This window comes from Streptomyces sp. NPDC002853, assembly GCF_053591915.1.
This window is the reverse complement of the sequence record NZ_JBSFUS010000016.1, coordinates 114,831-198,980: the sequence shown is the minus strand read 5'-3', so window position 1 is coordinate 198,980 and position 84,150 is coordinate 114,831. Positions and strand designations below refer to the sequence as shown.

Below are 84,150 nucleotides of genomic sequence, written 5' to 3'. Positions count from 1 at the left end.
GCGTTCCTCGCCACCGGCGGCGGCGACCTGGCGGCCCAGGAGGCGTGGGCGCGGTTCGCGTCGGAGCACGAACACGACACCCCACCAGTGCGTGACATCAACGGCAGCTTCAGAGCTGCAGCTTGAAGCCCACATGCGACGCCGTGAACCCGAGGCGCTCATAGAAGCGGCGGGCATCGGTGCGTGTGGCATCGGAGGTCAGCTGCACCAACTGGCAGCCCTGTCGCCGGGATTCATCGACGGCCCACTCGATGAAGCGGGTGCCGAGGCCACTGCCGCGCTCGTCCGCATGGACGCGTACGCCCTCGATGATCGACCGCAGGGCTCCCTTCCGGGACAGGCCCGGAACGATCGTGAGCTGCAGTGTGCCGACGACGCGTCCCTCGCGTACGGCGACGACTTGGTGCTGGTTCGGGTCCGTGGCGAGGCGTTCGAACGCGGCGAGGTACGGGGTGAGGTCGTCCGGCGACTCGCGTGTGCTGCCCAGGGGATCGTCGGCGAGCATCTCCACGATGGCGGGGATGTCGTCGGCGACCGCCGGGCGTATCTCAAGATCTCCCATGAGGCGCAGCCTATGCAGCCACCCAATTTTTCGGGAGGCCACCGTTCCTGTCGGGAGGTCACCGTTCCTGTCGGGAAGCACCCGTTCCTGAAGGGACGCACCGCTCCCAGTGGGAAGCACCGCGCCGCCGGCTGCCCTACGCCGGGACCCGCACCGCTTCCACGGCCCTGACCAGTGGCGCCAGCTCCGGGTTGAGTGCTGCCTCGTCGAGCGCCTCGCGCAGCGCGGTGTCATTGGTGGGGCGGGCCGCGGCGAGCAGGGAGGCGCCCGCTTCGCTGACGTCGGTGTAGATGCCGCGGCGGTCGGTGGGGCAGAGGTAGCGGGACAGCAGCCCGCGGTCCTCGAGCCGGGTGACCAGCCGCGTGGTGGCGCTCTGGCTGAGCACGACGGCGTCGGCGACCTGCTTCATCTGCAGATGACCGCCCTCCCCGTCGTGCTGGCGGCTGAGGACGTCCAGCAGGGAGTACTCGCGCACGCTCAGGTCGTGCTTGGCCTGCAGGGCGCGCTCGATGTGGGTCTCGATCTTCCCGTGGAGCAGGGAGAGCGCGCACCAGCCCTGCGCAAGGGCGGTCAGTGCGGGGTCCGTCGCTGTCATGGCTCTTGTTCCTCCGTCCCGGAGCTGCTGAGGCCAGGATAGTCCACCGGTGCAATATCCAGCGGTTGCAAGTAACCCGCGTGTGCAACTATTGTGGACGCAAGCTAAGCGCACCTGCAACCGTCTTGGAAGGTAGAACCATGCCTCTCGCGCTACTGGCCCTCGCGATCGGGGCCTTCGGAATCGGGACCACAGAGTTCGTGATCATGGGACTGCTCCCTGAGGTCGCGGGTGACTTCGGCGTCTCCATCCCCACGGCCGGTCTCCTCGTGACCGGCTACGCACTCGGAGTCGTGCTCGGCGCTCCCCTGATGACCGTCCTCGGCACCCGCATCTCGCGCAAGCGCATGCTGATGCTGCTCATGGGCCTGTTCATCGCGGGCAACCTGCTCTCCGCCGTGGCCCCGGCCTTCGGCGTCATGCTGGCGGGACGAGTGGTCGCCTCGCTCGCACACGGAGCCTTCTTCGGCATCGGCTCCGTCGTCGCGGCAGAACTGGTCGCACCGCAGAAGAAGGCCGGAGCCATCGCCATGATGTTCACGGGCCTGACGGTGGCCAACGTGGTCGGTGTGCCGCTCGGCACGCTCGTCGGACAGACCCTCGGCTGGCGCACCACCTTCGCCGTTGTCGCGGGGCTCGGCGTCATCGGCCTGGCAGGCATCGCCAAGCTCGTACCGGACCTGCCCAAGCCCGAGGGCGTACGGCTGCGCCACGAGCTTGCCGCCTTCCGCAATGTCCAGGTGCTGCTCGCCATGGCGATGACGATCCTCGGCTTCGGCGGAGTCTTCGCGGCCGTCACCTACCTCGCACCGATGATGACGGACGTCGCCGGCTACGCGGACTCCTCCGTGACCTGGCTTCTCGTCCTCTTCGGCCTCGGCATGGTCGCGGGCAACCTGATCGGCGGAAAGTTCGCGGACCGCGCCCTGATGCCGCTGCTCTACATCTCCCTCAGCTCGCTGGCCGTCGTGCTCGCCCTCTTCACCCTCACCGCGCACAACAAGATCGCGGCAGCCGTGACCATCACGCTCATCGGCGCCCTGGGCTTCGCCACCGTGCCGCCGCTGCAGAAGCGGGTGCTCGACCAGGCCTCCGGTGCTCCCACGCTCGCCTCGGCCATGAACATCGGCGCCTTCAACCTCGGCAACGCGCTCTCGGCCTGGCTCGGCGGCCTCGTGATCTCCGCCGGTCTTGGCTACACCGCCCCCAACTGGGTGGGCGCGGTACTGGCGGGCTCCGCACTCCTCCTGGCCGTCGTCTCGGCCACGCTCGAGCGCCGCTCGGCCGCTCCCAGCCTGGTCGTCGCGGGCGCCGCCCCCGTCGAACAGGCAACCCCCGTCCACCACTGACCCCCTTCCCCCCCTCAGAAGCACCACCGCACAAGGAGAAACCCCATGAGCACCACCACCCCCGCCGTCGCCCCGCTCACCACACAGGACGCCGAGGCACTCGTTTCCGCGGCCCGCCTCGCGGCAGAGGCCGCCGGTGTCACGGTCAGCGTCACCGTTCTCGACGCGGGCGGCCACCTGCTCGCGTTCCGGCGCGACGACAGGGCCGTCCTGATCTCCGGCGAGACGAGCACCCGTAAGGCGTACACGGCGCTGCAGCTCAACGCCCCGACCGCCGAACTCGTCGACCTGGTCAAGCCGGACGGCCCCTTCCACACCCTCCCCACCGCTCTCGACCGGCCGCTGCTCTTCATCGCCGGGGGCGTCCCGGTACACCGTGACGGCCGGCTGATCGGCTCCATCGGTGTCGGCGGCGGAGCGCCCGAGCAGGACCACGGGTTCGCCACCACGGCCGTGGAGGCTCTCGCGTAGTAAGACAGCGGGAGTACACAGAGGCCCGCCTCCGGACGCCGGATACTCCAGGCGCCCGGAGGCGGGCCTTCGCCGTGCTCTCCGGTCAGCCGGCAGCGACCGTCAGCGGCGCGAAGCGACGGGACCAGTCACCGGGCAGCTCGGGGATGCCGTACGTCATCACGGCGTTGAAGGCGATCGGCTCCAGGCCGCGTTCCTTCACCCAGTCGAGCAGCTCTTCATGGCGTACGTCGATGTCGGTGCGCAGGGGCCGGTCCGAGCCCTCGGCGAGTGAGGCGATCAGGGCCTTCGCGGTCTCCGTGTCCGGAGCGATCAGGGGGCCGATGACATGGGTCTCCATGTTCGGCCAGGCACCCGCGTAACCCGTGATCGTGCCGTCCGTCTCCGCGACCCGCAGTTGGTCGACGAAGGCGCGAAGCCGGGTGAGTACGTGCGTGCGGTCGAGGCCGAAGACCTCGGTGTCGAGCCGGATGATCGCGGGCAGGTCCTCCGCGGTCGCCGGACGGGTGGCGACATCCGGAAGCGAGCCGCCGGGAGTGAACCGGCCGCGGACCATCTCGGCACGACCGGTGGTCTTGAAGCCGAGCTGCTCATAAAGGGGTTGGCCGTTCGGCGTCGCGTGGAGGGCGAGTGGGGTGGTCCCCGCGCCCTCGACGACGTACCGCATCAGGTGGCGGCCGAGGCCCTTGCGGGCGTGGCGTTCGGCGACGAGGACCATGCCGATCGCTCCGAGGCCGGGGCGCTCCTGGGGTCCGTACTCGGTGACCACACAGGCGGCGGCGAGGCCGTCACCGGAGGGGTCGTCGATGCCGTAGCCCGTACCGGCCGAGAGCAGGAGCCCCCATTTGTGGTCCTCGCGTGGCCAGCCTCGATCCTGCGACAGGTCGGCGCAGGCGGTGAGATCGCGGAGGGTCAGTCGGCGGATGGGCAGAGCGGAGAGGGAAGGTGTCGACACTCGGCTCAGGCTGTCTGACGCATGACCTTGGCGTCCACCGGTTTGTGGGCAGAAGCACGTTGAATTTGGCCGCGTCGCTTCTGGCCGCGGCGGGTCAGACCCCAGGGCTTGAGCACCGAGATGACCGTCATGAAGAGATAGGCGCTCAAGGAGACGATGGGTCCGGCGATCAGCCCGGTCGGATCCGTCACCGGCTCGCCCGAGGAAACGACGGCGACCGTGTCGTTGAGGCCCGGACGCAGTGCGAATGCCGACGCGGCGGTGGTGGCCAAGGTCAGCCAGAACTTCGTGTAGACCCAGCGGTGCCTGGCAAGCCCCCAGGGAGTGCCCAGGGAAAGCAGTAGACCGCTCAGCAGCGTGAGCAGGGCGAGCGGCAGCACCAGCCAGTCCGCGAAGAGCTTCATGGAGCGGGCGGCGGCCTCGGTGACCGAGGCGGAATCCGTGGTGATGGCCGCGGAAGCAAGCGCGAGCAGGCCTAGCGTGAGCCCGAGCCAGCCTGCAGCGGAGATGACATGGACGACGAGGGTGGCCCGGCGAGCGGGGCGGCTTAGTTTCACGTGAAACACGGTGCCGCGAGCGGCGGCCGAGGGCGTCTGACAGCGGGAGTAACCGCGGGTACTAGCCTCGGCGTACATGGCACGCCTTCACCTCTTCGACTTGGACGGAACGCTGCTGCACGGCACGGCGGCTCCCGTGGAGATCTCACGCCAGCTCGGCCTCGACGCGGAGATCGCGGAGCTGGAGCGGGACTTCGTGGCGCAGAGGATCGACTCGCCCCAGTACGCGGACCGGGTGCACGCCCTGTGGGCGGATCTCACGGATGCGCAGGTCACCGCCGCCTTCGAGGGGGCGCCGTGGCTGTCGGGGATCCGGGAGACCTGGGCCGAGATCCGGGCGGGCGGCGACTACTGCGCGGTGATCTCGCTTTCGCCGTCGTTCTTCGTGGAGCGGCTGCTCGGCTGGGGTGCGCATGCCGCGCACGGGTCGCGTTTTCCCTCCGTGCCTTTCACCGAGCCGGTGAATCCGACGGGCATTCTCAATGCCGCGGCCAAGGTGAAGATCGCGAACCGCCTGTGTGAAGAGTTCGGGGTGGGGCAGTCCGATTGCATCGCTTATGGCGACTCGCTCTCGGACGTGGAGCTGTTCGGAGCGGTGCCTGTTTCGGTCGCTGTCAATGCGGATCATCGGCTCGTCGGGCTCGCCACCCACTCTTATGTCGGGCGTGATCTGCGTAAGGCGTACGAATTGGTGCGTGGCGCCAGGTAATTGGGGCAATTGGAAGGCGTAGATCCCTGAATTCCCGGTGAAGGGCGGCGGGACTTGTGCGCCGGACGGCTGCCGGTATGGTCGAGTCCGGTTCGGGCCGGGTGCATCTCAGCGCACCCCAGGGGGGCGCGGGCGGAGGTCAACGAAGCCTAACGGGACGAAGAGATCGAAGACCTGAACTTTCCGTTACGCGACCGGCGTCACGGTGGGGGATGGGACGCTGCGGTGAGGTAGCTGCGGGCAATGTCACATTTATTGCCTACTTGTCCGTAGGGTCCGGTAATCCGAGGTTCAATGTGGCCACATTGGCTGCCGAGGCGGAGCGGGGAAAGCAAGCGGCTTCCTTCAGGGAAGTGCACGGACCGACTGAGAGATGTTCGAGGCGAGGCACAGCATGGACGCTCCGACCACCACGTCGGCGGGCAACGGGACTGCCGGTGACAGCGGCGGTGGAGGCGGCTGGTTCACCCCACGGAAGGCGCCGAAGCCGCCGGAGGGCGGCGAGCAGCCGACAGGGCCCGAGGGCGGTGAGCCCGAGGCGACCGAGGGACGCCGGGTGTCCGCCATACGTCCGGTGGGCAGGCCCGGGGCGCCCGGCCCGCAAGCCCGGCCCGCGCCTGAGCCGGAGCGCGTGGCCGCACCCGAGCACGCCGAGGTACCCGAGCACGCCGACGCACCTGACCACGCGGTCGTACGCGAGCACGCAGCCGAGGAGCGAATACCGGCAGCCCGGGATGCCGCAGCCCGGGATGCCGCAGCACAGGACCCCGCAGCACAGGCGCCCGCACCGACCGCGACGCACGGCACCCTTCAGGCCCCGGAACCTCACCCCCAGCTGCGCTCCGAGCGCATACCCGAGCCCCGGAAGCCCTCCTCCCCCTCGGGGTCCCCCGACGCGATCCGCGTCCAGCGCACGATGGCCGAGATAGCGCCCGTGTCCGACAAGGTGACCTCGTACTTCTACGCGCTGCTCTTCACCCGGCATCCCGACCTGCGCCCCTTGTTCCCCGCCGCGATGGACACCCAGCGCGACCGGCTGCTCAAGGCGCTGCTGACAGCGGCCGAACACATCGACCACCACGACGTACTCGCCGCGTACCTGAAGAACCTCGGGCGCGGACACCGCAAGTACGGCACGCGGCCCGAGCACTACCCGGCCGTCGGTGAATGCCTGATCGGCTCGCTCAGCCGGTACGCGAGCGCGGTCTGGGACGAGGAGACCGAGGCCGCCTGGGTCCGCACGTATACGACGATCTCCCAGATCATGATCGACGCGGCTGCCGCGGACGAACTGCGCGCGCCCGCCTGGTGGTTGGCTGAGGTGGTCTCACACGACCTCAGGACGCCTGACATCGCTGTCGTCACCGTCCGGCCCGATCAGCCCTACCCCTTCCTCGCAGGCCAGTACACAAGCCTGGAGACGCCCTGGTGGCCGCGGATCTGGCGGCACTACTCGTTCGCGTCGGCGCCGCGCTCCGACGGGCTGCTCTCGTTCCATGTGAAGGCCGTTCCCGCGGGGTGGGTCTCCAACGCCCTGGTGCATCACGCACGTCCCGGCGATGTACTGCGGCTCGGCGCGCCCGCCGGTTCGATGACCGTCGACCACACGACCGACAGCGGCTTGCTCTGTCTGGGCGGAGGTACCGGCATCGCTCCCATCAAGGCGCTCGTCGAGGATGTCGCCGAGCATGGCGAACGGCGGCCGGTGGAGGTCTTCTACGGCGCCCGCAGCGACCACGACCTGTACGACATCGACACGATGCTGCGACTCCAGCAGACCCACCCCTGGCTCTCGGTCCGCCCGGTCGTGGACGGTCACGCCCACTTCCCGGATGCCGTGCGTGAGTACGGCCCCTGGAACGAGTACGACGCCTACCTCTCGGGCCCGCCCGGCATGATCCGCAGTGGAGTGGACGCGCTGCGGGACATCGGCATCCCGGCCGGCCGCATCCGCCACGACTCTGTCGAGGAACTGGTCGCCGCGGGCGATTAGCCCAGATCAGGGGCGTGCATCGCGCGTACTCCCTCGATGTTGCCGTCAAGGTAGTGCCGCAGGGACAGCGGTACGAGATGCACCGAGGCGATCCCGACCCGGGTGAAGGGCACGTGGACGATCTCGTACTCGCCGCACGGCTCCTCCATTTCCGGGCCGTGCCGCAGCGAGGCGTCCATGGACTCCAGGCGGCAGACGAAGAAGTGCTGGACTTTGACGCCGGTCGCGCCGCCGTCCTCGCCGATGTGCTCGACGGTGTCCACGAAGCAGGGCACCACGTCGGAGATCTTGGCGCCGAGCTCTTCGTGCACCTCACGATGGAGCGCGTCGACGACGGTCGCGTCCTCGGGCTCCACGCCGCCACCAGGGGTGAGCCAGTAGGGATCGACGCCGGGTTTGGTCCGCTTGATCAGAATCAGGTCGTCGCCGTCGAGCAGGACGGCACGGGCGGTGCGCTTGACCACGGGTCGGACGGTCATGGGAGGAATGTGGCCCGGACTGTTCCACGTGAAACATCGTGAACCAGCCGGAGTCCTGCTCAAGCCCAGTCGACGGCAGCACGCAGCAGCCACTCGTGCGCCCGCGCGATGTGTGTCATGGCCAGCGTGCCGGTGCGTACGACGAGGAAATAGGTGCGCAGGGGTGGCACGGCCGGGTCCAGCAGTGCCACGACCTCGCCACTCTCCAAGGAGGGCGCACAGAGATAGCGCGGCAGCACGGCGAGCCCCGCCCCGGTGGAGACGCAGGCGAGCACCGCCCTCAGGTCCGGCACAATGACGGCGCCCGATGCGGCCGGACGGGTGTCGAAGACAGCGGCCCAGTAGCGGGCGACCAACGGCAGCGACTCGTGCACCTCCACGACGGGCAGGTTCTCCAGCACCGCTGCTCCCTTGCGGCGCAGCTTGCCGGGGCCGATACGCGACGCCAGGCGAGGGCTCGCGACCAGGACGTGCTCCTCGTCGCACAGCGGGGTCGCGGTGAGCAGGGTGCCGCGCGGCCGGACCGTCGTGATCGCCAGGTCGTGGTGCCCGGCGGAGAGCCCTTCCAGGACCTCCTCCGCATTCCCGAACGAGGCCCGCAGCGCGAAGCCCTGTCCGTCCTGCCCGGTCAGCGCGGCGAGAGCGGGTAACGCGCGAGCCGCGGTGAACTCCAAGGGTCCCGCGAGGTGGAGCGTACGTACCGAGGAGTCCTCTTCGAGCCCTGTCTCGGCGATCTCCACCAGGGCGTCGAGATGCGGCGCGGCCTTGTGGGCGAGCTCGTCCCCGATGGTCGTGGGGGACACGCCACGCGCCTGGCGCAGGAACAAGGGGCGGCCCAACTGCCGCTCAAGGGTCCGTATCTGCGAGGTGACAGCGGGCTGGGACAGGCCGAGCAAGGCGGCGGCACGCGTGAAGGAGCCGGCCCGGTGCACGGTCACGAACGTGCGCAGCAGGGCCAGATCCACGGCGGCGCCCTCCCCTCCCGGCCCTCGGGCCGCGGCCAACTATAAATATGTCGATAGGTTTCTGTCGCTACTGTGATTGGACACTGACACACAGTCAACTAGCCTTGTTCGCGCGGTTCTTCGCGCGCAGAACCGGAACGGTCCGAGCCACGAGGGGGGAGGCTCGGACCGTTCGTTGTGCGTAGCCCGGTACTAGCCGCGAGCACTCCGCGGGCACGCAGGGCGCTCAGCCCGCTGACTCGTCCAGCGCACGCAGCACGTCCGCGACCAGGTCAACGGCGTCCTCGGAACCGGCGGAGAGGCGGATGAAGCCCTCCGCGACGGCGTCCCCGCCCCAGCGGCCACGCCGCTCCGCGGTAGAACGCACCCCGCCGAAGCTCGTCGCGTCGTCGACCAGACGCAGCGCGTCCAGGAAACGGTCGGCACGCTCGCGCGAGGGCAGCGTGAAGGAGACCACGCACCCGAAGCGCCGCATCTGCTGCGAGGCGATCTTGTACGAGGGATCGTCGGGCAGCCCCGGATAGCGGAGCCCGGTCACCTCGTCGCGGGCGCGCAGCGCCTCGGCCAGAGCCAGGGCGTTGGCGTTCTGGCGATCGGCGCGGAGCTGGAGCGTGGCGAGCGAACGATGCGCCAGCCAGGCCTCCATGGGCCCCGGGATGGCCCCGACGATCTTGCGCCAGCGCCGCACCGAGGCGGTCAGCTCCGCATCACGGCAGGCGACGTATCCAAGGAGGATGTCGCCGTGGCCGGTGAGCATCTTGGTGCCGCTGGCCACGGAGAAGTCCGCGCCGAGTTCGAGGGGACGCTGGCCGAGCGGGGTGGCCAGAGTGTTGTCGACCGCCACCAGGGCGCCACTCGCGTGTGCAGCGTCGGCGAGGCGCCGTACGTCGCACACGTCGAGGCCCGGGTTCGACGGCGTCTCGATCCACAGCAGCTTGGCGCCGTCCAGGACGTCGAGCTGGGCGTCACCGCCGGTCGGGGCCGTGCGCACCTCGATGCCGTACGCGGTCAGCTGCTCCCTGACCAGGGGCAGCGCCTGATAGCCGTCATCCGGCAGGACCACCGCGTCGCCGGCGCGCAGCTGCGAGAAGAGCACCGCCGAGATGGCGGCCATCCCGGAGGCGAAGACCAAGGTCTCGACGTCCGGGCCCGCGACCCCGCCGCCGCCCTGGTCCGGCGCTTCGAGCTCGCCGATGGCCTGTTCGAGAAGCGTCCAGGTCGGGTTGTCGTCCCGGCCGTAGGTGTACGGCCCGGTGGGCTCGCCCGGCAGGTGGAAGTGCGCGGCGAACACCGGCCCGGGGAGAGTCGGCTCGTGCTTCACGGGCTCGGGGAGCCCGGCCCGCACCGCTCTCGTGCCGTCGCCCGTCCCAGTGCCCGTTCCCGCGCCGTCACCTGCGGCTATCGCTGCGGAGTCCGTCATGCCGCCCGCCCTTCCCTTGCTTCGCGTACGGCGTCGAGCAGACCGTCGCTCGCCGCCTCCACCATTCTCAGGCACGCGTCGAACCCGTCGATGTCCCCGTAGTACGGGTCGGGGACGTCCAGCTCGCCGAGCCCGGCGGCGACGGGGTCGTACGAGCGCAGCAGCCGCACCTTGTCCGCGTCGGCCGGTGTGGGCGCGAGGCGGCGCAGGGCCCGGTGGTGTCCGGCGTCCAGGGCGATCACGAGGTCGAGCCGGGGGAACCAGGAGACCTGGAAGCGGCGCGCCACGTGATCGCTCTCATAGCCGGCGGCCTCCAGGACGGAGACGGTGCGCGGGTCGGCACCATCCCCCTCGTGCCAGCCGTCGGTGCCCGCGCTGTCCACCACGACGAGGCCACCGAGCCCTGCCTCGTCGACCCGGGCACGGAAGACGGACTCGGCCATGGGGGACCGGCAGATGTTGCCGGTGCACACGAAGCACACGGAGAAGGCCATGGGGCGGTCTCAGTCCTTGTCGTCGGGCAGGACGACGTTCATCGCCCAGGACACGATCGAGATGATCAGGCCGCCCAGGACGGCGGTCCAGAACCCCTCGACGTGGAAGCTCACGTCGAGCTTGTCGGCGAGCCACGAGGTGAGCATCAGCATCAGGGCGTTGACCACGAGGGTGATCAGGCCGAGCGTCAGGATGAACAGGGGGAAGGTGAGCACCTTCACGACCGGCTTGACCAGGAAGTTCACCAGGCCGAAGAGCAGTGCGACGACGATCAGCGTGAGCGTCTTCTTGCCCGTGCTGTCGCCGGTCAGCGTGATCTTGTCGAGGAGCCACACGGCGACGGCCAGGGCCGCCGCGTTGGCGATCGTCTTGACTACGAAATTCTTCATGTGTGTGATCGTTGCAGACGGACGGCCAGAACGGCCGGTTCGCGGGCTGGGGCAAGGGGTGTACGAGGACGATGAAGGCATTCCGGCTGGATGAACTGGAGACGGAGCGCGCCGCGAACGACGGCGCGTATCTACAGTTTCTGCGCGAGCGGAACATGTCGGTCGGGCTGTACGCGCTCGACGCCGGAGAGTCCGATCCGCAGCAGCCTCACCAGCAGGACGAGGTGTACATGATCGTCAGTGGCCGGGCGTCGATCACGGTCGGCATGGAGACCACCCAGGTCGCGCGCGGCAGCGTGGTCTACGTGCCCGCCGGGGTGGCCCACAAGTTCCATCACATCAGCGAGGACCTGCGGGTGCTCGTCGTCTTCTCGCCGCCGGAGGGCTGATCGTCCCCCGCCGGCAGCCCTGTGGAGGGCTGGTCCTGTACGCCGCAGGGCTGACTTCTCGGGGCTGCGACCTCGGGGTTCCCTAGGGGGCGGATCAGGGGAGGACAAGGGATGCGAGGCCCCCGTCGGGCCCTCCGCCGCCCTAGCATCGAATGCAAGAAGCAGGACGTATGCGGAGAGAGGTAAGGACGATGGCTGCGCAGGAGATCTTCTCGGGATTGCCGTGGTGGGTGAAGTGGATCGCGGTGCCTGTCATCGCCCTGGTCGTGTTCGGCGGCGTGATAGCGAGCGTCGTGGGTTTCGTGGTCGGCCTGCTCTTCAAGGCGCTGCTTTTCGTCGCCCTGGTGGGTGGACTCATCTACGTCGTACGGAAGTTCATATCCGGCTCGACCTCTTCGCGCAGCGATTGGTGACTTCCCGCAACAGTTCGCTCGGGTGGGGGAAGTTTCCTGGTGCGGCGCCTTGGTCCGGCGGCCAGCGGTTAGAGTCCGAAAACCGACGCGGGGTGAGCCCCGCGTGCGGGCGCACTGCGCTCCCTCCCGTGTAGCCCCGGGCACGGGCGGAACCCCCACCCGTTTTCGGGAGTGAACCTTGGCCACGGTTGACGCCACACCCGCCGGCATCCCGTCCGACGACCCCTCGTACGCGGCGTCGTCGACCGGCCCGGCCTCAACTGCGGCCGCGCCGACCCTCATTGGCTCGGTGCAGCGGGCGATGCGCCTCCTGGAGGCCGCGTCCGCGCACCAGGAGGGGGCGCCCGCCAAACAGTTGGCACGGGAGGCCGGGCTAGCGCTTCCCACGGCGTATCACCTGCTGCGGACGCTGACGCACGAGGGCTATCTGAGCCGGGAGAAGGGCGTGTTCGTGCTCGGCGAGGCGGCCGAGCGGCTGAGTGCGAGCGGGGCACAGCAGAATCGTCGCGGCATGATCGGTGAGGCCCTGGAGCACTGGCGTGACGCCATCGGCGTGCCGGTCTACTTCGCCGTCTACCGCGAGGGCGAGATCGAGGTCGTGGCCGTCGCGGACACGCCGGGGAATCCCGCGGTGGAGGAATGGGCCGACTTCCGCGAGACCGGACACGCCCATGCGATCGGGCAATGTCTGCTCGCCCAACTCGACGACGAGCAGCGCCGGGACCACCTCTCGCGCTATCCGGTGCAGTCGATCACTCGATACTCCGTCCGTGACGACCGCACATTCATCCGCCGCCTGGACGCGATGGACCGGATGCGGCCCGTGGTGGAGCACCAGGAGTACGCGCTGGGGACGGTATGCGCCGCGATTCCGATCACAGCGGGTAACACGGCCGCGACGATGGCGATTTCAGTTCCGGCCTATCAGGCGGACCGTCTACTGCCTGCGGCCGAGCGTTTGCAGGGCGAGATCGGAAGGCTGCTAAGGACACTTGCTTTCTCTATCAGCATCTGAAAACTCACTCCTTGTGATCTGATGTGTACGTTAAGCAAGATGCCATGAGTGTCAGGGAGTTGGTTCCTGGCCAGTCGAGCTTTAGCGACGGGGTAGGCGGGCGATGCGCGAGTCGGTCCAGGCAGAGGTCATGATGAGCTTCCTAGTTTCCGAGGAGTTGTCGTTTCGCATCCCGGTGGAGCTGGGTTACGAGACCAGCGATCCTTACGCCGTCCGGTTGACCTTCCATCTCCCCGGGGACGCACCCGTCACCTGGGCCTTCGGTCGCGAGCTGCTGGTCGACGGGGTGGGCGGGGCGTGCGGAGACGGGGACGTGCACATCGCCCCCACCGATCCCGAGCTGCTCGACGAGGTGCTCATCCGGCTCCAGGTCGGCGCGGACCAGGCGCTGTTCCGGGTGGGGATTCCGCCGCTGCTCGCCTTCCTCGACCGGACGGACAAGCTGGTTCCGCTGGGGCAGGAGCGGGCGCTCGCCGACTTCGAGACACATCTGGACGAGGCGCTGGACCGGATCCTCGCCGAGGAGCAGAGCGCGGGCTGACCTCCGAGCTCAAGAGGCGCAGCCGTACGGCAGATTGGTGCATTTCATGGCATCAGCTGATACGGCCCGGAGCCTCGTCGCTCAGGTCTCGCCGCTCAAGCCCCGCTGCTCTAGCCTCGCCGCTCAGGCACCGCTGCTCAGCCCTCGTGGCTCAGGCCTTGCGGCGGCGGCCCTTTCCGCCGCGGCCCTGTTTGGGGGCGGGTGTGGCGCGGGTCGCGCCGTTTCCGTGCGCGTCGGCAGCGCCGGGGTGGACGGCTCCCGGGTGGCCCGTGGCTCCCGGGTGGTTCGCGCCTCCCGTCCGGCCTGTGAGGGCCGTACGGTCGGCCGAGACCACCAGGGCCGCGAGCGCCGTCGTCACCGGCACCGAGGCGACCAGGCCGATCGAGCCGACCAGGGTGCGCACGATCTCCTCGGCGACCAGTTCGCTGTTGGCCACCGTGCCCACGCTGCTCTGCGCGATGGAGAAGAGCAGCAGCAGGGGCAGCGCGGCGCCCGCGTAGGCCAGGACCAGGGTGTTGACGACCGAGGCGATGTGGTCGCGGCCGATGCGGATGGCGGCGCCGTACAGACCGCGCCAGCCCATCGTGGGATTGGCCTGATGCAGTTCCCAGACCGCGGACGTCTGCGTCACCGTCACGTCGTCGAGTACACCGAGGGAGCCGATGATGACGCCGGCGAGCAGCAGGCCGCTCATGTCGATGGACGGGTACAGGCCGTGGATCAGGCCGGTGTTGTCGTCCGTGTTGCCGGTCAGCGACGCCCAGCCGATGAAGAGCGAACCGAGCAGCCCGATCAGGAGCAGGGAGATCAGCGTGCCGAGCACCGCGACCGACGTACGCGCCGTCAGGCCGTGGCACAGATAGAGCGCGATCAGCATGATGGCGCTGGCCCCGATCACCGCCACGACCAGCGGGTTCGAGCCCTGCAGGATCGCGGGCAGGATGAAGAACGTGAGGACCAGGAAGCTCAACGCCAGCGCGACCAGGGCCATGACGCCGCGCAGCCGTCCCACCACCACGACGGCGAGCGCGAAGATCCCGGCGAGCAGCGCCATGGGGAACTTCCGGTTCACGTCGGTGACCGAGTACTGCAGCGCCTCGGGGGCCGTGGGCTCGTAGGCGACCACCACCTGCTGGCCCTGGCGCAACTGCCGCGGTGAGTCCGGCTGGACGATCTCGATGAAGGTGCGGCCCTTGTCCTTGCCGCTCGTCACCTCGATCGTCGCCTTCTTGCAGATGCCCTTCGCGCGGGACTCCGCGGACTGGCCCTCGGCGGTGGAGGTGTCGCCGTTGGGCGGGGTCTGCGAGGCGTTCACGTCCTTGCAGGGCAGCTCCTGCACCTTCGCCACGTCGGCCGACTGCGTCTGCCGGTCGAAGCCGACTCCGGTGCGCTCATGGCCCGGCGCGCCACCGGGCCACAGCACCACGAGGCCCACGAGCACCGCCGTGGCGAAAGGAATCAGCACGGCGGCGATGACCTTGCGCAGATGCTTCGACACCGGCGCGGCCGGACCATGGCTGTGGGAGTGCCCGTGCGGGTCCGGAGGACGGTTCGGGACGGGCGGCTGGGACGGCGGCTGTGTGGTGGTCACTGCCCGATCATCGCAAGAACGGAGAGGGCCCTCTGTTCAGCGCGCCCGACATGACGCTAGCGTGGAGCCACCTTTGCAATCGCGGGAGCTCGGAGCACCGGGCTGAGAGGGCGCTGACCTCCGTACGAATCGGCACAACACGTGCACGAACAGTACGGAATCCGCTGCGTCGACCGCCGAACCTGTTACCGGGTAATGCCGGCGTAGGGAGTAGGTCTCATGACCACATCGGACGCACGCACGCCTGCCTCGACGCAGAACCAGGGCGACGAGGCCGGGAAGTCCATCGGCTGGCACAAGGCGTATGTCGAGGGCTCGCGCCCCGACCTGCGGGTGCCGGTCCGCCAGGTGCACCTCACCAACGGCAAGGCCGTGACCCTGTACGACACTTCGGGTCCGTACACCGACGAGTCCATCGACACCGACGTCCGCAGGGGCCTCGCCCCGCTGCGCGAGAACTGGATCATCGCCCGCGGCGACACCGAGGAGTACGTGGGCCGCCCGCCCCGTCCCGAGGACGACGGCATCAAGCACACCTCGCCGCGCGGCGGTCTGAAGAACCTCGACGCGGTCTTCCCCGGCCGCCCGCGCCAGCCGCGCCGCGGCCGCGGGGGCCAGGCGGTGACGCAGCTCGCGTACGCCCGCCGTGGCGAGATCACGCCCGAGATGGAGTTCATCGGGATCCGCGAGAACCTCGACCCGGAGGTCGTGCGCGCGGAGGTCGCCGCGGGCCGCGCGGTCATCCCCGCGAACGTCAACCACCCGGAGATCGAGCCGATGATCATCGGCAAGAAGTTCCTGGTGAAGGTCAACGCCAACATCGGCAACTCCGCGGTGACCTCCTCCATCGAGGAGGAGGTGGACAAGATGACCTGGGCGACCAAGTGGGGCGCCGACACGGTCATGGACCTGTCCACCGGGCGCAACATCCACACCACCCGCGAGTGGGTCCTGCGCAACTCCCCCGTGCCCATCGGCACCGTGCCGCTCTACCAGGCCCTGGAGAAGGTCGACGGCCAGGCCGAGGCGCTGACCTGGGAGATCTACAAGGACACGGTCATCGAGCAGGCCGAACAGGGCGTGGACTACATGACGGTGCACGCGGGCGTGCGCCTTCCGTACGTCCCGCTGACCGCCAACCGCAAGACCGGCATCGTCTCGCGCGGCGGCTCGATCATGGCGGCCTGGTGTCTCGCGCACCACAAGGAGAGCTTCCTCTACGAGAACTTCGCGGAGCTCTGCGAGATCCTCGCGTCGTACGACGTGACGTACTCGCTCGGCGACGGCCTGCGCCCCGGTTCGATCGCGGACGCCAACGACGAGGCGCAGTTCGCCGAGTTGCGCACCCTCGGGGAACTCAACACGATCGCCAAGCGTCATAACGTACAGACCATGATCGAGGGCCCGGGACACGTCCCGATGCACAAGATCAAGGAGAACATCGACCTTCAGCAGGAGATCTGCGAGGAGGCGCCGTTCTACACGCTCGGCCCGCTGACCACCGACATCGCGCCCGCGTACGACCACATCACCTCCGGCATCGGCGCCGCGATGATCGGCTGGTGGGGTACGGCGATGCTCTGCTACGTCACGCCCAAGGAGCACCTGGGCCTGCCCAACCGGGACGACGTGAAGACCGGCGTCATCACGTACAAGATCGCGGCCCACGCGGCGGACCTCGCCAAGGGGCACCCGGGCGCGCAGGACTGGGACGACGCGCTCTCGGACGCCCGCTTCGAGTTCCGCTGGGAGGACCAGTTCAACCTGGCCCTCGACCCGGTCACGGCGCGGGAGTTCCACGACGAGACGCTGCCGGCGGAGCCCGCGAAGACGGCGCATTTCTGCTCGATGTGCGGGCCGAAGTTCTGCAGCATGAAGATCTCGCACGACATCCGGCGTGAGCACGGCGGCACGCAGGACGAGATCGAGGCGGGCATGGACCAGAAGTCCAAGGAGTTCGCGGCGGCCGGAAACCGCGTGTATCTCCCGATCGCCGACTGACCGGCGTCATGGCGTGACGCTTCGGACGGACGGTCACCACCGTCCGCCCGAAGCCGCGTCGCGTCCTACTCCGGCTTGTGGTCGGGGCCGCCGAAGTCCGGGCTCGAGAAGTCCGGACTTGAGAAGCTCGGGCGCGGTCCCGCCGCCGGGCCGCCCTCCGGGCTGCTGAACCCCGGCCTGTTGTAGCCGAGTTGCGGCATGCGGCTGCCCGGGTCCGACGACGGCGTACGCGTCGCGTGTGCCGCCCCCGGGTCCGCGAGCGCCTCCCGCAGGAACGGCAGGACGCCGCGCTCCATCAGTGCCTCGCCCCAGGCTTCCCTGGCGCGAACCACCTCCTCGTTCCGTTCTCCGTGCGCACCGGCCTGGAGCGACGTGGCGCCGTTTCGCAGGGCGGTCAGGAGCAGACCGATCGCGGCGATCAGGATGCCCCCTGCGGTGAGCGCGCCGAACAGCCACCCCGCGGTGAGCAGGGTTTCCGCGAAGGCGGGCTCGGGGTTGAGCATCTTCAGGATGTAGCCGACGAGCAGGAAGATCGCGGCGGCCGCCCCGGCGAGGACCGGTGCGAGCACCGCGACGACGGCGATGGCCCCCGCCCCCGAAGCCTGGGTGGTGACCTCCCCCATCGTCGTGGCGAGACCGAGGCCTCCGGAGCCGGCTTCCGCCGGACCCTCGGAGCTCCGCTCCCTGATGGATGGTGCGGCAGATCCGCTTTCGCGCAGTTCCTCGCGGACCTTCACATAGTGGGTGTACTCGGTCGTGGCGGCGGCAGTGATCAGCGCAGTGGCGTTCAGGGCCATGGTGCGCAGCTGCTCGGGATTGAGCCGCTCGCCCACTGCGGCGAGATCAGGACGATTCGGTGCCGTGCGCAGCGCCTCATCGAGGATCCGCTCGTACTCGGGGCGGTCCTCATTGAGCAGGTGTGGAGCGCTGTTCATGTGCATCCCCCGATGCTCCGTAGGGCTTGGGGCTCGCATGGGTGCGAGCCGTCGGGCAGAAACGGAGGGGAGCCTGCTACGGATAAGCCGATGGTAGAGCCGTGAAGGCACGCGGTGACAGGGGGTTTCCAGAAATAGACCCCCTGGCCAGCGTGATCCTGTACTGGTGCGCCTGCCCGGCGAACGCTCAGTTATCCAGGGGCAGTTGGCAGACCAGCAGTTTTCCGGCCATGGTCACGCCGCCGTCCATGGCGATGGCCAGGCCGCCTGCGTAGATGTGTGGTCCCTCGATGACGGGTCCGCCGCCGTCCGAGTCATCCTCCGAGCCGACATCGCCGAGCAGATACGGGATGGGGCTGTGGCCATGCACGATGCGGTGGCCGCCGTACATGTCGAGGAGTTCGCGTACGGCGGAGGGGCCCGACTCGTCGCGGAAGGCGAAGCGCTTGGTGAACTTCCTGAAGAGGTCCCAGCACTCGTCGGCGTCGTTGCGCGTGAGGGTCTCGCGGACCGTGTCGTTCACGGCCTCGATCGAGTCGCCGTAATCCAGATAGGCGGTTGTGTCGGAGTGCATCAGGAGATGGCCGTCCTCCGACTCGATCGCGTCGAGGCGCGCCATCCACTGCAGATGGTGGTCCTCGAGGCGTTCCATGTCGGTCTTCTGACCGCCGTTCAGGAGCCAGGCGGCCTGGAAGGTAGCCGTCCCGGCCCCCGAGTTGACCGGGGTGTCGCCGAACCGCTTCGCGCCGAGCAGGAGCAGCTCGTGGTTGCCCATGAGCGCCTTGCAGTAGCCGCCCGCGGCCGCCGCCTGCGCCGACAGGCGCATCACGAGGTCGATGACACCGATGCCGTCGGGGCCGCGGTCGGTGAAGTCGCCGAGGAACCACAGGCGTGCGTTGCCCGCGGCCCAGTCGCCTTCGGCGTCGATGAGGCCCTGCTCCTGGAGCGCGGCGAGCAGCTCGTCCAGATAGCCGTGCACATCGCCCACCACGAACAGCGGGCCGTGTTCGTCGGACGCCGGCGCCTGCGGAGGCTCGGGCATGGCCTGCACCTCCACTTGCACGGTGTCTGTGCGGTTGATGACGGGCAGGTCGCGCTGGGTGGGGGTGTAGCCCTCATCCAGCGACCCGGGGGCCTCCCCGGGGGCGCCCGGAACCGCCACGCCCGCCGGGTCCCCCTGGACCGGACCGGTCTCGTGGACGTACGCCGGAACGCGGAAGTCGCGCAACGTCGCCGTCCGCACATCGGGTCCCTGACCGGCCCCCTGAGTCATCGACCCCTCCACCACCATTGCGCCGCATCTGCACCGAGATCGGACTGCCTGGTCGCAGCGGCCCGCGGTGTCGTCCGCCCATCATAGGAATGCGGCTCGCGCTGTGTGGTGCACCAGGGGTGGTGAATCAGTGCTGAACCCCAGTTCACCGAGGTTTTCTCCCGAATTGGGTAGGGGTTTCCCCCCAGGCCACGGCCGGGATGCGCCAGGCAGTGTTGGTTGACGGCCGGACGAGGGCCGGTTGACGGGGTTCTCCCCGCCGGGCGGCCCGCTCAACCGGGTCCCGGTGAGCGGGGTGGGCTGACCGTCGTACGCGGTGGACGTCGCTCGGACGAGGTGCGCACGATCAGCTCCGTCGGTATCACCTGTTCGACGGGCCGGCCCGAATCCAGACCTTCGATGGCGTCGATGAGGAGCTGGACGACGGCCGTGCCGATGCGCCGGGGTTTGAGCGAGAGCGTGGTGATGGGTGGTTCGGTGGTGGCGTAGACGGTGGACTCGCTGCAGCACACCAACAGCAGGTCGTCCGGGACTCGCAGTCCGTACCGGCGGGCGGCCGCGAGGAGATCGGTGCCGTTCGGGTCGAAGAGGCCGTACACGGCGTCGGGGCGGTCGGGCCGGGCGAGCAGCCGGTCGGCCGCGACCGCGCCGGCACACGGGTCGTGGGCCGGGTAGGACTCGTAGACCGGGTCCTGTCCGACGCGCTCGCACCAGCGCAGATAGGCGGTGGTGGACAGATGGGTGTACGTGTCCGTGGTGGTCCCGGTGAGCAGCCCGATCCGGCGGGCTCCGGCCGCCGCGAGGTGGTCGAGGATCTCAAGGACCGCCGCTTCGTGGTCGTTGTCGACCCAGGCGGTGACCGGGAGGGACCCGGCAGGACGGCCGTCGGACACGACGGGTAGGCCCTGGCGCACCAGTTCGCTGACGACGGGGTCGTGGTCGGACGGATCGACGACGACGGTGCCGTCGAGCGCGACGTTCGACCACACGTCGACCGGGCTGCGCCGGGAGGTGGCGGGCAGGATGACAAGGGCGTAGCCGCGGGCCAGCGCGGCCGAGGTCGCGGCTCTGGCCATCTCCGCGAAGTACGCGAATTCGGTGAAGGTGAAAGGTTCATCCCCGTAGGTCGTCACGGTCAGGCCGATGAGGCCCGACTTGCCGGTACGGAGCGTTCGGGCCGCCGCGGAAGGGCGATAGCCCAGCCGTTCGGCGACCTCGCGGACATGGCGTCGGGTGGCGTCCGGGAGCCGGCCCTTGCCGTTGAGAGCATCGGAGACAGTCGTGATGGAGACACCGGCTGCTGCGGCGACGTCTCTGATGCCCGCTCGGCTCTGCCGGTTGCCCCGGCGGGCGGTCTCCGCTCGGCTCACCTGGTGGTTCCCTGCTGCTGTCATGGCGAGCCGATAGTAGGGCTCATGGGGGTGGGTAGTGCGGACGCATATTCACTCGTTGACAGGCACGTTTCTGCATGATCAAAGTGGGTCAACACCCTTGGATTCCATGGGAGTTGGCTTCACTTGGGGTGGACGGTCCCTTGTCCCCGCGCACAGGCCTGCCAAATGGGCGATGTCTCGAAGAGGTCTCAACTCACCTTCACGGGTGATGCGCGCCACGGAGTGAGCCACGGGCGCGCGCTGGGGAAGGGAGCGCTCCCCCCTCGTTGTGCGCCCGGAGGAGTGGATACCGCTGACCCATTCGCAGCAGAGCTGAATCCTCATAAGGTGAGGAGTATTGAAGTCAGGGTGTTCAGGTGTTCAAGAGGAGGACTGCGGTGAGCGAGACGAGCCCGAGGCTGCGTGCCGAGCTGGAGGGTATCCCCACCTACAAGCCGGGGAAGCCCGCCGCGGCCGATGGTCCGGTGGCCTACAAGCTGTCCTCGAACGAGAACCCCTACCCGCCCCTGCCGGGCGTCATGGAGAGCGCGCTGGCCGCCGCGGGCGCGTTCAACCGCTACCCCGACATGGCGTGCACGAGCCTGATGAGCGAGATCGCCGAGCGCTTCGGGGTGCCGGTGTCCCACGTGGCGACGGGCACCGGTTCCGTCGGTGTCGCGCAGCAGCTGATCCAGGCCACGTCCGGCCCGGGGGACGAGGTCATCTACGCCTGGCGGTCCTTCGAGGCGTACCCGATCATCACGCAGGTGAGCGGGGCCACGTCGGTCAAGGTGCCGCTGACACCGGGGGACGTCCACGACCTGGACGCGATGGCCGAAGCCATTACCGACCGGACGCGGTTGATCTTCGTCTGCAACCCGAACAACCCGACCGGCACCGTGGTCCGCAGGGCCGAGCTGGAACGATTCCTCGACCGGGTGCCCAGCGATGTCCTTGTCGTCCTCGACGAGGCCTACCGCGAGTTCATCCGCGACCCCGAGGTGCCGGACGGCGTCGAGATCTACCGCGAGCGTCCGAACGTCGCCGTGCTGCGTACGTTCTCCAAGGCGTACGGACTCGCGGGGCTGCGCGTCGGCTTCGCGATCGCCCATGAGCCGGTGGCGGCCGCCCTGCGCAAGACGGCGGTGCCCTTCGGGGTGAGCCAGCTCGCGCAGGACGCGGCGGTGGCCTCGCTGCGGGCCGAGGACGAGCTGATGGGCCGCGTCGGCTCGCTGGTCGCCGAGCGCGCGCGGGTGGTGGAGACGCTGCGGGGGCAGGGCTGGACGGTGCCCGAGACGCAGGCGAACTTCGTGTGGCTGCGGCTCGGGGAGCGTACGACCGACTTCGCGGCGGCGTGCGAGAAGGCCGGCGTGGTGGTGCGGCCGTTCGCGGGCGAGGGGATGCGGGCCACGATCGGGGAGACCGAGGCCAACGACATCTTCCTGCAGGCGGCGGAGGCGTTCCGCAAGGAGCTGTAGCCGCCGGCGATGTTGCGGCGTAAGGGCCCCAGGGTGTTCACCCCGGGGCCCTTACGCATGTCCGCCCTGGCGATTCGCGTGTTCCCGCCCGGTAAAGGGACCCCCCTTCACGTGCCGACAGCCAGTACGACATAATGCTTGTGAATGTGAACGCGTTCACAAGCGTGTCCCGGTTCCTCCGAAGATCAGAGGGATTAAAGGGGCAAACCGTCGAGTGATCACGGACGTAAGGAGAAGTCGACGTGGACCTGGCTCTGGCGCCGGAGACCCTGGCGCGATGGCAGTTCGGCATCACCACCGTCTACCACTTCCTGTTCGTCCCGCTGACGATCTCTCTGGCCGCCCTCACGGCGATCCTGGAGACGGCCTGGGTGCGCACGGGCAAGGAGCACTACCTCAGGGCGACCAAGTTCTGGGGAAAGCTGTTCCTGATCAACATCGCGATGGGCGTCGTCACCGGCATCGTCCAGGAGTTCCAGTTCGGCATGAACTGGTCCGACTACTCGCGCTTCGTCGGTGACGTCTTCGGGGCGCCGCTCGCCTTCGAGGCCCTCATCGCGTTCTTCTTCGAGTCGACCTTCATCGGCCTGTGGATCTTCGGCTGGGACAAGCTGCCGAAGAAGCTGCACTGCGCCACGATCTGGATCGTCTCCGTCGGAACCATCCTGTCGGCGTACTTCATCATCGCGGCCAACGCCTTTATGCAGCACCCGGTCGGCTACAAGATCGTGGAGCGGGACGGCACCAAGCGTGCGGAGCTCACCGACTTCGCGAAGGTGCTCTTCCAGGAGACGACGCTGGTCAACTTCTTCCACGTCATATCGGCGGCCGTCCTGGTCGGCGGAGCCTTCATGACCGGCATCGCGATCTTCCACCTCCGTAAGAAGCAGCACATCCGCACGATGCGGATGTCGATGCGGCTCGGCCTGGTCACCGCGTTCGTCGGCACCCTGCTCACCGTGGTCAGCGCCGACACCCTCGGCAAGGTCATGTACGAGCAGCAGCCGATGAAGATGTCGGCGGCCGAGGCGCTGTGGGAGACGGAGAAGCCGGCGCCCTTCTCGCTCTTCGCGTACGGCGATGTCTCCGAGGGCCACAACAAGGTCGCCATCGAGGTCCCCGGGGTCCTGTCCTTCCTGGCCAAGAACAACTTCAGCGCCGAGATCCCCGGCATCAACGACCTCAACAAGGAGGCGCAGGAGAAGTACGGGCCCGGCGATTACCGGCCCAACATCCCCACCGCCTACTGGTCCTACCGCTGGATGATCGGCTTCGGCGGGGTCTCGATGGCCCTGTGCACCGCCGGCCTCTGGCTCACGCGGAAGAAGTTCTGGCTCGCTCCGGAGCACCGCACGGGCGCGGACGACGTGCCCAAGCTGATGCTCACCAAGAACAGGGAGCTGACGCCCAAGCTCGGCAACTGGTGGTGGCGGCTCTCGCAGTGGACGCTGATCTTCCCCCTCATCGGCACGGCCTGGGGCTGGATCTTCACCGAGACCGGGCGGCAGCCCTGGGTGGTCTACGGAGTCCTGAAGACCCAGGACGCGGTCTCGCCGGGGGTCTCGCAGGGTGAGGTGATTACCTCGCTGGTCGTGTTCACCGCGATCTACGCGATCCTCGCCGTGATCGAGGTGAAGCTGCTGCTCAAGTACATCAAGGCGGGTCCGCCCGAGCTCACCGAGGCCGACCTCAACCCGCCCACCAAGATCGGCGGCCCCGGCCCGGGATCGGGTTCCGATGACGACGCCGACGCCGACCGGCCCATGGCCTTCTCGTACTGAGGGAGTTGATCGACATGGAACTTCACGACGTCTGGTTCGTGCTGATCGCAGTCCTGTGGATCGGCTATTTCTTCCTGGAGGGCTTCGACTTCGGGATCGGCATCCTCACCAAGCTCCTCGCCCGTGACCGGACCGAGAAGCGGGTCCTCATCAACACCATCGGGCCCGTCTGGGACGGCAACGAGGTGTGGCTGCTCACGGCGGGCGGCGCGACCTTCGCCGCCTTCCCCGAGTGGTACGCGACGCTCTTCTCGGGCTTCTACCTGCCGCTCCTGATCATCCTGCTCTGCCTGATCGTGCGGGGTGTCGCCTTCGAGTACCGGGCCAAGCGGCCCGAGGAGAAGTGGCAGCGCAACTGGGAGCAGGCCATCTTCTGGACCTCGCTGATCCCGGCGGTGATGTGGGGCGTGGCCTTCGCCAACATCACGCGCGGCGTGAAGATCGACGCCCACAAGGAGTACGTGGGCAACTTCTGGGACCTGCTGAACCCGTACGGCATCCTGGGCGGCCTGGTCACCCTGACGCTGTTCACCTTCCACGGCGCGGTCTTCGCCTCGCTCAAGACGGTGGGGGACATCCGGATGCGGGCGCGGAAGCTGGCGCTCGGGCTCGGCCTGGTGACCGCTGTCCTGGCGCTCGGTTTCCTGCTCTGGACGCAGGCGGACAACGGCGACGGCAAGAGCCTGGTCGCGATGGTCGTGGCCGTGGTCGCGCTGGTCGGTGCCATCGGGGCGATCAAGATGGGGCGCGAGGGCTGGTCGTTCGCGCTGTCGGGCATCACGATCGCGGCCGCCGTCGCGATGCTCTTCCTGACGCTCTTCCCGAATGTCATGCCGTCGTCGCTGAACGAGGAGTGGAGCCTCACGGTCACCAACGCCTCGTCGAGCCCCTACACCCTGAAGATCATGACCTGGTGCGCGGGCATCGCGACGCCGATCGTGCTGCTCTACCAGTCGTGGACCTACTGGGTGTTCCGCAAGCGGATCGGTACGCAGCACATCGCGGATGCCGCCCACTGAGTGCTTGTTCCTTGATCCCTGAGTTCTTCGGCAGTCTTCTTCCGGTCCCTCGGAGGGTGTGTTTCACGTGAAACCAATCGACCCGCGTCTGCTCCGGTACGCCCGCGCCACTCGGTTCTTCCTGGCCGCGGTGGTGGCCCTCGGCGTTGCCGGGGCGGGCCTGGTCGTCGCCCAGGCGATGCTCATCGCCGAAATCGTGGTCGGAGCCTTCCAGAAGGGACTCGCCCTCGATGACCTGCGGACGCCGATCATTCTTCTCGTGGTCGTCGCGGCGGGGCGGGCGTTCGTCGCCTGGCTGACCGAGCTCGCCGCTCACCGGGCGAGCGCCGCGGTGAAGTCGGAGCTGCGGGGGCGGCTCCTCGACCGGGCGGGGCAGTTGGGTCCCGGCTGGCTGAGCGGGCAGCGGACGGGTTCGCTCGTGTCGCTGGCCACGCGAGGCGTGGACGCACTCGACGACTACTTCTCGCGCTATCTGCCGCAGCTGGGGCTCGCGGTGGTGGTGCCGGTGGCGGTGCTTGCCCGGATCGTCACCGAGGACTGGGTGTCGGCGGCGATCATCGTCGTGACGCTGCCGTTGATCCCGATCTTCATGATCCTGATCGGCATGGCGACCCAGAACCGGATGGACCGTCAGTGGCGGCTCCTCTCCCGCCTGTCGGGGCACTTCCTGGACGTGGTGGCGGGACTGCCGACTCTGAAGGTGTTCGGGCGCGCGAAGGCGCAGGCCGAGTCGATCCGGCAGATCACGGGTGAGTACCGGCAGGCGACGATGCGTACGTTGCGCATCGCCTTCCTGTCGTCGTTCGCGCTCGAACTCCTCGCGACCCTCTCGGTGGCGCTGGTCGCCGTGACCACCGGGATGCGGCTCGTCCACGGCGACATGGATCTGTACGTGGGTCTGGTGATCCTGATCCTCGCGCCCGAGGCCTATCTGCCGCTGCGCCAGGTCGGGGCGCAGTACCACGCGGCGGCGGAGGGGCTCTCCGCCGCCGAGGAGATCTTCGAGGTCCTCGAGGCTCCCGTACGGGTCGCGGGGAAAGCGGCCGCGCCTTCGGGGACGTTGAGCGTGGAGGGCGTGACGGTCCGGTATCCGGGGCGGTCCTCGGACGCGGTCTCCGGGGTGTCGTTCGCGGTGGAGCCCGGTGAGACCGTGGCTCTGGTCGGGCCCAGCGGGGTGGGCAAGTCGACGCTGCTCGACGTGGTCCTCGGCTTCGTCGAGCCGGCCGAGGGGCGGGTGCGCGTCGGGGGCGTCGACCTGGCCGAGGTCGCACCGGAGCTGTGGCGGGAGCGGATCGCCTGGGTCCCGCAGCGGCCGCACCTGTACGCCGGGTCCATCGCGGAGAACGTACGCCTTGCGCGGCCGGATGCGGATGACGCCTCCGTGCGGGACGCGTTGGAGTCGGCGGGGGCCTGGGAGTTCGTGTCGGCGCTGCCGGGTGGCATGGAGACGCCGCTCGGCGAGGACGGCGCGGGGCTGTCGGCCGGGCAGCGGCAGCGGCTCGCCCTGGCGCGGGCGTTCCTGGCCGACCGTCCCGTGGTCCTGCTGGATGAGCCGACGGCCGCCCTGGACGGGGAGACCGAGGCCGGGGTCGTCGAGGCGGTGCGGCGGCTGGCCGTGGGGCGGACCGTGCTGCTCGTCGTGCACCGGCCGGCGTTGCTGGCGGTGGCGGACCGGGTCGTACGGCTCGGCGCCCCCCGGCAGTGCGGGCCGGACGGGGCGGCGCTTCCGGGGGCTGCGGTGGACGCTGGGGTGGGTGACGGGTCCTCGGGGCAGTCGGATGCGTCTTTGAGGCACCCGGAGGTGCAAGAGGCGCCGGTGGACGTGCAGGGGAGCCCCCGGCCTAAGGGCGACGTTCTCGCCCGGGTGCGGGATGCCGCGCAGGCACGCAAGGGCAAGCTCGCGCTCGCCCTGCTTCTGGGCGCTCTGGCGATCGGCAGCTCCGTGGGGCTGATGGCCACCTCCGGGTACCTGATCAGCAGGGCGTCGGAGCAGCCGCCGGTGATGTACCTGATGATCGCCGTGACGGCGACCCGCGCCTTCGGCCTGGGCCGTGCCGTCTTCCGCTACGCGGAGCGCCTCGTCTCGCACGACGCGGTCCTGCGGATGCTGGCCGACACCCGCGTGGCCGTCTACCGCCGCCTTGAGCGCCTCGCCCCGGCCGGGCTCAGGAAGACCCGCCGCGGCGACCTGCTCTCCCGCCTGGTCGCCGACGTGGACGCCTTGCAGGACTACTGGCTGCGCTGGCTGCTGCCCGCGTCGGCCGCCGCGGTGGTGGGTGCCGGAGCGGTCGGCTTCACCGCCTGGCTGCTGCCCGAGGCCGGTGCCGTCCTCGCCGCCGGTCTGCTCCTCGCCGGGGTGGGCGTACCGCTGCTCTCCGGAGCCGTCGCCCGCCGGGCGGAGCGCAAGCTCGCCCCCGCGCGCGGGGCGCTGGCCACCCGCGTGGCCGATCTGCTCACCGGCACCGCCGAGTTGACGGTCGCGGGCGCGCTGACCCGGCGCACGGCCAAGGCGAAGGAGGCTGACGCCGAGCTGACCCGGATCGCGTCACGTACCGCCACGGCCACCGCGCTCGGCGACGGGCTCGGCGCGCTCGCCACCGGGCTCACCGTGACCGCCGCCGCTGTCGTCGGCGTACAGGCGCTGCACGACGGCCGGCTCAGTGGCGTCGCGCTCGCCGTGGTCATCCTGACCCCGCTCGCCGCCTTCGAGGCCGTGCTGGGGCTGCCGCTCGCCGTGCAGTACCGCCAGCGCGTCAGGAGGAGCGCCGAGCGGGTCTACGAGGTCCTCGACGCCCCCGAGCCCGTACCCGAGCCCGCCGAGCCCGCACAGCGCCCGCAGACGCCCTTCCCGCTCCGTGTCGAGGGGCTGCACGCCCGGTACGAGGGGCAGGACCGTGACGCGCTCGCGGGCGTCGGCCTGACCCTGGAACGCGGGCGGCGCATCGCGGTGGTCGGCCCCTCGGGTTCCGGCAAGACGACGCTCGCGCAGGTGCTGTTGCGCTTCCTCGGGGCGAGCGAGGGGACGTACAGCCTGGGCGGCACGGATGCGGCCACGCTGGACGGCGACACCGTGCGTGAACTCGTCGGGCTGTGCGCGCAGGACGCGCACATCTTCGACAGCTCCGTACGCGAGAACCTGCTCATCGCGCGGAAGGGTGCCACCGACGAGGAGCTGCGCGGCGCCCTCGAGCGGGCCCGGCTGCGGGAGTGGACCGACTCGCTCCCGGAGGGGCTCGACACCCTGGTCGGGGAGCACGGGGCCCGTCTCTCCGGGGGCCAGCGCCAGCGCATCGCCCTGGCCCGCGCGCTGCTCGCCGACTTCCCCGTCCTCGTCCTCGACGAGCCGGCCGAACATCTCGACCTGCCGACCGCCGACGCCCTCACCGACGATCTCCTCGCCGCCACCGAGGGCCGTACGACGCTGCTCATCACGCACCGGCTCGCCGGGCTCGACGCGGTGGACGAGGTGATCGTCCTGGACGCGGGGCAGGTGGTGCAGCGCGGTGCGTACGCGGACCTCGTCCTCGTGGACGGGCCGCTGCGGCGCATGCTGGAACGGGAGCGGGCAGCCGACCTGCTGATGACGGCCGCCGGATAGGGAGCCGGAAGCGCGGAGTCTGTTCCGAGCCCTGCGGCTGGCTCGGGACAGGCCCCGAGCCGGTGCGGGACAGGCCCCGAGCCGGCACCGGACAGGCCCCGACTTTCCTCGCCAAATAGGACTAACTACTCTCAAAGGCATGTCAGCCCCCTCGGCCTCCGCCGCCTCTCCGCAACCCGACGGCTCATCGGAAGCCATAGAGGCCGCGAAGCAGGCGACCCGCAGCCTGCAGGGGCTCTCCCCCGAGCTCACCGCGCGCGTGCCGCAGCTCCTGGAGGCGATGCGCTCCGTCGGCGCCGGGCTCGAACTGCACACCACGCTCGACCGCATCTGCGAGACGGCGGCCGAGCTCGCGGACGCCCACTACGCGGCGATCGGTGTGGTCTCCGAAGACGGCAAGGGGCTCTCCGACTTCGTCTACGTCGGCATCGGCGAGGAGACGGCCGAGCGGATCGGGCGGCTGCCCGACGGGCACAAGGGGCTGCTCGGCGCCCTCATCCACCAGCCGGAGACCCTGCGCCTCGCGGACCTCTCCGCCGACCCGCGCTCGTGCGGCTTCCCGGCCCACCATCCACCCATGCGGACCTTCCTCGGCGTTCCCATCCGCGTCCAGGGCGAGATCTTCGGCAACCTCTACCTGACCGAGAAGCGAGGCGGCGCCGACTTCAACGAGTACGACGTGCACATGGTCCGCGTCCTCGCGACGGAGGCGGGCATCGCCATCGGCAACGCCCGCCTCTACGAAGCCGCCATGCAGCGCGAGCGCTGGATCGACGGCTCCGTGGCGGTCACCACGGCGCTGCTCTCGGGCAGCGACGCGGAGGAGGCACTCGCCGTCGTGGCCGAACAGGCCCGCCACCTCGCCGACTCGGCCGCCGGGATCGTGCTCCTGCCCGACGAGGAGGGTGGCATGGAGATCGTCGCCGTCTCCTCCGACGAACCCTCCGGGGTGCTCGGCGTGGTCGTCCCTCCGGAGAGCCGCATCATCACCGATCTGCTCGCCGGGGACTCCGTGTTCCTCGACGACGCGGCCACCGACCCACGCGTCATGACCGACCTGGCCCGCGGCTACGGACCCGTCATGATGCTGCCGCTGCAGAGCGACGGCCGCGTCATGGGGACGCTCGTCACGCCACGCGCGCGTGGCGCCCGGCCGTTCAGCGAGACCGAGCGGACCCTCGCCACCCAGTTCGCCTCACAGGCCGCGCTCGCGCTGATGATGGCCGAAGCGCAGCGCGACCGTGAGCGGCTCGCGGTGTACGAGGACCGCGACCGGATCGCACGGGACCTGCACGACCTCGTGATCCAGCGCCTGTTCGCCACCGGGATGATGCTGGAGAGCGCCCAGCGCAGGTCTGTTGTACCCGAGGTGCAGACGGGCGTGGGCAAGGCCGTCGACGAGCTGGACGTGACGATCCAGGAGATCCGGACGGCGATCTTCGCCTTGCAGCAGGGGCCGGCCGAGGCGCCTTCGGGGCTGCGTACGCGGGTCCTCCGCGAGATCAACATGGCCGCGGTACCGCTGGGCTTCAAGCCCTCGCACCACTTCGTCGGCCCCGTCGACACCGTGGTCGGCGAGCTCACCGGGAAGAACCTCATCGCGGCCCTGCGCGAGACGCTGTCCAACGCGTTCCGGCACGCGGGGGCCGATCGCATCGACGTCGTCGTCGACGCGACGGTGATCCTGCCCGACGGTCAGCGGGGCGTACGCCTGACGGTCTCGGACGATGGGGTCGGTATCGCGGAGGGCGGCCGGCGCAGCGGCCTGAAGAACCTAAAGAGGCGCGCGGAGTCGCTCGGCGGGGACAGTTGGTACGGGCCCGGCATCGGCGAGGACGGCGGGGGCACGGCCGTGGTGTGGCAGGCGCCTTACTAGGGGGTGGGAGGGGTCAGGGGTCCCTGTTCCGATGGTCTGCCCCAGGGGCTGGTGGCCAGGGACCAGCCCAGGGACCAGCCCAGGGGCGGTGGCCAGGGACCGGCTCAGGGACCGGCCCAGGGGCCGGTCCGGTCGTGGGTCTCTCTACAGGTCCTGCTGCTCGCTCAGGATCCGTTCGATGACGATCGCGACGCCGTCCTCGTTGTTGGCGACCGTGTGGCCGGACGCGGCGGCGAGCACGTCCGGGTGCGCGTTGCCCATCGCGAACGACGTACCCGCCCAGGTGAGCATCTCGATGTCGTTCGGCATGTCCCCGAAGGCGACGACCTCCGCGGGCGTGATGCCGCGCTCGGCGCAGCACAGCTCCAGCGTGCTGGCCTTGGACACTCCCGGGCCACTGATCTCGAGCAGGGCGCTCGGGCTCGACCGGGTGATCTCGACCTGGCCGCGCACGGCCTCACGGGCCACGGCCAGGAAGTCGTCGGGCGCGATCTCGGGGTGGAAGGCGAGCACCTTCAGGATGGGCTGGGTCGCGTTCTCGGAGTCCTCGGCGAGCAGCTTCTCCGCGGGGGCGACGCTCTCGCCGGGCTCCAGGTGCAGGGGAGGGTACGTCGGCTCGTGGTGGAGTCCGCCGGTCCGCTCGACCGCGAAGGACGTGCCGGGGGCCGCCGCGCGCAGCAGCCGGACGACGTCGAGCGCGTCCTCGCGCCGCAGCTCCCGCACCTTCACGAAGCGATGGCCGCCCGAACCGTCGTGCAGGTCGACCACGGCCGCGCCGTTGCCGCAGATGGCGAGGCCGTGGCCGTGCACGTGAGCGCTGACGACGTCCATCCAGCGCGCCGGGCGGCCGGTCACGAAGAAGACCTCGATCCCGGCCCGCTCGGCGGCGGCGAGTGCGGCGACGGTGCGGTCGGACACGGACTTGTCGTCACGAAGGAGGGTGCCGTCCAGGTCCGTGGCGATCAGCCGGGCCTTGGGCCGGTGGGGGGCGGTGGCGGCCGGGGTCTTGGGCCGTGGGGTAGCTGAGGTCACGCCATCGATTGTCCCGCACCTGCGTGCACGGGCGTGCGCTGGGGCGCACATCTGAGTGCCTTTATGCCTCTGCTGTGCTGCCTCCCAGCTGCACGAGCGCCTCCGTGGCGATCCGCTCGAAGATCTTCTCGTCGGCCGCGAAATCCGTTCCCGGGAGCGGCCAGTGGAGCACGATCTCGTTGAATCCCAGCTCAGCGTGGTTGCCGGCGAAGTCAACGAAGGCGTCGAAGGAGTCGAGGGGGCGGTCCGGGGTGAACCCGGTGAGCAGGATCTTGTCGAGCTCGGCGACATCCCGGCCGATCGCGTCGCAGGCGGCGGCGAGCTTGTCGGCCTGTCCGCGGATGGCTTGAAGTGATTGCTCGGGGGTGCCGTTCTCGAAGAGCTTCGGGTCGCCCGTGGTCACCCACGCCTGCCCGTGGCGCGCGGCGAGCTTCAGGCCGCGCGGTCCGGTGGCGGCGACCGCGAAGGGCAGCCGGGGGCGCTGGACGCAGCCGGGGATGTTGCGCACCTCGGATGCGGAGTAGTACTCGCCCTCGTACGAGACGACGTCCTCGGTGAGAAGGCGGTCGAGCAGCGGCAGGAACTCGCCGAAGTGATCGGCCCGTTCACGCGGGGTCCAGGGCTCCTCGCCCGCCTTGAGCAGCGCGGTGGCGTCGAAGCCGTTGCCGCCCGCGCCGATGCCGAGGGTGATCCGTCCGTCGGAGACGTCGTCCAGCGTGATCAGGTCCTTGGCGAGGGTCACGGGGTGCCGGAAGTTCGGCGAGGTGACCAGGGTGCCGAGGCGCAGCCGGGCGGTGGCGGCCGCGGCCGCGGTCAGGGTCGGCACCGCGCCGAACCAGGGCCCGTCGCGGAAAGTCCGCCAGGAGAGGTGGTCGTAGGTGTACGCGGTGTGGAACCCCAGTTCCTCCGCCCGCTGCCAGCGCTCCTTGCCCCCCTCGTGCCAACGGCGGACGGGCAGGATCACGGTGCTCAGACGCAAACTCATGTATCAGAGCGTATGCCCCTGGAAACCGCGTCCTTGCAGCTCGCCCGGCTGGGACGCTATCCGGTGGGACGGCATCCGGTGGGGTGGTTGTCGGGTCGGGTCGGCGACTGGTGGGGTCGGCGTCCGGGCGGGTCGGTGTCCGGGCGGGTCAGTGCGCGGCAGGGAAGCGGAGATAGCCGGGGGGCACGGCGGCGGTGAGCCAGACGCCGTTGGCGCTGACCTGGAAGACGTGCCCGTCGCGGTGCATCGCACCCGTGTCGACGGAGAGAACGACGGGCCGTCCGCGACGGGCGCCGACGCGGGTGGCGGTCTCCCGGTCGGGCGACAGGTGCACGGCGTGGCGGTTCATGGGCCGCAGGCCCTCGGCGCGGATCGCGGCGATGTTGTGGACCACCGTGCCGTGGAAGAGATAAGCGGGCGGAGTCGCCGGAGGCAGGTTCAGGTCGACGTCGACGGAGTGACCCTGGCTGGCGCGGATCCGGTCGCCCTCCACGGCGAAGCGCTGTTTGTCGTTCACGGCCACCACGTGCTCGAGCTCGGCTCGGGTGAAGCGGAAACCGTGGGCCGCTGCTGCCGCGACAAGGTCGTCGATCTCCGCCCAGCCGTTCTCGTCGAGCGTGAGACCGATCCTCTCCGGCTGATGGCGCAGGTGCTTGGAAAGGTATTTCGACACCTTCACGGTGCGCCGCTCGTCCGCCGCGTCGGCGGAGGGGGCTTCTCTATTCATCCGTTCAGCCTCGCGATTCATCTGTTCAGCCTCGCGCCGTACCGTTCTCCTCGCACTTGTTTTTCGTCCACCGACTTTTCATCCGCCACTTTTCGTCCACAGGTTTGATCCACAGCCAAGTCCAGTTATCCACAGGGGAATTGGCGAATCTGTGGACAACGCGTGGGCGTTTTACGCCTTTTGATCAACGGGCATCTGCTTGGCCGGATTTGTCGCAAGTGCGTCCAATGTCCTGGCCTGGACCTCGCGTTCAGCGGCCGCAGCCACGAAGGCCGCGGCGTTCTCCCGGCCAACCAGCGCCTCCACGGCCTGCATTGTTGCCGCGGGCAGCGCTATCGGGAGCGGCTCATTCGTACGTTGGGCCGGTTGCCTCGAGGCGAGGTGGTGCTGGAGGTGACGCGTGGCGAACAGGCGCATGGCACGAGCCAGTTCGGCGTCGACCGATTGCTGGGCCAGCGGCCTCAGACGCCGGACGAGAGCGGCCGCCTCCGCGGCATCCGCCTCGCTCGGCGGGTGCTGCCCGAGATAGCGCGCGAATACATGCTCGGTGGTGAACTCCAGGAAACGGGCGGCTATGTGCTCGACCTGCCCCCTCAACTCCCGCAAATGTCCCGAGATCGCGGACAACGGTACGCCGGCTGCATGCAACTCCACGGCCACCGCCAGCTCTTGGGGGCTCGGCACCAGGAATTCGTCGTCCCGTCCGGGCATGGGCTCAAGCACGCCGAGGGCGATGGCATCGGCCACCGCGGCCTCGTCCGGCTCTCCGCCGAACGCCGCGTCCAGCTCCGCCCGGGTCATCCGGTCGGCCTTCTCGTCCGTCCACGGACCGCCGACCTCGGCGGCGAGGCCCAGGACACCGCCGAGCCCCCGGCCCGCGTCCCAGGCCTCGAGCAGCTCCTTGATGGAGGCCAGGGTGTACCCCCTGTCGAGCAGGTCGGCGATCTGCCTCAACCGGGCCAGGTGCGTGTCGCCGTACACATTGGCCCGGCCGCGACGCTCGGGCCGGGGGAGCAGGCCGCGGTCCTGATAGGCGCGGATCGTGCGAACCGTGGCGCCGCTGTGGTGCGCCAGGTCCTCGATGCGGTACTCCGCCGGCCTGTGCCCGCCGCCATGATCCACGAGTCCCTGCCCGCGGCCGTGATCCACGAGTCCTCGCCCGGCGCCCTGATCCACGAGTCCCTGCCCGGCGCCCTGATCCACGAGTCCCTGCCCGGCGCCCTGATCCACGTGTCCCCGCCCGGCGTCCGTCTGCTCGTCCACGCTCCCCGCCTCCGTAAACCCTCGTGCTAGGCGATGGCCGCTCGGCCGACCGCAGCGGCCGCTGCCCGTGCCGCGGGTGACTCCGTCAGATACTCGACGGCCTTGCGCAGCGAGCCTTCCTGCGAGGGATGGTACGACCGCCGCAGGTAGCGGGGTATGGCCGTGCCGATCTCCCGCCAGGTGGGCAGCAGCCCCTTCCTGACGGCCTTGTTGTGCCCGGCCAGGGAGTAGCGGATGCGCCCCGCGAGCTGGGGGTCCCGGCGCATCAGATAGGCGGTGCCCCAGATCCACAGGTACAGCATCACGGGCGCCGTGACCGTCATGCCCGCGATACGGCGGGCATAGCGGGCCAGACCTTCGCCGCCGCAGTGCTGATACATGTCGAAGGCGACCGAGCGGTGCTCCACCTCCTCCGCGCCGTGCCAGCGCAGCAGGTCGAGCATGACCTCGTCGGCGCCCGCGCGGTCCAGGCCCTCGGCGTGCAGCACCCAGTTCCCCAGGACCGCCGTGAACTGCTCGATCGCCGCGACGACCGCGAGGCGGAACCGCAGCCACTCCTGCGTCGGTATCGGAGCGCCCAACGGCGGTGCCTCGCCGAGGAGTTTCTCGAAGAGGAAGTCGACGTACTTGGTGAACGCGGCGGTGTCGAGCCGCTGCGCCGCCAGATGGTCGAGCACATGCGCGTGCTGCACGCTGTGCGTGGCTTCCTGGCCCATGAACCCCTTGACGTCCTTCAGCAGCACCGGATCGGTGACCAGGGGCAGGCCTTCCTTGAAGACCTTCACGAACCACCGCTCCCCCGCGGGGAGAAGCAGATGCAGCACGTTGATCACGTGGGTGGCGGTGGGCTCGTCCGGTATCCAGTGCAGCGGGGTCCGCTCCCAGTCGAACGAGACCCGGCGCGGAACGATCGTGTAGTGCTCCTCGGTGTTCGTGCCGGTGCTCTTCGCCGTGCTCACAGCGGCGGCTCCAATCGGGCTATCGCGCGCAGGGCCTTGGGCGTGAAGCGGGACATGAGGTGGGCGCCACGGGCCTCCGGGGTCACGGGGACCACGGCCTGGTTCTTGACGACGGCCCGCAGGATCGCGTCCGCGACCTTCTCCGGCGGGTAGTTCCGCAGGCCGTACAGGCGCGATGTCTTCTTCTGGCGGCGCTTCTCCTCCTCCGCGTCGACACCGGCGAAGTGCGTGGTCGCCGTGATGTTCGTGTTCACGAAGCCCGGGCATATCGCGGAGACCCCGATGCCCTGGCCCGCCAGCTCCGCGCGCAGGCACTCGCTGAGCATCAGGACCGCGGCCTTGGAGGTGCTGTAGGCGGGCAGGGCCTTGGACGGCTGATAGGCCGCGGCGGACGCGGTGTTGACGATGTGGCCGCCCTGGCCGCGCTCGGCCATCTGCTTGCCGAAGAGCCGGCAGCCGTGGATCACGCCCCACAGATTGACGTCGAGGACCTTCTTCCAGTCCTCGGCGCTCGTGTCGAGGAACGAGCCGGAGAGCCCGATCCCTGCGTTGTTCACCAGGACGTCGACGATGCCGTACTCCCTGGCGACCTTCTCGGCGAGCTTCTCCATGGCCTGCTCGTCGGCGACGTCGACGGTCTCGCCCCAGGCCTCGGGGGCGCCGATCAGACGCGACATCTCCGCCGTACGGGTCGCGCTCTCCGCGTCCCGGTCGACCGCCACGACGCGTGCGCCCGCCTCGGCGAACGCGAAGGCGGTGGCTCGCCCGATGCCGCTGCCCGCCCCTGTGACCAGGACCAGCTGGCCGCCGAAGCGGTCGGCGTGCTTGCCCGTGGCCACACTGTCCTTCGCGGGCACGCCGTCCTCGTTCGACGTCACGAAGTCGGTGATCCAGGCGGCCAGTTGGTCGGGGCGCGTGCGGGGCACCCAGTGTTTGGCCGGGATGCTGCGGCGCACCAGCTCCGGGGCCCACAGCTCCAGCTCGTCGTAGAGCCGCTCCGACAGGAAGATGTCACCGGACGGCGTGATGAGCTGGACGGGGGCGTGCGCGTACGCATCGGCGCGGGGCCTGCGCATCCGGGCGCGGACGTTGTCGCGGTAGAGCCATGCTCCGTGCGCGGCGTCCGACGGCAGCGACGACGTCGGGTAGTCGCCGGCAGGCACCTTCTCCATGCGCTGGAGGATCTTCGGCCACTGCTTGCCGAGCGGCCCGCGCCAGGCGAGCTCGGGGAGCACCGGAGTGTGCAGCATGTACACGTACCAGGACTTGGCGCCTTGGCCGAGGAGCTGGCCGACCTTGCGCGGTGTGGGCCGGGTCATCCGCTTCTTGATCCAGTGCCCGAAGTGGTCGAGCGAGGGCCCCGACATCGAGGTGAAGGACGCGATGCGCCCCTCGGTGCGCTTGACTGTGACGAACTCCCAGGCCTGTACCGAACCCCAGTCGTGGCCGACCAGATGGACCGGCTTGTCCGGGCTCACCGCGTCGGCGACGGCCACGAAGTCGTCGGTCAGCTTCTCCAGCGTGAATCCGCCGCGCAGCGGCTGCGGAGCCGTCGACCTGCCGTGGCCCCGCACGTCGTACAGCACGACGTGGAAGCGGTCGGCGAGGCGCTCGGCCACCTCCGACCACACCTCCTTGGAGTCCGGATAGCCGTGCACGAGCAGCACCGTGGGCTGCGTCGGATCCCCGAGCTCGGCGACGCACAGCTCCACCCCGCCCGTGCGCACCCAGCGCTCGCGGGCGCCCTTGATCCCCTTGGTGATTCCTCCCGTGGTCATGCGGCGGCCCTCTCCTCAGCCCAGCGCCGCACATGCGGCAGATCGTCGTCCAGCCAGAACGCGCTCTGCTCGGGGTCCTTGGAGTCGGTGACGACCAGGATCTCCTCGAACTTCGCGCCCGTACCCCTGAATCCGAGGTGCGGTTCGACCGCCCAGAGCCCCTGCTGGGGCGGGTGGTCGGAGAATTTGTACGGCGACCAGAGCGGCGACCAGCCGTCCCGGTGACCGTGGATCGCATCGCTCGCAAGGCCCTTCAGGGACTGGGTGCCGAAGCCGAAGACGGTCGGCGACAGCCGGCGCTCCTTGACCCGGTCGACCTTGTGCGCGATGACGCCGAAGGGATACGCGCGATGACGGTTGGCATAGCCCTGGCGCACCATGAGCCGGTCCACGTCCTCATAGATCTCGCGCAGCGGGCGGCGCTCGCGCACCTCGCGCAGGAGCAGCTCGCGGTGCGCTTCCAGGTCGGCGAGCAGCTTGTCGTGCACGGGATTGAGTCCGAGGCAGCCCGAGTAGCCGATGTCCGCCGTATATCCCTTGTAGACCGGGGCCATGTCGAGGATGAAGGGCATCCCCGGCTCGAGGCGGCGGTTGGTGGGGAAGAACTGCAGCGGTATCCGGAAGTTCACGAACGCCGTGCGGTCCCCGAACCAGGCGAAGGGCAGGTGGAACCAGTCCCGCACACCCCGCTCACGCAGCCAGTCACGCTGCATCCGAGCCGCCTCGCGCTCGGTCACCCCCGGTCTGAGCTGTGCCGCGACCGCCTCCGCGCATTCATACGCGAGGGTCTGCACTTCCCTGAACCCCCGCAGCTCCGCGGAGAGTTCACCTGCCACTGCTGAGGTCATGCCACCGTCCGTCCGTGTCCGGTCCATCGCAGTACGCGTCCGTAACTTGACACTGATGAATGTGACAATGCTCGGCGGCTACGTCAATAGCTGTGCACCAGCCGGGTCCGACTCCAGGGTCGGCTGCGGGATGTCCCCCAGGGGTCGACCGCAGGCGGACCCTTACGGGCCCGTAATACCCGAGAGTGAGGCGAGGACAAGACCCTGGTCTGACGCCTGATGTGGCCTGCGCCACTACCTTCGAATCGTGACTGTGATCGCGACCGAAAGCCTGAGCAAGCGGTTCCCGAGGGTGACCGCGCTTGACCGGCTCTCCATGGATATCGGGCCCGGTGTGACCGGACTCGTCGGAGCCAATGGAGCCGGCAAGTCCACACTGATCAAGATCCTGCTGGGTCTGTCCCCCGCCACGGAGGGCACCGCGGCCGTGCTCGGCCTCGACGTCGCCACCAGCGGCGGCCAGATCCGTGAACGCGTCGGCTATATGCCCGAGCACGACTGCCTGCCGCCGGACGTGTCGGCCACCGAGTTCGTCGTCCATATGGCGCGCATGTCGGGACTGCCTCCCACGGCGGCCCGCGAGCGCACCGCGGACACGCTGCGGCACGTCGGTCTGTACGAGGAGCGCTACCGCCCCATCGGTGGCTACTCGACGGGCATGAAACAGCGCGTGAAGCTCGCGCAGGCCCTCGTCCACGACCCCGACCTGGTCTTCCTGGACGAACCGACCAACGGCCTCGACCCTGTGGGCCGCGACGAGATGCTCGACCTCATCCGCCGCGTCCACACGGACTTCGGCATCTCCGTCCTGGTCACCTCGCACCTGCTCGGCGAGCTGGAGCGCACCTGCGACCACGTCGTCGTCATCGACGGCGGCAAGCTCCTGCGGTCCAGCTCCACCACCGACTTCACCCAGACCACCACGACGCTGGCCGTCGAGGTGACGGACACCGACGAACACCCCGACGGCACCAAGGTGTTCCGCGACGCACTGCAGGGCCGGGGCGTCGCCACTGACGAGGGAAGCGGCCTGCCCGGTGCCGGGCACACCGTGCTGCTCGAAGCGACCGGCGAGGAGACGTACGACCTGATCCGCGACCTCGTCGCGGACCTCGGCCTCGGCCTGGTCCGGATGGAACAGCGCAGGCACCACATCGCCGAGGTCTTCCAGTCCGAACAAACCGAGCAACCCGAGCAGACGGATGCGCGGAAGGAGGCGGTCCGCCATGGCGGTTGAGCAGCCCCCGGCACACGCCGGTGAACAGACCCAGATCCACAACATCGGCTATCGCAAGTACGACGGCCCGCGCCTGGGCCGCGCCTACGCCCGCCGCTCGCTCTTCTCACAGAGCCTGCGCGGGGCGTACGGACTCGGCCGCTCGGCCAAGTCCAAGGTGCTCCCCATGATCCTCTTCGCGGTGATGTGCGTCCCCGCCGCGATCATGGTGGCGGTCGCCGTCACCACCAAGGCGAACGAACTCCCCGTCGAATACACCCGGTACGCGATCCTGCTGCAAGCCGTCATCAGTCTCTACCTCGCGGCCCAGGCCCCCCAGACGGTCTCCCGTGACCTGCGCTTCAAGACCGTCCCCCTCTACTTCTCCCGCCCCATCGAGCACAGCGACTACGTACGCGCCAAGTTCGCGGCGATGGCATCGGCCCTCTTCATCCTCACGGCCGCACCGCTGCTCGTCCTCTACGTGGGGGCGCTGCTCGCCAAGCTCGACTTCGCCGACCAGACCAAGGGCTTCGGCCAGGGGCTCGTCTCCGTGGCACTCCTCTCGCTCCTCTTCTCCGGCATCGCCCTCGTCGTCTCGGCCGTCACACCCCGCCGTGGCTTCGGGATCGCCGCCGTCATCGCCGTACTGACCATCAGCTACGGAGCGGTGTCCACGGTCCAGGCCATCGCCCACGAACAGGGCAGCACCGATGCCCTGTCCTGGCTCGGCCTCTTCTCGCCGATCACGCTCATCGACGGCGTACAGTCCGCCTTCCTCGGCGCGACCTCCGCCTTCCCCGGAGGGGAAGGCCCGTCGTCCGGCACGGGAGCGGTCTACGTGATCGTCGTCCTCGCCCTCATCGCGGGCTGCTACGGCGCACTGCTGCGCCGCTACCGAAAGGTCGGGCTGTGAGCACGATCAACATCGACCACACCAGCCGCTGGTTCGGCAACGTGGTGGCGGTCAACGACATCACGATGAACGTCGGCCCGGGCGTCACCGGCCTCCTCGGTCCGAACGGCGCGGGAAAGTCCACCCTCATCAACATGATGGGCGGATTCCTCGCCCCCTCCACCGGCAGCGTCACCCTCGACGCCAAGCCGATCTGGCGCAACGAACAGATCTACAAGGACATCGGCATCGTCCCCGAGCGCGAAGGGATGTACGACTTCCTCACCGGACGCGAATTCGTCGTCGCCAACGCCGAGTTGCACGGCCTCGACAAGCGAGCCGCGCACAAGGCCCTCGCCACGGTCGAGATGGAGTACGCGCAGGACCGCAAGATCTCGACGTACAGCAAGGGCATGCGCCAGCGCGTGAAGATGGCGTCCGCCCTCGTCCACGAACCATCCGTGCTCCTGCTCGACGAGCCGTTCAACGGCATGGACCCCCGCCAGCGCATGCAGCTGATGGACCTCCTTCGGCGCATGGGGGACGAGGGCCGCACGGTCCTGTTCTCCTCGCACATCCTCGAAGAGGTCGAGCAACTGGCCTCGCACATCGAGGTGATCGTGGCCGGCCGCCACGCGGCGAGCGGTGACTTCCGCAAGATCCGGCGCCTGATGACCGACCGCCCCCACCGCTACCTCGTGCGTTCCAGCGACGACCGCGCCCTGGCCGCCGCCCTGATCGCGGACCCGTCGACGGCGGGAATCGAAGTCGACCTCAAGGAAGGCGCCCTGCGCATCCAAGCCATCGACTTCGGGCGCTTCACCGCCCTGTTGCCACGCATCGCCCGCGATCACGACATCCGGCTCCTCACGGTCTCGCCCTCGGACGAGTCCCTCGAGTCGGTCTTCTCCTACCTCGTCGCGGCCTGAAGGGAGCCATCGTGTACGACCCCACTGTCGCCCGGCTCACCTACCGGGCCCTGCTCGGCCGCCGCCGGGCACTGATCCTCCTGGCCCTGCCCGTCCTGCTGGTCGTCATCGCCGCCGCGGTCCGCGGATTCAACGGCGCCGACGACCAGGTCGCCTCCGACCTCCTCGGCGGCTTCGCGCTCGCCACGATGGTGCCGATCATCGGCGTCATCGCGGGCACCGGAGCCATCGGCCCGGAGATCGACGACGGCTCGGTCGTCTATCTCCTCTCCAAGCCGGTCAAGCGGCCCACGATCATCATCACCAAGCTCACCATCGCCATCGCCGTCACCATGGCCTTCTCCGCGGTCCCGACGTTCATCGCGGGCATGATCCTGAACGGCAACGGCCAGCAGATCGCCGTGGCGTACACGATCGCCGCCTTGGTCGCCTCCATCGCGTACGCGGCACTCTTCCTGCTCCTGGGCACCATCACCCGGCACGCGGTCGTCTTCGGGCTGGTCTACGCCCTCGTGTGGGAGACCCTCTTCGGGTCGCTGGTCCCCGGCGCGCGCACGCTCAGCGTCCAGCAGTGGTCGCTCGCCGTCGCCCAGAAGACGGCGGGCGGCGACCTGGTCACCTCGGACGTCGGACTGCCGGTCGCCACGGTGCTCCTTGTCGGCGTCGCGGTCCTCGCCACCTGGTACGCCGGACAGAAACTGCGGTCGCTGACGCTGGCCGGGGAGGAGTGATTTATTCGGTGGCGGGCGCATCGGGGCGCGGGCACAGTAGAGGTGTCACCGCGCCACGACCCTGGCGCCCGCAGACCGGGAGAGGAGCCGACGTGTCGCTCACGAGTCCGTCGAGTTCCCGGCAGGGCAGCCCGCGGCAGGCTTCGGAGTAGTCACTCACTCCGTTGAGCCCCGCCCACGGGGGAACTGCCCGGGGCGGCCGCTTCGAGCGCGCACTTCGCTGCGCGGGCCGCCCACCCGACCACGCAGTGAGCCGGGCACCGCATGCGGTGCCCGGCTCACTGCGTGGTGCTCGGAACTACTGGCCGAGAAGCCTCTCCAGCACCGCCGCGATGCCGTCGTCCTCGTTCGACGTCGTCACCTCGTCGGCAACCGTCTTGAGCTCCTCATGGGCGTTGGCCATGGCCACGCCATGGGCCGCCCAGCCGAACATCGGTATGTCGTTGGGCATGTCCCCGAAAGCGATCGTGTCCGCTGCCTTCGCGCCGAGGCGGCGTGCCGCGAGGGACAGGCCCGTCGCCTTGGAGAGGCCGAGGGGAAGGAGTTCGACGATGCCTTCGCCGGCCATCGTCACGCCGACCAGGCCACCCGCCACCTGACGCGCCACCGAGGCCAGCTCGTCGTCGCTCAGGCCCGGGTGCTGGACGTACACCTTGTTCAGCGGAGCAGCCCACAGCTCGGCGACGTCCGTGAACGGGACGGCGGGCAGGGGGCCGTCCTGCACCGCGTACCCAGGACCGACGATCACTTCGCCGTCGAGGCCGTCACGGCTCGCGGCCAGCGCCAGCGGACCGATCTCCGCCTCTATCTTGGCGAGGGCGATACCGGCGAGCTGGCGGTCGAGCGTGACCGACGTGAGTAGCCGGTGCTCGCCCGCGTGGTAGACCTGCGCGCCCTGCCCGCACACCGCCAGGCCGTCATAGCCCAGGTCGTCGAGGATGTGCCGGGTCCAGGGCACGGCACGGCCGGTGACGATGATGTGCGCGGCGCCCGCCGCGGTGGCCGCGATGAGCGCGTCGCGCGTACGCGCCGAGACCGTGTCGTCGGAGCGCAGGAGCGTTCCGTCGAGGTCGGTCGCGACGAGCTTGTACGGGAAGGACGGCGTGGCGGGAGCAGGATGGCTCACTTGTTGATGGGCTCCAGGATCTCTCGTCCCCCCAGGTACGGCCGCAGTACCTCGGGCACCCACACGGAGCCGTCGGCCTGCTGGTGGTTCTCCAGAAGGGCGACGATCGTGCGCGGGACGGCGCAGAGCGTGCCGTTCAGCGTCGCGAGCGGCTGCGTCACCTTCTTGCCGTCGCTCTCGTCGCGCATCCGGATCGACAGGCGGCGGGCCTGGAATCCGTCGCAGTTCGACGCGGAGGTCAGCTCGCGGTACTTGCCCTGCGTCGGGATCCACGCCTCGCAGTCGAACTTGCGCGAGGCCGAGGCGCCCAGGTCACCCGTGGCCACGTCGATGACCTGGAAAGGCAGGCCAAGACCCGTCAGCCACTGCTTCTCCCACTCCAGGAGCCGCTGGTGCTCGTTCTCCGCGTCCGCCGGGTCGACGTACGAGAACATCTCGACCTTGTCGAACTGGTGCACGCGGAAGATGCCGCGGGTGTCCTTGCCGTACGTGCCGGCCTCACGGCGGAAGCAGGGCGAGAAGCCCGCGTACCGCAGGGGCAGCTTGTCGGCGTCGATGATCTCGTCCATGTGGTAACCGGCGAGCGCGACCTCGGAGGTGCCGACCAGGTAGTAGTCGTCCTTCTCCAGGTGGTAGACGTTCTCGGCGGCCTGGCCGAGGAAGCCCGTGCCCTCCATGGCGCGCGGGCGGACCAGGGCGGGCGTCAGCATCGGGATGAACCCGGCTTCCGTCGCCTGCGCGATCGCCGCGTTCACCAGGGCCAGTTCGAGCAGGGCGCCGACACCGGTCAGGTAGTAGAAGCGCGAGCCGGAGACCTTCGCGCCACGTTCGACGTCGATGGCGCCGAGCGCCTCGCCGAGCTCCAGGTGGTCCTTGGGCGTGAAGCCCTCGGCCGCGAAGTCACGCGGGGTGCCGATCGTGTCGAGGACGACGAAGTCCTCCTCGCCGCCGACCGGGACGTCCGGGTGGACCAGGTTGCCCAGCTGGCCCAGCAGGCGCTTGGTCTCCTCGTCGGCCTCGTCCTGGGCGGCATTGGCAGCCTTGACGGCGGCGGAGAGCTCGCCGGCCTTCTTCAGGAGTTCGGCCTTCTCGTCACCCGAGGCCTTGGGGATGAGCTTGCCGAGCGCCTTCTGCTCGGAACGGAGCTCGTCGAAGCGGAGCCCGGACGACCTGCGCCGCTCGTCGGCGGAGAGCAGGGCGTCGACAAGCGCGACGTCCTCTCCACGGGCGCGCTGGGAGGCGCGAACACGGTCGGGGTCTTCACGGAGCAGGCGAAGGTCAATCACCCCACCAGGCTACCGTCGAGCGGTTCGGGCTCTCGACTCCATATTCCACCGCGTAGCGTTATGACCGATTTGCCGGAATGTGAATTCCTGTCGCACACCGTTCCGCGAACCGCCCCGCGGGCGCCGGGCCCAGGGTCAATGAAAAGGGTGCCATTCCCCGAAAAGGGGCAGAGGGGACTCGCCCCCTTGACTCGATCTCCTTGTGCGGGACGGGACTTGGGGCCTCGTTGTCCACAGGAATTCCTCCCACGGAAAAGTTATCCACAGGCTGTGCGAAAGATCTGTGGATGCCGGAAGAGATCGTTCCGAAAGCCGCATGCCCGACGAAGGATTCCCGTCCCAAACCACCCTCACACCCACTTTCGAGTGGAAATGGTTCGCTCCAAAGAGTTGATCAATGGAAAAGGGTGGACGAGGGGTGACGTGCGCGACTGTGGACGGACTTGTGGGTTGTAGGCCGATTTGTCGACCATGTCACGCTTCGTTGTCGACTTGTCCCCAGGTCGAGAACGGCCCCTGTGGATAACTTTGTGGACAACGTAAATCAGCAGGTAAGACCGCCCACCCGACCCGACGGTCGGCTCAGAAGCGGCCGTCCTGGCACTGGGTCAGCCAGTCCGACGCCGCGAGGAACTCGCCGTCGGTGGTCCCCGGTCGCAGCGGCCGCAGATCGGCGGGCGACACCCCCGCACGCGGGTACGACCCGAGGAAGCGCACCTGCGGGCAGATCCGCTTGAGGCCCATCAGGGCCTCGCCCACGCGGCGGTCCGTGATGTGACCCTCGGCGTCCACGGAGAAGCAGTAGTTGCCGATGCGCTGGCCGGTGGGCCGGGATTCGATCCGCATCAGGTTGACGCCGCGTACGGCGAACTCCTGGAGCAGTTCGAGCAGGGCGCCGGGGTGGTCGTCGCCGAGCCAGATGACCACCGAGGTCTTGTCCGCGCCGGTCGGCGCCGCGGGGCGCGCCGGGCGGCCCACGAGGACGAAGCGGGTCTCGGCGGTCGCCGCGTCGTGGATCTCGCTGACCAGCGGTTCCAGACCGTACGTCGCCGCCGCGAACTCGCCCGCGAAGGCGGCGTCGAAGCGGCCCTCCTGGACCAGGCGCGCGCCGTCGGCGTTCGAGGCCGCCGACTCCCACAAGGCGTCCGGGAGGTTCGCGGCGAGCCAGTTGCGGACCTGGGGCTGGGCCACCGGGTGCCCGGTCACCGTCTTGATGTCCTTGAGCTGCGTGCCCGGCCGCACGAGCAGAGCGAAGGCGATCGGCAGGACGACCTCGCGGTAGATCATCAGGGGCGCGCCCTTGGCGAGCTCGTCGACGGTGGTCGTGACACCGCCCTCGACGGAGTTCTCGATCGGCACCAGCGCGGCAGCCGCGTCACCGCTCCGGACCGCGTCGAGCGCGGCCGGCACGGACACCATCGGGACGAGCTCCCTGGTGGCCGCTTCCGGGAGCGTACGGAGGGCGGCCTCGGTGAAGGTGCCCTCGGGGCCGAGATAGGTGTAGCGCATCGCCGACATACCGTCACCCTAATGGCCCGCCCATGGCACGGCTCACGCGTCTCACGAAGCGGCGCCCGCCCCGCACGGCGCCCGCACCCGCGTATGACACGGGCGCCCGCCCGCGTACGAAAGGCGCCCGCCCGCGTACGAAAGGCGCCCGCCCGCGTACGAAAGGCGCGCAGTCCTACCCCTCCAGCAGCCGCTGCCCCACGTACTCGCCCTTCTCCGCCCCGCCCGGTACCGCGAACAGCCCGCTCGCCTCGTGCCGGATGAACTCCGACAGCGCGTCCCCGCGGTCGAGCTTGCGCTGCACCGGCACGAAGCCGCGGAGCGGGTCGGCCTGCCAGCACACGAAGAGCAGGCCCGCGTCCGGCTCCCCGCCCTTGTCGAAGCCGTCGTGGTACGAGAACGGGCGCCGCAGCATCGCCGAGCCGCCGTTCTGGTCGGGCCGGGTGATGCGGGCATGGGCGTTCAGGGCGATGACGTACTTGCCGTCCGCACCCGCCTTCTCCAGCTTCGGCTCGGTGGTCTCCGTGCCGCCGGTCAGAGGCGAGCCGTCCGCCTTGTGGCGCCCGATGACCGCCTCCTGGTCCTTGACGCCGAGCTTCTCCCAGTCGTCGAGGAGCATCCGGATGCGGCGTACGACGACGTACGAGCCGCCGGCCATCCAGGAAGGGTCCCCCGTGGCGGGCACGTAGATCCGCCGGTCGAAGTCGTCCTCCGACGGCTTCGGGTTGTTCGTGCCGTCGATCTGGCCCATCAGGTTGCGGGTGGTCATCGGCTGCGCGGTCGCGCCGGGCGAGCGGTTGAAGCCGTTCATCTGCCAGCGCACCCGCGCCGCGTCGCCCGCCTCCTTCTGGAGTGCGCGCAGGGCGTGGAAGGCGACGAGCGGGTCGTTCGCGCCGATCTGCACCCACAGGTCGCCGTCGCTGCGCGCCTTGTCGAGGTGGTCGGAGGAGAAATCAGGCAGCGGGTCGAGCGCCGACGGGCGCTGCTTCTCCAGGCCGGTGCGCCCGAAGAAGCTGTGCCCGAAGCCGAAGGTGACGGTCAGCGACGACGGACCGGCGTCCCGGGCGACATCCGTGTCCTCGCCCGAGGGCGCCTTGCCCGCCATCAACCTCTCGGCCGTCGCCGACCAGCGGCGCAGCAGAGCAGCCGCTTCCTTGCGGCCCGCCCCCGCGGTCAGGTCGAAGGCGACCAGGTGGCCACGGGACTGGACGGGCGTGGTGATGCCGGGCTGATGTTTCCCGTGAAACATGACCGTGTCCGCGCCAAGGGATGCCAGCGACGCCGTTTCGCCGGGGGTTTCCGAGGGCGCTGCGGCATACCCGGCCGCACCGCCCGCCGCGCCGAGCGCGAGACCGGTGGCGCCGGCGGTGCCGAGCAGCCGCCGTCTCGAGATCCCGTTGTCCGCCATGGTGGTTCCGTTCAGCCGATCTGCGCGTTCTTATTCACGGTCACTTGGTCGATGTCGGAGGTGCGCACCGTCACCGCGACCTTCCAGTTGCCCGCCATCGGGATCTGGACCCCGCTGGAACTCCAGTGTCCGGTGGCGATGTGGTCCGGGACGACGGGCAGCGGTCCGACATCCTTCGACTTGAGGGTGAACGACACCTTCACCTCGGGGATGTCGAAGGCGCTGCCGTTCGGCCGCTTCACGAAGATGTGCATGTCGTTGCTGCCGGTGCGGCCGGGGTCCAGGTCGAGCTGCAAGGTGCCCTTGCCGTCCTCGGAGCCCGTGTCGAAGGGGATCTTGAGGGTGAGCGGACCGGTCCGCTGGGCGGCCGCGGCCGTCTTCGAAGCCGCCGCTTCCTCCTCCGTGCGCCCCGGTTCGGTCGAGGTGAGGACCGTGGTGACGGCGAGCAGGACGACGGCGACGCCCGCCTCGGCGAGCACGGAGCGCCGCAGTCCCGACCGGTTCGGGTCGGCGTCGCGGATCCGCTTCTCGCGGGCGGTGGTCATGGCGGCCTGCTGGCGGGCGAGTTGAGCGGAACGCTTGGAGTCCTTGGGGTCTTTGGCGTCCTTGGAGGCCTTGGAGGCCTTGGCGGTCTTGGAGTCCTTGGGGTCCTCGCCGGAGCCCCCGGCGGGCACCGCCACCGGCTTCTTCTCCACACGCTTGGCCGCCGTGCGCTTCCCGGCATGCTTCTCGGCGTGCTTCTCGACGACGGCCGCCGCGGCGGCCTCCGGTGCCATGTCACCCGCCTGGCCCGCGATCCGCGCCGTCCAGCGCCGGGAGATCCAGGCGATGCCGACCAGGACGACCACCAGGCCGACCTTGATGAGGAGCAGCTGTCCGTACCACGTACCGGTGAGCGCCGACCATGAGCCGACCTGCCGCCAGGACTGGTAGAGCCCGGTCGCCGCCAGGGCGACGACGCTGCAGAACGCCACGCGAGAGAAGCGCCGCACCGCCCCGGCCTCGACCGACGGCGCGAAGTAGAGGGCGACGACGAGCGCCGCGAGCCCGCCGAGCCAGGCGGCGACGGCGAGCAGGTGTACGACGTCCACGGGCATCGCGACACCGGCCTGGATGCCGGTCGAGGCGTGCTCGGCCATGGCCCAGGTCGCGCCGAGCCCGACGGCGACGACACCTCCGCCGATCGCGAGCCCGAAGGTGAGGTCCTTGCGCTCCTTGGGGTCGGTCCGCTTCTCGTACGCGCCGAAGAGCACCGCGATGAAGAGTGCGGCGGCGGCGAGCAGCAGCAGCCGTGAGACCAGCGCGGCGCCCGTCTTCGTCTGGAGCACGTCGCCGAGCTTGGCCATGTCGAAGGCGTCGGCGATCTTCCCGGACCCGGTGTAGGGCGCGCGGAGCAGCAGCATCACGAGGGTGGACGCGGTGAGCGTGACCCAGCCGGACACCACTAGGCGCTGCACGGGGCGTACGCCGGCGCCGCGCGGCCAGCAGCCGAGCACGAAGGCGGCCCCGCCGACGACGAGGATGAACCCGGCGTACGAGAGGTAGCGCGTGAAGTCGTAGAGCCCACCCACGAACCCGCCGCCCGCCTCCTGGTCCGGCAGCGCGACCTTCGTGTCGGAGGGCGCGCCGACGGAGAAGGTGTAGGCCCCGGAGATGGGGTGGCTGTCGGCGGAGACGACCTGGTAGGCCACGGTGAAGGTGCCGTCGGGCAACCCCTTGTGCAGCTTCACGCCGTACGTGTTCGAGCCGAGGTCACTGGTCTTGCCGGTGTCGACGCGCTTGCCGGCCGGATCGAGCACCCGTACGGAGCCGTCGGACATGGCGACCTTCTCCGAGAAGGTCAGCGACACACTGGTGGGCGCCTGGTCGACCACCGCCCCCTGCTTGGGGTCGCTGCCCGTCAGCGCGGCGTGGGCGGAGACGGGTGCCGCCGTGGCCAGCAGGGCGCCGAGGAAGACGGCGACGACGAGCAGGAGCCGTCCGACGCCGGGGGTTATCCCGAGGCGGGGTGCGGCCCCGGAGCGAGCTCCACGACGGGGAGCGATGGTCTGCATCAGCGATCAGTCCCTCAGTGCGACGTGTGCTTGCCGGGCTTGGGGTTGTACGTGGCGGCCTTCACCGGAACCTCAACGTCGATGGGGTCCGACTTCTCGAAGTGCAGCGTCACGGCGACCTTGTCGCCCTGCTTCGGCTTCTGCTCGAGCTCCTCGAACATGAGGTGGTTGCCGCCCCGCGTGAAGTCGAGCTCGCCGTTCGCGGGTACGTCGAACGACTTCTGCTCCTTCATCGCGTTGTCCTTGGTGCTGTGCAGCGTGACCTTCTTCGCGATCCCGCTGGTGACCGAGGTGAGCTTGTCGGCGCCGCCCTTGTTCGTGACGGTGAAGAAGCCGGAGGCCATGGTCTCCATGGCGGGCTCGGGCATGAAGGCACCGGTGACCTTGAGCTCCGGTTCGTCCGAAGCCTTGTCGCCGGAGGAGTCCGAGCAACCCGCGAGGGCGAGCCCCGCCGTCAGTGCCACGGCCCCGCCGGCGAGAATGCGGCGGTTCACGGGGTCGCTCCCTTGACGATCTTGGGGAGGTCCTTCGTGTAGTCGTCCACGGTGGTGTCCTCGCCGTACAGCACGTACCCGGCGTCGGTCTTCGGCGAGAACGCGATGACCTGCGTGCCGTGCATCGAGACGACCTTGCCCTTCTCCTTCTTGGAGGGCTCGATGCTGATGCCGAGGGTGCGGGCGCTGCCCTGGATGGTGTCGAAGTCACCGGTCAGACCGATGAAGTCGGTGTCCTGGGCCTTGAGCCACTTGCCGAGGGCAGCGGGGGTGTCGCGCTCGGGGTCGGTGGTGACGAAGACGACCTGGAGCTTGTCCTGTTCGGCCTTGGGCAGCGCCTTCTTGGCGACGGCGATGTTGCTCATCGTCAGCGGGCAGACGTCCGGGCAGTTGGTGTAGCCGAAGTAGACGAGCGTCGGCTTGCCCTTGGTCTCGGCGCGCAGGTCGTACTTCTTGCCGTGCGTGTCCGTGAGGACGAGGTCCGGCTTCTCGAAGGGCTTGTCGAGGATGGTCGCGGCCTTGTCGCCGTTGGACTCGACGGAGACGTCCGCGACGGGCTTCTTGCCGTCGTCCCCGCCACCGCAGGCGGACAGGGTGAGGGTGGCCGCGGCCAGCATGGCGGCGGCGAGGAGCTTCTTCTTGCGCATACGAAAATGTCCCAGATGTGAGGGGGGCCCGGGCGCACCGGGGGCAGGCGAAACGCCCCCGGTGCGGCCCGAAGGGTGGCTCAGCTGTTGACGCGCCGACGCCCGGCGAGCACGCCGAACGCCACGCCGGCGGCGCCGACGACGATGCCGACGATGCCGAGGACGCGGGCGGTGGAGTCGCTGCTGTCGGCCGATGCGGTCTCGTTCTCGTCGCCGGACTTCGCGTCTTCCTTGGCGTCGTCGTCGTGCGAGGCGGCGGCGCCGTGGCCGTCCTCGGACGCGGCGGTCAGCGCGAGGGCGGGCGCCGGGTGCTCCGGCTCCTCCTGGCCCTTCTGCTGCGGCTCGATCCAGCGGACGACTTCCTTGTTGTCGTACGTCTGGACGGCCTTGAAGACGAGTTCGTCGGCGTCCTCGGGGAGCGCGCCGATGGACAGCGGGAACTTCTGGAAGGAGCCCGGCTTGACGCCCTTGCCGTCGGCGGTCCAGGTGACCTTGGAGACGGCCTCGTCGATCTTCTCGCCGTGCATCTCGAGGGGCTTGTCGAGCTTGGACTTGGTGACCTTCGCGGTCCAGCCGGGGACGTCCTGCGTCATGACCGAGGCGAGCGGGTGGTCCTCGGGGAAGGACACCTCGAGCTTGGCGGTCGAGGCGTCGTCCATCTCGTTCGGCACCTTGAAGTTGACCGTGGCGTAGCCGCCCTTGGCGGCCTCGCCCTCGGCCGAGACGCTGACGTGGGCGAAGGCGGGGACGGAGAGCAGCAGGACGGCGGAGGCGGCGACGCCACCGACGACGGAGACGCGGGAGGCCTTCACGGTGGACAGCGCAGACAGAACAGACATGGCAGAAACACTCCACTTTCAGCGGTGATGAACAGCACCGCCGATCAGGTCGGCAGCGGTGATCAGGGGAGAGTGCGCGCGGCGGCGAACCGAGCGGGCACGCGCGCGTGGACGCCGCCGGGCGTGAGGCACCTCTCCGTAGTGCTGCGGTAGGAGTGCGTCGCGTCAGGCAGCGAGTGCGAGTGCGGCGGTGGCCGGCGGCCCTCGCCTGATCACCGTGTGCTGGAGCGCGGTGGTGTGCGGCTTCGACGGACCCTGGAAAGCGGTGCGGGGCGCGCGGAGACCGGCGCCGGGAGCCCAGGGCAGCCCGGCGCGGAGGGCGCGTACAAGACCGAGCGCCGCGCGCAGGGAACGGACGAGCGCCCCCTCGGCGACTCCATACGCCCCGTGTGCCGAGAGCCGCACGAGGCGGAGCAGCGCGATGTCGCCGCGGCGCAGCAGCCATCCGGCGGCGACGGCGGCGAGTACGTGTCCCAGGAGCATCGGAAGCGACGGGAGCAGCGACATGGAGCCCATCGCGGTGTCCGCCGTGGTGGCCGGAGCGCTGTGGTGCGGGGGGTGGCCCGTCGCCCCGGCGCCCGGTTCCATGCCGGCCGTCGTCAGGATCCGGTGGGCCTGGGCGGGGCTGAGGGTGGCTGCTCCGGCCCCGCACACCAGACGCGCGGCCCGCTCCACCATGGAGGGCTCGGCGGACGCCACCACCGTGCCGCCGTGCTGGCCCACTCCGAAGAGCGCATGCAGGCCCACCTGCCCGGCAGCGAGTACGGCGGCGATGCCCGGCAGTGAGCGCTCACGCCCGGCCAGGGGTGCCGCCACGGCGAAAACGGCGACGAATCCGACGCCCAGCGTCCACAGCGGGACGGCGGCGCAGGAAGCGAGCACGTGGCCCCCGGCGGACAGCACGACGCAGAGCACGGCGAACACCGCGGCTCTCAGCAGCCGGAGGTCGACTCCGGCGCGCGCTTCGCGCTGGTGGGGGGCAGTCATGGCCGGAACATCATCGCACTGGGCCCAACCGCCGCATACGGCAGGTCCGCAAGCTCCCATGGATGCCGATGAGTGGCGATCGATGCCCGTCGGCACCGAATGGGTGCCTTTGGGGGGCTCGAAAGAGGCTCGTGAGAGGCGTGTCTACACCGTCCCCGGCCATCCGCGCGTCGGCCGTATGGGCGGCATCACGTCAAGTGCGCGCTTATACACGGGCGCTTGCGGCAATACGTATCGGTATGTCGAGCCGCGGCCAGGAGGCTGGAGCATGAGCATGTGGTGGTCTCTCCATTTGCGGCGCGAAGCTGCGAGCGTCCCGCTGGCCCGCCGGTTGCTGATGGGCACGATGGAGACCGCGGGGGTGGATCCTGACGTCTCGTACGACCTGTCGGTGGCTCTCAGCGAGGCCTGTGCCAACGCGGTGGAGCACGGCGGTGACGCGGTGCCCCCAGAGGGGGCGGCCGGTGCCTATCGGGTGACGGCGTACCTGGACGGCGAGAAGTGCCACATCGAAGTGGCCGACTCGGGACCGGGATTCGTCCCCGTCGCACAGCCCGCATCCGACACCGCCGAACACGGGCGCGGCCTGTACCTCATCCAGGAGCTCGCCGACCACGTGCACTTCGGCAACAAGCCGGGGGGCAGGGGCGGCACGGTGATCAGCTTCGACAAGATCCTCAAGTGGCGCGAGGACACGCCGCTCGTCACGGCCTGAGGAACGGCCCGGTGGCCCTGAGGGCCACCCGACGGCTCAGCCGGGCGGCAGCGCCCTGCACAGGGCCTCCAGGGCCGCTCCGTAAGCGTGTTCCGGCGGAGTGGAGTAGCCGACGACCAGGCCGTCGGGCGCGGGCATCGTGGCCTCCGGGTGACGGAACTCGGCGAGACCCTCCAGGGCGAGGCCCTGCCATGAGGCCGCCTTCGCCGTGGACTGTTCGGTGCCGGGCGGCAGCCGCAGGACGGCGTGCAGGCCCGCCGCGACCCCGGTCGGGCTGATGTGCGGGGCGTGCGTGGCCAGGGCGGCGACGAGTTGGTCGCGGCGCCGGCGGTAGCGCTGACGCATCCGGCGGATGTGCCGGTCGTAATGACCCGACTCGATCAGATCGGCCAGCGTGAGCTGGTCGATCACACTCGCCCACGCCTCCCGTTCGCCCTTCGCCGCGAGCACTCCGTCGATGAGGTGTTCGGGCAGAACAAGCCACCCGAGGCGCACCCCCGGAGAGAGGCTCTTGCTGACCGAGCCCATGTAGACGACGCGTTCGGGATCCAGGCCCTGTACGGCACCCACCGGCTCCCGGTCGTAGCGGAACTCGCCGTCGTAGTCGTCCTCCAGGACGAGGCCGTCGCGGGTACGCGCCCAGTCGATCACCGCCGCGCGGCGGGTCGGATGCAGGGGGCCGCCGGTCGGGAACTGGTGTGCGGGTGTGAGCAGGACGCCCCGGATCCCCCGGATTCGCTGACCCTCGGTCAACTCCGCGACCCGGGCGCCCTTTTCGTCCAGGCCCAGCGGGACCGTGCGTACGCCCGCGGTGGCCAGGATCGACCGATGGAAGCCGAGGCCGTACGACTCCACGGCCAGCGGCCCCCGCAGCATCCCGCCTCCCCCGGCGCCGAACAGCAGCCGCAGGGCGTGCGCGAACCCCGAGCACACCACGATCCGTTCAGGGTCGGTACGCACCCCGCGGGCGCGCCCCAGATAACCGGCGAGCGCCCGGCGCAGCTCGACGCGCCCCTGCGGATCACCCGGCCCGAAGGCCTCGTTCGGCGCGGAGTTGAGGGCACGCCGGGCCGCGGCCAGCCAGGCGGTGCGCGGGAAGGAGGCCGCGTCGGGCTGGCCCTGGCGCAGGTCGTACGCCGGTGGGGCGGGCGTCGCGGGGCGGGTGGGCGCCCGCTTGGGGACGCGGGTGCGGGTGGGCGGCGCCGCCCGCTCGGCCACCTGGGTGCCGGAGCCCTGCCGAGCGGTCAGCCAGCCTTCGGCGACCAGCTCGGCGTAGGCGTCGGCGACGGTGTTGCGGGCGATGCCCAGATCGGCGGCGAGGGAGCGGTAAGGCGGAAGCCTCGTCCCCGGAGCGAGTCGCCCCTCGCGCACGGCGTCCCGCAGTGCGCGGATGAGGACGGCCCGGCGGCCACCCGCCCCCGAGAGCTCCAGGTGCAGGTCACTCCCGATGCGCTCCGCAAGATTGACCCATGATTCCGCCATGGGAATGCACCCTATCCAAGGTCTATCCCACCCGTAGATTCATGGTCATGACGAACACGCAGAACGCCACGCAGACCGCCACGCAGTCCGCCGCCGGGACCACCGCGCAGACCTCCACCACCGCTCCCCGCCTCAACTTCGCCAAGGCCGCCCCCAAGGCATTCAAGGCCGTGATCGGACTCGACGCCGCCGCCCGCGAGGGCCTCGACCCGGCCCTGGTCGAGCTGATCCAGATCCGCGCCTCGCTGCTCAACGGCTGTGCGTACTGCCTGCACATGCACACCTCCGACGCGCGCAAGGCGGGCGAGGACGAGGCACGGCTGCACATGGTGGGCGTCTGGCGCGAGGCCAGGAACTTCTTCACGGAGAAGGAGCAGGCGGCCCTCGACCTGACCGAGGCCGTCACACTCGTCCACCAGGGCGGCATCCCGGACGACGTCTACGCCCGCGCGGCAGCGCACTTCGACGAGACGGAGCTCGGCCACGTACTGGCCCTGATCTTCACCATCAACACCTGGAACCGCATCGCCCTGAGCACCGCCAAGGTGGCGGGCGAGGATGAGCGCTGAACCCTGCCGCGGAACGCGAAACCGGGCCCCTTCTTAAAGAAGAGGCCCGGTCTCAAAGGAAAGGCCCGGTCCTAAAGAAGAGGCCCGGTTCCCGGGACGGAGAAGGCTCTCAGCCCTTGAGCTCGGCCATCCACGCCTCGACGTCGTCCGCCCGCCGCGGCAGCGCGGCCGACAGGTTCTTGTTGCCGTCGGCCGTCACGAGGATGTCGTCCTCGATGCGCACGCCGATGCCGCGGTACTCCTCGGGCACCGTCAGGTCGTCCGCCTGGAAGTACAGGCCGGGCTCGACGGTCAGGCACATGCCGGGCTCAAGGACACCGTCGGCGTACGTCTCACGGCGCGCGGCAGCGCAGTCGTGCACGTCCATGCCGAGCATGTGACCGGTGCCGTGCAGGGTCCAGCGGCGCTGGAGACCCAGCTCGAGGACGCGCTCGACCGGGCCCTCGACGAGGCCCCACTCGACGAGCTTCTCGGCGAGCACACGCTGTGCGGCGTCGTGGAAGTCACGGAACTTGCCGCCCGGCTGCACCGCCGCGATACCGGCCTCCTGGGCCTCGTACACGGCGTCGTAGATCTTCCGCTGCAGCTCGTCGAAGCGGCCGTTGATCGGCAGCGTCCGCGTCACGTCGGCGGTGTAGTACGTGTGCGTCTCCACACCGGCGTCGAGCAGCAGCAGCTCCCCGGAGCGCACGGCGCCGTCGTTGCGCACCCAGTGCAGCGTCGTGGCGTGCGGGCCCGCGGCGCAGATCGAGCCGTAGCCGATGTCGTTGCCGTCGACGCGGGCGCGCAGGAAGAACGTGCCCTCGATGTAGCGCTCGCTGGTCGCCTCGGCCTTGTCCAGGACGCGCACGACGTCCTCGAAGCCACGCGCCGTCGAATCGCACGCCTTCTGCAGCTCGCCGACTTCAAACTCGTCCTTGACCAGACGGGCCTCGGAGAGGAAGACGCGCAGCTCCTCGTCGCGCTCGGCGGTGACCTTGTCGGTCAGCGCGGCCTCGATGCCCGCGTCGTGCCCACGTACGACGCGAACGGAGCCGGTCGCCTCGCGCAGCTGCCCGGGGAGCTCGCGCACGTCGGACGCCGGGATGCCGTACAGCGTCTCGGCCTCGGTGAGGGAGTGCCTGCGGCCGACCCACAGCTCGCCCTGGCCGTCCAGCCAGAACTCGCCGTTCTCGCGGTTGGAGCGCGGCAGCAGGTAGATGGTGGCCTCGTGGCCGCTCGTGCCGTCCGCGAAGTCCGTCGGCTCCAGGACGAGGACGCCGTCCTCCGTCTGGTTGCCGGTCAGGTACGCGTACTCGACGGAGGCGCGGAAGGCGTACTCCGTGTCGTTCGAGCGGGTCTTGAGATTGCCCGCGGGAATCACGAGGCGCTCGCCCGGGAAGCGCGCGGAGAGCGCGGCACGGCGGGCGGCGGTGTGCTCGGCCTGGGCGATCGGCTGCAGGTCGTGCAGCTCCGTGTCGGCCCATCCGGACTTCATGTTCTCGGCGAGCTCGTCGGAGACGCCCGGGTACAGGCCGTTCTTGCGCTGCTTGATCGGCTCTTCCTCGGACTCGATCTCCAGGTCTTCCGGGGTCTCCGGGTTCTCCCGAATGAGCTCCTCCGACACGATCTGCCTCCTATGTACGACACTGGGCCCCCTCCATCGTACGGGCGTACGGAAGGGGGCCCAGAGCCGGAAGGCCCATTACATGCCGTATTGCGGGGGTCACTCGAAACGGGCCGCAAGGAGAACCACGTCCTCGTCGCTCTCGGCCCTGTCGAGCCCGTCGGGCAGCACCGTCCGCAGGATGTGGTCGACGAGCGCGTCCGGGTCGTCGCGCACCTGCTTGGGCACGCTCGCCGCCGCCGCGTGCAGCCGCGCGAAGGCCCGGTCCATCGGGTCGCCGGTGCGGTGCAGGAGGCCGTCCGTGTAGAGCAGCACCGTTTCTCCCGGTGTCGTCTGGAACTCCACGCTCGGCGCCTCCCAGCAGGCGAGCATCCCCAGGGGCGCCGAGAGCGAGGTCTCCACGAACTCCGTGCGCCGCTCGCCGATCACCAGGGGCGGGCTGTGGCCCGCTCCCGCCAGGACGATCTTGCGCAGCGCCGGTTCGCAGTAGGCGAAGAGGGCCGTCGCGGACCGCGCGGGCTCGGTGAGCCGAAGCAGCAGCTCCAGATCGGACAGTACGGCGACGGGGTCCTCGCCCTCCATCACGGCGTACGCCCGCAAGGAGGCCCGCAGGCGCCCCATCGCGGCGACGGCGCTCGGCCCGGACCCGGTGACGGACCCGACCGCGAGACCGAGCGCGGCGTCGGGCAGCGGAAGCGCGTCGAACCAGTCGCCGCCGCCGAGCGCGGAGGTGCGGTGCCGGGCGGCGAGCCGCACCCCGGCGACCCGCGGCAGGCGCGAGGGCAGCAGTTCCTCGCGCAAGGTGGCCTCCGTGGTGCGGGCGCGGTCCAGTTCGATCAGCCGCGCCAGGTGTTCGGCGGCCTGGCGTGCGTAGAGCCCGACGAGGTGGCGTTGGCGCTCGCCCGGCTCGGCGGGCTCGTCGTACAGCCAGACGGCGGCGCCGATCCGGCCCGCCGTCTCGGTGGACAGGGGCAGCGCGTAGCTCGCGGCGTAGCCGAGCCGGGCGGCCACCTCGCGGTGGCGGGGGTCGAGGCCGCTGTCGGCGAGCAGATCGGCGTCGACGATCTCGGCCTCGGCGCCCGGTGGCGTGGGCGGCGCGTCCAGGAGCCGGCCGAAGGCGGTGGCGGCGCGGGGGACCGTCTCGATGTGGCCGAGGTCGGCGCGGCTCAGGCCGAGGCCGACGGTGGTGTCGGGGCCGAGTCCGTCGGCCGGCTCGAGGACGAGCAGGCCGCGGCGCGCGCCGACGAGGGCGGCTCCGGCGCGCAGCAATTCGTGCAGGGCTCCGTCAAGGGTGGCCGTGCGGGCCAGGCGTTCGGTGAGCTCCTGCAGGGTGGTCAGATCGGAGATCCAGCCCGCGAGCCGGTCCTGGATCATGAGCGTCGGTGCGCCTTGGGCCTGTGGGGCGGGCGCGACAGTGTGGTCTTGTGGCGGAACAGTTGAATCGATTCCGGCCACTTTCGGGAGGTGCGGAGCGTTCATGGCTGACGGCTTTCCGGCCGGTGCGTATTGCTCAATAGCATCGCAAACCCCCATGTCATTCTGCGCCGCTAGCAATGTTCTCCACATCTACACGCACTGGTTAGGGGATGTCCAGCATTGTCCAGCTGGGATTCCTGGTGTCCGTGGGAATTCTGTGACGTTTCGCGATCTTGAGAACTTGGCTCAAAAGTGCCTGAGGCGACGGCCTATTGCGATCGACTGGGATTGTTCAACAAGGGGTACTCCCAAGCCCTCAGGTACGGGAGGCGCGTCACAGCGGCCGTGATGGGTACGTACTCGGTGATGACCAGGGGCAGTTGAGATCCGCCCGGAACCTGGCGACGGACCCGGGCGTCTTAACTCACGACGACCGTGCCCCATCCTCCCGTGGGGGAGGCGGCGAAGAAGTACGCGGGACAGCAAACGCCAGGCACCGCCACCCCACGCCACGCTAACGCTCGGCCCTAACGGGTTCCCCATGCCGCAGGCTGGGGTGTGATGCGCCAGTTCTACGCACAGCGAAGTGATCCACACATGGTGTGATGTGGCCCGCCGTGTTCCTCGGCGTGTAAACGGAAAGGAACGAGCGCTCATGCGCGAGATCCTCGGAAGGCGAAGCAGGCTCCTGGCCAGGCTCACCGGCAGGAAGTCTGACCAGAGTCCCGGTCTGATCGGTGCGGCCCTGACCTTTGCCGCGGCATGGAAGTGGCCCGTGGTCCCCGGCGTCGGACTCGACCGGCGAGACGGCACCCGCTGCGCCTGCCCCGACCCCGACTGCACGGTGCCAGGAGCCCACCCCCTCGACCCCGGCCTGCTGGCCGCGACGACCGACGAGCGCATGGTGGGCTGGTGGTGGACCAACCGCCCGGACGCGCCCATCGTGCTCGCCACCGGCGCGGGCGCCCCGTGCGCCGTCAGCCTGCCCGCCATCGCGGGAGCGCGGGCGCTGGCCGCGCTCGACGAGACGGGCATCAGGATCGGCCCGGTCGTCGCGACCCCGGCCCGCCTCTTCATCCTCGTCGCGCCGTACTCCATGGAGCAGTTGGGCGACCTGCTGTACGCGAAGGACTACGTACCGGGCTCACTGCGTTTCCACGGAGAAGGCGGGTATCTCGCGCTGCCGCCCTCCGAGACGGGCCAGGGGCCGGTGCACTGGGAGCGGGCTCCGCTGCCCGGCTCGGCGGCGCCCTGGGTGCCCGATGTCGAGGCCGTGGTGGACGCGGTGGTCGACGCGCTCACTCGTACGGGTGTGAGCGCGCCCGAGTTGTAGGGGAAACGGGCGCGCGGGGAGCCGGGCGCCCGTCAAACGTCGTTAGTGTCAGGCCTCATGAACCCCCGCCTGATCGCGCTCATGGGCGTCGTGGCCATTACGGCTCTCCTGCCGCTCGCCGGCGCGTCAGCGGGGCCCGTGGGCGACGGTGACGCCGAAGCCAGGCCGACGGAGCGGCCGGCGGACGCGGCACCGGGGGCGGCGCCGGATTCCGACGCGAAACAGCCCTCCACGGAGAAGCCGACTTCGCGACGCTCCACTACGGAGGGCGCTGTTTCGTCCGCGGACGACTCCTCGCTCCTCACCGGGCTCGGCCTCGACAGCGCCGCACAGTGCGGCCCCGAAGTCACCTCCCCCAAGGGCATCGAAGCCCAGACATGCGTCCTCACCCAGGGGCGCGACACATGGGGGCGCACGTACTACCGCAACACGACCGGCGATGAGCTGAGCGCCGTACTGAGCGTTATGGCGCCGGACGGGCGCACCGTGCAGATGCATTGCGCGGTCGGCGCGGCGGACGAGCCGGGGGCGTGCGAGACACCCCGGGAGCGTACGACGGGGAATTCAGCGGCGTATTCGGCGGTGGTGGAGTTCGCCGACGGGAGTGGCGGGCCGTTGCTCCTGCGCTCCGGAAGCAACTCCGCGCGGCCGAAGGCCAGTTGAGTCAGCAGGTCGGGCCGGGCAGTGGGCCGGACATGAAAGCGCCCGGTTGCTGGCGACGGGGGATGCACCAGCAACCGGGCTACCTGAACGGTAACAAGAGATCTGCTCTGGGCAAATTCGATCTCGGATATCCGGACAGGGATTTACCTGCGACGACAGGGAGTTGTGACAGGAGTCACCCCTCCCCTTCCGACTGACTGGTGGGTCAGCTCAACGTCACCTGGCGGTTGGTGAGACCGCCGCGCGCCCGGCGCTCCTCCGGCGTGAGCGGGGCCTCGCTGTCCAGCGCCGTCGCGAGCCGCTCGGCGAACTCCGCCGCGGGCTTCTCGATGTCGTCGGCGCCCATTCCGGTCGGCAGGTCCCACACGGGGACCGTCAGACCGTGCGCCCGGAAGGACCCGACCAGACGGGTGCCCTCGCCGAGGCTCGACGTGCCGGCCGCGTGCAGCCGGGCGAGCGCGTCGAGAAGCTTCTCCTCGGGGTGCGGCATGACCCAGCGCAGGTGGTTCTTCTCCGGGGTCTCGCACCAGTACGCGCAGTCCACGCCGGAGAGCCGCACGGTCGGGATGGCGGCGGCGTTCGCCCGCTCCAGGGACGCGGACACCTCCGTGGAGGCGTTCTCCGAGTCCGGGACCCAGAACTCGAAGCCCGTGTGCACGATCGGCTCGAATGTGCCGTCGGGGTCGAGGAGATCCTGCAGGCGCGGCCCGTCGGCAGGGGCGCGGCGGGCCTGGACCGGCGAGCCGGGCTCGGCGGTCAGGGCGCGCTGCAGGGTGTCGGCGAGGTCGCGGCTGATGTCGCCGGACGGGGTGTCGTTCTGCAGGCCGAGCAGGACCGAGCCGTCGTCGCGGCGCAGCGCGGGCCAGGCCATCGGCAGGACGGTCGCCAGGGAGACGGAGGGCACGCCGTCCGGCAGCCCGTCCTTGAGGGGCAGTTCGACGGTCGCCGCCGGGACGAGCTCGCGCAGAGCCACCCAGTCGCCCTCGCCGGGCAGGCCTTCGAAGGGGCGGTGCACCAGCTCGGTCACCGCGTGCGCGGCGGCCCGGCCGTGACAGGCCTTGTAACGGCGGCCCGAACCGCAGGGGCAGGGTTCGCGGGCACCGACGACAGGGACCTGCCCGTCCGTCAGCTGCGGCTGCTTGCCCTTGGTCTGAGGGCGCTTCTTGGCCATCTTGGGTGTCTCCCGGATGCGGCTTTCCAGCGTGGCTCTTCGTACGTCTTGGGCGTACGGGCGCGAGCCTAGCCGCTCACCGTCAAGGCATCGGGTTTCAGCCTCGGTCGCACGGAGCCGTCATCGGGAGCCTTCAGTTGAAGCCGGCGCCCGAAGTCACCGCTCGCGGTCGTCGAAGGGCTCCGCGAACGCGAGGTCGGGAACCGCCGAGCGCGCGGGGGCCGCGACGCGCGTAGCGAAGTCCTCGTGGCAGTGCCCGGCTTGTACGACGACCCACACCGTGACCTCGCCGTGGATGTCGTCGCGCACGCCCCATGTCTCGGCGAGGGCCGTGATGATGTTGAGCCCGCGCCCGCCATGTGCGGTGACCGAGGGTGTGGCCGGAACGGGGCGGGTAGGACCACCGCCGTCCGTCACCTCGACCGTCAGCCTGCCCGTCGTGTCCACGCGCCAGGCGGCCCGGACATCACCGTCGCCCACCATTCCCTCGCCCAGCGGCCTGCCGTGCCGACAGGCGTTGCTGAGCAATTCCGAAAGGATCAGTACGGCATCGTCGACGACCGTTTCCGGCACCCCGTTTCCGCGCAGTTGATCGCGCATCCGGTGCCTTGCTTCTCCCACGCCCGCCGGGCCATGGGGTACGGCCATGCTCGACGACGCGGGCACCTCCCGTGCCACCACCAACGCCACCCCCGAGACCTCCTTCGCCCCACGCCACGGTGTGAATGCCCCAATGGACTGGACCGGAAACCGGCCAATCCTTGTGCGGTGACGCACTCGTAACGATCGAATACGGACCGAACGCGCCGGTGCACACCCCGTAACCGACGGGATCGGGGTTAGCGGCGGCCCAACTGGGACAGCACCTGTTTGGGGCGATTGGTGATGATGGCGTCGACGCCGAGTTCGGCGCAGAGCTCCACGTCCTCGGGTTCGTTCACGGTCCATACGTGCACCTGGTGGCCCGCACGTTTGAGCTTGGCGACGTAGGCCGGGTGATTGCGGACGATCCGCATGCCGGGACCGGCGATCCGGACGCCTTCGGGAAGGCGGCCGTCGCGGTGGCGCGGTGAGACGAACTGCATCAGGTAGACCGTCGGCAGGGTGGGGGACGCGGCCCGCACGCGCTGCAGGGAGCGCGCGGAGAAGCTCATGACGCGTACGGGAGAGGGGCCGTCGGCGGGTGGGGAATCCAAACCGAAGCGCTTCAGTAGAAGAAGCAGCCTTTCCTCGACCTGACCGGCCCACCGGGTGGGGTGCTTGGTCTCGATGGCCAGCTGGACATCGCGCCCCGACGCGTTGCTTTCGGCCACGAGCTCAAGGAGGCGCTCCAGGGTGAGGACAGAGGTGTCCTCCCAGTCGGGGAGTTCGTCGGCCTCACTGTGGTTGTTCTTCCAGGAGCCGAAGTCGAGGGTGGCGAGATCGGCGAGCTCCAGGGCCGACACGGCTCCCCGGCCGTTCGACGTCCGGTTCACGCGGCGGTCGTGGACGCAGACGAGGTGCCCGTCCGCAGTGAGGCGTACGTCGCATTCGAGAGCGTCGGCCCCGTCGTCGACCGCCTTCTTGTAGGCGGCCAGCGTGTGCTCGGGGGCGTCTTCGGAGGCTCCGCGGTGGGCGACGACCTGGATCTGTTGCTGTCGTGCGAGGGTCACCGCGTCATGGTGCCATCACGGGGTACTCGAAGGCTTGCCCAAGGTGTCGCACACAGAGCCGGATCCACAGGATCGGCTTATGGTGCCCTGACAGCCCATGGGAAAAGCTGACTGCAGACAGATGCACAGTTGGGCACAGCCAGGCCGTGACCGAGAACGACAGCGTGGACCGAGGAGAAGAGCTGTGAGCACCGAGAACGAGGGCAACGAGGTACCCCCGGCCCCGTCAGCGCCCCCCGCGCCGGTGGAGTCTCCCGCTGCTTCCGCCGACCCCGTGACGCACGCTTCCGGAGCACCCGACCCCGTGGCGCCGCCCGCAGCCCCCGGCCAGGAACCGTCGGCGCACCACGCTTCCGCGCACGCCGGTACCACCGCGGGCGCGCCCTCGCACGCCTCCGGTGCCGGAGCGTGGCCGCCTCCGCCGCCGCCCGCCGTTCCCTCGTACGCCCAAGGCGGAGGTTCCGGCTCCGGATGGGGCGCGTCGTACGCGGCGCAGCACCCGGAGGGGCCCAAGCCCGCGAACCGACGCGGTGGCCTGATCGCCGCGGTGCTCGTGGCCGCCCTCGTCGCAGGCGGTGTCGGTGGCGGCATCGGCTTCTGGGCGGCCGACCGGAACGACAGCAGCACGGGCTCGACCACGGTGTCCGCGTCGAACACGCCGGCCGACCTCAAGCGGGACCCCGGCACGGTCGCCGACATCGCGGGCAAGGCGCTGCCCAGCGTCGTCACCATCGAGGCCCAGGGCGGCAACGGCGAGGGCGGCACGGGCACCGGCTTCGTCTACGACAAGCAGGGCCACATCCTGACGAACAACCACGTCGTGGCCTCCGCGGCCGACGGCGGAAAGCTCGCGGCCACTTTCTCGGACGGCAAGAAGTACGACGCCGAGGTGGTCGGCCGCGCCGAGGGCTATGACGTGGCGGTCCTCAAGCTCAAGAGCCCGCCGTCGAACCTGAAGCCGCTCCCCCTCGGAAACTCCGACAAGGTGGCGGTCGGCGACTCGACGATCGCCATTGGCGCCCCCTTCGGCCTTTCGAACACGGTGACGACCGGCATCGTCAGCGCCAAGGACCGTCCGGTGACCTCCAGCGACGGCGGGAGCAGCAAGAGCTCGTACATGAGCGCCCTGCAGACCGACGCCTCCATCAACCCCGGCAACTCCGGCGGTCCGCTGCTCGACGCGGGCGGCGCGGTCATCGGCATCAACTCCGCGATCAAGCCCGCGGAGAGCGGCGGCGGCCTCGGCGGAGGCGGCCAGTCCGGCTCCATCGGCCTGGGCTTCGCGATCCCGGTCAACCAGGCCAAGTACGTCGCCCAGCAGCTGATCAAGAACGGCCAGGCCGTGTACCCCGTGATCGGCGCCTCGGTCTCCCTGCAGGAGAACACGGGCGGCGCCACGATTTCCCGCGAGGGCGCGAGCGGTACGCAGGCGGTCACCCCGAACGGCCCCGCGGACAAGGCGGGCCTCAAGCCCGGTGACGTCATCACGAAGCTGGACGGCTCGGTGATCGACAGCGGCCCGACCCTGATCGGCCAGATCTGGACCCACAAGCCGGGCGACACCGTCGAGATCACGTACAAGCGCGACGGCAAGGAGCACAAGGTCGACGTGATCCTGGGTGAGCGCAAGGGCGAGAGCTGACCCGCTACTCTTGTCCCCGCACCGCCCTGAACCGCGGTGCGGGGTGGGTTGCCCGAGCGGCCTAAGGGAACGGTCTTGAAAACCGTCGTGGCGAGAGTCACCGTGGGTTCAAATCCCACACCCACCGCACTCCTTTGAGAGCCCCTGACCAGCACAATCGGTCGGGGGCTTTCGCTTTTCCAGGTCGTGTGCGGGTGCTTGTGGGCGCGTAGGTCACCTTGGATGAACCTGGTACTCCACGTGGCCGCTGCGCGGCGAGCCTGGGAGAAGGCGCGGTGCGATTGATGTGTCGTTTCGCTGCAGAGGATCACTGGATCACCCCAAAAGGAGATAACCGTGTTGCAGCGCATCGCATCCGCCCTCGCCGTGGCCACCGTCGCCGGGTTCCTGGCCGCCGGCACCGCCGTCGCCTCCGACGGTCCGACCGGCACCTTCGACGAGGGCCGCTACGCAGGGCAGTCGTTCACCAACATGGGCGGCCCCTACGGCATCACCACCGCCGGCCAGGTGGACGGCGGGCACCGCGACGGGACCGCCCTCAACGGCGTCTTCGACGGGTTCAACGACTGACGGCTTCTCCGTCTGGTCGGGGGGTGCCTCTCACTGAGAGGCACCCCCTTCTTGTGACCCGGACGCCGCGGCTCCGTCCGGGGGTGGTGCCAGCAACACCCCGGAGAGGCCGGGTCACCGTATGTTCCGGGCCGCTCGGATTCGCGAACGTGGAGGACGTCAGCACGGCACGTCCCCGGTACGTCCCCACCGCGAAGATTCGAGGCCCGTCATGAGCACCAGCGCCCTGCCGTACCCAGCCGCTCCCGCCGCTCCTGCTGCCCCGACCGCTCCTTCCGCTGAGCGCGCCCCGAGGGCGCCGGGCTTCTGGCGGGCGCCGTTCGCCGCCTCGACGTACCGGGAGATCGGCTACACGGTGGCGTCGCTGCCCATCGCCATCGTGGGCTTCACCTTCGCCGTGACGATGTTCTCGCTCGGCGTGGGCCTGTTCGTCACCGTGCTCGGACTCCCGGTCCTCGCGGCCGCGCTGGCCGGGGCGCGTGGGCTCGGGGCGGCCGAACGGGGGCGGGCCCGGGGCCTGCTGGGACTCGATGTCACCGCGCCGGCTGCCGTGGAGACGCCGCGGGGCGCGGGTGCGTGGGCCGGGATGCGGGCGCGGCTCGCGGACGGTGCGGGCTGGCGGGCCCTGCTCTTCCAGGTCGTGATGTTCCCCTCGCGGGTGGTGTCCTTCGTCCTCAGCGTGACGTTCCTGGTCACCGGCTGGGTGGTCGCACTCCTTCCGGCGTACTCCTGGGTGTTCCCGCGGTACGTCGACTGGCCCGGCTACCGGGTGTTCGACTACACCTCCGGCGGTGAGCGTCACGCGTTCTACCTGGAGTCGCCGGTGCAGATCGCCGGGGCGTCCCTGGTCGGCCTTGTCATCGTCTTCCTCACCCCGAAGCTGGTCCGCGCCCTGACGAACATCGACCGTGCCGCGGTGCGTTCGATGCTCGGGCAGCCTCAGCGGTAGGTGTGCCGGGGACGCGGTAAGGGACGCCCGCCATTGCGGGCGTCCCTTACCGCGTCCCCTTTCCCGTCGTGCTCGGGCCGCTGTCACGCGTGACCCGTCAGCCGTTCGGCCGACGCGATCGTCGAGCGGGCCTCGCGCTCCGTGAGCCCCACCTGGAGCGCTGCGGCGATGAGCTCGTCGGCAAGGGATTCGCCGATGCCGTTCTCGTAGGCGCGGCAGGCGGCCCAGAACAGGCGGGTGTTGCGCTGGCCCTCGTGTGCGGCGAGGACGAACTGGACCAGGCCCTGCCCCCGTTGGGTCGGGGCAGGCATCTGCGGGAGTGTGGGGTGGTAGGCGCGGGTCGGGGGCGTGAGCAGGCGCAGCAGGGCGGGAGGGCAGGCCGCCGGGGGGAGATGGGCGGTGCCGGCCACGGTGCTGTAGACGCCGTGTTCGGTGCGCGAGCCGGGGCCGACGAGATATCCCCCGGCGCCCCTGATGTCGATGCCGGGAGCAAGGCGCCCCGCGGAGTTGGGGACGACGGCCTCGGGTGGGCCCGCGAGCCAGATGTGACGGCCGCCGCTGGGGGTCGCCACGACAACCGTGGCCGGGATCGTGAAGAGGTGGTGCAGCGCCAGTTCCCGCAGGGCCGCCGGAGCGTCCGTACCGGACTTGGTGTCCAGGTCGATGCCGATCAGATGGTGCGGGGGCAGTCCGCACGCGATGCCGTAGCCGGTGGCCCAAGGGGCGGCGGCGAAGAGTTCGCGGATGCGTGAGGGGTCGGTCGACGCGTCGTACACGCCGTGTCCGGGGCGGCCGCATTCGCCGTGACAGGGGGGCGTTTCGGGTTGCTCGTGGTGGGGGGAGCGGAGCGCCGGCAGCTTGGTGCGGGAGAGCGGGATGACGGCGAGGCCGCGCTCGGCGGCGGACAGCGCGTGGGCGAGTACGAGTGCTGTGGCATGGCGGTCGATGGTGGCCATGACCTCATTTTCGTACAAGCGTTCGAGGAAAGGAAGGGGGGCGGGCGCGGCGCGCGGACGAAACGCGGACGCGCCTGCCGATCTTCCGGCTGTGCCGGAACGCTTCAGCCCGTGCGGTGACTGGGTTTGAGGCGGCTTTTGGAGGCTGAACAGGGGCTTTGGCGGAGCGAAGCATGTTTATCGACTTGTACTCACGCTTGCGGGGGAATTGAGGCTTCCGGGGTGGTTCGCCGGGGATTCGGTGGGCAACTCTGGAGTCGCGACGTCGTGCAGAACCCCCAAGGCGGTCGGCCAACTGCCCTGGAACAAGACGCACTTCAGGTACCCCCCGGCGCATCGCCGGTGCGTACCCCCGTAACGGAGGAAACAGACATGGCAAGCATCCGTACCGCCCGCGTCATCGCTGCAGCCGCGGCCCTGCCCCTGGCTGCCGCACTCTTCACGGGTGTCGCGACGGCCGACAACGGCTCCTTCGCGAACGACGGATCGAATGCGGGCGTGGCGACTGTCAACGGCAGCGGCGTCGGCGGCAACAACAGCGGCAACTCGTCCACGTCGCAGCAGCAGGCCGTCGGCTCAGGCGCCTCGAACCAGAACAACACCGCCCAGGTGAACGGCTCGGCGTTCACGGCGATCGACCAGTCGAACGAGAACATCGCGGTCAACTTCACCCACCTCTGGTGAGGTGACGGCGCCCCGGGGTAGCTCCCCGGGGTCTGCTGGATGGGGTGTGTGGCGTTCTGCGCGGCGGTGCATCTGCATCGCCGCGCAGTCGTGTCCGGGGCCCGCGCCCCGCGCCTCCCGCGCGCCGAGGGTTCCGCGCCCCGAGCCTCCCGCGCACCGAGCTCCCGTGTCCCGAGCCTTCCGCGGCCCGAGGCCCCGTGCCCCGGGCCTCCCGTTTCCCGGGCCTCCGCGCACGGGGCCTCCCGTATCCGGGGTGATCTCTTGACACCGAGGCAGTTTCTGACGGACAGTCAGAAACCAATGTCGGTGCGACGCCCGTACGCGAAGGAGAGGCCGCCGCCGTGCACCTCGCCCCCACCGAACGCCAGCAGCGGTTGCGCGCCGAACTGCGCTCCTACTTCCGCGAACTGATGCCGGCAGGCCCCCCTGAAGGGGGCGACCTGGAGGGGCAGCGCCGGCTGCTGCGGCGCATCGGGGCTGACGGCATGCTCGGCCTCGGCTGGCCGGTCGAGTACGGCGGGCAGGGGCGCGGGCCCGACGAGCAGTTCGTCTTCTTCGACGAGGCCTACCGCGCGGGCGCGCCCGTCTCGATGGTCACCCTGAACACCGTCGGGCCGACCCTCATGAAATACGGCACCGAGGAGCAGAAGGCCGCCTTCCTGCCGCGCATCCTCAGCGGTGACCTCGTCTTCGCGATCGGGTACAGCGAGCCTTCGGCGGGCACGGACCTGGCCTCGCTGCGGACCCGGGCGGTGCGCGAGGCAGGGGGGCCCACCGCTACGCCTGGAGGGGCCGGGGGCCCCAGTGGGCCCCGGGGCACGTGGGTCATCGACGGGCAGAAGATCTTCACGTCGAACGCCCAGAACGCCGACTGGATCTGGCTGGCCTGCCGCACCGACCCCGAAGCCCCCAAGCACCAGGGCATCTCGATCATCCTGGTCCCGACCGACGCGCCCGGCTTCTCGTGGACGCCGATCGAGACGGTGGGCGGGCTGACGACGACGGCGACGTACTACGACGGAATCCGCGTGCCTGCCACGAATCTCGTCGGCGAGGAGAACGGCGGCTGGGGGCTCATCACCAACCAGCTCAACCACGAGCGGGTGGCGCTCGCGGCGATCGGCATGCAGGCCGAGGATTTCTACGCCGCGGCTCTCGACTTCGCCCGCACACCCGATCCGGTGACGGGTGAGCGTCGGATTGACGCTCCGTGGGTCCGATCCAGGCTGGCCGAGGCGCAGGCCCGATTGGCGGCAACGCGCCTGCTCAACTGGCGTTTGGTGGGGGATGTCGGGGCGGGTGCGCTGACGCCGGGAGACGCGAGCGGCGTGAAATTCGTGGGAACCGAATCGGCGGTGGAGGTGTACCGAATATGTCAGGAAGTCACGGGCGAGACGGGTCTGGTCCGGTCCGGTTCACCCGGCTCCCTGACGCTCGGGACGGCGGCTGAGGGGGAGTTGGAGCGGATGAACAGGGCGGCACAGATCAATACGTTCGGGGGCGGGGTGAGCGAGGTGCAGCGGGAGATCGTGGCGACGATGCGCCTCGGGATGCGGAGGGGGCGGCGATGACCGATCTTTCGTACGAGACGCTGAAGGTCTTCGAGGGGCGAGCGGCCGCCACGTCGGGCGAGGGCAAGGACCCGGTCAACGAACCGATGATCCGGCACTGGTGCGAGGCCATGGGCGACGCACACCCGGCCTACGCGGGGGCGGATCCGATCGCGCCGCCGACGATGCTCCAGGCCTGGACGATGGGTGGGCTCTCCGGGCACCAAGGGCGTTCGGCGGCGTACGACGAGTTGTTCGCCCTCCTGGACGGCGCGGGGTACACCTCGGTCGTCGCGACGGACTGTGAGCAGGAGTATCTGCGGCCGCTGCGGCCGGGGGACGAGATCACCTTTGACGCGGTCATCGAGTCGGTGTCGGAGCGCAAGACGACCAAGCTCGGCACGGGCCATTTCGTCACGACCCGGATGGACGTCCGAGCGGGCGGCGAACCGGCGGGAACACACCGCTTCCGCATTCTCAAGTACGCGCCCGCGAGGCAGAAACCTCCGGGCAAGCGACCCCGTCCGGTGATCAACCGGGACAACGCGGGGTTCTGGGAAGGCGTGGCCCGGCATCAGCTCCTGATCCAGCGCTGCGGCGGCTGCCGGGCGCTGCGCTTCCCCTGGCTGCCGGGCTGCAATGCCTGTGGGTCGCTCGTATGGGACACAGTCGAGGCGAGCGGCGAGGGCACGGTCTATTCGTACGTCGTGATGCACCACCCGCCCTTCCCCGCCTTCGATCCCCCGTACGCCGTCGGGCTCATCGACCTGGCGGAGGGCGTGCGCATGGTCAGCAATGTGGTGGGGGTGCCCAGCGACAAGGTGCGGATCGGGCAGCCGGTCCGGCTCGAATTCCAGCAGGTGGACGCGGAATTGGAGCTCCCGGTGTTCCGGGCCGTCGAGAGCATGGCGGGGGGTGGGGTCTGACATGGACTTCACGCCCACGGAGGACCAGGCCGCGGCACGGGATCTCGCCGCAGAGATCTTCGGCGACCTGGCCACGCACGAGCGGCTCACGGCGGCGGGGCCGGGGTCGGACGCCGAGCTGTGGAAGGCGTTGTGCGCGGCGGGGCTGCCGGGTGCGGTGGAGGATGTCGGGCTGCTCGGACTCGTGCTGCTGCTGGAGGAGCAAGGGAGGACGACGGCCCAGGTTCCCTTCGCGGCGAGCTGTGTCTATGGGCTGCTCGCGGTGGCCGCGCACGGCACGGAGGAACAGCGGGGGCGTCTGCTGCCGGGGCTTCGGGACGGCACGGCGATGGCGACGGGGGCATTCCCGGCGCGGGGTGGCGTGGTGGCCGTCGCGGAGGAGGCGCAGGCCGGCGGGGCGTCGGGGGCGACCGATGGACTGACCGAGGGGCTGACCGGAACGCTGGCCGGCGCGCCGGCCGGAACGCTCACCGGGGTGGTGCCGTGGGTGCCGTGGCTGCGGGATGCCACGGAGGTCCTGGTCGCGGTGCGTGAGCCGGAGGCACGGGGTGGCCACAGCCTGTGGAGGGTGCGGGTGGCCGACGCGGAGACCGAGCCCGTGGAACTGACCGCGCCGTGGGCCGCGGGGCGGCTGGTCCTGGACGGGACGCCCGGGGAGCGGATCGGAGGGAGCGGGGCGTACGAGGACGTTCTGGCGAGCGCCCGTACCGCCTTCGCGGGACTGCAGGCGGGGGTGTGCGCGGGGTCGCTGGCTCGCGCGGTCGCCCACACGAACGAGCGGGAGCAGTTCGGGCGACCACTCGCGGCCAAGCAGGGAGTCCAACTCCGGGCGGCGGACGCTCACATGGACACCGAGGCGATACGGCTCACGGCGTACGAGGCGGCGTGGCGGCGCGACGCGGGCCTGGCGTACGGCACCCATGCGCTGACCGCCGCGTGGTGGGCGTCGGAGGGCGGAAAGCGTGTCGTGCACGCGGGCCAGCATCTGCACGGCGGCATGGGGGCCGACATCGACCATCCCGTACACCGGCACTTCCTGTGGGGGCGGCAACTGGACGCGTACTTGGGGTGCGGCAGCGAAGTGCTGGCAGAGATGGGCGATCTGATCGCGCAGGAAGGCCAGGACGGGCAGGGCCCTCAGAGCACGAGCCCTAAGGGGGCGAGCTCTCAGAGCACGGGCCCTCAGGAAACGCAGGCCACACAGGCCACGAGGGCCACGCAGGCCACGCGCGAGGGAGCGGCGTGACGGGGGGCGGTGTGTCGGGGGACGGCAGGCAGGTGGAGAGGCGGCGACATGACGGGGGTCGGGGCGACGTGATGGAGAGACAGCAAGCCAAAGCAAGTGGAGGAGACGTCATGCGGGTCGGGGACGAGCTGCCGGAGCTGACCATCCCGGTCACCCGGACGCTGATCGTCTCCGGTGCGATCGCGTCGCGGGACTACCAGGACGTTCACCACGACGCCGTGGCGGCGCAGGAGAAGGGATCCCCCGACATCTTCATGAACATCCTGACCACGAACGGCCTGGTGGGTCGGTACATCACCGACCACTTCGGTTCGGGGGCGATCCTCCGCAAGATGGCGATCCGGCTCGGAGCGCCCAACTACCCCGGGGACACGATGGTGCTGAGCGGGTCCGTGGAGCAGGTCGACGGCGACACGGCCACGGTGAGGGTGGTCGGTGCCAACGGCATGGGCAAGCACGTCACCGGCACGGTCACCGTCACCGTGCCGGGCGGGGTACGAGGCGGGGCGCCGGGCGGGCCCTCGGCAGGGGGCGCGGCATGAGCGTACGTACGCGCGACCTCCTCGGCGGGCAGGCCGCAGTGGTCGGGATAGGGGCCACCGAGTTCTCCAAGGATTCGGGGCGCAGTGAGCTCAGGCTCGCCGTGGAGGCGGTGGGCCTCGCGCTCGACGACGCCGGGCTGAGACCCGCCGACGTCGACGGCATGGTCACGTTCACCATGGACACGAACCCGGAGATCACCGTCGCGCAGGCGGCCGGTATCGGGGAGCTGTCGTTCTTCTCGCGCGTCCACTACGGCGGTGGTGCCGCCTGTGCGACCGTGCAGCAGGCGGCGCTGGCGGTGGCGACCGGGGTGGCCGAAGTCGTCGTCTGTTACCGCGCGTTCAACGAGCGCTCGGGCCGTCGCTTCGGTTCGGGCGTGCAGCACCGGGAGCCGTCGGCGGAGGGGGCGGCGCTCGGCTGGTCCCTGCCGTTCGGGTTGCTGACCCCGGCCTCCTGGGTGGCGATGGCGGCCCAGCGCTATCTGCACGCCTACGGCCTCACCCCCGATGCCTTCGGCCATGTGGCGGTCACCGACCGGAAGTACGCGGCGACCAACCCGGCGGCGTATTTCCACGGGAAGCCGATCACGCTCGCCGAGCACGCCGCGTCGCGCTGGATCGTCGAGCCGCTCAGGCTCCTGGACTGCTGCCAGGAGACCGACGGCGGGCAGGCGATCGTCGTGACGAGCGTGGAGCGGGCCCGCGATCTGCCGAAGCCACCGGCGGTGATCACGGCGGCGGCCCAGGGGGCGGGCCGGGCGCAGGAGCAGATGACCAGTTTCTACCGCGACGACCTGAGCGGGCTGCCGGAAATGAGCGTGGTGGCACGGCAGTTGTGGCGCAGCTCCGGGCTCGCGCCCGGCGACATCGACGTGGGCATTCTCTACGACCACTTCACCCCGTTCGTGCTGATGCAGCTGGAGGAGTTCGGTTTCTGCGGGCCGGGCGAGGCGGCGGACTTCGTGGCCGGGGAGACGCTGCCGATCAATACGCACGGAGGGCAGCTGGGGGAGGCGTATCTACACGGTATGAACGGCATAGCGGAGGCGGTCCGGCAGGTGCGCGGCACGTCCGTGAACCAGATACCGGGCGCGGCGCGCACGCTGGTCACCGCGGGCACCGGCGTCCCTACATCAGGGTTGATTCTGGCGGCGGACGGCTGAACGCGGCGCGTGTCCCGGGCACGGCGGAGGCTCTGGGCCCTTCACTCGGCGTATGAGCTGCCGAAAGCTGATGATGGGACTTGTCCTCTCCGTAACCCTCTCCACGACCCTCGCCGCCGCCCTCCCCGCACCGGCCGCCCCGGCTGCCTCAGGCACCCCAGCTGCCTCAGGCGCCCCGGCTGCCCCGGCCGCCCAGGCTGGCCCGGCTGCCTCGGCAGGGTGGCCGGCCGCGGTGTCGACCTTCCGTGGCCGGGCCTTCGACACCTGCCTCGCTCCGTCCGCCGACACGATGCGCCGCTGGAAGGCCTCCAACTACGGGGCGGTCGGCATCTACTACGCGGGCCGAGGCCGGGCCTGCAAGCGCCAGCCGAACCTCACCCGCAACTGGATGCGCACGGTGCGGGGGCAGGGGTGGAAGGTGCTGCCGGTGTACGTCGGTTCGCAGTCGCCCTGCGTCACGGCGAAGCACAAGAAGAACGTACGAATGGGGAGGTACCCCGTGCGGCAGGGGACACAGGAAGGGCGTGACGCGGTACGAAAGGCGAGGACACTCGGGATGCGGCGGCTGAGCCCGCTCTACCTGGACATGGAGTCGTACACCTACCGGCAGAAGGCGTGCGCGCACGGCACCCTGGCGTTCGTGCGGGCCTGGAACCGCGAGGTGCGCAGGTTCGGGTACGTTCCCGGCTTCTACAGCAGTGCGGGTTCCGGCGTACGGCACATGGAGATGGCGCGGCGGGCTGGGGTGCGGGATCTGCCGTCGGTGATGTGGTTCGCACGCTGGCACAAGCGGCCGCACCTGTACCGCGAGCCGGTGCTGCGGCGTACCGCGTGGCACCCTGAGCGGCGCATTCACCAGTACGCGGGCAACGTGAAGGAGCGGCACGGCGGGCGCACGCTCAAGATCGACCGGAATCTCGTGCACGCGCCGGTGGCCCGCGTCGGCTAGTCCCCGGGCGGGCCGTGAGCGCGGCCCTCTCAGGGGTGAACCCTCAGGGGTGTGCTCCGCCTCCTCCACCTTCAGGAGGTGGGGCTACCACCCCGCGTACAACCTGAGGCGGACACTGCTTAGGGACCTGCGGCCGATCCGCAGAAGTAGGGGGCGCTTCTAGCGTGGAGCCATGACCGTATCCATGGTGCCCGTGTGCACCAGCGCATCGAAGGCCGCGACGCGGACGGCGAGTCCTTCGGCGTATCCGTCGTTCGCGTCGTACGTCCGGGCACGTCAGCCCGTGTTGCTGCGCACCGCGCGCTCGCTGACCGCGAATCCCTGCGATGCCGAGGATCTGCTGCAGACCGCCCTCACCAAGACCTATGTCGCGTGGGACCGGATCGAGGACCACCGGGCGCTCGACGGCTATGTGCGCCGGGCCCTCCTGAACACCCGGACCTCGCAGTGGCGCAAGCGCAAGGTCGACGAGTTCGCGTGTGAGGAGCTGCCCGAGCCCGAGGTGGCGCCCGTCGCGGACCCGGCAGAGCAGCAGGTGCTCAGGGACGCGATGTGGCGCGCGATCATGAAGCTGCCCGCGCGGCAGCGGGCGATGGTCGTCCTGCGGTACTACGAGGATCTGAGCGAAGCCCAGACCGCCGAGGTGCTCGGGGTGTCCATCGGCACCGTCAAGAGCGCGGTTTCGCGTGCGCTCGGCAAGTTGCGCGAGGACCCGGAGCTCACGCCGGTCCGATGACCGCCGCAGCTCCGCCGGCCTGCTGCTGCCCTACCGCCGGCCTGCTGCTGCCCTGCTGGCGGACGCGGCTCGCTCCCGCCCACCGCCGACCCGCTCCCGCCCCGCTGCCCTGCTGGCGGCCGCGGCTCGCTCCCGCCCACCGCCGACCCGCTCCCGCCCCGCTGCCCTGCTGGCGGCCGCGGCTCGCTCCCGCCCTATGGCCGGCCTGCTGCTCACCTGCTTCTGCCCCGCTGCCGGTCCACTCCCGCCCCACCGCCGACCCGCTCCCGCCCCGCTGCTGCCCTGCTGGCGGCCGCGGCTCGCTCCCGCCCTATCGTCGGCCTGCTGCTCACCTGCTTCTGCCCCGCTGCCGGCCTACTCCCGCCCCACCGCCGGCCTACTTCCACCCCGCTCCCGCTCCGCTCCCACCCCGCTCCCGTCCCGCTGGCGGACCTTTCTTCTTCCGACCTAGTGACATACCGTGCGGTATGCGGCAAGAATCTGGCGAGCCCTACTGCCAGGTAGGTCATCCGGGAGTCGCCCCGGATGAATGCCGCGCGCCCATCGGGAGGACGCCGTGCTGAGCACGATGCAGGACGTACCACTGACCGTCACCCGCATCCTCCGGCACGGGACGACCGTGCACGGGTCGTCGCAGGTCACCACGTGGACCGGTGAGTCCACCCCGCAGCGTCGCAGCTTCCGCGAGATCGGTGAACGGTCGGCCCAGCTGGCGCACGCGCTGCGCGAGGACCTCGGGGTCGACGGCGACGAACGTGTCGCCACCTTCATGTGGAACAACGCGGAACACGTCGAGGCCTACTTCGCGGTCCCCTGTATGGGCGCCGTGCTGCACACCCTCAATCTCCGGCTGCCCGCCGACCAGTTGACCTGGATCGTGAACCACGCGGCCGACCGCGTCATCATCGTCAACGGCTCCCTCATCCCGCTGCTCGCGCCCCTCCTCCCGCAGCTGCCGACCGTCGAGCACCTGGTGGTCTCTGGCCCCGGCGACCGTTCGCCGCTGGCGGGAATCCAGGCGCAGGTGCACGAGTACGAGGACCTGATCGCCGCCAAGCCCACGACGTACGACTGGCCCGAGCTTGACGAACGTACGGCCGCCGCCATGTGCTACACCTCCGGTACCACCGGCGACCCCAAGGGCGTCGTCTACTCGCACCGTTCCATCTACCTGCACTCCATGCAGGTCAACATGAGCGAGTCCATGGGCCTGACGGACGCGGACACGAGCCTCGTCGTCGTCCCGCAGTTCCACGTCAACGCCTGGGGCCTGCCGCACGCGACGCTGATGACCGGCGTGAACATGCTGATGCCGGACCGCTTCCTGCAGCCCGCCCCGCTCGCCGAGATGATCGAGACCGAGCGGCCCACGCACGCGGCCGCCGTCCCCACCATCTGGCAGGGCCTGCTCGCCGAACTCTCCGCGAAGCCGCGTGACGTCAGCTCCCTCGGCCAGGTCACCATCGGCGGTTCGGCCTGCCCGCCCTCGCTGATGGAGGCCTTCGACAAGCTGGGCATGCGCGTCTGCCACGCCTGGGGCATGACGGAGACCTCCCCGCTGGGCACGGTCGCCCGTCCGCCGGCCAAGGCCCTCGGCACCGACGACGAGTTCGCCTACCGCCTCACCCAGGGCCGCTTCCCCACCGGCGTCGAGGCGCGCCTGGTCGGCCCCGGCGGCGAGTACCTGCCGTGGGACGGCGAGTCCGCGGGCGAGCTCGAGGTGCGCGGGCCGTGGATCGCGGGCGCGTACTACGGCGGCGCGGGCGGCGAGGAGCTCAAGCCCGAGGACAAGTTCAGCGCGGACGGCTGGCTCAAGACCGGCGACGTAGGCGTGATCAGCTCCGACGGCTTCCTGACGCTCACCGACCGCGCGAAGGACGTCATCAAGTCGGGCGGCGAATGGATCTCCAGCGTCGAACTGGAGAACGCGATCATGGCCCACCCGGACGTCGCGGAGGCGGCCGTCGTCGCCGTCCCCGACGACAAGTGGGGCGAACGCCCGCTCGCCACGGTCGTGTTGAAGGAAGGCGCGAGCCTCGAATACGCCGCCCTGCGCGACTTCCTCGCGGGCACCATCGCCAAGTGGCAGCTGCCCGAGCGCTGGGCGATCGTGCCGGCCGTGCCCAAGACGAGCGTCGGCAAGTTCGACAAGAAGGTGCTGCGCAGGCAGTACGCGGCCGGGGAACTGGACGTCACCAAGCTCTGACGGCAGACGCGTTGCGCCGCTCCCCCGCGGGGGAGCGGCGCAACGCGCATGTCCGGAGGGCTAGTTCGTGCCGATCTTCGCGAGCAGGTCCACGATGCGGCCCTGCACCTCGGTGCTCGTCGACCGCTCCGCGAGGAACAGCACCGTCTCCCCCGCCGCGAGCCGCGGCAGTTCCGTCTCGTCGACCGCGGCGGTGTAGACGACGAGGGGGGTGCGGTTCAACTGGCCGTTCGCGCGCAGCCAGTCGATGATCCCGGCCCTGCGGCGACGCACCTGCATCAGGTCCATCACCACCAGGTTCGGCCGCATCTGCGCCGCGAGCGTCACCGCGTCCGCGTCGCTCTCGGCCCGCGCGACCTGCATGCCACGCCGTTCCAGCGTCGCGGTCAGGGCGAGCGCGATCTCCTCGTGCTCCTCGATGAGCAGGACGCGCGGCGGGTGCTGCTCGCTGTCGCGGGGCGCGAGGGCCTTCAGGAGTACGGCGGGGTCGGCGCCGTACGCCGCCTCGCGTGTCGCCTGGCCGAGTCCCGCCGTGACGAGTACGGGGACCTCGGCGGCCACGGCGGCGGTGCGCAGCGACTGCAGGGCCGTACGCGTGATCGGGCCGGTCAGCGGGTCCACGAACAGGGCCGCGGGGAACGCCGCGATCTGGGCGTCGACCTCCTCGCGGGAGTTCACGATGACGGGACGGTAGCCGCGGTCGCTCAGCGCCTGCTGGGTGGTGACGTCGGGCGCGGGCCAGACGAGCAGGCGGCGCGGGTTGTCCAGCGGCTCGGGCGGCAGTTCGTCGTCCATGGGCTGCGGCTGGGGCCGGTTGGCGACCTCGACCGCGCCGCCGGGGCCGTCCAGCGGCTCCGGGCCCTCGTCGGCGTCCTCGTCCGGTGCGCCGATCGCGTACGCCCGTCCTGTGCCCTCGCTGGAGGACGCGATACGGGACTGCGGGTGGGCCTGCGCCTGGGGGTGCGGGCGAGCCGCGGCCTCGGGGCGGTCATCGGCCGCGGGGGCGGGGGGAGTGGACAGCCTGCGCCGGCGCCCGGAACCTCCCACGGAGCCGCCGAGCGAGCCGCCCTGCGAGCCGCCGAGGGACCCGCCCTGGGTTCCGGTTCCGCCGAGGGTGTGGGACTGCGTCTGCCCCGGAGCCGCGGGCTGCGCGGGCGCCTGCTCCGGGAGCGGCCCGGCGGTGGGGGGCTGCGGGGCCTGTGGTGCCTGCGTCTGCTGGGCGTGTGGTGCCTGCGGTGCCTGTGGGGGCTGCTGGGCCGGGGGAGCCTGCGGGGGCTGCGGTGCTGTCGCCGGAGTTCCCGGAGTTCCCGGAGTTCCCGGAGTACCCGGAGTACCCGGAGTTCCCGGAGTACCCGGAGTTCCCGGAGTTCCCGGAGTTCCCGGAGTACCCGGAGCTGCCGGAGCCCCCGGAGTATTGGGAGCACCCGCGGCACCCGCGGCACCCGAAGCTGCTGGAGCCTGCCCCCGCCCGCCCTGCAGCCCGAGACGGCGCTGCTGCTGTTCCGCGATCTGCTGGCCGAAGGGCACGCCCTGCCCGAGCGTGCGCACGCTGATCGCGCGCCCCTGCGTCGAGTTGGGGTCGCCGGGCGCGGCTTCGGCAGGCAGCGGCTGCGCGGCCCTGCCGCCCTGGGTCCCGCGCTCGGGCGGGAGTGCGACACCCCTGCCGGGCGTGTGGACGCCCCGCGCCGGAGTGCCTTCGGCGTACGTCGTGGGCTGCGAGGGAACACCGGCGGGCGGCGTACCCTGCGCGCTTCCGGCAGGACCGGCGGCCGTGGACGCGGCGGGAGCAACAGGCGCCCCGGGTGCCCCGGGTGCCCCAGGCGCCCCGGGTGCCCCAGGCGCGGCGGAAGCGGCACCAGCGGCCGGCGCCGACCCCTGCTCCAGCCCCTGACCCCGGCTTTGCCCCTGGTCCAGCCCCTGCCCAAACCCTTGCCCCTGCCCCTGCCCCTGCCCCTGCGCCGGACGTGACCGGCGGCGGCCCGTCGGGGCGTCCGCGGGGTGCGGTTGCGGCGGGGTGTGGTCGTCGGCCGGGTGGTGCAGGGCCGCTTCGTGCTGCCCCGTGTCGTCCTGGTCCGCGGAGGCCGGCGGCAACGCGAAGACGCGCCCGCTGGGTGCCTCCTCGGCAGCGGCCCGCTCCTTGGCGGCGGCCAGCGCACGGCGACGCCGTCCCGTCGGACGGGGCGAGCCCTCGCCCGAGTCACCGGCGACCGCCACAGCCGTCCCAGGCCCGGAAACACCGCTCCCGGAAACACCGCTCCCGGAAGCCCCGCCCGAAGGCGGAGCCGGCGGCAACGCAAACTGGTCGTCGTTCCGTCGAGCCCGCTGCCCGGAAGCGGCGGGAGCCACCCCGCCCGCGGGAACCGGCACGCCCTGCGGAGGCACCGTCTCCCCCAGAGCCGCGGACCCGGCAGCATGCTCGGCCGCCGTCACGACGGAGCCCACGGAGTGCACGGAACCCGCAGACCCCGCTGACCCCACGGGGCCCACGGAAGTCACCGAACTCCCAAGGCCTTCCGCGGCGCTGGGCCGACCACGCCGCCGCCCCGTACCGCCGGCAGCCTGCGTACCCCCGCCCGGCGCCGACGCCTCCGAAGCGACCGGCACCTCAGCCGAGGCCGCGCCTTCCGCAGTGCCCTGCCCCTTGGCGGCCTCCGCCGCCCGCCGTCCCCGACGCCGCCCGGTCCCGCTGGGAGAGGCCGAGCCCTCGGGGACGGCACCCCCCGAAGTCCCACCGCTGGAAACTCCGTCGGACATTCCGTCGGACATTCCGTCGGAAACTGAACTCTCCAGGAACGAGTCGACCGAGGGACCGGCAGCCCGCCGGGCCCGTCGCCGCCCGCCGCCCGTGGCGGGCGAAGCCTGCGCGGGCACCACGACCGAAGAGCCGACGGACCCGATAGAGCTGTCAGAGCCGACAGAGCCGACAGAGCCGCCCGGCGCTTCGGGGGCCGCGGAAACAGCCCCGCCCCCCGCACCGATCGGTACCTCGAGGACGTACGCGTTGCCGCTCATCCCCGGCACCTCGTGCGTCTGCAGCACGCCGCCGTGCGCCCGCACGATGCCCCGGACGATCGGTTCGTGCACCGGGTCTCCCCCGGCGTACGGACCCCGTACCTCGATGCGGACGACCTCGCCGCGCTGGGCCGCGGCCACGACGACCGTCGAGTCCACGTACCCGCCGGGAGCCACGGCCGAAGGGGCCGCGCCGGCACGTGCGTTGCCCGTGGCGTCGATGCCCGCCACGTCGGCGACCAGGTGGGCGAGCGCCGTGGCGAGCCGCCCCGGGTCCACCTCGACCTCGATCGGCGGCGCGTGCACCGCGAACTGCGCGCGTCCGGGCCCGATCAGCTCGACCGCGCCCTCCACGCCGCTCGCCACGACGGCGTCGAGCATGACCTTCACGCACGACAGCTGATCCGCACCCGAGTCGAGCAGTTGGAAACCCAGCACATTGTCGACAAGCGTGGTGATGCGCGCGTACCCGGCCGAAAGGTGATGAAGAACCTGATTCGCCTCGGGCCACAACTGCCCGGCGTCGTCCGCCGCGAGAGCCGAAAGCTCGCGCCGCAGCTCGTCGAGCGGACCCCGCAACGACGAACCGAGCACGGCGAGCAACTGCTCGTGGCGCGCGGCCAGCGCGTCGTACCGCGCCTTCTCGCGCTCGGCGAGCTCCTCGAACCGGTCCTTCTCGCGCTCGGCCAGCGCCGCGTACCGCTCCTGCTCGGCGGCGATCTCCTCCGCGCGCTGCTCGGCGGCGGCCGCAAGCTCCGCGGCATGCCGCTCGGTGGCGGCCCGCAGTTCCTCCGTGCGCCGCTCGGTCGCGGCCTGCATCTCCTCCGCGTGCGCGGCGAGCGCGGCCTCGTGCTCCTCGGCCAACGCGTCGTAGGGCCGCCGGTCGGTGAAGGTCATGACCGCGCCGACGAGCTGATCGCCGTCCCGCACGGGGGCCGTCGTCAGGTCGACGGCGACGCGGTCGCCGCTCTTGGACCACAACACCTGCCCGCGCACCCGGTGCTTGCGCCCGGAGCGGAGTGTGTCGGCGAGGGGGGACTCCTCGTACGGGAAGGGCTCGCCGTCGGCGCGCGAGTGGAGCACCAGATGGTGCAGTTCCTGCCCGCCGAGGTCGCTGGCCCGGAAGCCCAGTATCTGCGCGGCGGCCGGGTTGACGAGGACGACCCGTCCGTCGGTGTCCGTGCCGACGACGCCTTCGGCCGCGGCGCGCAGGATCATCTCGGTCTGCCGCTGGGAGCGCGCGAGTTCGGCCTCGGTGTCCACGGCGCCCGAAAGGTCGCGTACGACGAGCATGAGCAACTCGTCGCCGGTGTAACCGTAATTGTCGTAGGCGTCCCGAATGTCTTCCAGGTTCGAGCTGGTGACCTCGACGGGGAACTCGCTGCCGTCCGTGCGGCGCGCGACCATCCGCGTGGGTTTGGTGCGCCCGCGCTCGTCGATGGATTCGGGCCTGCGCATCGATCCGGGAATGAGCCGGGAGTCGAACTCCGGCAACAGATCGAGGAGCCCGCGCCCCACGAGGGCGGTGCCCGGCGTTTCGAACGCCTCGAGCGCGATCGCGTTCGCGTTCACGACGGTCCCGTTCGCGTTCACGAGGACCAGCGCGTCCGGGAGCGCGTCGAGTATGGCTGCGAGGCGAGCAGCGCCTCGGGATGGCCTGCTGCTCACGACGACGCTTCCTCCCTGGTTACTGCTGCTTGCCGACTCGCCCAGGCCATCTTGCCCCGTGGCCCGTGGCGTGTCACGGGAGGGAGTCTACGGGGAGTGGTTGTGCGCGCGACGCCGGATGAGAGGGAGGTCGCACGCAGAAGATGTGTGGCTTCCGTACCGCCTGGTCACGAGGAGGTCCCGGCCGGGCGGATTCCGCGGTGGCCGGGAACCGATGAGGAAGTGGCCGGAACGGACCGTCCGGTGTCAGGCGCCGGTCTCGGGCAGCACCGGGACGAGCCGGTTCCAGCGGGCGATCTCGCATCCGTTGCTGCGGTTGTACGTCGCGTCGACGGGCCGCCCGTTCCACGTGCCGGTGATGTGCGCGGTGGCGGGGCCGCCGTACTGCATGGTGCAGTTCGAGTCGGCCGGCGTGGGCGCGAACGTGTCGGTGCCCCAGGTGCCCTGGTCGAGCTTCGCGCACGCGTCCTCGGCCTGCGGGTGCGTGCCGCCCGCCGGGTGGCATTCCAGCTCGAACTTCCCGTCCCGGCCGTTCCCGGTGTCGGTGACCTCCACCGTGAGCCGGTTGGGGGTCGACTCCGTCACCGGCGTCGGCAGGGGCAGGGGCCCCATGTCGGCGTGGGCGACGACGGGCGCGACGGACAGCGCGGCGACGGAAGCGGCGGCGGTGAGGACGAGACGGCGCAGCATGACGGGGCTCCACTGGGTGCGGGGTGCCGGGTACGCGAACACGTACGGGCTCTACCGCGTCTAACGCCGTTGACGCCGTGACGTTGCGGGCGCCGCTCACGGGAACGGAGTTGCGGCACGAAAAGACGCTTTGCCCTGCGGGCCGCCCGACTAGTACCTTGGAAGCCGCGATTGGTGACACGCCGCCCGGCTGTGTCATCATCTGCAACGCACCCCGCGCGCTTGCGCCGGAGTGCAAGCTGGAGGCGTCGCCTAGTCCGGTCTATGGCGCCGCACTGCTAATGCGGTTTGGGACTTAAATCCCATCGAGGGTTCAAATCCCTCCGCCTCCGCTGCAAGATCCGAAGCCCCGGTCCGCATGGACCGGGGCTTCGGCGCTTCCTCCCCCATGAGGAACGTTTCCGCAGGTCGCAAGGGGTGCGGCTAACGGATTTCACATGGCGGCGGCGGTCATGTAATGTTCTTCCTGTCGCCGCGAACGGGCCGAAAGGCCGGGGAGCGAAGGCAGAAAAAAGAAAAAACACGCACTCGTAGCTTAACGGATAGAGCATCTGACTACGGATCAGAAGGTTGCAGGTTCGAATCCTGCCGAGTGCACACAGGTCAAAGGCCCCCGGTTCAGCCGGGGGCCTTTCGCGTTGTCCGGGGGTGGCCCCCGCCGGGTGCGGGGGCCTTGCCCGGTCAGGCCGCCGTGGCTTCGGCGGGGGTGGTCGGGTGCGGGTGGGGCTGGGTCACGGGGCGGCGGCGGGCCGGCATGCCGAGCAGGGGGTTGGCGACGCCCCAGGCCGCGCCCTTGCAGATCAGTTCCTTGTAGAGGGCGGCGAGGCGTCCCGTCAGGGCCGCGTTGACCGAGCGGTCGTCGGCGGTGACGTACTGGATCAGGCCCTCCTTGCGGCCCAGCGAGATGCACTGGTTGAAGTAGCGCATCGGCGTCTTCGGGACCTTCTGGCCGGTCAGGCGGGCCGCGATGGCGTCGGCGGCCTGCCAGGCCATGGGGGTGCCGGTGGCGCACGACATCCGCAGCGGCTTGTCGCCGGGGCCCATCGCCTCGGCCGCGTCACCGATCGCGTACACGTCAGGGTGCGAGACCGAGCGCATGCTCCGGTCCACCACGATCTGGCCGGTGTCGTTGACCTCCAGGGCCGTGGCCTCCGCGATCGGGTGCACCGCGAAGCCGGTGGTCCACACGGTGACCGCCGCCGGGATGACCTCTCCGTCGGCCGTGGTGACCTGGTCGGCCTCGACGCCGGTGACGGCGGCCTGCTCGTACGCGGTGATGCCGAGCCCGGCGAAGACCTTGCGCACGTGTTCGCGGCCCTTGGGCGAGAGCCAGTCGCCGAGCCCGCCGCGGGCGGCGAGGGCGACGTCGAGGTCCGGGCGCGCCTCGGCGATCTCGGTCGCCGCCTCCAGACCGGTGAGGCCGCCGCCCACGACGACCACGCTCTGGCCGGCGTCGAGACCGGCCAGGCGCTCGCGCAGCCTGAGTGCTCCGGGGCGGCTCGCGATCTCGTGGGCGTGCTCGGCGGTACCGGGGACGCCCTGGGCGTTCCAGCCGCTGCCGACGGCGTACACGAGGGTGTCGTACTCGAGTTCGGCGGCGCCCTGTGCGTCGCTGACGGAGACGGTCTTGCGGTCGACATCCACGGCGGTGACCTTCGCGAGCCTCAGTTCGACGCCGGTGTCCGCGAACATCTCGCTGAAGGGCCGGGGCCGGAGGTCCTGGCCGACCGTCAGCTGGTGCATCCGGACGCGCTCGACGAAGTCGGGCTCCGGGTTCACGAGGGTGATGGCGACGTCCTCACGGCGCAACCGCCTGGCGAGGCGGCCGGCGGCGGTGGCTCCGGTGTATCCGGCTCCGATGACGACGATGCGGTGCTGCTGCATTTTCCTGCTCCTGTCATCAGCTCTTCAGCGGGTTCGCCACTTGAACCGGGCAGCCCCGCGTTTCCTGACAGGTGTTCGGTGTGAAGCAGGTCACATAAGCGTCAGTGCGTGTCAGCAGGTGTCAGGACGGGGTCAGAACGCCTTGAGCAGGGGTTCCCCGTGGTCCGTCGCCGCCCACTGCTGGGTCGCGCGTTCGAGCTTGTCGGGGTTGACCTGGTTGCGGAACGCGACGATG

75 protein-coding genes and 3 tRNA genes (1 of these 78 cut by a window edge) are annotated in these 84,150 nt (G+C 70.2%); 38 read left to right on the top strand and 40 right to left on the bottom strand.

Annotated elements, in window-relative coordinates:
* Window positions 1–109 precede the first annotated feature (109 nt).
* Both ACWD02_RS37470 and ACWD02_RS37465 read right to left on the bottom strand, forming a co-directional pair.
* Window positions 110–562, bottom strand: a complete 453-nt coding sequence (locus tag ACWD02_RS37470; protein WP_451219643.1) for an N-acetyltransferase family protein — start codon at window positions 560–562, stop codon at window positions 110–112.
* A gap of 136 nt (window positions 563–698) precedes the next feature.
* Window positions 699–1,157: a MarR family winged helix-turn-helix transcriptional regulator gene (locus tag ACWD02_RS37465; RefSeq protein WP_451219640.1), complete on the bottom strand. Its 459-nt coding sequence runs from the start codon at window positions 1,155–1,157 to the stop codon at window positions 699–701.
* Between the two features lie 140 nt (window positions 1,158–1,297).
* Here ACWD02_RS37465 and ACWD02_RS37460 point away from each other — a divergent pair, with 140 nt between their 5' ends.
* Both ACWD02_RS37460 and ACWD02_RS37455 read left to right on the top strand, forming a co-directional pair.
* Window positions 1,298–2,506 (top strand): MFS transporter, encoded by a 1,209-nt coding sequence (locus tag ACWD02_RS37460; protein ID WP_451219638.1) that lies wholly within the window; start codon window positions 1,298–1,300, stop codon window positions 2,504–2,506.
* Window positions 2,507–2,551: 45 nt separating this feature from the next.
* Window positions 2,552–2,977 (top strand): GlcG/HbpS family heme-binding protein, encoded by a 426-nt coding sequence (locus tag ACWD02_RS37455; RefSeq protein WP_451219635.1) that lies wholly within the window; start codon window positions 2,552–2,554, stop codon window positions 2,975–2,977.
* 85 nt (window positions 2,978–3,062) lie between these two features.
* On the opposite strand, the gene ACWD02_RS37450 is transcribed toward ACWD02_RS37455, so the two are convergent.
* The gene (locus ACWD02_RS37450; RefSeq protein ID WP_451219632.1) at window positions 3,063–3,932 is read right to left on the bottom strand and encodes a GNAT family N-acetyltransferase; all 870 of its coding nucleotides are present in this window, start codon (window positions 3,930–3,932) and stop codon (window positions 3,063–3,065) included.
* A 5-nt stretch (window positions 3,933–3,937) separates the two neighbouring features.
* The gene (locus tag ACWD02_RS37445) at window positions 3,938–4,489 is read right to left on the bottom strand and encodes a DUF2269 domain-containing protein (protein ID WP_451219629.1); all 552 of its coding nucleotides are present in this window, start codon (window positions 4,487–4,489) and stop codon (window positions 3,938–3,940) included.
* Window positions 4,490–4,565: 76 nt separating this feature from the next.
* Between ACWD02_RS37445 and ACWD02_RS37440 the strand changes: the two genes are divergently transcribed.
* Both ACWD02_RS37440 and ACWD02_RS37435 read left to right on the top strand, forming a co-directional pair.
* Window positions 4,566–5,198 carry an HAD family hydrolase gene (locus tag ACWD02_RS37440; protein ID WP_451219626.1) on the top strand — a complete coding sequence of 211 codons (633 nt, stop codon included), beginning with the start codon at window positions 4,566–4,568 and terminating at the stop codon, window positions 5,196–5,198.
* A 394-nt stretch (window positions 5,199–5,592) separates the two neighbouring features.
* A complete protein-coding gene (locus tag ACWD02_RS37435) occupies window positions 5,593–7,191 on the top strand; it encodes a globin domain-containing protein (protein ID WP_451219623.1) in 1,599 nt (532 codons plus the stop codon).
* Here ACWD02_RS37435 and ACWD02_RS37430 read toward each other — a convergent pair.
* The 5 genes from ACWD02_RS37430 to ACWD02_RS37410 all read right to left on the bottom strand — a co-directional run bounded on the left by ACWD02_RS37430 (window position 7,188) and on the right by ACWD02_RS37410 (window position 10,939).
* Window positions 7,188–7,670 carry an NUDIX domain-containing protein gene (locus ACWD02_RS37430; RefSeq protein ID WP_451219620.1) on the bottom strand — a complete coding sequence of 161 codons (483 nt, stop codon included), beginning with the start codon at window positions 7,668–7,670 and terminating at the stop codon, window positions 7,188–7,190. The genes ACWD02_RS37435 and ACWD02_RS37430 overlap by 4 nt on opposite strands.
* Before the next feature lie 59 nt (window positions 7,671–7,729).
* A complete protein-coding gene (locus tag ACWD02_RS37425; protein WP_451219617.1) occupies window positions 7,730–8,635 on the bottom strand; it encodes a LysR family transcriptional regulator in 906 nt (301 codons plus the stop codon).
* A 226-nt stretch (window positions 8,636–8,861) separates the two neighbouring features.
* Window positions 8,862–10,055: a cystathionine gamma-lyase gene (locus tag ACWD02_RS37420; RefSeq protein ID WP_451219615.1), complete on the bottom strand. Its 1,194-nt coding sequence runs from the start codon at window positions 10,053–10,055 to the stop codon at window positions 8,862–8,864.
* Complete coding sequence (locus ACWD02_RS37415) at window positions 10,052–10,549, bottom strand: low molecular weight protein-tyrosine-phosphatase (RefSeq protein ID WP_451219612.1); 498 nt, start codon at window positions 10,547–10,549, stop codon at window positions 10,052–10,054. Before ACWD02_RS37415 ends, ACWD02_RS37420 begins: the two co-directional genes overlap by 4 nt.
* 9 nt (window positions 10,550–10,558) lie before the next feature.
* Window positions 10,559–10,939: a phage holin family protein gene (locus ACWD02_RS37410; protein ID WP_451219609.1), complete on the bottom strand. Its 381-nt coding sequence runs from the start codon at window positions 10,937–10,939 to the stop codon at window positions 10,559–10,561.
* Between the two features lie 71 nt (window positions 10,940–11,010).
* On the opposite strand from ACWD02_RS37410, the gene ACWD02_RS37405 reads away from it, so the two are divergent.
* From ACWD02_RS37405 to ACWD02_RS37390, 4 genes are all read left to right on the top strand, one after another.
* Window positions 11,011–11,328: a cupin domain-containing protein gene (locus tag ACWD02_RS37405; RefSeq protein WP_160506069.1), complete on the top strand. Its 318-nt coding sequence runs from the start codon at window positions 11,011–11,013 to the stop codon at window positions 11,326–11,328.
* Window positions 11,329–11,519: 191 nt separating this feature from the next.
* Entirely contained in the window at window positions 11,520–11,741 is a 222-nt protein-coding gene (locus ACWD02_RS37400) for a DUF5326 family protein (protein WP_451219606.1), read from the top strand.
* Window positions 11,742–12,030: 289 nt separating this feature from the next.
* A complete protein-coding gene (locus ACWD02_RS37395; protein WP_451219663.1) occupies window positions 12,031–12,756 on the top strand; it encodes an IclR family transcriptional regulator in 726 nt (241 codons plus the stop codon).
* Between the two features lie 103 nt (window positions 12,757–12,859).
* The gene (locus tag ACWD02_RS37390; RefSeq protein WP_451219603.1) at window positions 12,860–13,297 is read left to right on the top strand and encodes an SsgA family sporulation/cell division regulator; all 438 of its coding nucleotides are present in this window, start codon (window positions 12,860–12,862) and stop codon (window positions 13,295–13,297) included.
* 151 nt (window positions 13,298–13,448) lie between these two features.
* On the opposite strand, the gene ACWD02_RS37385 is transcribed toward ACWD02_RS37390, so the two are convergent.
* Complete coding sequence (locus ACWD02_RS37385; protein WP_451219600.1) at window positions 13,449–14,888, bottom strand: YibE/F family protein; 1,440 nt, start codon at window positions 14,886–14,888, stop codon at window positions 13,449–13,451.
* Between the two features lie 219 nt (window positions 14,889–15,107).
* On the opposite strand from ACWD02_RS37385, the gene thiC reads away from it, so the two are divergent.
* Window positions 15,108–16,889 carry a phosphomethylpyrimidine synthase ThiC gene (thiC, locus tag ACWD02_RS37380; protein WP_451219597.1) on the top strand — a complete coding sequence of 594 codons (1,782 nt, stop codon included), beginning with the start codon at window positions 15,108–15,110 and terminating at the stop codon, window positions 16,887–16,889.
* A 65-nt stretch (window positions 16,890–16,954) separates the two neighbouring features.
* Here thiC and ACWD02_RS37375 read toward each other — a convergent pair whose 3' ends face one another.
* The 3 genes from ACWD02_RS37375 to ACWD02_RS37365 form a co-directional block, all read right to left on the bottom strand.
* Window positions 16,955–17,830, bottom strand: a complete 876-nt coding sequence (locus ACWD02_RS37375) for a hypothetical protein (RefSeq protein WP_451219594.1) — start codon at window positions 17,828–17,830, stop codon at window positions 16,955–16,957.
* Between the two features lie 181 nt (window positions 17,831–18,011).
* Window positions 18,012–19,112 (bottom strand): metallophosphoesterase, encoded by a 1,101-nt coding sequence (locus ACWD02_RS37370; RefSeq protein WP_451219660.1) that lies wholly within the window; start codon window positions 19,110–19,112, stop codon window positions 18,012–18,014.
* A 257-nt stretch (window positions 19,113–19,369) separates the two neighbouring features.
* Complete coding sequence (locus ACWD02_RS37365) at window positions 19,370–20,491, bottom strand: LacI family DNA-binding transcriptional regulator (RefSeq protein WP_190082941.1); 1,122 nt, start codon at window positions 20,489–20,491, stop codon at window positions 19,370–19,372.
* 377 nt (window positions 20,492–20,868) lie between these two features.
* Here ACWD02_RS37365 and hisC point away from each other — a divergent pair, with 377 nt between their 5' ends.
* The 5 genes from hisC to ACWD02_RS37340 all read left to right on the top strand — a co-directional run bounded on the left by hisC (window position 20,869) and on the right by ACWD02_RS37340 (window position 30,222).
* Window positions 20,869–21,948 carry a histidinol-phosphate transaminase gene (gene hisC / locus ACWD02_RS37360; protein ID WP_451219591.1) on the top strand — a complete coding sequence of 360 codons (1,080 nt, stop codon included), beginning with the start codon at window positions 20,869–20,871 and terminating at the stop codon, window positions 21,946–21,948.
* A 242-nt stretch (window positions 21,949–22,190) separates the two neighbouring features.
* Entirely contained in the window at window positions 22,191–23,729 is a 1,539-nt protein-coding gene (locus tag ACWD02_RS37355) for a cytochrome ubiquinol oxidase subunit I (RefSeq protein WP_451219588.1), read from the top strand.
* 14 nt (window positions 23,730–23,743) lie between these two features.
* Complete coding sequence (gene cydB / locus ACWD02_RS37350) at window positions 23,744–24,748, top strand: cytochrome d ubiquinol oxidase subunit II (protein ID WP_451219585.1); 1,005 nt, start codon at window positions 23,744–23,746, stop codon at window positions 24,746–24,748.
* Between the two features lie 67 nt (window positions 24,749–24,815).
* Entirely contained in the window at window positions 24,816–28,346 is a 3,531-nt protein-coding gene (gene cydD, locus ACWD02_RS37345) for a thiol reductant ABC exporter subunit CydD (protein WP_451219582.1), read from the top strand.
* A 139-nt stretch (window positions 28,347–28,485) separates the two neighbouring features.
* A complete protein-coding gene (locus tag ACWD02_RS37340) occupies window positions 28,486–30,222 on the top strand; it encodes a GAF domain-containing sensor histidine kinase (RefSeq protein ID WP_451219579.1) in 1,737 nt (578 codons plus the stop codon).
* A 144-nt stretch (window positions 30,223–30,366) separates the two neighbouring features.
* On the opposite strand, the gene ACWD02_RS37335 is transcribed toward ACWD02_RS37340, so the two are convergent.
* From ACWD02_RS37335 to ACWD02_RS37320, 4 genes are all read right to left on the bottom strand, one after another.
* Window positions 30,367–31,254: a Cof-type HAD-IIB family hydrolase gene (locus ACWD02_RS37335; protein ID WP_451219576.1), complete on the bottom strand. Its 888-nt coding sequence runs from the start codon at window positions 31,252–31,254 to the stop codon at window positions 30,367–30,369.
* A gap of 61 nt (window positions 31,255–31,315) precedes the next feature.
* Window positions 31,316–32,239 (bottom strand): LLM class flavin-dependent oxidoreductase, encoded by a 924-nt coding sequence (locus ACWD02_RS37330; RefSeq protein WP_451219573.1) that lies wholly within the window; start codon window positions 32,237–32,239, stop codon window positions 31,316–31,318.
* Between the two features lie 148 nt (window positions 32,240–32,387).
* Complete coding sequence (locus tag ACWD02_RS37325) at window positions 32,388–32,966, bottom strand: RNA 2'-phosphotransferase (protein WP_451219570.1); 579 nt, start codon at window positions 32,964–32,966, stop codon at window positions 32,388–32,390.
* Window positions 32,967–33,137: 171 nt separating this feature from the next.
* Complete coding sequence (locus tag ACWD02_RS37320) at window positions 33,138–34,088, bottom strand: MerR family transcriptional regulator (RefSeq protein WP_451219568.1); 951 nt, start codon at window positions 34,086–34,088, stop codon at window positions 33,138–33,140.
* Here ACWD02_RS37320 and ACWD02_RS37315 point away from each other — a divergent pair.
* Entirely contained in the window at window positions 34,080–34,259 is a 180-nt protein-coding gene (locus ACWD02_RS37315) for a hypothetical protein (RefSeq protein ID WP_451219565.1), read from the top strand. The two genes, ACWD02_RS37320 and ACWD02_RS37315, sit on opposite strands and share 9 nt — an antisense overlap.
* Here ACWD02_RS37315 and ACWD02_RS37310 read toward each other — a convergent pair.
* Genes ACWD02_RS37310 through ACWD02_RS37300 form a run of 3 tightly spaced genes read right to left on the bottom strand, consistent with a single transcriptional unit; the run spans window position 34,256 to window position 37,814 of the window.
* Window positions 34,256–35,188, bottom strand: coding sequence for a metal-dependent hydrolase (locus ACWD02_RS37310; RefSeq protein ID WP_451219562.1), 933 nt, complete (start codon window positions 35,186–35,188; stop codon window positions 34,256–34,258). The two genes, ACWD02_RS37315 and ACWD02_RS37310, sit on opposite strands and share 4 nt — an antisense overlap.
* Window positions 35,185–36,966 carry an SDR family oxidoreductase gene (locus ACWD02_RS37305; protein ID WP_451219560.1) on the bottom strand — a complete coding sequence of 594 codons (1,782 nt, stop codon included), beginning with the start codon at window positions 36,964–36,966 and terminating at the stop codon, window positions 35,185–35,187. Before ACWD02_RS37305 ends, ACWD02_RS37310 begins: the two co-directional genes overlap by 4 nt.
* Window positions 36,963–37,814: a M24 family metallopeptidase gene (locus tag ACWD02_RS37300; RefSeq protein WP_451219550.1), complete on the bottom strand. Its 852-nt coding sequence runs from the start codon at window positions 37,812–37,814 to the stop codon at window positions 36,963–36,965. Before ACWD02_RS37300 ends, ACWD02_RS37305 begins: the two co-directional genes overlap by 4 nt.
* Window positions 37,815–38,067: 253 nt before the next feature.
* On the opposite strand from ACWD02_RS37300, the gene ACWD02_RS37295 reads away from it, so the two are divergent.
* From ACWD02_RS37295 to ACWD02_RS37280, 4 genes are read left to right on the top strand one after another with little or no spacing between them, the layout of a single operon-like run.
* On the top strand, window positions 38,068–39,051 hold the full coding sequence (locus ACWD02_RS37295) for an ABC transporter ATP-binding protein (RefSeq protein WP_451219657.1): 984 nt from the start codon (window positions 38,068–38,070) through the stop codon (window positions 39,049–39,051).
* Window positions 39,041–39,946, top strand: coding sequence for an ABC transporter permease subunit (locus ACWD02_RS37290; RefSeq protein ID WP_451219547.1), 906 nt, complete (start codon window positions 39,041–39,043; stop codon window positions 39,944–39,946). Before ACWD02_RS37295 ends, ACWD02_RS37290 begins: the two co-directional genes overlap by 11 nt.
* A complete protein-coding gene (locus tag ACWD02_RS37285; protein WP_363210273.1) occupies window positions 39,943–40,854 on the top strand; it encodes an ABC transporter ATP-binding protein in 912 nt (303 codons plus the stop codon). The genes ACWD02_RS37290 and ACWD02_RS37285 overlap by 4 nt, the downstream gene beginning before the upstream one ends.
* Before the next feature lie 11 nt (window positions 40,855–40,865).
* Entirely contained in the window at window positions 40,866–41,585 is a 720-nt protein-coding gene (locus ACWD02_RS37280; RefSeq protein ID WP_451219544.1) for an ABC transporter permease subunit, read from the top strand.
* A gap of 298 nt (window positions 41,586–41,883) precedes the next feature.
* Here ACWD02_RS37280 and ACWD02_RS37275 read toward each other — a convergent pair whose 3' ends face one another.
* The 9 genes from ACWD02_RS37275 to ACWD02_RS37235 form a co-directional block, all read right to left on the bottom strand.
* Entirely contained in the window at window positions 41,884–42,711 is an 828-nt protein-coding gene (locus ACWD02_RS37275) for an HAD family hydrolase (RefSeq protein WP_451219541.1), read from the bottom strand.
* Window positions 42,708–43,997 carry a serine--tRNA ligase gene (gene serS / locus ACWD02_RS37270; protein WP_451219538.1) on the bottom strand — a complete coding sequence of 430 codons (1,290 nt, stop codon included), beginning with the start codon at window positions 43,995–43,997 and terminating at the stop codon, window positions 42,708–42,710. The genes ACWD02_RS37275 and serS overlap by 4 nt, the downstream gene beginning before the upstream one ends.
* A 582-nt stretch (window positions 43,998–44,579) precedes the next feature.
* Window positions 44,580–45,515 (bottom strand): prephenate dehydratase, encoded by a 936-nt coding sequence (gene pheA, locus ACWD02_RS37265; protein WP_451219535.1) that lies wholly within the window; start codon window positions 45,513–45,515, stop codon window positions 44,580–44,582.
* Between the two features lie 166 nt (window positions 45,516–45,681).
* Window positions 45,682–46,914, bottom strand: coding sequence for an iron uptake transporter deferrochelatase/peroxidase subunit (efeB, locus tag ACWD02_RS37260; RefSeq protein ID WP_451219532.1), 1,233 nt, complete (start codon window positions 46,912–46,914; stop codon window positions 45,682–45,684).
* 11 nt (window positions 46,915–46,925) lie between these two features.
* Entirely contained in the window at window positions 46,926–48,968 is a 2,043-nt protein-coding gene (locus ACWD02_RS37255; RefSeq protein ID WP_451219529.1) for a copper resistance CopC/CopD family protein, read from the bottom strand.
* A 14-nt stretch (window positions 48,969–48,982) separates the two neighbouring features.
* Window positions 48,983–49,462, bottom strand: coding sequence for a copper chaperone PCu(A)C (locus ACWD02_RS37250; protein ID WP_451219526.1), 480 nt, complete (start codon window positions 49,460–49,462; stop codon window positions 48,983–48,985).
* Entirely contained in the window at window positions 49,459–50,109 is a 651-nt protein-coding gene (locus tag ACWD02_RS37245; protein WP_451219523.1) for an SCO family protein, read from the bottom strand. The genes ACWD02_RS37250 and ACWD02_RS37245 overlap by 4 nt, the downstream gene beginning before the upstream one ends.
* Window positions 50,110–50,189: 80 nt before the next feature.
* Window positions 50,190–50,921 (bottom strand): YcnI family copper-binding membrane protein, encoded by a 732-nt coding sequence (locus tag ACWD02_RS37240; RefSeq protein WP_451219654.1) that lies wholly within the window; start codon window positions 50,919–50,921, stop codon window positions 50,190–50,192.
* Window positions 50,922–51,113: 192 nt separating this feature from the next.
* A complete protein-coding gene (locus tag ACWD02_RS37235) occupies window positions 51,114–51,935 on the bottom strand; it encodes a hypothetical protein (protein ID WP_451219520.1) in 822 nt (273 codons plus the stop codon).
* Between the two features lie 268 nt (window positions 51,936–52,203).
* Between ACWD02_RS37235 and ACWD02_RS37230 the strand changes: the two genes are divergently transcribed.
* Window positions 52,204–52,650, top strand: a complete 447-nt coding sequence (locus tag ACWD02_RS37230) for an ATP-binding protein (RefSeq protein ID WP_363210263.1) — start codon at window positions 52,204–52,206, stop codon at window positions 52,648–52,650.
* Between the two features lie 36 nt (window positions 52,651–52,686).
* Here the strand turns inward: ACWD02_RS37230 and pdxR are convergent, their stop codons facing one another.
* Complete coding sequence (gene pdxR / locus ACWD02_RS37225) at window positions 52,687–54,132, bottom strand: MocR-like pyridoxine biosynthesis transcription factor PdxR (RefSeq protein ID WP_451219517.1); 1,446 nt, start codon at window positions 54,130–54,132, stop codon at window positions 52,687–52,689.
* A gap of 41 nt (window positions 54,133–54,173) precedes the next feature.
* Between pdxR and ACWD02_RS37220 the strand changes: the two genes are divergently transcribed.
* The gene (locus tag ACWD02_RS37220) at window positions 54,174–54,701 is read left to right on the top strand and encodes a carboxymuconolactone decarboxylase family protein (protein WP_451219515.1); all 528 of its coding nucleotides are present in this window, start codon (window positions 54,174–54,176) and stop codon (window positions 54,699–54,701) included.
* 109 nt (window positions 54,702–54,810) lie between these two features.
* Here the strand turns inward: ACWD02_RS37220 and ACWD02_RS37215 are convergent, their stop codons facing one another.
* Entirely contained in the window at window positions 54,811–56,307 is a 1,497-nt protein-coding gene (locus tag ACWD02_RS37215; protein ID WP_451219512.1) for an aminopeptidase P family protein, read from the bottom strand.
* A gap of 99 nt (window positions 56,308–56,406) precedes the next feature.
* Window positions 56,407–57,840, bottom strand: a complete 1,434-nt coding sequence (locus ACWD02_RS37210; RefSeq protein WP_451219509.1) for a PP2C family protein-serine/threonine phosphatase — start codon at window positions 57,838–57,840, stop codon at window positions 56,407–56,409.
* 538 nt (window positions 57,841–58,378) lie between these two features.
* Here ACWD02_RS37210 and ACWD02_RS37205 point away from each other — a divergent pair.
* Both ACWD02_RS37205 and ACWD02_RS37200 read left to right on the top strand, forming a co-directional pair.
* A complete protein-coding gene (locus ACWD02_RS37205; protein ID WP_451219506.1) occupies window positions 58,379–59,056 on the top strand; it encodes a bifunctional DNA primase/polymerase in 678 nt (225 codons plus the stop codon).
* Window positions 59,057–59,113: 57 nt separating this feature from the next.
* Window positions 59,114–59,719: a hypothetical protein gene (locus ACWD02_RS37200; protein WP_451219503.1), complete on the top strand. Its 606-nt coding sequence runs from the start codon at window positions 59,114–59,116 to the stop codon at window positions 59,717–59,719.
* Between the two features lie 205 nt (window positions 59,720–59,924).
* Here ACWD02_RS37200 and ACWD02_RS37195 read toward each other — a convergent pair whose 3' ends face one another.
* From ACWD02_RS37195 to ACWD02_RS37185, 3 genes are all read right to left on the bottom strand, one after another.
* Complete coding sequence (locus ACWD02_RS37195; RefSeq protein WP_451219500.1) at window positions 59,925–60,890, bottom strand: DUF5926 family protein; 966 nt, start codon at window positions 60,888–60,890, stop codon at window positions 59,925–59,927.
* A 156-nt stretch (window positions 60,891–61,046) separates the two neighbouring features.
* Complete coding sequence (locus ACWD02_RS37190) at window positions 61,047–61,667, bottom strand: ATP-binding protein (protein ID WP_451219497.1); 621 nt, start codon at window positions 61,665–61,667, stop codon at window positions 61,047–61,049.
* A gap of 62 nt (window positions 61,668–61,729) precedes the next feature.
* Window positions 61,730–62,542, bottom strand: a complete 813-nt coding sequence (locus ACWD02_RS37185; RefSeq protein ID WP_451219494.1) for a glycerophosphodiester phosphodiesterase — start codon at window positions 62,540–62,542, stop codon at window positions 61,730–61,732.
* A gap of 184 nt (window positions 62,543–62,726) precedes the next feature.
* On the opposite strand from ACWD02_RS37185, the gene ACWD02_RS37180 reads away from it, so the two are divergent.
* The 4 genes from ACWD02_RS37180 (at window position 62,727) to ACWD02_RS37165 (ending at window position 65,703) form a co-directional block, all read left to right on the top strand.
* Window positions 62,727–64,184: a S1C family serine protease gene (locus ACWD02_RS37180; protein WP_451219491.1), complete on the top strand. Its 1,458-nt coding sequence runs from the start codon at window positions 62,727–62,729 to the stop codon at window positions 64,182–64,184.
* A gap of 42 nt (window positions 64,185–64,226) precedes the next feature.
* Window positions 64,227–64,311: transfer RNA gene (locus ACWD02_RS37175), tRNA-Ser, on the top strand.
* 209 nt (window positions 64,312–64,520) lie between these two features.
* Complete coding sequence (locus ACWD02_RS37170) at window positions 64,521–64,754, top strand: hypothetical protein (RefSeq protein WP_451219488.1); 234 nt, start codon at window positions 64,521–64,523, stop codon at window positions 64,752–64,754.
* A 211-nt stretch (window positions 64,755–64,965) separates the two neighbouring features.
* A complete protein-coding gene (locus ACWD02_RS37165; protein WP_451219485.1) occupies window positions 64,966–65,703 on the top strand; it encodes a sensor domain-containing protein in 738 nt (245 codons plus the stop codon).
* A gap of 83 nt (window positions 65,704–65,786) precedes the next feature.
* On the opposite strand, the gene ACWD02_RS37160 is transcribed toward ACWD02_RS37165, so the two are convergent.
* Window positions 65,787–66,659: a bifunctional DNA primase/polymerase gene (locus tag ACWD02_RS37160; protein WP_451219482.1), complete on the bottom strand. Its 873-nt coding sequence runs from the start codon at window positions 66,657–66,659 to the stop codon at window positions 65,787–65,789.
* A gap of 372 nt (window positions 66,660–67,031) precedes the next feature.
* On the opposite strand from ACWD02_RS37160, the gene ACWD02_RS37155 reads away from it, so the two are divergent.
* The 9 genes from ACWD02_RS37155 (at window position 67,032) to ACWD02_RS37115 (ending at window position 76,661) form a co-directional block, all read left to right on the top strand.
* Window positions 67,032–67,343, top strand: a complete 312-nt coding sequence (locus tag ACWD02_RS37155; protein ID WP_363210232.1) for a hypothetical protein — start codon at window positions 67,032–67,034, stop codon at window positions 67,341–67,343.
* A 341-nt stretch (window positions 67,344–67,684) separates the two neighbouring features.
* Window positions 67,685–68,914, top strand: coding sequence for an acyl-CoA dehydrogenase family protein (locus tag ACWD02_RS37150; RefSeq protein WP_451219479.1), 1,230 nt, complete (start codon window positions 67,685–67,687; stop codon window positions 68,912–68,914).
* Window positions 68,911–69,819: a bifunctional MaoC family dehydratase N-terminal/OB-fold nucleic acid binding domain-containing protein gene (locus ACWD02_RS37145; protein ID WP_451219476.1), complete on the top strand. Its 909-nt coding sequence runs from the start codon at window positions 68,911–68,913 to the stop codon at window positions 69,817–69,819. Before ACWD02_RS37150 ends, ACWD02_RS37145 begins: the two co-directional genes overlap by 4 nt.
* Window position 69,820: 1 nt before the next feature.
* Window positions 69,821–71,065, top strand: a complete 1,245-nt coding sequence (locus ACWD02_RS37140; protein ID WP_451219473.1) for an acyl-CoA dehydrogenase family protein — start codon at window positions 69,821–69,823, stop codon at window positions 71,063–71,065.
* 110 nt (window positions 71,066–71,175) lie between these two features.
* Entirely contained in the window at window positions 71,176–71,607 is a 432-nt protein-coding gene (locus tag ACWD02_RS37135; RefSeq protein ID WP_451219470.1) for a MaoC family dehydratase, read from the top strand.
* Window positions 71,604–72,770, top strand: a complete 1,167-nt coding sequence (locus tag ACWD02_RS37130) for a lipid-transfer protein (RefSeq protein ID WP_451219467.1) — start codon at window positions 71,604–71,606, stop codon at window positions 72,768–72,770. Before ACWD02_RS37135 ends, ACWD02_RS37130 begins: the two co-directional genes overlap by 4 nt.
* 232 nt (window positions 72,771–73,002) lie before the next feature.
* Window positions 73,003–73,719 carry a DUF1906 domain-containing protein gene (locus ACWD02_RS37125; RefSeq protein ID WP_451219464.1) on the top strand — a complete coding sequence of 239 codons (717 nt, stop codon included), beginning with the start codon at window positions 73,003–73,005 and terminating at the stop codon, window positions 73,717–73,719.
* Window positions 73,720–73,891: 172 nt separating this feature from the next.
* Entirely contained in the window at window positions 73,892–74,455 is a 564-nt protein-coding gene (locus ACWD02_RS37120; RefSeq protein WP_451219461.1) for a SigE family RNA polymerase sigma factor, read from the top strand.
* A 556-nt stretch (window positions 74,456–75,011) separates the two neighbouring features.
* Window positions 75,012–76,661, top strand: a complete 1,650-nt coding sequence (locus tag ACWD02_RS37115) for a long-chain fatty acid--CoA ligase (RefSeq protein WP_451219458.1) — start codon at window positions 75,012–75,014, stop codon at window positions 76,659–76,661.
* A gap of 60 nt (window positions 76,662–76,721) precedes the next feature.
* Here the strand turns inward: ACWD02_RS37115 and ACWD02_RS37110 are convergent, their stop codons facing one another.
* Both ACWD02_RS37110 and ACWD02_RS37105 read right to left on the bottom strand, forming a co-directional pair.
* Complete coding sequence (locus tag ACWD02_RS37110) at window positions 76,722–81,341, bottom strand: PAS domain-containing protein (RefSeq protein WP_451219455.1); 4,620 nt, start codon at window positions 81,339–81,341, stop codon at window positions 76,722–76,724.
* A 246-nt stretch (window positions 81,342–81,587) separates the two neighbouring features.
* Window positions 81,588–82,073: an SSI family serine proteinase inhibitor gene (locus tag ACWD02_RS37105; protein ID WP_451219452.1), complete on the bottom strand. Its 486-nt coding sequence runs from the start codon at window positions 82,071–82,073 to the stop codon at window positions 81,588–81,590.
* A 199-nt stretch (window positions 82,074–82,272) separates the two neighbouring features.
* On the opposite strand from ACWD02_RS37105, the gene ACWD02_RS37100 reads away from it, so the two are divergent.
* Together ACWD02_RS37100 and ACWD02_RS37095 are read left to right on the top strand one after the other, a co-directional pair.
* Window positions 82,273–82,363: transfer RNA gene (locus ACWD02_RS37100), tRNA-Ser, on the top strand.
* Window positions 82,364–82,555: 192 nt separating this feature from the next.
* Window positions 82,556–82,628: transfer RNA gene (locus tag ACWD02_RS37095), tRNA-Arg, on the top strand.
* Between the two features lie 84 nt (window positions 82,629–82,712).
* On the opposite strand, the gene ACWD02_RS37090 is transcribed toward ACWD02_RS37095, so the two are convergent.
* Together ACWD02_RS37090 and sigJ are read right to left on the bottom strand one after the other, a co-directional pair.
* Window positions 82,713–83,915 carry an NAD(P)/FAD-dependent oxidoreductase gene (locus ACWD02_RS37090; RefSeq protein WP_451219449.1) on the bottom strand — a complete coding sequence of 401 codons (1,203 nt, stop codon included), beginning with the start codon at window positions 83,913–83,915 and terminating at the stop codon, window positions 82,713–82,715.
* 132 nt (window positions 83,916–84,047) lie between these two features.
* On the bottom strand, window positions 84,048–84,150 hold the 3' portion of the coding sequence (gene sigJ, locus ACWD02_RS37085; protein WP_451219446.1) for an RNA polymerase sigma factor SigJ. Its footprint extends 845 nt past the window's final position; the window shows 103 of its 948 coding nt (coding positions 846–948); its start codon lies beyond the right edge, outside the window; it ends in the stop codon at window positions 84,048–84,050.

Bases quoted from the DNA above. Each gene is read 5' to 3' on its own strand.
- ACWD02_RS37470 (WP_451219643.1), bottom strand. From the start codon at position 562: ATGGGAGATCTTGAGATACGCCCGGCGGTCGCCGACGACATCCCCGCC.
- ACWD02_RS37465 (WP_451219640.1), bottom strand. From the start codon at position 1,157: ATGACAGCGACGGACCCCGCACTGACCGCCCTTGCGCAGGGCTGGTGC.
- ACWD02_RS37460 (WP_451219638.1), top strand. From the start codon at position 1,298: ATGCCTCTCGCGCTACTGGCCCTCGCGATCGGGGCCTTCGGAATCGGG.
- ACWD02_RS37455 (WP_451219635.1), top strand. From the start codon at position 2,552: ATGAGCACCACCACCCCCGCCGTCGCCCCGCTCACCACACAGGACGCC.
- ACWD02_RS37440 (WP_451219626.1), top strand. From the start codon at position 4,566: ATGGCACGCCTTCACCTCTTCGACTTGGACGGAACGCTGCTGCACGGC.
- ACWD02_RS37435 (WP_451219623.1), top strand. From the start codon at position 5,593: ATGGACGCTCCGACCACCACGTCGGCGGGCAACGGGACTGCCGGTGAC.
- ACWD02_RS37430 (WP_451219620.1), bottom strand. From the start codon at position 7,670: ATGACCGTCCGACCCGTGGTCAAGCGCACCGCCCGTGCCGTCCTGCTC.
- ACWD02_RS37420 (WP_451219615.1), bottom strand. From the start codon at position 10,055: ATGACGGACTCCGCAGCGATAGCCGCAGGTGACGGCGCGGGAACGGGC.
- ACWD02_RS37415 (WP_451219612.1), bottom strand. From the start codon at position 10,549: ATGGCCTTCTCCGTGTGCTTCGTGTGCACCGGCAACATCTGCCGGTCC.
- ACWD02_RS37410 (WP_451219609.1), bottom strand. From the start codon at position 10,939: ATGAAGAATTTCGTAGTCAAGACGATCGCCAACGCGGCGGCCCTGGCC.
- ACWD02_RS37405 (WP_160506069.1), top strand. From the start codon at position 11,011: ATGAAGGCATTCCGGCTGGATGAACTGGAGACGGAGCGCGCCGCGAAC.
- ACWD02_RS37400 (WP_451219606.1), top strand. From the start codon at position 11,520: ATGGCTGCGCAGGAGATCTTCTCGGGATTGCCGTGGTGGGTGAAGTGG.
- ACWD02_RS37390 (WP_451219603.1), top strand. From the start codon at position 12,860: ATGCGCGAGTCGGTCCAGGCAGAGGTCATGATGAGCTTCCTAGTTTCC.
- thiC (WP_451219597.1), top strand. From the start codon at position 15,108: ATGACCACATCGGACGCACGCACGCCTGCCTCGACGCAGAACCAGGGC.
- ACWD02_RS37375 (WP_451219594.1), bottom strand. From the start codon at position 17,830: ATGCACATGAACAGCGCTCCACACCTGCTCAATGAGGACCGCCCCGAG.
- ACWD02_RS37365 (WP_190082941.1), bottom strand. From the start codon at position 20,491: ATGACAGCAGCAGGGAACCACCAGGTGAGCCGAGCGGAGACCGCCCGC.
- cydB (WP_451219585.1), top strand. From the start codon at position 23,744: ATGGAACTTCACGACGTCTGGTTCGTGCTGATCGCAGTCCTGTGGATC.
- ACWD02_RS37340 (WP_451219579.1), top strand. From the start codon at position 28,486: ATGTCAGCCCCCTCGGCCTCCGCCGCCTCTCCGCAACCCGACGGCTCA.
- ACWD02_RS37330 (WP_451219573.1), bottom strand. From the start codon at position 32,239: ATGAGTTTGCGTCTGAGCACCGTGATCCTGCCCGTCCGCCGTTGGCAC.
- ACWD02_RS37325 (WP_451219570.1), bottom strand. From the start codon at position 32,966: ATGAATAGAGAAGCCCCCTCCGCCGACGCGGCGGACGAGCGGCGCACC.
- ACWD02_RS37315 (WP_451219565.1), top strand. From the start codon at position 34,080: ATGATCCACGAGTCCCTGCCCGCGGCCGTGATCCACGAGTCCTCGCCC.
- ACWD02_RS37305 (WP_451219560.1), bottom strand. From the start codon at position 36,966: ATGACCACGGGAGGAATCACCAAGGGGATCAAGGGCGCCCGCGAGCGC.
- ACWD02_RS37300 (WP_451219550.1), bottom strand. From the start codon at position 37,814: ATGACCTCAGCAGTGGCAGGTGAACTCTCCGCGGAGCTGCGGGGGTTC.
- ACWD02_RS37290 (WP_451219547.1), top strand. From the start codon at position 39,041: ATGGCGGTTGAGCAGCCCCCGGCACACGCCGGTGAACAGACCCAGATC.
- pheA (WP_451219535.1), bottom strand. From the start codon at position 45,515: ATGTCGGCGATGCGCTACACCTATCTCGGCCCCGAGGGCACCTTCACC.
- efeB (WP_451219532.1), bottom strand. From the start codon at position 46,914: ATGGCGGACAACGGGATCTCGAGACGGCGGCTGCTCGGCACCGCCGGC.
- ACWD02_RS37255 (WP_451219529.1), bottom strand. From the start codon at position 48,968: ATGCAGACCATCGCTCCCCGTCGTGGAGCTCGCTCCGGGGCCGCACCC.
- ACWD02_RS37245 (WP_451219523.1), bottom strand. From the start codon at position 50,109: ATGCGCAAGAAGAAGCTCCTCGCCGCCGCCATGCTGGCCGCGGCCACC.
- ACWD02_RS37235 (WP_451219520.1), bottom strand. From the start codon at position 51,935: ATGACTGCCCCCCACCAGCGCGAAGCGCGCGCCGGAGTCGACCTCCGG.
- ACWD02_RS37230 (WP_363210263.1), top strand. From the start codon at position 52,204: ATGAGCATGTGGTGGTCTCTCCATTTGCGGCGCGAAGCTGCGAGCGTC.
- pdxR (WP_451219517.1), bottom strand. From the start codon at position 54,132: ATGGCGGAATCATGGGTCAATCTTGCGGAGCGCATCGGGAGTGACCTG.
- ACWD02_RS37220 (WP_451219515.1), top strand. From the start codon at position 54,174: ATGGTCATGACGAACACGCAGAACGCCACGCAGACCGCCACGCAGTCC.
- ACWD02_RS37210 (WP_451219509.1), bottom strand. From the start codon at position 57,840: ATGGGGGTTTGCGATGCTATTGAGCAATACGCACCGGCCGGAAAGCCG.
- ACWD02_RS37205 (WP_451219506.1), top strand. From the start codon at position 58,379: ATGCGCGAGATCCTCGGAAGGCGAAGCAGGCTCCTGGCCAGGCTCACC.
- ACWD02_RS37200 (WP_451219503.1), top strand. From the start codon at position 59,114: ATGAACCCCCGCCTGATCGCGCTCATGGGCGTCGTGGCCATTACGGCT.
- ACWD02_RS37195 (WP_451219500.1), bottom strand. From the start codon at position 60,890: ATGGCCAAGAAGCGCCCTCAGACCAAGGGCAAGCAGCCGCAGCTGACG.
- ACWD02_RS37165 (WP_451219485.1), top strand. From the start codon at position 64,966: ATGAGCACCAGCGCCCTGCCGTACCCAGCCGCTCCCGCCGCTCCTGCT.
- ACWD02_RS37160 (WP_451219482.1), bottom strand. From the start codon at position 66,659: ATGGCCACCATCGACCGCCATGCCACAGCACTCGTACTCGCCCACGCG.
- ACWD02_RS37155 (WP_363210232.1), top strand. From the start codon at position 67,032: ATGGCAAGCATCCGTACCGCCCGCGTCATCGCTGCAGCCGCGGCCCTG.
- ACWD02_RS37145 (WP_451219476.1), top strand. From the start codon at position 68,911: ATGACCGATCTTTCGTACGAGACGCTGAAGGTCTTCGAGGGGCGAGCG.
- ACWD02_RS37140 (WP_451219473.1), top strand. From the start codon at position 69,821: ATGGACTTCACGCCCACGGAGGACCAGGCCGCGGCACGGGATCTCGCC.
- ACWD02_RS37135 (WP_451219470.1), top strand. From the start codon at position 71,176: ATGCGGGTCGGGGACGAGCTGCCGGAGCTGACCATCCCGGTCACCCGG.
- ACWD02_RS37130 (WP_451219467.1), top strand. From the start codon at position 71,604: ATGAGCGTACGTACGCGCGACCTCCTCGGCGGGCAGGCCGCAGTGGTC.
- ACWD02_RS37120 (WP_451219461.1), top strand. From the start codon at position 73,892: ATGACCGTATCCATGGTGCCCGTGTGCACCAGCGCATCGAAGGCCGCG.
- ACWD02_RS37090 (WP_451219449.1), bottom strand. From the start codon at position 83,915: ATGCAGCAGCACCGCATCGTCGTCATCGGAGCCGGATACACCGGAGCC.